Source organism: Roseibium limicola, from assembly GCF_017313085.1.
GTDB lineage: Bacteria > Pseudomonadota > Alphaproteobacteria > Rhizobiales > Stappiaceae > Roseibium > Roseibium limicola.
Window position 1 is genome coordinate 230,263 of record NZ_JAFLNF010000002.1, and the last position, 115,343, is coordinate 345,605.

The window sequence follows — 115,343 nt, forward strand, 5'->3', positions numbered from 1 at the left end:
AGCGCCCGGCACGACATTCAGCATGTCGGCGAAGTCTTCACTGCCGGTGACAAGTTCTTTCTCGTCGGTCGACAAGTCGCCGCCGACGATCTCCGCTGCCGCCTCCAGATAGGCTTTTGTCAGCTCGACATCATTGCGCAGAACCGAGAAAATCGGCCGCAGATCCGGCTTGATGGTCACCCGGTAACTTGTTTCAAAACCGGCGCAAAGATCTTCAATTCGTTCATGAATCAGGTCTCGAACATCATCATCGAAATAGCGGATCGTACCTGAAATCACTGCCTTTTCCGGAACCACATTGTAAGCAGTTCCCGAATGAATCTGGGTCACGGACAGCACGGCAGAGTGAACCGGATCGACGTTGCGGCTGACAATGCTCTGCAGCGCCTGAACCAGCGCCGTGGTGATGACGATCGGATCCTTGGAATACTGCGGCATGGCGCCGTGGCTGCCCTGACCGATGATCTCGATGTCGAAGAAAGTCGCGCCGGCCATGGCAACACCCGGGCGCACTTCCACCAGATTGGGTTTGGCCATCGGGTTGTTGTGCATGCCGTAGATTTCGTCGCAGGGGAACTTTTCAAACAACCCGTCGGCGAGCATCGCCCGCGCTCCCCCCAGACCTTCTTCAGCCGGCTGGAAGATAAACACCACCTGACCCGAAAAGTCTTTGGTTTCAGACAGGTAGCGCGCAGCGCCCAGCAGCATCGTGGTGTGACCGTCATGACCGCAACCGTGGAATTTACCAGGCGATTTCGAGCTGTAGGCAACGTTGCTCTGCTCGTCCATGGGCAGCGCATCCATGTCGGCGCGAAGTCCGATGGTCTTGCCCGGCCCCTTGGCGCCCTTCAACACACCCACCACACCGGTCTTGCCGATGCCGCGGTGAACCTCGATGCCCCATTTTTCCAGAAGATCGGCCACGATGCCGGATGTCCGCACCTCTTCAAAGCCGATTTCCGGGTTGGCGTGAAAGTCCTGACGCAGCGCTGTGAGCTCTTCTGCGTAGCCTGCGATCTTGTCCAAGACTGGCATTTTCTTCCCTCAAGTCGAGCGACCGTGGTCTTGAGATTTAACCATGGTCAATTTTAGATAAGCGCCGCGGGTCAAAAATGACCACGGTCACGTTTTACTACGCTGCCACTGTTGGCAGCTCCTTGAAATTGGCAAAGTCCCATGAGCGGCCGGGAGCGGCTTCGATCAGCGCGCGGGTGTAGGAATGCTTCGGCGCCCCCAGCACCGATGCCGCCTTGCCGTGCTCAACCACCCGGCCCTTCTGCATGACGACAACCTCGTCACATATCTGGGCTGCAACGCGCAGATCGTGGGTGATGAACAAGATGGCGATGCCGAGTTTCTTCTGCAGCTCATCCAGCAGCTTCAGCACCTGATCCTGCACCGACACATCCAGCGCCGAGACCGCCTCATCGGCGACCAACACATCCGGCTCCATGGCAATGGCCCGCGCAATGGCGATCCGCTGACGCTGTCCGCCGGAGAACTGATGCGGATAGCGGTCGACCGCATCTTCCGGCAGTCCGACAAGCTCCATCAACTCGCGCGCACGTTTCATCGCCGACGTCTTGTCCTGTCCCAGATTGAGCGGGCCTTCGATCAGACTTTGCCCAACGGTCCAACGGGGGTTGAGCGAGCGGAAGGGATCCTGAAAAACGATCTGGATGTGCTTGCGATAGGGGCGCATTTCAGAGCGTGTCAGCTTGGCGATTTCAGCCCCTGCCACCTTGATCGATCCGTCGCTGGGATCGATCAGTCGCATGATACAGCGGGCGACAGTCGACTTGCCCGAGCCGCTTTCGCCGACGATGCCGAGCGTCCGACCCATCGGAATATCGAAATTGACGTCCTTGGCCGCCTGCGTCGGTGCCCGGTTGACCAACCAGCCGGAAGATCCATAGGCCTTGTCGAGATCCCGGACGGAAAGAGCCGGTCCACCTTTCGGCGGTTTGTCGGTGCGCTCCTGTCGCGGAACCAGGCTGGGCACGGCGCGCAACAGACGCTTGGTGTAATCCTCCTGCGGCGAGCGCAGCAGCGTCTCCACCGGCGCACGCTCGACCAAAATGCCATGGTTCATCACCTGAACCGTGTCGGCAATCTCCGCCACCACACCCATGTCGTGTGTGATGAACAGCACCGCCGTGCCGTGCTTCTCCTGCAGCTCGGCAATCAACGCCAGGATCTGCCTCTGGGTGGTCACATCCAGAGCCGTGGTCGGCTCATCGGCAATCAGCAACTGCGGCTCCAGGATCAAAGCCATGGCGATCATGATGCGCTGACGCTGACCACCGGAAAGCTGGTGCGGATAGGAGCGGTAGACACGCTCCACATCGGGCAGATGCACCTGCTCCATGATATCGAGAACGCGTTGCTTCTTCTCCCGCTTCGACACTCTGGAGTGGGTGTCGAGAACTTCCTCGATCTGTTCCCCCACCCGCATCACCGGGTTGAGAGCCGTCATCGGCTCCTGAAACACCATCGACAGGGATTTTGCCCGCTTGTCGCGCATTTGCGAGGCATTCAGATCCAGCAGATTGGTCTCGCCCAGCAGAATTCGTCCGCCAGACACCTCAAGCGCGCCCTTCGGTAACAGCCCCATGGCGGCCAGCGACGTGACAGACTTGCCCGACCCGCTCTCGCCCACCAGGCAGACGGTCTCGCCAGCGCGTATCTGGAACGAGATCTTGTCAAGCACCGGCTTGGCGGTGGTGTTGCCGCTGAGACGGACCGTCAGATCCTCGATGGAGAGAACGACCGGTGCATCCTCAAAGGTTTTGGTCTTGAAGAGCATGGCTCAGGCCTCCCGCTTGCGCAGACGCGGGTCGAGCAGATCGCGCGCCGTGTCGCCCAGAAGGTTGATGGAAAGAATGCAGAGCGAAAGCATCAGGCCGGGCCAGAAGATCAGCGATGGCTTGATCTGGAAGTAAAGCCGGCCCTCGGCCATGATGTTACCCCAGGTCGGGATTTCGGTGCTGACGCCGGCACCCAGGAACGAGAGGATGGCCTCGGTCAGAATGGCGGAGGCGCAAATATAGGTGCCTTGCACGGTTAGCGGCGCTAGCGTGTTGGGCATCAGGTGCTGCCAGAGGATCTTCGGCATGGAAGACCCAAGCGCAACGGCAGCCTCGACATAGGGCTCTTCGCGAACCGTCAGCACCACGGAGCGCACCAGCCGGACAACACGCGGGATCTCCGGCAGGGTGATGGCGGCAATTACCGACCAAAGGCTCGGGCCATTCAACGCCACAAGCGCAATCGCCAGCAGGATCGACGGGATCGCCATCAGGCTGTCCATGATCCGCATAATGATGCTGTCGGCAACCCGGAAGAAGCCGGAGACAAGGCCAATGGCAAGACCGAGCGAGACGCTGACGACGGCAGCCCCCACCCCGATGAAGAGCGAGACACGACCGCCCATCACCACACGGGAGAACAGATCACGGCCATAGGCATCGGTTCCCAGCAGGAACATCTCGCTCGGGCCCTTCAAGCGATAGATCGCGTTGATCGCGAGTGGATCATGAGGAATATACAGCGGGGCAAGTGCTGCGGCGATGACAATGATGATCAGCACGATGGCCGCAATCATCGGTCCGCCGCCCAGCTTGCGCAGGCGCAATGGCAGCGACAGCAACCCGAGAACGGGCTGCAGCCGGGAAACAGGAGCGTTGGCAGCAGACATCAGTACCGGATCCTCGGGTCAATAATGCTGTAGGCGACGTCGATCATCAGATTGATGAAGACATAAATGGCGCTGGTGAGCAGGATCATCGCCTGGATGACCGGATAGTCGCGCGCCAGAATGGCATCCACGGTCAACCGGCCAATGCCAGGTATGTTGAAGACGCTCTCCGTCACCACCACGCCGGAAATCAGCAGGGCAAAGCCGGTGCCGATAATGGTCAGGATGGGAACAGCCGCATTGCGCAGGGCGTGGCGGAACAGCACCAGCGTCTCGCTGACTCCCTTCGCGCGGGCGGTGCGCACGTAATCCTCACCCAGCACTTCCAGCATGCTGGCGCGGGTCATGCGCGCAATCAGCGCCACATAGATGGTCGCCAGTGTCAGACACGGCAGGATGGCCTTGGAGAGGAACTTGCCGAAGTCCTCGGTCGGTGGCGTGTAGCCTTGCACCGGCAGCCAGCGAAGCTCGATGGAGAAGACCTGAATGAAGATGTACCCGATGACGAACACCGGTACGGAAAAGCCCAGAACAGAAAAGCTCATCACCGCATAGTCAGCCCAGGTCCGGTGTTTCCAGGCGGCAATCACCCCCATGGGAACCGCCAGAAGGACGGAAAGAATGATCGTCATCAGGGCGATGTTGATCGTCGGCCAGATGCGCTGCCCGACCATATCGGAAACGGGGATGTTGGAAATCAGCGAGATGCCGAGATCGCCGCGAAACAGCTGACCGATCCAGGTGCCGAACTGCACAAGAAGCGGGTCATTGAGCCCCAGCGAGGTTCGGATTTTCTCAAGCTGAGCCGGTGTCGCCGCATCGCCTGCAAGAATGGCAGCCGGATCACCCGGTGTCAGCCGCAGAAGAAGGAAGACGAAGATGGCCACAAAGGTGATGACAGGCACCACCGCGAGCAGTCGTTTCAAGATATAGCCAAGCATCGGCTGGCCGGCCCCTATGGTTCAGATCGTTGCAAGGACGTCAGGTGGTTCGGTTCCCTTCCCCCATCCCAGGGGGAAGGAAAGAAGCCGCCGGGACATTGAGGCTGCGCAACGCCCCGGCGCCTTTCTTCAAGTCTCCGTCAAAGGGGAGAAAGCGGAGACTTAGTCTTCCTTCTTGACGTTCCAGAACACCGGAACAGGCGAAGGAAGCATGTCGACGATCTTGGTCGAGCGAGCCTGCGGCACCAGATACTGGCCGACAGGAATGTAGTTGACCACATCCATGGCATGCGCCTGGATCTGCTTGGCAACCGCCACCTGTTCGTCCAGGGTTTCCGCCTTGATGAAGTCCTTGCGCAGGGCTTCCAGAGCATCATCCGTCGGCCATCCGAACCAGGCATCATTGCCACGGCCGTTGAGCATCGGGTTGATCAGCGGAGAGTTGATTTCCGGTACGCCCCAGTTGGTGAAGAAGATGTTCCAGCCACCTTCAGAAGGCTTGGACTGGCTGGCACGACGGCCAACAAGTGTCTGCCAATCCATCGGCTGCATGTCGACAGTGAAGCCGGCATCGCGCAGGGCCTGTGCCGCCACAATCGGCTGAGCCGAGATGGAAGGAACGTCTGTCGGCTGCATCAAAACAACCGGAGTGCCATCGTAGTCGCTTTCAGCCAGAAGCTTCTTGGCCGCTTCGACATCGCCGCCGTTGATCAGGGTTTCCGCGCCGGTTTCGTCTTCCAGCGGCGTGCCGCAACCAAACACTGCACCACAGATCTTGTAGTAGTCCGGGTTGCCGACCAGCGTACCCATGATGTCCTGCTGGCTGATGGCCATCATCGCCGCCTTGCGGATCTTGACGTCATCGAACGGAGGATAGAGGAAGTTCATCCGGCCGATTGACTGATATCCAAGCGGATCGCGCAGTTCGGAGACGACTTCGTCCGAGGACTCCAGGATGGGCAGAAGATCCACCGGAACCTGCTCCATGTAATCAACTTCGCCGGAGAGCAGCGCGTTGATGGAAGTCTGGCTGTCCGGCATGGTCACCCACTTGACCTTGTCGACATAGACCACCTTGCCGCCGGCCATCCAGCTGGCTGGCTCTTCACGCGGCACATATTCGTCGAACTTTTCGTAGGTGACGCTGACGCCCGGCTGATACTCATCTTCAACGAACTTGAACGGACCAGAGCCGATGAAGGACGAGATGGATTCCGTTGCCGGTGTGGCCGCTACACTGGCCGGCATGATGAACGGCGGCAGAGCCGACTGTTTGGCCAGCGTGTCGATGAGCGGCGGGTACGGCTCTTTCAACGTCCAGACCAGGGTCTTTTCGTCTGTAGCCGTCAGAGTGTCAGTCACGTCGAAGATCAACTGACCACCGGAATCCTTGACGCCCCAGCGCTTCAGTGACGCTTCGGCATCGGCAGCAGTGACAGCGGCGCCGTCATGGAACAGCAGACCGTCGCGCAGTGTGAAGGTATAGGTCAGCTTGTCGTCGGAGACCGCCCAGCTGGCCATCTGCGGCTGCGGAGTGAAGTTCTCGTCCACCGCAATCAGCACATCATAAAGCATGTAGGCGTGGTTTCGCACGATATGCGCCGTGGTGATCACCGGATCGATCACCCGCAGGCCGGAGTGCATGACAGCCGTGATGACCTTTTCTTCAGCCTGAGCGCTAGTCGCCAGGCCTGTGCCGCTCAGCAAGGCGCCTGCGATAAGGCCCGCGCGCAGCGTGGAAGCGCCGCGTGAGCGGGCGGTCTTGTCAAGGAGACCCTCTTTGAAACTCAACATTTTCACAATATCCCGTCTGGTTAAGGTGATGCTTTCGTTTTTTAAGCAGTCCGGCCTGTTGTCGGCCGGTTGATAACGGTTCGGAGCGTTCAAGGCCCCGTCCCGACCTGGCTCAGAAGCCTGCTGCAGCAGTCTCCAATTTCGGCGGTGAGAACACTGGCCCGCAAGGCGACAGCCGGATGTTTTCACGCAAATTCTTGAAAGGCAGATCCTCAGCGTTCAACGCCATCGGTCCTGGCGACTTGCACACCAGAATGGTTTCCGCGATCGGCGTGAAGTCGGCGCGGAAGTGGACGGAGCTTTTGTTGACCAAAATGGCCTGCTCGGTCGGTTCAATGCCAACAAAGCGATACATCGACTGATCCGCCAGCTGCACCTTGCGACTGGCAAGAACCACCCGAACACCGCCGATCCGCACGCAGGCCGATGGCCCGAGATCCATATGGGTCGCGCCGAAGAAAGGCCCGGTTGCGGTGAACTGGCCATCCGACAGCTTCTCGACCACAAAGTCTGCGGTATAGACCTCGTCGCCAGCCACACCGGATTTACCGCCAAGGCTGAGGGTAACAGTTACCCCCTCGCCCGCTGCATGGACTTTCGCCGCTGCATCCGGATCGACCATCAGACCGAGCGCGGCCTTTTGCGCATTGGCTTCAACCAGCGCCTTCAGAATGCCGGCCGTGTTGGAATCGCCGCCGGCACCCGGATTGTCCTGGGTATCGGCAATCACCACCGGCCTGCTGGCGGTTTCCGCCAGAGACTGTGCCAGCGCGATGCAGGCGGCAGGCTCATGCGCCTCACCGTTGAAATCACACTCGCGGTAGAGAATTTCGGCGCAGATATCGTCCGCGGCAGCTTCCGCGGCCTCAGACGTCTCGCCATAGGCCAGAACGCAGGGCGAGCAATCGGCAAAATCGGCAGCCGGAAAGCCCATCAGGAATGATGTCGACGTCACCTGCCCGGCCTCGGTTCTGGCAACCAGATCATACAGGCTGCGCGCCGGCTCGATGTCCGTCGACTGCCACGGAATCGGGATCAGGAATGGCAGCTGGCGGAATGCCTTGGCAAAGGGCGCGCCTCGGGCCATCAGCTTGTCGAGTTGCACAGCGGTGCGACGCCCGCTTTCGGCCATATCGACATGCGGATAGGTGCGATAGGCGACCAGAACATCGGCCTCATCGACCATCTGCCGGGTGACATTGCCGTGCAGGTCCAGGGTTGCGGCGACAGGCACATCCTTGCCGACAGCCGCACGAATGCGCGCCAGGATTTCGCCTTCGCCATCGTCATGATGCTCACAGACCATGGCGCCATGCAGATCGACGTAGACGCCATCCAGTGGGCCGGCAGTCTTCAGCCGGTCGATCAGCTCATCGAGAATGGTCTCGAAGGCCTCCCGGGTGACATGTGCCGAGGGGATGGCCACGGTCCACAGCAGCGGCACCAGGTTCCATCCGGCAGCCTCGCCGTAAGCCACGGCTCCGGCGGCACCGATGTTGATGCCCGGACAGCGTCGCAGAATTTCATCGCCACGGCTCAACGGCATGTGACCGCCGCCCTCCAGAAACCGCTCATACGTGGCGGGTGACGGGGCGAAGGTGTTCGTTTCGTGCAGAAAACCCGCAATGGCCACATTCTTTGTCATGGCTTGCCCCTTCCAGATTCAATCGTCATGCGATCAGCCGACCTGTCCTGAATGGCCGGTGATGGAATTGGCGCTGTCGGCCCATGGCCTGACGGCACCATCCCGGCAAATTTGCCATTAAGTATCGCATTGCAATACACTTGTATCTGTTTTAATGCTAGCGACGAAGGCCGCCTCCGGTCAATCTCCAAACCGATGCAATTGAAGGCAAAATGAGCCCAAAGTTTTTGCGCTCTCTGCAGAGCAACCGACCCGATCTGCCAGAAGCAGAGAAAGACCCCCTTTACGTACAGTCCCTGGGCCGTGCGATGCAGGTTCTTTCGGCCTTCCATCAGACTGACAAACCGCTGACGCTTCAGGAAATTGCCACTATTAGCGGCGTTGGCCGCTCGGCTGTCCAACGAATGGTCTTCACCCTGCGGGCCATGGGCTATGTCGACCGGGATCCGGATGACCGCGGATATGTTCCCGGCCTCAGAATCCTTGATCACACCCTTGATTTTCAGCGGCTTAATCCGGTCGTGGTAAAAGCCGCTCCGGTGCTGCTGGAACTGCGCCGCATGGCGCGCGAACGGATCGACCTCAGCCTGTGGGACGATCTGCGGCTGGTCTATGCGTCGCGCCTGCAAAGCAAACGAGAAATCCTGTCCTCCACCCTCATCGGTCACAAGGTGCCGCTTTTTTGCACATCCGGCGGCTGGGCGATCCTCGCCCACCTCACCGATGCGGAGGCAGACGCCCTGCTGACCCGCTCCGACCGGACGCAGTGCACGCCCAAGACCATCACCGACATCAAGCAGCTGAAGCGAGAAATCGCCAAGGCCCGGGAGAAAGGTTACGCGGTTGCCCACGAGCAAATCCTCAGCGGCGAGATCGCCATGGCGGCCGCCATCCTTGATGCCAACCGCAGGCCGGTTGCCGCCATTCATCTGGCAGCCTCGCTGGCGGAATGGTCTCCTGAAGAGTTTGAGAAGCAGTTCGCTCCCCTGATCATCCAGGCCGCCCGAACTGTCAGCCGGGCCTGAGGAGACGCCCGCATTGGCTCAAATCTCCGGCCAGTTGGTGATCGGACCACGAGCCTGTTCATAAGCAAGGGCTGCAGCAAGGACCGCCGTATCGGCAAAGCGTGGCGCGACGATCTGCAAACCGATCGGCATGCCACTCTGCGAGAATCCGCAATTGATCGAGCAGGCCGGCTGGTCGCCCATGTTAAAGGGCATGGTGAAGGCGATATGCTCGAACGGCCTGGCCGGATCATTGGTCGGCGACGGCAGTTCTGCGGGATAGCTGACGATCGGATTGACCGGTGACAGTAACAGATCGACCCCGCAAAGTGCTTCCGCCGCAGCCTGACGAATGGCCAACATCTGGTCAAAGCCGGCAGAAACCCGTGCCCCGGACAGATCAGCCGCAGCCGATGCCCATTCCAGAATGTAAGGCAGCACCTTGGCACGGCGCTCTGCATCAAAGCTCACCATCGTGGTCCAGAAGCGCGCCCGCCAGAAGTCATCCAGCCCATCCAGCATGGTGCGGGTCAGAAGTCCGTTGATCTCGATGATCTCCGCCCCCTGCGCCTCGAACCAGCGGGCCGCCTCGGCGACCGCGTCGCGCACATCCGCATCGACGTCCAATCCGCAACCCGCATCCAGCATCAGGCCGACGCGCTTGCCCTTGAGGTCCATTGGCGCCACATCCCAGCTTTCCGCCATCGGCGGCAGCGAGGTCGCATCGCGCCAATCGGGCCGAGACAGGCTTTTCATCAACAGCACGCTGTCCTCGACCGTGCGCGTCATCGGGCCGATGCAACGGCCTGGATAATAGGGATAGGCGGGAACCCGTCCCTGGGTCGCCTTGAAGCCGAACAGGCCTGTCCAACCAGCGGGAAGTCGCACGGATCCACCGATATCCGTACCGATATGCAGCGGACCATAGCCCGCCGCACCAGCTGATCCGGCCCCTGCACTGGAGCCACCCGGATTGGTCGACAAGTCCCACGGATTGCGGCTGAGCTTGTGGAAAGTGGAGAGTCCGGAACTCAACATGCCGAAGTCCGGACAGGTGGTTTTGGCAAAGAAGATCGCCCCGTCCTCACGCAGACGCGCCGACGCGGGAGCGTCTTCCGTGGCCGGAATCATGTCAGAAGCCGCCGTGCCATTGGGGATCGGATCCCCCTTGGTGGCCAGCAGCTCTTTCAGGCTGACCGGCATACCATCGAGAGGCCCCAGTGGCGCGCCCTTCTGCCAACGGCTTTCCGACAAGCGGGCTGCAGCAAGCGAGTCTTCAGGCCGAAAATCCCAAAGCGCACAGACCTTTGGCTCGCGCCGCTCAACCCGGGAAATCAGGGCGGTCATATAGTCGACCGGCGACAGGCTACCGTCTTGAAAGCGGGCCAGAATATCAACCGCCGGAAGATCCAGAAGGGCCTCGTCGCCAATTTCACTCGTCACTGCATCCACCAATGCCATCGCCCAATTCCTTCATCTGCCGGTCGAGGTTCACTCTTCTGGCTGAGAAGCTGCACGAGAACCCGATGCTCAAACAATTCAAATCATGAACACGCAGCGTTGCGAAAAGCGGAGCACTAAAGTTCTAACGCAAGGAAACTCCTTGAAAGTCGGAAAGCAGCAGCAACGCCAAATGGCGGGAAAACCTTTCAGCCGCAAAACTCAACGACGTGTCCTGCGGCAGGCTGAGCTGCAACTGGGTATCGACGCGGGCATCCGGCGCCAGAGGCCGTGCCACCAGCTGCCCCAATTCCAGATCGCGCACGACCGAAAGCTCCGGCAGGATGAGAAGCGTCGCCCCAAGCCGGGCCAGCTCCTTTTGCACAGTCATGGAGGCGGTCGTGAACGCCACGTCGGCAGGGGCCATGCCTGCCCGCTTCAGCCGGGTTTCCAGCGCCTGACGCAAAGAGTAGGAGCGGTCGGGCAAGGTCAGCGGCACACTTGCCAGGTCCTCCAGCCCAACCTGCTTCAGCGCGGCCAGAGGATGGTCCGGCGCCATGATGGCGCGATAGGCCAGTGGCACCTGAACCCTTGCATTCACCCGTACGTCATCGGGGGAGAACATGGTCAGCGACAGATCCGCATCCCCCCGCGCCACTGCCATCAATCCATCGCGCGCGGAGCTTTCGACGATGGTCAGGCGCACGGCTGGATAGTCACGGGCAAAACTGGCCACAGCATGGGCCAGAACCGAGCCGCTGGCAGCACCATTGACGTGGACGCACACTTCACCACGTCGCAACCCGCGCAGATCATCGATGAATTGCTTTGCCTGACCGAAGGAGCGGTTGGCGCTGTGCAGATGCTCTGCAACCACTTCGCCTGCCGCCGTCAGCTCAATACCCCGCGCGCCCCGCTCCATCAGCGGAGCGCCGAAATAATACTCAAGATTGTCCAGCTGCCGCGAAATGGCCGTGGCAGAGACCCCGAGGTTCTGCGCCGCCTGACGGATCGAGCGGCATTTCACCAGCTCGTTGAAATAGGTGATCGCTTGAATCTGCATGATACCCCAGGGCTTTACGGGTCAGATGTTCGTCGCCTCAAGCTCGGTTCAGGTCTCTATGTCGGCAAACAGCGGCACGACATGATCGCGCGCGACACCAATGTGGAAGCGTAGAGCTGCCGTCAACTGCATCGGATCGCCGCGCTCCAAGGCTTCGAGAATGGGCTCGTGGGTTTGAGCGATCTTGTGGGGGTCGTCATAAAGCTGACCGATCAGCGTAATTCCGGCCCGCATGTCGATGGCGATATCATCATAGACCTTCAGCAGCCGGGCATTGCCGGAGAAGGCACAAAGCATCCGGTGGAAGGTGTAATCCTCGGCGATCTGCTCCTCACCAAACCCCTGATCGGCCAGCTGATACAGCTTCTCGACCTGACGCTTGAGCATATCGATTTCCCGTTCGCCGATTCGATCCAGAGCCAGCAAGGCCCCATGGATTTCGAGCCCCAATCGCAATTCGTAGATGTCGTAGAGATCCCTGGACGAAAGCGTACGCACAAAAAAACCGCGGCGCGGCTGTGACACCACAAGGCCCTGGCTCTCCAGCAGCCTGGCTGCCTCGCGCACCGGCGCCCGACTGGTTCCGAACTCCTTGGAAAGTCGCAGTTCCGTCAGCCGTTCCCCTGGCTTCAATTTGCCCTGAACAATCGCTTCAGCGATCTGTCGGGCGATTTGCTGCACCAGGTCCGTTGCTTCCAGAGCCTTGAAGACCCCCGCCCCGTTCACCCCATGTGAGTTGCTCATCATCTTCTCATGCCAGTCCGTCGAACAAATTCTCCTCATCCGACGCCATTTCATTTTCGGGCACGCTTTTTTGCTTCGCACCCGACCGACAAACTCGACCGCTTTCGCGGCATCCGCCTGCTCATATCCGGAGCAGGTTGTGATCTTCCCGCATTGCGGTAGCACAGAATTGCTTAAAAAATGAATTTTGTCGACAATTGACACAAGCCTCCTGTCATGTTTGCCTAACACCCAACGGCAGGCGAGCATCGCACCGCTGAACACTGGCTGTTTGCCGATTGTGAATAGCGCGTCCAGGAATTGGTATTCGACCTGCCCACCGCACACACGATGTTTGAAACCGCAAGGCGCTTCCATGACCCAGATCTCCGCGATCCCGACCTCCTCAGAACAGCCGAAAGAACGAATCGAGCTGGCTGCTGCCTATCGGCTGATCGCCCACTTCAACATGGACGACAGCATCTTCACCCACATCTCGGCCAAAGCTCCTGACGACGAAGGCGAGCATGCTTTCCTGATTAACCCCTACGGCCTGCGCTTCGACGAAGTGACCGCCTCCAGCCTGGCCACGGTCGACATCGACGGCAACATCCTGCGCGACACCCATGGTGCGGGCATCAACAAGGCAGGGTTCACCATTCACTCTGCCGTTCATGCCGCCCGACCGGAAATCAAGTGCGTCCTTCACACTCACACGGTCGCCGGCGTTGCCATTTCCTCGATGGAGGAAGGCATCCTGCCGCTCAACCAATGGTCCCTGCAGTTTCACAACCGCATGGCTTTTCATGACTACGAGGGAATTGCACTCGACCTGGCCGAGCGTGAACGTCTCGTCAACGACCTCGGCGACAACAAGGTCATGATCTTGCGCAACCACGGTCTCCTGACTTGCGGCCGCACGGTTGGCGAAGCCTTTTCCCTGATGTTCAACATGGAGCGTGCCTGCAAGGCACAGCTGGCCATCATGTCTTCTGGCGGCACGCCCAAGAAGATTGATCCTGAATTGGCCGAGAAGACCGCCAAACAATACGAAGGCTGGGACAAACAGCATTCCGGCAACAAGCCGGATCCACAGTGGGACGCTTTCCAGCGCCTGGCCATCAAGCACTATCCGGACCTCGTCAACTAAGACCCGGAGAGACCAAACCCAGACAACCATCAGCTCCGGCGGGAACAGAGACAAAAGTCCGACCGCCGAAAACCCGAGGGGAATTCGAGTATGCTGAAGAGACTGACTGCCCTGGCTGCGACACTGATCGTAGCTGCCGGAACGGCCTATGCCGATCCGATCGCCGGTGGACGTGCAAACGTCGTCATCCAGCCGGAACCGCCCAGCCTGATGCTGGGTCTGGTTCAGAACGGACCGACCCAGATGGTCGCCGGCAACATCTACGAGAGCCTTCTGCGCTATGACGAGAACCTGGAGCCCCTGCCCCAGCTCGCCAAGTCCTGGGAAATCTCTGAGGATGGCCTGACCTACACGTTCCACCTGTTCGACAACGTCAAGTGGCACGACGGCGAAGCGTTCTCCGCCGACGACGTGGTGTTCTCCGCCGACGTTTTCCTGCGCGAGACACACACCCGCCTGCGCTCGACACTGGAGCATGTGGAATCCATCACCGCGCCGGACGCGAACACGGTCGTATTCAAACTGAAAGAACCCTTCGGTCCGTTCATCGGCGTCTTTGAAGGCGGCACCATGCCGATCGTTCCAAAGCACATCTATGAAGGTACGGATTACAAGACCAACCCGGCCAACAACCATCCTATCGGCACCGGTCCATTCAAGTTCGTCGAGTGGGTCAAGGGATCCCACATCCTGCTGACCAAGAACGAAGATTATTACATCGATGGTCTGCCGTATCTCGATGAGATCTATTGGCATGTGATCCCGGATGCGGCATCTCGCGCCGTTGCCTATGAAACCGGTGTCATCGACATCCTGCCAGGCGGCTCTGTCGAGAACTTCGATGTTTCCCGCCTGACGGCAATGGACAACTCCTGCGTCACCGACAAAGGCTGGGAATTCATCGGTCCGCTGTCGTGGATGTGGCTGAACAACCGCGAAGGACCGACCGCCGACAAGCGCTTCCGTCAGGCTGTCATGTACGCCATGGACCGCGAATTCGCCAAGGATGCCCTGTGGAACGGCCTCGGCAAGGTTGCGCAGTCGCCGGTTTCATCCTCCACGCGCTTCTATTCCGACGACATCAACAAGTATGATTACAATCCGGAAAAAGCGAAGGAACTGCTGGCGGAAATGGGCTACGACGGAACACCCGTGCGTCTGCTGCCCCTGCCCTACGGTGAAACCTGGCAGCGCTGGGCTGAAGCCATCAAGCAGAACCTCGAAGAGGTCGGCATCAAAGTCGAAATGGTTGCCTCCGATGTTGCCGGTTGGAACCAGAAGATCTCCGAGTGGGATTACGACATGGCCTTCACCTACCTCTACCAGTACGGTGATCCGGCACTCGGCGTTGCGCGGACCTACATTTCGTCCAACATCGGCAAGGGCTCGCCCTGGAATAACGTTGAAGGCTACGAAAACGCCAAGGTCGATGAACTCTTCGACAAGGCTGCTGTGGCTGTGACCAAGGAAGAGCGCCAGACGCTCTACACCGAAGCCCAGCAGATCCTCACAGACGACGTGCCGGTGGCATGGCTTCTGGAACTCGGCTTCCCGACCATCTACCGCTGTAACGTCAAGGACCTCGTCACGACTGCCATCGGCATCAACGACGGCTTCCGCGACGCTTACATCGAAGAAAAATAAGGCATTCCGCCTCTTCAAGACCGCGCGGACTCATTCCAGGGTCCGCGCGGTCTACATCCAAGACATAAGCCCTTAAAGAGGCACCAGAGGACGGATGCTGCGCTTTATCGCCCTTCGACTGGTCAAGGCCGCGATTATCCTGATCGCGATCGTGACCCTGAACTTCTTCCTCATCCACGCCGCCCCCGGCGATCCAGCCGCCGTGATGGCCGGCGAGGCCGGGGCCGCGGATGAGCTCTTCCTGCAGCAATTGCGCGAACAATTCGGGCTCGACCAGCCACTGCTGACCCAGCTCTGGCTCTATCTCGTTGGCGTGGTGCAGCTGGACCTCGGCTTTTCCTATCGCCAGCAGATGCCGGTCGCCGAGCTGATCGGTGCGCGCTTGCCCGCAACCCTGCTGCTCACCGGGACCGCTTTCGTCATCTCCATCGTCTTCGGCACATTAGCCGGTGTGATGGCCTCGGCCCGCGTCGGCAAATGGTCCGACACGCTGATCTCCACCACCGCCTTGCTGTTTTACGCCACCCCGCTTTATTGGGTCGCGCTGATGGCCGTGCTGCTGTTTTCCGTCCAGTTCAACTGGCTCCCCGGCTTCGGCTACGAGACAGTCGGCGGCAATTATGAGGGCTTTGCCCGGGTGCTCGACATCGCCAAGCATCTGGTACTGCCGGCCACAACCCTCGGCCTGTTCTTCATGGCGGTCTACATGCGCATGACCCGCGCGTCCATGCTGGAAGTCTCGACGCTTGATTTCGTCAAGACCGCCCGCGCCAAGGGGCTGAAGAAGAGCGTCATCCAGCGCCGTCACATCTTCCGCAACGCCATGCTGCCCGTCCTGACCCTCGCCGGTCTGCAGGCCGGCCAGCTCGTCGGTGGCGCCGTGCTGACGGAGACCGTCTTCGCCTGGCCCGGCATCGGCCGCCTGATGTTCGAGGCTCTCGCCCAGCGCGACTACAACGTCCTGCTCGGCGTGTTCTTCGTCTCCGCCGCCATGGTGCTTCTGTTCAACCTGATCACCGATATCCTTTACCGGGTCGTCGATCCGAGAATTCGGGCCTCGTGATGAAAGACTTCTGGCAACGTTTCCGCCGCAACCGTGGCGCCGTGATCGGACTGGTGCTTCTGCTGGCCGTGATCCTCATCGCCCTCTTTGCACCCCTGCTGTTTCCGCAATCGCCGTGGAAGATGGTGCAGCGTCCTTTCCTGCCGCCCTTCGACATGGGTCAGTATCCGCTGGGTACCGATGCGCTGGGCCGCAATGTCATCGCCGGTCTCGCCTATGGCGCCCAGGTGTCCCTGTTGATCGGCCTGGTCTCCACCGTGGTGTCTCTGGCCATAGGCATTCCGCTCGGCGCCTTCGCCGGTTATTTCGGTGGCTGGATTGATGACAGTCTGATGCGCTTCACCGAGTTCTTCCAGACCGTGCCAAGCTTTGCGCTGGCCATCGTGCTGGTCGCCATCTTCGAGCCCAGCGTGATGTCCATCATTGCCGCCATCGCCATCGTCAGCTGGCCACCGGTCGCCCGACTGGTGCGCGGCGAGGTTCTTTCCCTGCGCTCGCGGGAATACGTCGAGGCGGCGGTTCTCTCCGGCCAGAAGACCAGCACCATCATCTGGCGTCAGATCCTGCCCAACACCCTGTCGCCGATCATCGTGCTTGCCTCCCTGATGGTTGCCACTGCGATCCTGCTGGAAAGCTCGCTCTCCTTCCTCGGGTTGGGCGATCCCAACATGATGTCCTGGGGGTACATGATTGGCGCGGCACGCACCGTGATCCGTCAGGCCTGGTGGCTGTCGTTCCTGCCGGGACTGGCCATCGTGCTCACCGTTCTGTCGCTCAATCTCATTGGAGAAGGCCTGAACGATGCCCTCAACCCACGCCTCAGCCGCAAGGGGAAATAAGATGACCGATCCTGTTTCCTCTGCCTCTGCTCCGACGCCTGTCGTAACCATCACCGACCTGCAGATCTCCCTGCCGGAAGGCGCTGATCGCCCCTATGCGGTCGACGGCATTTCCTTCCATCTGAACGCCGGAGAAATCCTCTGCATCGTCGGGGAAAGCGGCTCGGGCAAATCCATGTCGGCCAACGCCATGATGGGGCTTCTGCCGGATCTGGTGAGCCCCACAGGCGGATCGATCCTGTTTGACGGCATTGATCTGCTGACCTTGAGCGAAACCCAGCTGCTGGATCTGCGCGGCAAGCGCGTCGCGATGATCTTTCAGGAACCGATGTCTGCGCTCAATCCTCTGATGCGGATCGATGACCAGATCGCGGAAGTCTACGAGGCCCATGGCCTGCTGACCCCGTCGGAACGCAAGAAGCGCGCAATCGAACTGTTGACGGAAGTCGGTATCCCCGAGCCGGAAAAAGCAGCTCGGGCCTATCCGTTCCAGCTCTCCGGCGGCCAGCGCCAGCGTGTGGTGATTGCCATGGCGCTCGCCCTTGAACCCGACGTGCTGATTGCCGATGAGCCGACAACGGCGCTCGACGTCACCACACAGGCCCAGATCCTTCATCTGATCGCAGATCTTCAGAAGCGCCACGGCATGGCGGTGATGTTCATCACCCATGACTTCGGCGTGGTGGCGGAAATCGCCGACCGGGTGGCGGTGATGCAATTCGGCAAGATCGTCGAGGAAGGCACGGCCAAAGAAGTTCTCGACCATCCGACCCACGACTATACCCGCAAGCTGATTGCTGCCATCCCGACACTTCACACCGGCGACGCCTCTGCACCGATTGAAACCGCCCCCGCGCTGGAGGTTATCGGCCTGACCAAGTCGTATCGTTCCGGCGGTGGGTTCTTCGGCGGCCCGGAGCGCATCGTCCATGCGGTGAAGGATATTTCCTTCAAGCTTGGCACAGGTGAAACTCTTGGGGTTGTCGGCGAAAGCGGATCGGGTAAATCCAGCGTCGGTCGCTGTCTGGTGCGTCTGCAGAACCCGGATGCCGGCTCTGTCCTGCTGGATGGCGAGGATATGGCACATCTGTCCGGTGAAAAGCTGCGGACCGCCCGCAAGTCGATCCAGATGATCTTTCAGGACCCCTTCGCCTCGCTCAACCCGCGCTCCAAGGTCGGCCGTATTATTGCCGAAGGCCCCATTGCTCACGGCACACCGTCAAAGCAGGCCTATGCGCGGGCGGCGGAGCTTCTCGAACTGGTTGGTCTCGACCCGTCCGCCATTGACCGCTATCCGCACGAGTTCTCAGGCGGCCAGCGCCAACGCATCGGCATTGCCAGGGCTCTCGCACTGGAACCGAAAATCATCATCGCCGACGAGGCTGTCTCGGCGCTCGATGTCTCAATCCAGGCCCAGGTTCTCGACCTGCTCGATGACCTCAAGAAGAAGCTCAACCTCTCCCTGGTGTTCATCACCCACGATCTGCGTGTCGCAGCCCAGATCTGCGACCGTATCGCCGTGATGCAACGCGGCGAGCTGGTCGAGCTTGGCACCGCCGACGAAATCTTCAACGCCCCGAAACAGGACTACACCCGCTCGCTCATCGAGGCCATTCCAGGCCGACAGCGGGAACTGGAAGCCGCATCATGACAGACACCCCATCGTCGCTTCTCTCCGAGGAGCTGAACAAGGCCATCCTGCAATCCGTCGAGGATGGCTTTTCTGAGCAGATCGATTTCACCTCCGACATGATCCGCTTCCCCTCCCTGCGCGGCAAGGAACGCCCAGCGCAGGAATGGCTTGCAGACGACCTGAAAAAGCGCGGCTATCCGGTCGAGAGTTTCGTCGTCGACGTGGAGAAGATCCACGATCATCCGGGCTTTTCGCCGGTCAACGTCGATTACTCCGACGCGCTCAACGTCATCGCCACCCACACCCCGCGAGAGATCAAGGGAAAGTCGCTGATCCTCAACGGCCATATGGATGTGGTGCCGGAAGGCCCGCACGACATGTGGGAGGTCTCTCCCCCCTATGAGCCCAAGGTGGTTGGAGACTGGCTCTACGGCCGTGGCGGTGGCGACATGAAAGCCGGCATTGCCGCCAACATCTTCGCCCTCGAAGCCCTGAAGCGTATCGGCTACCAGCCGGCAGCAAAGGTTCACATCCAGTCGGTGGTGGAAGAAGAGTGCACAGGCAACGGGGCGCTCGCCTGTCTGGTGGAAGGCTATACCGCCGATGCTGCCATCATCCCCGAGCCGGAAGACGAGCAGCTGGTGCGCGCCAACTGCGGCGTTCTGTGGTTTGAAGTCATGGTATCCGGCCACCCGGTGCATGTGCGCGAAGCAGGCACCGGCGCCAACGCCATCGAAGCCAGCTTTCGGGTGATCGAAAGCCTGAAGCAGATGACCGAAGAGTGGAACGCCGAGAAGGTCAACCACCGCTACTTCGAAGAGCTGGAGCATCCGATCAACTTCAACGTCGGGCAGATCGAAGGCGGCGACTGGGCCTCCTCTGTACCTGCCTGGTGCAAGATGCAGTGCCGCATCGCCATCTACCCCGGCGACGACCCGAAGGACCGGGCCAAGCAGATCGAGGAGCATCTGGCCAAGGATCTGGCCGGTGACAGCTTCCTCGGCAATCGGCCACCGCAAATCACCTGGAACGGCTTCTTCGCCCGGGGCTATGTGCTGGAAGAAAACACCGAGGCTGAAAAAGCCCTGGCCGTCGCCCATCGCCGCGCCACCAACAAGGAGCTGACCAGCTTCGTGACACCAGGCTATCTCGATGCCCGTGTCTTCGTCATCTATGCCGATATGCCGTGTCTGGTCTATGGCCCGGTCACCGAGAGCATTCACGGCTTTGACGAGCGGGTCAGCCTGTCCTCGATCAAGCGGGTGACAGGCGCCATTGCGCTGTTCATTGCCAGCTGGTGTGGACTTGAGAAAATCGAGGCCGGAGACGCCAAGTGATGCGAGATGCCCCAGTTGAGGGCGTCTATCTCAGCGGTGTCTATGACCTGCAGGAGATCTACGCCCATCACTTCGCCCCGTTTGCCGATCGCGTGCGCATTCGTCTGCCGAAGGACATTGAAGATCCGTCAAAGATCACCTTTGCCGTCACCTGGCTGCCGACCGCCGATGCCTTCGACGCATTCCCAAATGTGCAGCTGGCCTGTTCCATCGCCGCCGGCGTCGACAGTATCGTCACCTGCCCCAGCCTGCCCGACCACGTGCATGTGACACGGGTGCAGGACGACAACCAGGCCGACCTGATGGCCGGGTTCGCCGCCTGGCACGTGATCTGGCATCACCGCAACATGGGGTTCTATCTCGACCGTCAGGCCAAGGGCGTCTGGGAACATCAGAACTTCGACCGGGCCCCAAGCCCGAAGGACTATACGGTCGGCATTCTCGGCTACGGCCTGATGGGCAAAGCAATCGGCACAGCCGTTGCTGCCATGGGCTTTCCGGTGGTGGCAGCCGTGCGCAGCGCGCCATCTGACCCGGCACCCGCCGGGGTAACGTTTGAAACCGGCGAAGGCTCGATCCAGCGCGTAGCGGCCCGATCCAGCGCCCTGATCAACGTGCTGCCGCTGACCGAAGCCACCGAAGGTATTCTCAACCGCCAACTGTTTGACGTCATGCCCAAGGGCGCGGTGCTGATCCAGCTTGGCCGCGGGCGCCATCTGGTCGATGCCGATCTGGATGCCGCCCTTGACAGTGGCCAGCTGGCCGGCGCGTCGCTGGATGTCTTCCATGTCGAGCCGCTGGCCGAAGACCATCCCTGGTGGCGTGACCCGCGTATTCTTGTGACCCCGCATCAGGCCAGCGATTCGTCGCGTGCCCTGATGGCGACCCAGGTGACCGAAGCCGCCTGCTCCGTTGCCCGAGGCGAAACACCCGCCCACACAGTGGACAAGCGCCGCGGCTACTGAGCCCGGCCTGGAAAGACAGATGATGAAAGCGATTTTTGACGAGCGTCAGCTAAAGCACAACCCGGAACGCTATTTCCGCCGTGGGGCCTATATCCCCCATCCCGAGCAGCCGGAACGCGCCATTCTCATCCGCGACATGCTGGTGAAGAACGGCTTTGCCATCGACACACCGTCGGATTACGGCGTCGAGCCGATCAAGGCGGTGCATGATCCGGCCTATGTCGACTTCTGGAAGGATGCCCATGCCCGCTGGCGCGCCGAAGCCGGCGACGCGGAAGCCATTCCGACCTATCATCCCGGACGCCGCGCCGGTCGCCCCTCGTCGTCGATCTACGGCCAGCTCGGCTGGTGGGCGACAGACACCTCCGTGCCGCTCACAGAAAACACCTACGAGGCGATCTACTGGTCGGCCCAGACGGCGATCGAGGCCGCCAACCGCGTTGTCGGCGGCGAGCGCATGGTCTACGGCCTGTGCCGACCGCCCGGTCACCACGCGTTGTCGAATGGCGCCAACGGCTTCTGCATCTTCAACAATGCCGCCGTTGCCGCCCAGGAGCTGCGCAAGTCTTATGGCAAGGTCGCGGTGTTCGACATCGACACCCACACCGGCAACGGCACGATGGATATCTTCTATGATCGCGCCGACGTTTTCGTCTGCTCGCTGCATGTCGATCCGGACGTCTATCCAACCTATTACCTCGGCTACGCGGATGAAACCGGGGAAGGTGCCGGCCAAGGCGCCACCCTCAACCTGACGCTGCAACCCGGTGATGGTGTCGAGGCCATCCTGACCCGCTTCCGCGAAGGCGTGAAAGCCATTCAGAACTTCGGTGCCGACGCACTGGTGATCTCGCTGGGGTTCGACATGGCCGAGGATGACCCGCTCTCGGTCGTCGGCATGACCGGAGAGGGTTTCGCCACCATGGCCCGCGAAATCGTCGCCATGGATCTGCCGACCGCACTGATCCAGGAAGGCGGCTACCTCGGTCCTTCCTTGCAGAACAACGCAGAAGTCTTCCTCACCACCTGCCGGGATGAGCTGCTAAAGACCGGCTGACACCCCTCGTTTGCCAGGCTTCGGGCTAAGGCCGGTCCCGCACCCAACCTCTCAGAACGCCGGCCGGACCCCCGCCGGCGTTCTTGGCATTTCGGGAGGCTTAGGGGTATCCGGCCCAAGTCGCAGCTTGGCGCACCAATCACACCTCGGCTTACACAGGCTCAAAAAGCTGAGCCGCGGCCTGTTCAAACGTCATCCGGCCGTCCTTGAAGCCCCACAGCGGTCGGGCGATCTCCGAGACAACCTGCACTCCGTCACGGGCAGGCAGGGCGACGAAGGTCGCCGCCTCGCCGACGGCGATCCGGTTGGACTGATTGATCAATCGTCTGGGCGCCTCCGTCACCATGTCAAAGCAGGCTTGCAACGCGCTGGCGCCGCTGAGCTGATGAACATTGGCATAGAGGTTGGCTATGCGCGACAGCGAGCAATCACCATACGGTGTGAAAGGGTTCAGCACATTGTTGGTGGAGACGGTGCAACACACGCCATGTTCGTGAAAGACGTGCGCTGGAGCAACCCCACGCGGCACAAGGTGATCCTCACCGCGTCCCATCAGGAAGAGATCCGTTGCCGGGAGCACGGTCAGGGCAATTCCCGCATGCTTGAGAAGGGCCACGGTGTCCATCAGTGCGGCGCGCGGCAGGGCCGACAACTTCGTCACATGGCCAATGGCCACCCGGCCTTGCCACCCATGTGACACCGTCTGCCGGGCGATTTCGTCCAGATGCCGCCAGGTTGGGTCCAGGTCGAAGTCCAGATGAAAATCCAGATCCACGTCATGGGCCTTTGCCATATCGAATAGAATGGCGATCTGGGCGTGCGGATCGCTGTCCACATAGGGGCATCCCCCAAGCAGGTCGGCGCCTTTCTGCAGGGCCTCTTCCAAAAGCGTCTGCGTTCCGGGATAGTTGGTCAAACCCTCCTGCGGGAAAACGCAAATTTGCAGATCAACAGCCCAGGCAAAATCGTGTTTCAGTTTCACAACCGCATCGAACCCGGCAAGCCCAATGCCCGGGTCTATTTCGACGTGGGTACGCATGGCGTTGGTGCCCTGGACGATTGCCTTTTCAAGCACCCGCTTGCCGCGCGCATAGACGTCTTCGGCGGTAAAGCTTTTCTTGGCGGCACCGACAGAGGCAATGGCCCCTTCCAGCGTGCCCGTCTCGTTATGGCAACGATCCAGAATGCAGGCCTTGTCGAGATGGATATGGCTTTCCACGAAACCCGCCACAAGCAGAGCGCCCTCAGCGTCCCGCTCGGGTCCATCTGCAGCCAGGCCCGGCCCCATAGCCTCGATCCGGCCCGCCTTGATGGCCAGGTCGATAAGCCCGTCAAATTCAGCAACCCTGACATTGCGAATGATCAGATCGGTCATTGAACGGCCTCCCGCCTGTCGGCAGTCTCGCCACCGCCCAGGTAGGCTGCGGTCAACCGCTCATCCGCGATCAGATCTTTCGCCGGTCCCTCCATGACGATGCGCCCCTGTTCCAGAACGTAGCCATAGTCGGCCACCGAGAGCGCCAGCGAGGCCATCTGATCGACCAGCAGGATCGTGATCCCGTCATCGCGCAGTTCACCAAGGATCGCATAGAGTTCGTTGATCATCGCAGGTGCAAGGCCAAGCGAGGGCTCGTCCAGTAACAGCACACTTGGACGTCCCATGAGACCACGGGCAATCGCCATCATCTGCTGCTCGCCACCTGACAGGAGCCCTGCCCGGCTGTGCAGCCGATCCTTCAGTCTGGGAAAGCGCGCCAGCAGCGCATCGATTTCATCCCCCGACATGGCTTTCCGACGCTTGTAGGCGCCCAGCTCGATGTTTTCGAGAACGGTCAACTCCGGGAACACCTGACGCCCTTCGGGCACCAGAACCAGTCCGCGTCCGACCAGGTCATGAGGCGCAAGCGTATGAACCGGGTCGTCGTTGAGAATGATGCTTCCCTCTACTGGGCGATGCAGGCCGGACAGGGCCGACAGAAACGTCGACTTGCCCGCCCCGTTTGCCCCCAATAGAGCAACCATTTCCCCTGGACGAACCTTGACGGACACATCTTTCAAGACCGGGGCGGCACCATATCCGGCCGTCAGTTTCAAGGTCGACAGAACCGGCGTTTGCACGGTCTCAAGCTGGCCCTTGCGCGGCAACGCCGGCGCTGAGCCGTCGCCCAGGTAGGCAGCAATAACGGTTTCGTTTGCCTGAATTTCCGCAGGGGTGCCAAAGGCGATCGGTTTTCCGGCATCGACGGCCTGAATCCGGTCGGAAATCCCCATGACAAGCTCCATGTCATGCTCGACCAACACCACCGCCAGTCCGAGATCCGCGATCTTGCGGAGGATGACTGCCAGCTGATCCTTGTCCGCACGCATCAGCCCTGCGGCCGGCTCATCCAGCAAGAGAACACCGGGTTTCATGGCCAGTGCGCGGGCGATCTCGACAAGGCGGCGATCAACATGCGGCAGGTCACCGGCACGCTTGTCAAAGTCTCCCATATAGCCGCAATACCGCAGCAGCCCTGCGGCCAGTGCGAGGTTCTCAGCTGATTCCACCTTCGCCAGGGGCTGGCCGAGACGCCCCCTGGACAGGCCGGAGATAACATTGGCGACGACGCTCATGTTTTCGAACAGTTTCGTCGTCTGGTAGGTGCGCGCGATACCGGATCGCGCCGCCTCAAAAGCCGGCAATCCCGAAAGGGCTTTTCCGGACAGAAGAATGTTGCCATCTGTCGGCTTGTAAAAGCCGCTGATCATATTGAGGATTGTCGTCTTGCCCGCGCCATTCGGTCCAATGATGGAGGTGACAGCGCCGGCAGGCAGCGACAGGCTGACGGAATCGACTGCCCGCACCCCGCCAAAGGAAATGCCCAGATTTTCAATTTCAAGTTTGTCAGGCTTCGGGTAACCGGCAAGCAGCGTTTCAATATCAGCAGCCGACTTGGGCAGGATCTTTCGGCCGGGCTTTGGCAGGTAGGCTGCGACGGACCCCACAAGACCGCGCGGTGCGATGAGCAGAACGCCCACCAGCAAGGCGCCAAAGAACAACAGCCGGTATTCCGCCAGACCAGACAGAAACTCCGGCAGGAGCACCGTGACCAGAGCCCCCGCCAGCGGCCCAAGCACGCTCCCCGCCCCACCGATCAGAACCGCAAAGAGAAACAGGATCGACTGGGAGAAGGGAAAATTGCTTGGCGCAATGAACATCATCAGCGGTGTGAACAATGCGCCCGCCAGACCTGCCATGGCAGCGGCAATGGCAAAAGCCGCCAGCTTCACGACAAACGGTTTGTATCCGAGCGAAGAGGCCGCGATTTCCGCATCGCGGATGCCTGTCATGGCCATGCCCCAGCCGCTGTCCGCCAACCGGCGACAAAGGTAGAGCGACAGACCGGCCAGACAGATGCTGAACAGAACGAGATCCGTTTCGGACAGCACATAGCTTCCAATCTCGGGCATGGGGAACCCCATCAACCCGTTCTGCCCACCGGTCATCGAGCGCCATTCGACCGCGCCGTGCTCCACGATGAAGGCGAAGGCAATGGTCACCATGGCAAGGAAAGGTCCCGCCATGCGAACGGCTGGAATGGCAAGCAGACACCCTGCCACCCCGGCGACAAACCCGGCAGCCGGCAACACGAGCCAGAAGCTGACACCATTGAGCAACAGAATGCCGGAGGTGTAGGCCCCAATGGCGAAGAACCCGACTTGCCCGAGCGAGACAAGCCCGGTCAGTCCATAGAGCACATTCAACCCCACACAAAGCACCGTCGTCAGCGCCACCAGGCCCATGACGAACTGAATGTAGCCGCCGCTGGCGAGCGTCAGGATGAGCCCACCGACAGTTAGCGCGAGGATGGACAGGTCAAGTCCGGTCCGGGACATGAAATTTAACATAGGAATTCCTCAGACCTTCTTGACCGCAGGACGTCCGAAAAGCCCATCCGGCTTCCAGGTCAGCGCCAGTATCAACAGGGCGAACACAATGATATAGGTGGAGGACGAGCCGAAATAGGTCGTCACCAGTGCCTCGACCAGACCGTAGATGAAACCGGCGAGCATCACACCGGACGCCGAGGTCATGCCGCCCAGAATGGCAACCGCGAAAGCTTTCAGACCAAACAGCGTGCCCATGTCGGAATGGACCGAAAGCAAGGGGGCGATCAGCAGACCTGCACCGCCGGCCAGCATGGCGGACAGGGCGAAAGAGCCCGAAACCATGGCGGTTGTATTGATCCCCATCAGCCGGGCTGCCTGACCATTTTGCACCACAGCCAGCAATGCCCGACCCTGAAGCGTCTTGCGGAACAGGAAATGCAGGGCAAGTGCAACGCCGACGGCGGCAATCGGGATCAGGACCTGCTGCGGATAAATTCCGGTTCCGGCAAACTGCCAGGTGGATTGAGTAAGGCTTGAGGCCAGCGTGCGCGGTTCGTTGCCGAAGGTGAAAAGCACCGCATTGTCCAGGAAGATGCCGCCAGCGACTGTCGCCATCAGCCAGGCTTCGGAATTGCGCTCCACGAAGGGGCGCACCAGCAGAACTTCAACAAGCATGCCGAAGCCGCCGCAGCACAGGACCGCCAAGGGATAGGCAATCATCCAGTTCATCCCGAGGCGCTCAATGAATACATATCCCAGGACCGCCCCAAGCATCACGACGCTTCCCTGGGCAAAATTGACGGTCTGCGAGACGGAATAGGTGATCTGGAAGCCGAGGGCGATCAAGCCGTACATGCTGCCGAGTCCAATTCCACTAACCAGGGCGGCGATCAGTAAGGTCATATGTTTTTTCCTGCGCGCGAAGGCGGGAGAGGATGGGTGTCGTCAGAGCAAGCAACCTCCCGCCAACCCGGCGGGAGGTCATGGCCAGGCTTATTTGACCGGGATGATTTGGCCTTCGACGAAATGCGCGAAGACATAGTCTTCAGGACCGATGGCGTCCTGATTGTCCGGTGAGAATGGATCCGCATAGGTCTTGATCAGACCTTCGATGTTCTCAATCTCATACATCGCCTGACGAATTGCAGGGCCGTCGGTGGAGCCGGCCTTTTCGATGGCAGCGGCCAGCAACAGCATCGAGTCATAGGCGTTGGCGATGCCCGTTGCCGGCGTCACATCGGCTGTGGTTTCGATTTCAGGAAACGCCGCCTGCAATTTGGCGAACATGGCGTCGCCCTTTTCGTCGCCTTCAACGAACAGGTAGGTCTGGATGAAATGCAGCTTCTCGCCACTCTTGCCCGCCAGTTCGGTAAAGCGGCCACCAGCCGGACCCCAATGGGAGGCAAGCGGCACATCCCAACCCATGCGGTCGAGCGATTTGATGACCTGAGCCGTCGGCGCAACATTGGCAACAACGAAGAGAGAATCTGCGCCGTTCTCCTTCAGACGGGTAAGCTGAGGAACAACGTCCACATCATTGGACTCAAACTTCTCGATGCCAGCGGTTTCCATGCCGCGCTTTTCAAGCGCCTTGGTCAGCCCCTTCTCGTTGGACTCTCCCCAGGGATTGTTGATGAGGATCATGCCCGGCTTCTTCACGCCGTGATTGGCGATGAGGTATTCGGTGATCGCCTCGTCGACGTATTCATCGACGGCCGAAACGCGGAAGATATAATTTTCCTCCGCGCCATTCTTGGTGATGCCGGTGCCAGCCGCCCATGGGCCGACGAAAGGCACCTTTGCCTGGTTGGCGAAGGGAACGATGGCAAAGGAAACCGGCGTATCGAGCCCTCCGATCAGAGCGGCAACGCCTTCACGCTGAACCAGCTCACGGGCTGCCACAAGGCCTTTGCCCGGATTGCTCTCGTCATCGCGGCTGACGAGCTCGATCGGCTTGCCGAGAACGCCGCCATTCGCGTTGATTTCGTCGATGGCGATGGTGAGACCACGGGTGATGGCCTGACCCGATTTCGCGGACTGGCCGCTGAGCGCAGCGACAAGGCCGATTTTCACAGTATCAGCAGCCAGGGCCGGCAGACTGATTGCAACGCTCAGTCCGACAACACCCGACATAAGGGCACGACGGGTCATTTGGGGAAGGAAGCGGGAAGTGCGCATGAATTACTCCTCTGGACGTCCGGACCGCGTGTCCGAATGCTCATGACGAAGCAAGACCAATGCCAACTATTTTTAATATTACAATTCAATAATTTAGCAAAAAACCTCGACCTGACGCCCAGGGCTTCGACGACTTCTGCACAAATCGCATGCGAAAATTGCATGCAATTTATGCATGCGAAATGCACGACGACTTCTATAGTCAGCTCAGACATGACACCGGAACAAGGATAGCTGCCATGAGCACGCACCAGGAAAATGCGCCCCTCACCGATGAAGCGCAAATCGTCCGCGACTTTCTTGAGGCCTCCATGAAGCCGGACCCGGACCTTGCCGCCACCTACATGGCTGACACCGTGGACATCACCTTTACGGGTGGACGGAAATTCACCCATCCCTCCGGCCCGACCGGCTTCAACGCGACGCGCTACAAATGGGTGAAGAAACAAATGGACCGCTTCGACGTTTCAAGCGGACCGGAGGGCACTGTCGTTTATTCCGTTGGAACGCTTTATGGCGAATGGCCGGATGGGACGCCCTTTGACGGCAATCGCTATGTCGACCGGTTCGAGGTCAGGAACGGGAAAATCGTCAAGATGGATGTCTGGAACGACAGCGCAGAACGCCTCCTGACACGCCTGGAGTAAAGACCTCCCCCCCGGGCTCAGGGCTCAGGGCGTGCGCTGACGGCACGCTCTGCTATCCATTTTCACGCACAGCTTTGGCGTAGGGTTCCAGCGCATCCAGATAGATCGCCGCATGGCCCTTCGTCTCATCCATCAGCAAGGCCCTATCGGCCACAGCGCCCAGATGGTGGCGCATCAGATCGCGTGCGCGCGCCTCATCGCCGGTCTTCAAAGCCTCGATGATTTCACGGTGCTCATGAATGCCGCAGTCGGTTGAATGAGGTCTTGCGTAAAGGGCCAGCGTCAGGCCGCAGCGATAGCCGACATCCTCGACATAGCGGATCAGAACGGGGCTTTCCGTCAACTGCGCCACCAGAATGTGGAACTCGGTCGCCAGCCGGATCGAAACCGGCTCCGGGCCGCTTTCCGCTTCGACTTCCCGCGCCAGATGCGCCTCCAGCGCTGCGAGCTTTCCCGGCCCGAAATTGGCGATCAGCCGCGACACCACCAGATCCTCGATCTGACTACGCAAGGCAAACAGGTCTCGCGCTTCTTCCAGACTGGGTGTGGCGACCACGGCCCCGCGATTGCGCCTGAGCTCAACCAGACCCTCTGCGGCAAGCCGCTCCAGCGCCTGCCGCACAATGGTTCTGCTGGCCCCGAAGCGTTCGCCAAGTGCATCCTCCGGCAATTTCATGCCGGGCAAAAGCGCTCGCTCGAGGATCGCAGTGCGCAGCGCCGCACAAATTTGCTCAGATCGGTTCATACTGGATCGATACACCCGAATAAGGGAGAAAACCAAGCGACATAATGCGCGCCCATTAACCGGACTTGTAAAGTCTCTGCGCTGCGCGATTTCCAAAACTGTCTGATATGAACACACTTTCGCGAACGCCTAGGCCACGACGCGCCTGACGTTGCAGCCAAATTCTGATACGGGCAGTTCAGCAAGAAAACCTTAAGGCTTGCGGAACACAATGAGAACAGCTAAGCTACGTTCATGATTTGTACTGGCGGATGATCGGTCCTCGATCGGCGTTGGTCCGCGACACGAGAGGCTGGGGATGCTGACCCGCAAGCAATATGAACTTCTCATGTTCATTCAGGAACGCCTGAAGGAAACCGGTGTTCCGCCGTCGTTTGACGAGATGAAAGACGCGCTCGATCTGCGATCCAAGTCCGGGATCCACCGGCTGATCACCGCCCTGGAAGAGCGTGGCTTCATTCGCCGCCTGCCCAACCGGGCCCGCGCCATGGAAGTCCTGCGCCTGCCTGAATCGATTTCCCCCGGCCTGGCCACACCGCCCCAGCGCGGCGCCTTCTCGCCGGAAGTCATCGAAGGTGACCTCGGCAAACCAGTGCGCGAGGCGCCCCCCTCGCTGCCCGTGGCCGAACCAGCCAGCACCTCTGTCGACATTCCGGTGATGGGCCGGATTGCTGCCGGTGTGCCGATCGAGGCCATTCAGAGCCACAGCCACTCCATCGCCGTGCCCCTGGAGATGATTGGCAAGGGAGAGCATTACGCGCTGGAAGTGCGCGGTGATTCGATGATCGAAGCCGGCATTCTTGACGGCGACACGGTGCTCATCCGCCGCACTGACAGCGCCGACAGCGGTGACATCGTCGTTGCCCTGGTCGATGATGAAGAGGCAACCCTCAAGCGCCTGCGCAAGAAGGGAGCCTCCATCGCTCTGGAAGCTGCCAATCCGGCCTATGAAACCCGCATCTTCGGCCCTGGCCGGGTTCGTGTCCAGGGACGTCTCGTCGGGCTCTTCCGCCAGTACTGATACTTCCCGACCTTGCAGAGAGATCAAGTTCCGGACCAGAAATGCTCCGGGACTTTTTTGTTCTGATTTTATGCCGGACTTCAAATTTCATCCACGCCTCTCCTCCGTCATTCTCGGGCTCGACCCGAGGATCCATGACGATCCGTTTCCACGCACTCAGGCTATGCCGAGACGTGAGGAAGCGGCATGGAGGCCATGCTGGTCTTCCGTTTGGGCCATGGCGTGACGCCGGGTGGGGATGTCAGGGGGGGGCACCATTGATTGTGCCCCCCCTCTCCGCCGTCATTCTCGGGCCTGACCCGAGGATCCATGCCGTTCCATCTCCACGCACTCAGGCTGTGCCGAGACGTGAGGGGGCGGCATCGATGCCATGCTGGTCTTCCGTTTGGGCCATGGCGTGACGCCGGGTGGGGATGTGCGGTGCCGGGAGCATGAAGAACAGAGAGCGGTACAATTGCCGACCTCGGCACGTCTCCCCCGATAAGCGCTCGGCTCACCGGTCCCGGCTCTGCGCTTTCGCTTGGCCGGGATGACGATGGCGGGCGTTTAAGACGACAAACTCACCCTCGTACCCCACCTCCCCTGCGTCATTCCGCACGCAGCGCAAGCGGAGATGCGGTGCCGGGGAGCCCGCTTCTTCCCTTGTGTGGCACGACGAACCTCAAGCCCCCCCTCCGTCATCCTCGGGCTTGACCCGAGGATCCATGCCGTTCCGCCTCGGCAGACGCTGAGCTGTCGAGGAGGCAGAACGGTAACGGCATGGAGGCCATGGTCGGGCCATGACATGACGCTGGGTGGAGAGGTCCGGTAGCGAGAACAGGGAAAAACAAGCGGGATCCGCGTGTCTTCTCCTCAGTTGAAGCCAATCATCGGTCCGAGTATCCCGGCGTCCACGGGCGGTGAAGGGCCGGGAGGGCACTGTCCACGCGGATGTACAGCGGTGACCTGTCAACGACTGGAGCGCTCGGCAGCCACGTCCCAGTGTCAATGATGGCACCCGGATCCGCAGGACCAACAGGCGCGACCTGCGCTGCGACCCGCGCAGCAATTGTGTCAGTAGCCTCCAGAAGCGATTCTTCGGAATGTCCTGAAAACACGAAATCATCGCCCAGGAAAGACTCAAATTCCTGATTATCGCGCACGATAAAGTCGTAGCGATCTATCGAGGAATGCGGATCTTCGGCGAGGGCGTGTGACCTCGGCTGCCAAGTTCGCCCGACAGAATGAGAACGCGACACACGAGGGTCCGCAAGCAGGCGATAACCCCATTGCGGCCGCGCGGAAAACCAGATCGCCTGGGCGCCACGCGCTGTGAGCGTGTTCCCGTCGAGCACCAGGGGGGCAGAACAGCTGGCAGGCAAACGCAGCCCGCTGACGACAATATCCGCCAGGGCGCAATCCAGCGCGGCCGCTTCGTAGGTTTTCGACAGGGCCAGCGTCAGGCTTCGGGAGTCGTTCCAGACCTTTCCTTGAGGCAGAGACCTTTCTGGCCTTGCCACCGAGTGAAGAGAAAACACACAGCCAGCGGCATCGCAGCGCCGCAGGTCGCCAGGCACAGGCCGGAAGGTCCCGGCTTTTCCTTCGACCACCGCCCAGGTCTCCGTCTGAAAGCTGCGCCGTCGGGCGCTCGTGACCAGATGTCCCACGGCATCGCGAAAGGCAATGACCGTGCCGTCGGAATTAATCTGCAGGTCCGGCGGCCGCGCGCCCTGATGCAGCAACATCCCGACAGCAACCAGCACCAGCCCCCAGCAACGCGACCAGCCCTTGAACAACAGCAAGACGAACAGTCCCGCAGTCAGGCCAAGCATGGACACCGGTCCCGGCGGGCGTATTGCCCCTGAAAGCAAGCCGAATGTCTCGACCAGCCCGCCCACCTGGTCCCCCGCAGGCCCGCCTGCCGGCAAGGCCCGGGCGCTGAGCCCGGAGACAAATTCGGCGATGCGCAGCAACAACTCCAGCCCGGCAGTCATACCCGCCAACGGCACGGCGGCCAGCCCGAAAGGCAGCAGAATCAGAGCCACGCCGCCCAGCGGCATGACGATCAGCGAAAACACCGGCATGGCCAGCAAATTGCCGAGCAGCCCATAAGGCGCAAACCGGCCAAAGTGATGCGCGGCGATCACCCCCGTGGCGACACCTGCCACCAGCGATGTCACAAGCACTCCGAGCAGAAAGCCTGCCATCAGCCGCCCCCCGCGCCACAGATAGCTTGCCGGACCTGCCACGCCCGCGCCGGAAACGCTTGCGCCAGACCCTCCCGCCGCGCCTGCCTCGGATCCAAGCCGCAACGACCAGCCGCGCCACCCCTCGTAGACTGCGATCAGGCAGATCACCGCGGCGAATGACATCTGAAATCCAGGAGAGAACAGGCGTTCCGGCGCAACAAACAACAAACCGCAACCCGCCAGTGCAACCGAATGCAAAGTGAGGCCACGCCGATCGGTCAGGCGCGCCAGCAGGACCAGGCCAACCATCAGAAAGCTGCGCTGGGTCGGAACGGAAGCGCCAGACACCGCCAGATAGAGCACCGCCATGGCAAGACCGGCAAGGGCAGCGATCTTGTGCGACGGCAGAACCAGACTGGCCGTGCCGGAGAACGCCATCGCCAGCAAGACCGCGCCATAGGCGCCACCGGCAAAAAGCGCCATATGCAAACCGGAGATCGCCAGGATATGCGCCAACCCGGAGTGCCGCAGCAACTCCTCCGTGTGCGCGTCCAGCCCGCTGCGGTCTCCGACCAGCAGAGCCATGGCCAATTGGGTCGCCTGGCCCTCGCCCCCCAGCGCCCGCACCCGTCCGCCCAGGGACAGGCGCAGCGCACTCAGTCCGCGCACAAGCCGGGCTTTGGGCGAAAGCGGCGTGGCCGACAAGACCTTTGGCGCACCAAAGGAAAACCCGCTGGCCCCGAGTGAACTGAAATAAGCCCAGAAGGAAAAATCATAGCCGCCCGGATGCACCGGGCCGCGCGGCGGAAACAGCCGCCCACGCAGCCTCAGATGGTCACCCGGCAGAATAGCTCTCCTCTGCGCTCCAGAGGCCGCAGATGCTTGGGAAGCGCCAGATGTCTCGCCTGTCCCGTTGACCGACATACGCACCTTGAGACCGGGCAGAGGCTTCAGACGGGGGGACCGGATGTCTTCCGGCGCGATGACCTTGCCCTCCCGGTCGAAAAGCTCCTCCACCCGCAGAACCAGCCGCAAGCCGCGTGGCGTGTTCTGCCGTTCCAGCACTGTCGCGGTAAAATCCGCCGTTACCGGCAAACTGAGGCGCGGTGCGCTGACGCTGGCTGTCCGGACGCTGGCACACACAACACCGGTAAGCATCAGCACGAACACCAGATAGGGCGTGTTGAAACTATGCCCGCCAGAGCGATGACGCCACGCCCGCCACACCCCACCGAGAACCAGCAGTCCCCACAAGAGCAACAGACTGATGCGATGCGGTTCTTCTGGAAGTTGAAAATAAAGCCCTATGCCGGCAGCAAAGCAAAACCCGGCCCAAAGAAGCCCCTGACCATCCCGAGTTTCCGGCTTTATCACGCGCAGACAGCGAGACAGCAGTCCCCGTTTTGCACTCGCCTCCTGAGCCGGTGCATACAGATCTTCTACTTCAGGATCATCAACCTCGCCATGGCCATTGGGTTTGGGCGTATTACGCGGAGGGCGCAGGAAAACCCGCCACTTTAGCCAGGGGCGATCAGGGGCCGTTTCCCGGCCGCGCGGGCTGTCCAGAAGCGCAGCCGACTGTCCGTCGTCGCCCGCTCTGTCTTCCGGCTGCAGCCCATCCTTGTCCCTGCGGGGTGCCATTGATGGCTCCGTTTCGCAAAGATCCAACAGAAGCATATGAGGCGGTGGCGCCCAGACTTTGTGCGTCTTGCCCCATTCGCCTTCACAGGCTTTTTCACCCAGGTCTTTTTAGTTTAACCCGGCCTATGGTAAGACCGCGCCAACCGGGCGGTTTCATGCCGCCCCCCAAACCATCTCACAGACCCCACGAAAGCACCATGTCCAAAGAGATCGTCACCCGCTTTGCTCCCTCGCCAACCGGCTTCCTTCATATTGGCGGTGCCCGCACGGCCCTGTTCAACTGGCTGTACGCCAAGCACCACGGCGGCAAGATGTTCTTGCGCATCGAGGACACCGACAAGTCCCGCTCCACCCAGGAAGCCGTGGACGCGATCCTCGACGGTCTGTCATGGCTCGGAATCAACTGGGACGGCGAGCCGCTGTCCCAGGCTTCACGCGTCGAGCGCCACCAGGAAGCCGTGGAACAGATGCTGGCCTCAGGCATGGCCTACAAGTGCTACGCCAGCCAGGAAGAGCTGACGGAAATGCGTGAGAAGGCCCGCGCCGAGGGACGCCCGCCCCGTTACGACGGCCGCTGGCGCGACCGCGACGCCTCCGAAGCCCCCGAGGGCGTTGCTCCGGCCATCCGCCTGAAAGCGCCTCAGGATGGCGAGACCGTCATCGACGATCAAGTTCAGGGGACAGTGACCTTCGCAAACAAGGACCTCGACGATCTGGTCCTGATGCGCTCCGATGGCACACCGACCTACATGCTCGCCGTGGTGGTGGATGATCATGACATGGGTGTCACCCACATCATCCGCGGCGACGATCACCTCACCAACGCAGCGCGCCAGGCGCTGATCTTCAAGGCGCTCGGCTGGGATGTGCCGGTGATGGCGCATATACCGCTGATCCATGGCCCCGATGGCGCCAAGCTGTCGAAGCGCCACGGCGCGACGGGCGCAGAAACCTACCGCGCCATGGGGTATCTGCCTCAGGCCATGCGCAACTATCTGGCACGCCTCGGCTGGAGTCACGGCGACGAGGAGATCATCTCTCTGGAAGATCTCATTGCCTGGTTCGACACGGATGCCATTGGCAAATCCGCCTCTCGTTTCGATTTCAAGAAGCTTGAGAACCTCAACGGCCACTACATGCGCGCCACCGACGATGCGCAGTTGCTGGCTGACTGGAAGGTCTGCCTGGCCCACGTCGACGATGGGGCTGCAGTTTTGGCCTGGATGGCCGAAGGCAACAATGAAGCCATCACGCTTGGAGCACTGCCCGGACTGAAGGAACGCGCCAAGACGCTTGTCGAGCTGACAGAGAGCGCCAGCTACCTGTGGCGCCAGCGCCCGCTCGAATGCGACGAAAAGGCTACTAAGATTCTGGATGACAATGCCCGCCAGATCCTGAAAGATCTGCATGGAGTTCTCTCCGCCCAGCCTGCCTGGGACGCGGAACCTCTGGAAGCAGCCGTCAAGGCCTATGCAGAGGAAAAGGAACTGAAGCTTGGCAAGGTGGCTCAGCCCCTGCGTGCGGCTCTCACCGGCCGTGGCGTTTCGCCTGGAATTTATGACGTTCTGATTGCCCTCGGCCGAGAGGAATCTCTCGCTCGCATCGCCGATCAGGCCGCTTGACGCTAAGGGATTTCACGCGGGTGCAGCACTCGCAAACCCGCGTGAAACCTCATGATTCTGCTCACGTATACAATTGAGCACAATGTCCACCTTGCGGCGGTGCACCAAATGGTTTACGCAGAACCCGTCCATTCCTCCAGCAGCAGCTGGGCAGCGCGACGGCGAACCGCCAGCACGCCCGACGGACGACACTGTCGCTTGTCGGCACTGTATAAACGCGATGCCGCCGAAACCGATCCTGCGCATTGCGCTGCTGCTTTAGAAATATGAAATAAGGGGGTTTTCTGAATGGCCGACACTACTGCCAAGCTGAACGTGGGTGGTACCGATCAGGAGTACAGCGTTCTCGACGGTTCCATTGGTCCGTCCGTGGTCAACATTGCCTCTCTGTACAAAGACACGGGCATGTTCACATACGACCCGGGATTCACCTCCACGGCGTCCTGCGAATCGAAGATTACCTACATCGATGGCGATGAAGGCACCCTTCTGTACCGCGGTTATCCAATCGACCAGCTCGCCGACCACGGTGACTTCCTCGAGACATGCTACCTGCTTCTGTACGGCGACCTGCCGAACAAGGCCGAGAAGAACGACTTCGTCGATCGCGTGACCTACCACACGATGATTCACGAGCAGATGTCCCGCTTCTTCTCTGGTTTCCGTCGTGATGCCCACCCGATGGCCATCATGGTTGGAACCGTTGGCGCCCTCGCCGCCTTCTACCACGACAGCACCGACATCTCCGATCCGCACCAGCGCATGATCGCTTCCCTGCGCATGATCGCCAAGATGCCGACGATTGCTGCCATGGCCTACAAGTACCATGTCGGTCAGCCGTTCGTGTATCCGCGCAACGACCTCGACTATTCCGCCAACTTCCTGCGCATGTGCTTCTCCGTGCCTTGCGAGGAATACAAGGTGAACCCGGTTCTGGCCCGCGCCATGGACCGCATCTTCATCCTGCATGCGGACCACGAGCAGAACGCCTCCACCTCCACGGTGCGTCTGGCCGGCTCGTCCGGGGCCAACCCGTTCGCCTGTATCGCAGCTGGCATTGCCTGCCTCTGGGGTCCGGCACACGGCGGCGCCAACGAAGCCGCACTCAACATGCTGTCCGAAATCGGTTCTGTTGACCGCATTCCGGAATTCGTTGCCCGCGCCAAGGACAAGAACGATCCGTTCCGTCTGATGGGCTTCGGTCACCGGGTCTACAAGAACTACGATCCGCGCGCCAAGATCATGCAGAAGACCTGTCACGAAGTGCTCGGTGAGCTCGGAATCAAGGACGATCCGCTCCTCGATATCGCGATGGAACTGGAAAAGATCGCTCTCAACGATCCGTATTTCGTCGAGAAGAAACTCTATCCGAACATCGACTTCTACTCGGGCATCACCCTGCGTGCGCTCGGCTTCCCGACCACCATGTTCACCGTCCTCTTCGCACTCGCCCGCACCGTCGGCTGGATCGCGCAGTGGAAGGAAATGGTCGAAGATCCGTCCCAGCGCATCGGTCGTCCGCGCCAGCTCTACACGGGCTCCCCGAAGCGCGACTACACACCGATCGAACAACGCTAAGCCTGCAAGGCTCTAGCCCCAAACACCAAAGGCCGCCTTCAGGGGCGGCCTTTTTTTGTTGTTTCTTGCCCAGGCACGAGGAGAATCCACTCCTGAGAACTCCCGCCACTCGTCAGCGTCATCTCCGTTCCAGTCTTTCTGATGAGCTCCACCCCCACCGTCTTCCTCGGCCTTGACCCGCTGCTGTTTGAGGATCCATGTCGCTCCCTCGCCTCAGACACAGGCTCCCCGCGAGGAGGTGAAACGGCATGGATGCCATGATCAAGCCATGGCATGACGCGGAGGAGAGGCAATTTGCTGTCCCGGACTGGATCCGCGACCTGACGCCGATGGCCCCTAAGTCTGGATCCTCGGGACAAGCCCGAGGATGACGGAAACGCAAGAGCAAGCCGTAGCCGTATTGCAGATGCAAGTGGCATGTGGTGCCTGCCCACTGGAAAAGTCATCTCCATCGTCATCCCGGGCGAAGACCCGGGACCGGTGAGCCACAGAACAATTTGTGAAGCTAAGGAACCGGTACCCCCGCGGTGCACCGATCCCGGATCAGCGCAGGCGCTTGTCCGGCATGACGAAAGCCAAGGCATTGATACGATAGCGAACGACCACGACAAGCCCGCCATTCCTGCACCCCTTCACCGCAAATCTGAAGCCTCGACCATGGGGAGACCACCCCACCAGCTTCGTCTTCCTCGGGCTTGACCCGCTGCTGTTTGGGGATCCATGTCGCTCCCTCGCCTCACACGCAAGGTTCCCCGCGGGGAGACGAAACGGCATGGATGCCATGGTCAAGCCATGGCATGACGCGGAGGAGAGGCAATTCGCTGTCCCGGACCTGATCCGGGACCTTCGCGCAAAACACACAAGAAGTCTGGATCCTCGGGACAGGCCCGAGGATGACGGAAACGCAAGCCCGAGGAGGACGGCAGAGGAGGACGGCAGAGGTCGGCGGCAGAGGTCGGCGGCAGAGGTCGGCGGCGGCGGACGGCCGGCGCAGGAGGGGCCGTCCAGGGCAGCGTCAGAGCTTGCCTTGACGATGCAGAACATCGAGGACCACCCGAGCCGCGGCTTGTGATTGGTGCTGTCCGTCAGGCAATTTCATGATGTCATCGAGGGCCTGAAACGTGGCGATCTGGTCGCGGCGCTCCGCTGTGTCCGACAGAAGTCCCTCAACACGCTGCGCCAGCGCATCGGCCGTCACCTGTTCATCCAAATATTCCGGGATGACATTGCGGCCCAGAATGATGTTCGGCAGCACCATTGAGGTGGCCTGAACGATGGGAAAGATCCGATTCAAGTCCTTGAGCCGACGAAAGAACCAGTCGACCTTATAGGCAACCGCCATCGGAACGCCGGAGATTGCCAGCTGCAATGTCACGGTTCCGGAGGCTGCCAGGGCAGCATGGGCGCGCCGAAACGCCTTGTGCTTTGCCGCCTCACCATCGAGGATCAGAGGCTGGACGGCCCAGTCTTTTGTCCCCTCTGCGATGCGTTCCCGCAAATGAGAAACGGCCGGCAGCAGGACTTCCAGATCCGCGTGCCTGGCGCCAAGCTTTGCCACAGCTTCACCGAACACCGGAAGCAGGCGCTCAATCTCGCTGCCCCGACTGCCCGGCAACACGACGAGAACCCGGTGAGGCTCCTGCAACGAGCTGCGCTCGCCCTCTCCAGGGCGCAACGCGTCCAGCCGCTCGATCAGCGGATGCCCGACATAATGGGTGCGCGGCCCGCCAAGGCGTTTGTGAACCGCAGGCTCGAAGGGCAACAGCGCCAGCAACTCATCGACATAGGCGGTCATCTTGCGGGCCCGGCCCGGACGCCAGACCCAGACACTGGGGCTGACATAGCCAATGATCGGAATATGCGCTGCCTTCTTGCGTAGGCGCTTGGCCACGTTGTGGGTAAAATCCGGACTGTCGATGATGACGACCACATCCGGGTTCTCCGCCACCAGCGCATCAACCGTCTGATGCACCCGTTTGATGATCAACGGCAGGCGCTGAAGAACGGCCGTAATCCCCATCACCGAGGTGTCGCCGATATCAAAAACAGAGGTCAGACCCTGAGATTGCATGCCTTGACCGCCGGTGCCGCAAAAGGCCACCCGGTCTCCCAGGGTGTCTTTCAAGGATGCCATCAGCGCTGAGCCAAGGAAATCGCCCGATTCCTCGCCGACAACCAGGCCGACTTTCACGGACGCGCTCATGGTTGCAACTCGCTGGTCATATCCCTTGGGTCGGCCGAAAACCCAAAAATGAATAGCCCGGCATCGTCTGCAGCCTGAAGCGTCTGGGCTTCTTCTGCAATCAGCGCCCCCTGCGCCTGCACCGCGATGCCGGCCAGGCCGGCACTTTTGGCCAGTGCGATTGTCATGGGGCCGATGGCCGGTAGATCCACCCGCAGGTCCTGCCCCGGCTTGACGGTCTTCACCAGAACGCCACCGGGCGTCTTGGCTCGGACGCGCCCATTGGCACGCAGATCGGCACAGCGACGCAGCATGGCGTCCGTGCCTTCCGCACCTTCCAGCGCGATCACCCGACCGGCAACGGCCACCGCTCCCTGCCCGATATCCAGATCACCCAGACGACGCGCCGCCTCCAGCGCCAGCGTCATGTCCCGCAGCCCATTGGCGTCCGGCGTATGCCGTCCCAAGGCGCCAGAGCCGGCGAGAAGATCCGGTGCAACATCGTGCAAACCAACCACCTGGAAACCTTCCGATTCGAATATGCCAATGACCTTGCCCAGCAGACTGTCGTCCCCCCCCGCCATCGCCTTGATGATCCTGGGAAGCCGCCACAGAGTGCCTGGGTCGCCCAGAATGGAAGTGAAATCAGGTCGTTTGACGATACCGCCGATGAGGATCAGTTCCTGGCACCCGGCTTTGCCGAGGCCCTTGAACAGCCGGCCGATCTGACCGAAGCCCAGCTCAACGTCCGCGACCTGACGCAACCCGTCTTCGGCCTCGCCTCTTATGGCGACAACATAGGTTTTGCGCCCTGCCGCTCGAAGCCGCTCAACCACGGCGCCCGGCAACGTGCCATTGCCACAGATCAGGCCGATGGGCGCAAGCGCTGCTGCATCGGGCACATCCTGGCGCGCCATCACGCCGCCGCCTCAGCCTTCGCCGCGCGGCGTGCAGAAACGTCGGTTTTCACGCGACAACATGAAATCGGTTACAGCGGCAACCAGAGGTCGTCCGACATTGGAAGCGGCGGCTGCATTGGCGCGCTCCAGCAACGTGCCCTCGTCGCTTTCAAATATGTCGCGGAAGGCGGCGCGAAGCGCGTGGATCTCTTCACGCGGATGGTTGGCCCGTTTCAGCCCGACAAGGTTCAACCCAGCCAGATGCGCCCGGTCGCCAATGACCGAGCCAAAAGGAATAACGTCGAACTCAACTCCGGTCATGCCGCCAACAATGGCGCCCTTGCCGATGCGGATCCATTGACGGGCCGCACTCAGGCCGCCCATGATCACATGGTCTTCCAGCTCTACATGGCCGCCGAGCGTGGCGTTATTGGCCAGAATCGCATTGTTGCCGACGATGCAATCATGGCCAACGTGCGCGCTCATCATGAACAGGCAGTTGTCGCCCACCTTGGTCAGACCGCCGCCACCTTCCGTCCCCGGGTTCATGGTCACATGCTCCCGGATCTGGTTGTTACGGCCAATTTCCAGATAGGTTACTTCGCCGGCAAACTTCAGATCCTGCGGCTGATGCCCGATAGAGGCGAAGGGAAAGATATGTGTTCCAGCCCCCACCGTGGTGTGGCCCGCGACGACCACATGAGACTCCAGCACGACATTCTCGCCCAGCTTGACGTTGGGCCCGACCACACAGAACGGGCCGATCCGGCAGCCCTCGCCAATTTCGGCGCCGTCTTCAATGATGGCTGTCGGATGAAGCTTTGTCATTCTGTCCTCACGCATCCACGAGCATTGCGCTGATTTCAGCTTCGGCAACCTTGGCGCCTTGAACCTTGGCAACGCAGTCGAACTTCCAGATGTTGGCGCGCTGGCGGATCTTCGTCACATGAAAATGCACCACATCACCAGGCACGACCGGCTTGCGGAATTTGGCCTTATCAATGGTCATGAAATAGACCAGCTGCGGCGGCGTATCCTTGCCGCGGGCATGAACGCACAGCGCGCCCGCCGTCTGGGCCATGGCTTCGATCAGCAGCACACCCGGCATGATCGGCTGCTTGGGAAAATGGCCGGTGAACTGCGGCTCATTGATGGTCACATTCTTGATGCCGATACAGCTGTCGTCGCCGTCCATCTCGATGATCCGGTCAATCAGCAGGAACGGATAGCGATGCGGCAGCAGCTCCATGATCTGGAGGATGTCGGCGCTGGCCAGTTCTTTCTTTTCGTTTTCTTCCATGTCGTGCCCCTTGGCGCGCAGCGCGCGCACCCCTCATTCACTCACAAATTTCTGCCGCTTCGTTTAAGCGTCCTTGCCCCGTTGTGCAAGTTTACGAAGCGCAGCAAGTTCCCGGAACCACTGTTTCACAGGCTTGGCTGGTGTTCCCCCATAGCGACCACCTGCGGGAATGTCGTCACTGACGCTGCTGACGGCGGCAATCTGAGCCCCCATGCCAATGGTCACATGGCCGCGTACGCCCGATTGCCCACCGATGGCAACGTAATCTTCCAGCGTGCTGCTGCCCGATATTCCGACCTGAGAGACGATGACACAATGCCGACCGATCACCACGTTGTGGCCAATCTGCACCTGATTGTCGATCTTTGTTCCTTCGCCAATCACCGTGTCCCGGTTGGCGCCCCGATCCACGGTGGTGTTGGCACCAATCTCGACTTTGTCCTGAATGATCACACGGCCGACCTGCGGCACCTTGACGTGACCACCGGCCCCCATGGCATAGCCGAAACCGTCCTGGCCGATCGCCACGCCGGGGTGAAGATAGACATCATTGCCGATCAGCGAATGTTGGACAACAACATTGGGACCAACCACACAGTTGCGGCCAATCCGGACGTTGTCGCCGATCACCGCGTTGGCTTCAATTCTGGTTCCGGAGCCAATCTCCGCCCTTGCGCCTATCACCGCACCAACTGACACATGCACTCCGGCTTCCAGCTTCGCATCAGCATGGACGCTGGCGCGCTCGGAAACCCCGGACTGGGCCTGAACTGCAGGCAGCATTGCGGTGGGATAGAGCTTCGCCAACACCTGGGCCCAGGAGCGGTAGGCCTCACCACAGACCAGCGCCGTCACCCCCTCGGGCACCTTGCCAGCGTGTTTCTTGGCCACCAGACAGGCTGCAGCCTTGGTCTGACCAAGCGCATCCAGGTAAGCCGTGTTGTCGAAGAAAACCAGGGTTCCCTCTCCGGCTTCCTCGAGCGGAGCCACGGCAGAGATCATCACCGCGCCATCGCCACCCTGCAGCTCGGCTCCTGCCCATTCTGCAATCTGGCTGAGGCTGACAGGCGGAAACGGCGGGAAGAACGAGAGATCTGTCATTATATTTGTCTCAATCGCTATGTCTTAACGGCAAACGGCCGCCCTCGCAGGCGGCCGCTTGTGAGATTAGGAACTGACTCCAGGCCACCTGCCTTAGAAGCGGGTGCCACCGGAAAGCCGGAAGACCTGCGTACGGTCGCTGTCTTCTTTCATCAGCGGCCAGGCGAAATCAGCGCGAAGCGGACCGAATGGTGATTCCCAGCGAATGCCAGCACCAACCGAAGCGCGGATCGAAAAGTCATCGGAAACAACATTTCCGCCATTGTTGTTCACAACACCGACAAGGTCGTCATCGGAACCCCAGAGCGATCCAGCATCAGCAAAGACAGCGCCACTCAGGCCGAACTCTTCCGGAAGAGCCGGGAACGGGAATGTGCCTTCAACCGTCGCCGCGAAGAACATCTGTCCGCCGATAGCATCATCGGTGGTCGAGTCACGCGGGCCAATGCCCTGGTTTTCGAAACCACGGACCAGGCTGCCACCGAGCATGAACTGCTCGGAAACCCGCAGACGCTCATCGCCGAGACCCGTGATGTGGCCACCCATGATCGAGACCTTGCCCACAAGACCAAAGTCAGGAAGCAGTTCGCGGTAGGCACGGGCTTCAGCAGAAGTCTTCAGGTAGAAGCTGTCACCACCAACACCGGCGAACTCCTGGCCGAACTTGGCATAGATGCCGTCACTCGGGTTCAGGTTGCTGTCCAAGGTGTTGTAGGCGAACTGATAGCCAACGGCAGACGTCAGACGCTTGCCGATGCTGTCACAGATCGCCGGCGACAGATTGGTGTTGTTGCCGCATGTCGCCAGGCCAAATGCAAGATTGTCCGGATCGGAAATCTCAGTCTGGTAAATGTCGTAGGACAGACGAAGCGTCAGCTCTTCTTCGCGCAATGGCAGAGTGAAGCCGATGCCGCCACCGATCTTGTCTTCGTCATAATCACGGTAGTCGTTGCTGTCGCTTACCTTGCGGTAGGCATCAAAATCGAACCCGATACGGCGACCAAGGAAGAACGGCTCCTTGAAGGTGAATTCGTAAGTCTGGTTGTCGGTACCACCGCCAACACCGATCTTCACGAACTGACCGCGACCCAGGAAGTTCTTCTCGGAAACAGAGACATCACCGATGACACCGTCGGTCGTCGAGTAGCCGATACCGAAGGAGACTTCACCGGTGGCTTTTTCTTCAACATTGACGTTGACGATCACCCGGTCTGCAGCAGATCCCTGAGACGTGGTGATACTCACCTTCTCAAAGAAGCCGAGATTGCGCAGACGACGCTCAGCCTTGTCGAGCAGCGCGCGGTTGAAGGCATCGCCTTCCAACAGATCAAACTCACGACGCAGCACATACTCACGCGTACGGTCGTTGCCGATGATGTTGATGCGCTCGACGTAAGCCCGCGGGCCTTCTTCGATGTAATAGGTCAGGGAAATCGTCTTTGCGTCATAGTCACGCGAAGCGCGCGGACGGATCTGGGCAAAAGCATAGCCGTTTTCGGCAACTTTGACGGTCAGATCTTCAACGGTCTGCTCGACGCGCAGCGAGTTGAAAGTATCACCGGCATCTGTCCGCACGATACTGCGCAGGCTTTCCGGATCAACTTCAGCCAGAGAAGACACAACCTCCACGTCGGAAATCTGGTACTTCTCGCCTTCTTCAACCGTGAAGGTCACATAGAAGACATTGCTCTCGCGGTCGAGTTCAGCGGTAGAAGCGACGATGCGGAAATCCGCATAACCCTTCTTGTAATAATACTGACGCAGCAATTCCTGATCGGCAGCCAAACGGTCGGGATCATAGGTATCCGTGGTACGCAACCAGCCGAGAAGGCCGGTTTCACGAGTCCGGATCACGTCACGCAGACGACCATCAGAGAAGGAGTCATTGCCGATGAAAGCAATACGCTCGACGCCAGTCTTCTTGCCTTCATCAATTTCAAAGACCAGATCGACACGATTGTTCGCGCGTTCAATGGTCTTCGGCTCAACGGACGCGCCATAGCGACCGGAGCGGCGATAGGCTTCAAGCAGGTTCTGAACGTCGGACTGAACCTTGGCGCGGGTCAGCATGGACCGCTCGCCAGAGCGAACAACCGTCTTCAAGGCGTCATCGTTGAGCTTCTTGTTGCCCTCGAAAGACACCCGGTTGATCATTGGATTTTCGCTGACACTGACGACAACCGTGGATCCCTGCGGGGTAATCTGCACATCGGCAAAAAGCCCGGTGGCAAACAGCGCCTTCAGAGATTCATCAACATCGCCTGCCCCATAAGACTGGCCCGGACGGATCGTCAGGTAACTGAGAACCGTTTCTTCCTCGATACGCTCATTGCCCCGAACAACGATTGAACGCGCAACCGCAGCTTCTGCAACGGAAGCGGAAAGGGGTCCGAGCCCAACCGGCACAATCGCGCTGGTGCTCATGAACGCTGCCGCTAAAAGAACGACACGGGAGTTTTTCTGCAATCGCTGCATTAGTGCGCTATGCCTTTTGTTTTAAAGCCCCACACGCTGGCACGCGTCGTGAAGACGGATTCTCAGCAACTCGGCTACGTTTTTACAGGCTTTTTGCGATTAAGCAACAGCCCCATGGCCGGGAAAGCGATAATGTTTGAACACGTTGCGCCGATGTCACGGCATAACTCTTAAAGATTGGTCAAATGCAGAACATCATTCCAGGTCGCGAACACCATTAGCAACAGAACAATCGCCAATCCGATGCGGAAACCGATATCCTGGACCTTCTCGCTCAACGGCTTACCGCGTGCGGCTTCCGCCAGATAATAGATCAAATGACCGCCATCGAGCATAGGCACGGGCATCAGATTGATCAATCCAATAGAGACAGACAGCACCGCTGCCAAGCTGAAGAGCGGCATAAGTCCCTGAGTCGCCACCTGCCCTGAGACCTGAGCAACCCGAATCGGCCCACCCAACTGATCCGCGGCTTCGCGTCCCGTCAGCACGCCACCGATATAGCTTAGCGTGCGCGCCGCAATGAACCAGGTTTCTTGCGTTCCGGCGACAACCGCCTCGACAGGACCGTAGGTCTTGACCTTCATGTCCTCCGCATCTGGACTGCGGGACACCCCGAGAAGACCGATACGCTGGACGTTGCCGAAGTTATCGCGGAACTCCCGCAACTTCGGTGTCACGCTGAGATCAACAACCTTGCCATCACGCTCGACCGCGAGATCAAGCGGAACGTCGGCGCTGATGGAGACAACGCGCTGAAGATCGGAGAAGGCCTCGATCTCATCGCCATTGACCGACAGAATCAAATCGCCAGACAGAAGGCCTCCGGCCTCGGCCGCGCTACCCGGCTGGACTGTATCGACCAGCGGCGTGGTGATGACCTTGCCAAAACTGAGGAAAATGGCGCTGAAGATGAAGATCGCCAAGATGAAGTTAGCAATCGGCCCGGCCGCGACAACGGCAGCGCGCTGACCTACGGACTTGGTCACAAATGCCCCTGCCCGGTCTTCTTCGCTCATGGCGGCAAGATGATCTCTGTCCGGCACGCTCGCCGCATTTTCATCGCCTGCGAACTTCACGTAGCCGCCAAGTGGGATGAGCGACAAACGCCAACGGGTTCCGGCCCGGTCGTTCCAGCCGAACAGCTCACGCCCGAACCCGACAGAGAATACATTCACCTTAACGCCGCACCAGCGGGCTACGAGAAAATGGCCCAGCTCGTGGAAGAACACCACGATGGTCAGGACGAAAAGAAAAGGAACCAAGTAGCCCACGACGATGTCGTAAGCGGAAATCAAAAGATCCATCAAGCGATCTGCTCCAGACGTTCGTCTCAATTGGCTGCCGTGCAGGCCGGAAAGTCCGGGCCCGCGAACAGACAGCCCCATCACCGCGCCCGATGCAATAGGGTTACCTTAAGGAAAGCCCTGCTGGCAAACGGAATTCTGATGACAGGCCTAACGCCGGCTCACCCATTCCGCACACAGGCTGCGGGCTTGTGCGTCTATACCCAGTACATCTTCTAGCGACCCGATCGTGGCTCCTGCCTGTCTGGAGAGCATTCGCTCCACAACATTTTCGACAGCGGCCGCGATATCGAGAAAGCCGATCTTGCGTTGAAGAAAGGCTGCCACCGCGATTTCGTCGGCCGCATTCAGGCTGGCAGTGGCGATTGGCCCCTCCTGAAGCGCCTCGGTTGCCAGCCGAAGAGCCGGAAACCGCTCCATGTCCGGGGCTTCAAAGGTGAGCTGGGCAATCTTCGACAGATCCAGCCGCTCGACCGGCACAGCCATGCGCTCCGGCCAAGCCAGGCAATGGGCAATCGGCGTGCGCATGTCAGGCGCGCCAAGCTGCGCCAGAAGCGAACCGTCGCGGTATTGCACCATGCCATGAATGATCGACTGCGGGTGAACCAGAACGTCGAGCTGATCGACGGTCAGCGGAAACAGGTGGAAGGCCTCGATGACCTCAAACCCCTTGTTCATCATCGTCGCACTGTCGATGGTGATGCGGCTTCCCATATCCCAGTTGGGATGCTTCAGCGCCTGTTCTGGGGTCACCGACGTGAGATCGGCAAGAGGTGTCTGCCGGAACGGGCCACCGGACGCGGTCAGAATGATCTTTTCGATCTGGTCCGCGTTGCCCTGTTCGAAAACCTGAAAGATGGCGCTGTGTTCGCTGTCGACAGGCAGAAGCGTCGTGCCGACCTCGCGTGCCCGCTCCATGAAGAGCGAGCCGGCACAGACAAGGCATTCCTTGTTGGCCAGGGCCAGGCTACGGCCCGGCTTCAGGCTCGCCATGGTCGGCTTCAGACCGGCGGCTCCGACAATGGCACCAACGACCATGTCACAGGGACGGTCCACCGCTTCCATCACAGCCTGGGTCCCCGCCCCGGTCGCAATGCCCGAGCCGGAAAGCGCCGCCGCGAGATCCGGACCCAGCTCTTCGCGCGCCACCACGGCAACCTGCGCACCGACGGCAATGGCGGCCTGCGCCAGATCCTCAACGCTGGAATTGGCGACCAGAGCCACAACCTCGAACCGATCCGGATTGCGACCGACAATGTCCAGCGCGCTTTTGCCGACAGACCCAGTCGCGCCAAGAACGGTCAGGCGTTGAACCCGATCAGACGGCGCGCGCAGCCCCGTCCCTGAGCCGGCTCCAGAAGTGTCGCGGGAAACGAGCAAGAGAGATGAACTCCAAATACGGGCTCAGGAGAGCCCAAGTCCGGCGACCGGATCGAGCAGAGAGCCGCCCAATGCCAGACCGAGAATGGCGGCGGCAAGAGCTGCTGCGACCAGTCCGTCAATACGGTCCATGATACCGCCGTGACCGGGGATCAAATGACTGGAATCCTTTACCGAAAACCGGCGCTTCATTGCGGATTCAGCCAGATCTCCGGCCTGCGAGATTACCGACAGGAACGCCGCCAAAACCAGCCAGGAGATGAGGTTATCCTGCCCGGAAAAATGGATATAGAGGCCGCTGAAGACGATGGCAAACACCAGCCCGCCAAGCGAACCGGACCATGTCTTGTTGGGAGACACACGGCGCCACAACTTCGGGCCGCCGGCAAAGCGACCGACAAAATAGGCGCAGATATCGGTCGCCCACACGACGATGACCAGAAAGAACAGGAATTGCCCGCCAAATGCCCCATTGCGCAGCGCCGCCAGAGACAACATGGAAAGCCCGGCGTACAGCAGGCCTTCCGTCGCCCATCGGGCGTTCAGCGTTCGTCCGTTCACCAGCCAGATCAGGACTGCCGCGATGGCAATCAGCCCCAGGCTGACCAGTGGCTGACCAAGCATGAAAAGAACAATGGATCCTGCGACCGCAAGATAGCCGGCGATGGCAGTGGACGATTTCTTGCCCGTCCCGGTGATGTGGAACCACTCGGAGAGAAAGGCGATGCCGGCAAAGCACAGCAACGCATGGTATGGCAGGCTGCCATACCAGACGATGAGCAGCACCAGCGGACCCAGCACCACTGCGGAAGCAAGCCGCAACTTCAGATCGCTCATCCGCGCGGTGCCGGCGGACGCCGCCGGTTTCTCGGTCGCTCCGGAGCTTGGGGAATTTTCCATCAAAGGGCCTTCGCGCTCAAACCGCCGAAACGGCGACTGCGCATGCCATAGGCCTCAAGCGCCTTGTCAAAGGCAGCTTCATCGAAGTCGGGCCAATGACAGTCGCAAAAATACAGCTCACTGTAAGCTGCCTGCCAGAGAAGAAAGTTCGACAGACGAACTTCACCACTGGTACGGATGATCAGATCTGGGTCCGGCAGACTACCGGTATCAAGTGCTGAGGAGATTTTCTCTACGCAGATGTCTTCCGGCTCCAGCTCGCCGGCCTTGACCCGTTCGGCCAGCAGACGCATTGCCCGGGCGAGTTCGTTGCGGGCGCCGTAATTGAAGGCGACGACCAACGTCAAACCGGTGTTGCCTCGGGTCAGCTCTTCCGCTTCGTGTAAAAGCTGACCAATGCCTTTTTCGAGCCCGTCCCGGTCGCCAATGATGCGGATCCGGACGTTGGTCTCATGCAGCTCGGACAGGTCCTGCTGCACAAAGCGCCGCAACAACCCCATGAGGAAGCTGACTTCCGCCTTGGGCCGGCTCCAGTTTTCGGAAGAGAACGAGAAGATCGTGATGTACTCGAGGCCGATGTGCCCCGCGTGCCGGATGATACGGCGCAGCGTATCCAGACCTTGCCGATGCCCTTCTGTTCGCGACAGTCCACGGGCTTCGGCCCACCGACCGTTGCCGTCCATGATCAACCCGACATGCCTGGGACAAACGACCCCGGCCGGCTCGGGGCCGGCAGAGGCAGAATTGAGGTCGGCGTTGGCAGTCATGATATATCGCCCCAGTCAGCGAGCCTGATCAGGCGATCAAACTTGGGAGATTTCCTGTTCTTTCTTTTCCAGCATGGAATCAACTTCCGTGATCATGCTGTCCGTCAGCTTCTGAATTTCATCAGAGGCAACGCGGCTGTCATCCTGACTGATGTCGCCGTCTTTTTCAGCCTTTTTAGCGTTGTCCATGCCATCACGACGCACGTGACGAACGGCAACCTTGGAAGCTTCGGCGTATTTGTGAGCGATCTTGATCAGCTCCTGCCGGCGTTCCTGGTTGAGTTCGGGAATCGGCAGACGCAGCAGCGTTCCGTCAACAACCGGGTTGAGGCCGAGATTGCTTTCACGAATAGCCTTGTCGACGGCACCGACCATGCCCTTGTCCCAGACCTGAACAGCGACCATGCGCGGCTCGGGAACACTGACTGTCCCCACCTGATTGATCGGCATCTGCTGGCCATAGGCATTCACAACAATAGCATCCAGCATGGAAGCGGATGCACGGCCGGTGCGCAGGCTGGCAAAATCCGCCTTCAGAACCGAAAGGGCACCTTCCATACGGCGCTTGAGATCGTCCAGGTCTACACCTTCTACCGGCATAACATCCTCACTTCATTCTTGTTGGTTACGCTCAAACGATGAGCGGCTTTGGCGCAAAACATCGCACACATCGTGTGAAACACAAGCCGCATACCCGGTTATTGGCAAAAGAATCAGGCGCCAACAACCGTATAAAGTCCGCTTTCCTGAAGAACACTGACAAGCGATCCCGGAGAGTGAATGGAAAACACGATGACCGGCACCGAATTGTCCCGCGCCAGAGCAATGGCCGTGGTGTCCATAACCTTCAAATCGCGTTTGATGACTTCTTCGTAGGACAGCGCGTCATAGCGTTCGGCATCTGGATTGACCTTTGGGTCTTCCGAATAGACCCCATCCACCTGGGTGCCTTTCAGGAAAGCATCGCATTTCATCTCAACGGCGCGCAGGGCTGCGCCGGAGTCAGTGGTGAAAAACGGATTGCCTGTGCCACCGGCAAAAACGATGACATCGCCATCTTCCATGTAGCGCTCGGCAACGCGCTGGGAGAATGTTTCGCAGATAGAGGGAACAGGAACCGCCGACAGGACGCGGGCGGGAACCTTCACCCGGCGCAAGGCGTCGGCCAGGGTCAGGGAATTCATGATCGTCGCCAGCATGCCCATGTGGTCGCCGGTCACCCGGTTTCCGCCCTTGGCTGCCACGGCAACGCCGCGGAAGATATTGCCACCACCAACGACCACACCAACCTGCGCGCCCAGGGCAACTGCGTCAGCAATCTCCTTGGCGATACGTTCGACCACTGTCGGGTCGATCCCAAATGTCTGGGAGCCCATCAGAGCTTCACCGGAGAGTTTGAGCAGCACACGTTTCCAGCGCAGGGGCTTCGTCATGACAACAGCCTTCTTCTTTCTATGAATGGGTCCTTCTATAAAAAAAGCGCCGGACGATGCCGGCGCTTTTTTCGATTTGGCTTACTGCCCGGAGGCTGCCGCGACCTCTGCGGCGAAGTCCGTCTCTTCCTTCTCGATCCCTTCGCCGAGGGCGAAGCGAACGAAACCGGAGAGCTTGACCGGCGTACCAAGATCCTTGGCCAGTGCTTCAACGGCACCTTCCACGGTCTTGTCCGGGTCAATGACGAAAGCCTGCTTGCTCAGCGTGACTTCCTCATAGAACTTGCGCAAACGGCCTTCCACCATCTTTTCGATGATGCTTTCCGGCTTGCCTGATTCGCGAGCCTGTTCCGAGAACACGGCGCGCTCACGTTCAACAACGTCCTGATCCAGGTCATCGGTGCTCAGAGCCAGCGGGCTCGTTGCAGCAACGTGCATGGCGATCTGACGACCGAGGGCGTTCAGCTTGTCCTTGTCACCGGAAGATTCCAGCGCGACCAGAACACCAATCTTGCCGAGGCCATCAGCAACAGCGCTGTGGACATAAGTCGCAACAACGCCTTCTGACACTTCCAGAACCGCGGTGCGGCGCAGGGTCATGTTTTCACCAATGGTGGCGATTGCATCGGTAACAGAGTCGGAAACCGACTTGCCACCAAGGTCTGCGCCAGACACGGCTTCAAGCGAACCGTCGGTACCGACAGCGACCTGGGCCACGTTGCGAACCAGCTCCTGGAACCCGTCATTACGGGAAACGAAGTCGGTTTCAGAGTTCAGTTCGATGACTGCAGCCTTGTTGCCTTCGCTGGCAACGCCAACCAGGCCTTCAGCGGCCACACGGCCAGCCTTCTTGGCGGCCTTGGCCAGGCCCTTGGTACGCAGCCAATCAACAGCTGCTTCCATGTCGCCGCCATTTTCGGTCAGGGCGGTTTTGCAGTCCATCATGCCAGCGCCGGATTTCTCGCGGAGCTCTTTGACCATCGCAGCGGTAATGCTCATCGATTGCCTCGTGGATGGGGGTTAAAGATCAAAGGGTTTAAGCCTCATGGCTACCCTTAACATTATGACGGGAGGACAACAAAAAGCCGCCCGCACACAAAAAACGAAGATATCCGGCATGAATGCCATACCGGATATCTGAGAACCTTAAGCCTGTGTGGCTTCTTCAGCCGGCGCTGCAGCTTCTTCAGCAGGAGCAGCAACTTCTTCGGCCAGAGCTTCTTCGATCGGTGCTTCTTCAGATGCGCCGATGTCCATGCCGGATCCGCCCTGAGCGCGGGAGATACCGTCGATGGCTGCGCGCGCGATCAGATCACAGAACAATGTGATCGCACGGCCGGCATCGTCGTTACCTGGGACCGGGTAAGTGATCCCTTCCGGATTGGAGTTGGAATCGAGGATCGCAGCAACCGGGATACCCAGACGACGGGCTTCCTGAATGGCAATGGCTTCACGGTTGGTATCGATCACGAAGATCAGATCCGGGATACCGCCCATGTCCTTGATGCCGCCGAGGTTCCGCTCGAGCTTTTCGCGCTCGCGGTCCAGGTAGAGACGCTCTTTCTTGGTCAGCGAGTTCGCTGCATCGGAATTGAGGGTCTCTTCAACCTTGCGCAGGCGCTGAATGGAGTTGGAGATCGTCTTCCAGTTGGTCAGCATGCCGCCAAGCCAACGTGCATTGACGAAGTACTGAGCGGAGTTGCGAGCAGCCGAAGCAACAGATTCCTGTGCCTGGCGCTTGGTGCCAACGATCAGAACGCGACCACCACCGGCAACTGTGTCGGACACAGCCTTCAGAGCCTGGTGCAGCAACGGCACGGTCTGAGCCAGATCGATGATGTGAACGTCGTTACGAACACCGAAGATGTACTGGCCCATGCGTGGGTTCCAGCGATGCTTCTGGTGGCCGAAATGTACGCCTGCTTCAAGCAGCTGGCGCATTGTGAAATCGGGAAGAGCCATAGCCCTTGTTCTCCTGTTTTCCGGTTTGACCTCCGCAAGCGGGTGTGAACGGAAACGCCTCTATAAAAGAGACAAGACCTCCGTCACCGGAAGGAAGACAGCACGAAACTGTATCCCGCCCCTTGCGTGTGGAATGGCCGCCTTATAGTTGGGCAACTCGTCAAGTTCAAGGCCATTATCCCGAAATAGAGCCAAAATACCCGGTTCCTTATCCCCACCCCGTGCCGCCTTGCCAATCCGCTGGCTGGTTTGCCAACAAATCAGACCTGAGACCCGATCCAACGCAGGGCAAACCTTGCGAGACACCCGGCAGCTGCAAAGTCGTTCCTGAACCTTGAAGGCGGGCGTTTGCGCCCTCTTCGAAGCACCGCTCAAGCCATCTGAACGTCGTTGACCCCCGGCATGGCCTTGACCGCACCGGCGATCTCTGGCGACAGCCGGAACTTGCCCGACAGGCGCACCTCGATCTCGCGCGCACCATTTTCCAGCTGCACGACAACAGTCACCTCGCCCTCGCCGCGCACCTTGAGATGACGACCCAGACCGGCAATCGCCCGCTCGTCCTTCAGGAAAACTGTCATTGCGCGTTGCACACGCGCCGCCGACTTCTCGATTGAATCGACGCTCTCCAACCGCAGAGAGGGTTCATCGTCACGCAGGTCGGCGCCAACCAGCAGCACCACAGATTTTCCCGGAACCAGCGCATCGCGGAATTGCTCGAGTTTTTCGCGAAACAGCAAAACCTCGAACTGGCCGGTCGAATCAGACAGACGGGCGATGCCCATCTTGGTGCCGGCCTTGGTCTTGCGCTCCTGCATGCCGATGACCGTTCCCGCCAGCCGCCCGGCCGAGGCACCCCGCTTCACCGCCTCTGAGAACTTGGCCCAGGGCTGAACCCGCATCTTTTCCAGTAGCTCGGCGAAATCATCAAGCGGATGGGCAGACAGATAGAAGCCGATCGCCGCATGTTCGCGCTGAAGCTGTTCTTCTGAGGACCATTTTCCAGTTTCCGGAAGCTGCAGTTCTTCCTCATCATTGCCACCGCCGAAAAGCTCGTCCTGCCCGAGCGCCCGGTTGACCTCTGTCCGCTGGGCCAGCCCCATGATCCGGTCGAGCCCTTCCAGTGTCCGGGCCCGGTTCGGCTCAAGCGAATCGAAAGCCCCGGCTGCAAGCAGATTTTCAAGGGTGCGCTTGTTGAGCTGTCGCGGTGAAATGCGTCGGGCAAAATCACCAAGGCTCTTGAACGGCTTGTCGCCGCGCACTTCAACGATGTGCTCCACCGCCTGTTCGCCGACGCCCTTGATCGCCCCCATGGCGTAGAGGATCTTGTCGCCCTGGACATCGAAATAGACCTGCCCATCGTTGATCGACGGCGGAACAACCTCGATCCCCATGCGCCGCGCCTCCTGGCGGAAGTCGCCAAGCTTGTCCGTATTCCCCATATCCAGGGTCATCGATGCAGCCATGAACTCGACCGGATGGTTCGCCTTCAGCCAGGCCGTGTGATAGGAAACCAGCGCATAGGCGGCCGCGTGAGACTTGTTGAAGCCGTAGTTGGCGAATTTCGCCACCAGATCGAAGATCGTCCCGGCCTGGTTCTTGTTGACCCCACGCTCGACCGCACCGTCGACGAAGCGCTCACGCTGCACTTCCATTTCGGCGGCGATCTTCTTGCCCATCGCCCGCCGCAGCAGATCAGCCTCGCCGAGCGAGTAGCCCGACAGCACCTGGGCGATCTGCATCACCTGTTCCTGATAGACGATAATGCCGTTGGTTTCGCTGAGGATCGGCTCCAGCAACGGATGCAGGCAGTCCATGTCCTGCTCGCCGTGCTTCACCGCATTATAGACCGGGATGTTCTCCATCGGACCAGGCCGATAGAGCGCCACCAGCGCAATGACATCTTCAAAGCGATCCGGCTTCATCCCGGCGATGGCCCGACGCATGCCCTGACTTTCCAGCTGAAACACGCCGAAGGTCTCGCCCTTGGCCAGCAATTCATAGGTCGGGGTGTCATCAATGGGCAGTGCCGTGACATCCACGTCGATACCGCGACGCGCAATCAGTTTCACCGCCGTGTCGATCACCGTCAGCGTTTTCAGGCCGAGGAAATCGAACTTCACCAGCCCGGCATCCTCCACCATCTTCATGTTGAACTGAGCCACCGGCATGTCGGAGCGCGGGTCGCGGTAAAGCGGCACAAGCTGCTCCAGCGGCCGATCGCCAATCACCACACCGGCGGCGTGGGTTGAAGCGTGTCGGTAAAGCCCCTCCAGCTTCTGCGCCATGGCCAGAAGTTTTGCGACGATTTCTTCATCTCGAGCAGCTTCACGCAGACGCGGCTCGTCATTGATGGCCTGTGCCAGGGTAACCGGATTGGCCGGATTGGCCGGCACCAGCTTGCACAGCCGGTCAACCTGGCCATAAGGCATCTGCAGCACCCGACCGACGTCGCGCAACACGGCACGCGCCTGCAGCGATCCGAAGGTAATGATCTGCGCCACCTGCTTGCGACCGTATTTCTCCTGCACGTAGCGAATGACTTCTTCACGCCGGCTCTGGCAAAAGTCGATGTCGAAATCCGGCATCGAGACACGTTCAGGATTCAGGAACCGCTCGAACAGCAGCGAGAAGCGCATCGGATCCAGATCGGTAATGGTCAGCGACCAGGCAACCAAAGAGCCCGCACCCGACCCGCGGCCCGGACCAACTGGAATCCCCTGATCCTTACCCCACTTGATGAAGTCGGCAACGATCAGAAAGTAGCCGGGAAATTTCATCCGGTTGATCACGCCAAGCTCATAATCGAGCCGATCCCAATAGTCCTTGTCACTCAACCCCGGTGCCATGCCGTGCGCATCAAGTCGGGCTTGCAGGCCTTCACGGGCCTGACGCTCGAGCTCCAATCCTTCCGCCTTTTCGGCTTCCTCGCCGTCAGCATCCGCACCGGCAAAGCGCGGCAGGATCGGATCCCGACGCATAGGTCGATAGGAACACCGCTGGGCGATCTCGAGCGTCGAGAGAGCGGCCTCTGGCAGATCGGAGAACAGCTCGACCATTTCCGCGCGCGACTTGAAATAATGATCCGGCGTCAGCCGCCGCCGATCGGTTTCGGGAATCACCCGACCTTCCGAGATGCAGATCAACGCATCATGGGCTTCATAATCGTCGCGGTTGGGAAAGAAGCATTCGTTGGTCGCCACGATTGGCAAACCCAGATCATAGGCAAGATCGAGAAACGCCCCCTCGCTCTTGCGCTCCGCTTCCATGCCGTGGCGCTGGATCTCGACGTAACAGCGCCCAGGAAAACCATCCGAAAGCATTTTCAGGCGCTCGCGGGCAAGGCTCGGCTGACCGGCAAGCAGCGCCTGACCGACCGGACCGCCAACGCCGCCGGTCAGCAGGATGATGCCTTCCGCCCGTTCAATCAGGTAATCGACACTGATGTGGGGTTTGAGACCGGTTTCCGTATCGAGAAAGGCCCTGGAACTCAGGTCCATCAGATTGCCGTAGCCTGTCTCGTTCATGGCGAGCAGCACCACGTCGCTTAACTGGGGACCGGACCCGGTGGACGGGCCATTGCCAACGTCCGTCTTGCCGGCGCCGCCATTGTGAGCACCAAAGGTCACGGCAAGCTGGGTGCCTGTGATAGGTTGAATGCCACTGCCCCAGGCCTTGGCGGAAAATTCCTGGGCGCCGAACAGATTGCCCGTGTCGGTGATCGCCAGCGCCGGCTGCTCGTCCGTATTGGCCAGGTCCAGCAACTTCTTGATCGGCAGCGCGCCTTCCAGCAGCGACAGCGCGGAGTGAACCCGCAGATGAACGAACCCGACCTTGTCGCGCACACCAGCCAGATCCACCATCTCGCCCCCCTCGACAGGAGACCCCGGAAGCGTGGCAGCAGGCAAATCGGTCATGGCATCAAGCTCCTCGGCGAAACGGGCATGTCACAGTCAGTTGCGACAACCCTATCATGACCGCATCGGCGATTGCCCCTCAGACGCCACCGCGAAAGACCTTACACACAAGTCAGTCCGCGACAGCCAATTCGTGTTCTAGCACTGAGCGCCGTCTGGATGGCTGCAACAGCGTCAGAGCAACACAAAGCAACACTCAGACGCCGCCCAGCAGCACATCGCCCCACACCATCAGCGTGGCACAAAAAACAATCATCGACCCGAAGGCGGCGCAATCACGAGCGAAAACAAACATGGTCTTTCCTCCTGCTTCAACAAGGTAAAAACACTATGTACCGTTTTTGTTCTCGTCGCAATCCTGTTTTGTTCTCTTTCTCAACAGAAGCAGATGTGATGGATCTTATGGTAAAAAAATTCTGACCAGCCTGTTTCTCACCGAACGACCACCAAGTCTGCGCATGCAGGACAGACAGCACACAGCCCCCCCCCGCTCTGGGAGGGTTCCAGGTCAGCGCGTTACGGCTGATAGGGCTTGAGCACCCCACCTTGCAGAGTAACGCAGCGGTTCATGCGTCGTGCCAGCTCCATGTTGTGCGTGGCAAAGAGTGCCGCCACACCGGACGCCCGGACCAGCGCATAAAGCGCATCAAAGACGTAGTCCGCCGTCACCGGGTCGAGGTTTCCGGTCGGTTCATCCAGCAGCAACAGACGCGGTGCATTGGCAACCGCGCGGGCAATCGCCACCCGCTGCTGCTCGCCACCCGAAAGCTCGGACGGACGATGCCGGGCCCGGTCGCCGAGCCGCATGTAATCCAGCAGCTCCTTGGCCCGCACCGCCGCTTCCTTCTTGGCCAGTCCGGCAATCATCTGTGGCAGCATGACATTTTCCAGAGCTGTAAACTCCGGCAGGAGATGGTGAAATTGATAGACGAAGCCGACCTGATCGCGCCGCACCAACGTGCGCTCATCATCATCCATATCGCCGCAACTTTCGCCGGCAATAAGAACCTCTCCCTCATCCGGACGCTCAAGCAGTCCGGCAATCTGCAGCAGGGTTGACTTGCCCGTGCCCGACGGCGCCACAAGGGCGATCATTTCGCCCGGGTTCATGGCAAAGTCGATGCCCTTGAGCACCTGCAACTCCCGCTCGCCTTCATGAAAGGTTCGGGTGACACCGGTCAGGGAAAGCGCATAGCCATCCGGATGCGGGTCCGGGACGATCCCGGCCAGGTCGCTCATCATTCGTACCTCAGGGCTTCTACCGGATCGAGCCGGGCAGCGCGCCACGCCGGATAGATCGTGGCCAGCAGGGACAGAACCAGCGCCATGACCAGAACCGTCACGGTTTCGCCGTTGTCGATCTTGGCCGGCAATTTGGACAGGAAGTAGAGCGTCGGGTCGAACAACTGGGTCGATGTCAGCCAGGAAACAAACTGGCGGATGCTCTCGATGTTCAGACAGACCACGAGGCCAAGCACGAATCCGGCCAAGGTGCCGACACAGCCGATGCTGGCGCCGGTGATCAGGAACACACGCATAATCGCACCGCGCGAGGCGCCCATGGTGCGCAAGATGGCGATATCGCGCCCCTTGTCCTTCACCAGCATGATCAGCCCGGAAATGATGTTCAGAGCCGCGACCAGAACGATCAGGAACAGGATGATGAACATCACGTTCCGCTCGACTTCCAAAGCAGAGAAGAAAGTGACATTGCGCTGCCGCCAGTCGGAGACAATGGCCGGCCGGTCGATGGCATCTTCCATCGCAGCCCGCATGATCCCCACCCGGTCCGGATCGGTCACATAGACCTCTACCCCAGTGACACGTTCATCCATGTTGAAGAACCCCTGCGCTTCGCTCAAAGGCATGAAGACAAAGGTCGCATCATATTCGCTCATGCCAATCTCGAAGATCGCAGTGACCGGGTAGCCCTTGATCCGGGGCGTCATGCCCATCGGCGTGATGTTGCCGCGCGGAGAGATCAGCGTGATGTTGTCGCCAAGCGTCACCCCGAGCTGTTCTGCCATCCGCGTGCCAATGGCGACACCAGCGCCCGCATCAAAATCATCGAAAGAACCAAGACGCACATTGCCGGACACCAACGGAATGCGCCGCAGATCAGTTTCGCTGACACCGCGCACCAGACCGCCAAGATTGCCGGACGGACCGCTGACGAGGCCCTGCCCCTCGACGAAGGGAATGGCCGAAATGACTTCGGGCACATCCTCAAGACGCGTTGCCACAGCTTCATAGTCGGTCAGGGGGCTGTCGATGGGCTGCACCAGCATGTGACCGTTGATGCCCAGGATCTTGCCCAGAAGCTCCGCGCGAAAACCGTTCATCACCGCCATGACGATGATCAGCGTCGCCACACCCAGCATGATTCCGGTGAAGGAGAAGCCGGCGATGACAGAGATGAAGGTTTCCTTGCGCCTGGAGCGCAGATAGCGCCCGGCAATCATCCATTCATAGGCGGAAAAAGGCTTGGAGGCGCGCGCAGTCACTGAATGGGAGGTTTCACTCATTGTCCGTCCGTTCATCTGTGTTGTCGCCTGCACAAGCCCGAAGCCAGACCAGAGCGCAGGGACGCGTCGTGACGCCTGCGTTGCCAGCCCAGACCAGATCCGCCGACAGACCATCGGCGAATCTCTTGGTATCAGGATCTAGAAGGAAGATCAGAGCGTCAATGCCGCCTGTAGTTTCGCCAGGGTCGCTTCGACGGTCAGCATTTCCTTCTCACCGGTCTTGCGCTCTTTGACTTCCAGAAGTCCATCCTTCAGGCCACGCGGACCGGCAACCACCTGGAACGGCAGACCGATCAGATCCATCGTGGCGAATTTGGCGCCCGCCCGGTTGTCCGTATCGTCGTAAAGCACTTCGATGCCGGCCGCTTCCAGTTTGGCGTAAAGGTCTTCGCACACCGGATCGGTCAGAGCATCGCCCGGCTTCAGGTTGACCAGGCCAACATGGAACGGCGCCACTTCGACTGGCCAGATAATGCCGTTGTCGTCATGGCTGGCCTCGATGATCGCGCCCAGCAGACGCGACACGCCGATACCATAAGACCCCATGTGAACCGGCACTTCCTTGCCGTCCGACGTCGCCACCTTGGCACCCATCGGCTCGGAATACTTGGTACCGAAGTAGAAGGTCTGCCCAACTTCGATTCCGCGCGCCACGATCCGCTTTTCTTCCGGCACGCTGGCCTCGAAGTCTGCCCTGTCGACAACGTCTTCCGTTGCCGCATAAAGCGAAGTCCAGTCCTCGACAATCGGCGTCAGATCGCCGTTGAAATCTACGTCCAGACCCGGCGTCTCCTTCTCCAGGAAATCCTTGTGGCAATAGACTTCGCTCTCGCCGGTTTCCGCCAGAACGATGAATTCATGACTGAGGTCGCCGCCGATCGGGCCGGTTTCAGCCTTCATCGGGATCGCTGTCAGCCCCATCCGCTTGTAGGTGCGCAGATAGGAAACAAACATCCGATTGTAGGATTCGACGGCCTTTTCCTGATCCAGATCGAAGGAATAGGCATCCTTCATCAGGAATTCACGGCCACGCATGACACCAAACCGCGGACGCACCTCGTCCCGGAACTTCCACTGGATGTGATAGAGGTTCAGCGGCAGGTCCTTGTAGGACCGCACGTAGGACCGGAAGATGTCGGTGATCATCTCTTCATTGGTCGGACCGTAGAGCATATCCCGGTCCTGGCGGTCAGTGATCCGCAGCATTTCTTTTCCATAAGCATCATAACGACCGCTTTCGCGCCAAAGGTCAGCCGGTTGCAGGGTCGGCATCAGCAGCTGGATCGCTCCTGCGCGCGCCTGTTCCTCTTCGACGATACGTTCGATCTTGTTCAGAACCCGCTTGCCGAGCGGCAGCCAGGAATAGATGCCCGCGGACTGTTGGCGGATCATTCCTGCACGCAGCATCAGCCGGTGGGAAACGATTTCGGCTTCCTTCGGCGTTTCCTTCAGAATCGGCAGGAAGTAGCGGGACAATCGCATGAGGTCTCTCTCGGGTGTTTATCTTCAGGACATGCCTTTATTGAGTGACGAGTGAAAGCGCAAGAAAGACGCAAAAACAAGCCCCCAGAGCTGCATTCATCACGAAATTGCCGGGCTTTACACCCCCATCAGACCTCATACCTCAGCACAACGCAGAATTCCCGCAGTTTGGGAGGATCAATTTCATCAATTTTACTAAATAAATGAGCGCCTTAAACAAACCTGCGCCCCGGCGCCTATGAAACGGACGGAAATCGACCGCAGAGGGCGCGGCAAATTACACCGGATAAAAGCTAGGCAATTCACCCGAGGTATTTGGCCCTCACGCCTGCTAAATTATTGCGCAAGCAAAAATTTCAGGCTTTCCTGCACAAACTGGTGACAAACGTAATTCCCTAAGGTAGTGTCACAAAATCATAAGAAAAAGGGCTGTGGTAAGACCTACCTATCATCGACCCTCTATCAATCGCGGTCTGAGTCTTGGGAGGAAGAGTTCCTAGGCGCACCATCGGTTCGCAGCCACCTGGCAACCTAAGCAGGCGCAAAGCCCAACGGGACGTCAGGGACAGGAACAATTAGACGCGGAACTGACAAGAAAGCAGGGCTAACCGCCCTGCTTTTTTTTTCATCTAAAATCGACAGTCAGCAAAAGCGATCAAAGCCCTGCGCCGCCAACAAAGCTGGCGTCGGGATGAAACGGTCGCGCGGTTTATGCGCACATGCCTGTCTCCGCTGGGTTGGCAAAAAGTCATGGCACAGACCTGCACACATCGCATCAACCCAGTTGCAAACCGTCAGACATCTAACGGCAGCCAAACCGGCTCAGGATGCTGCATCGTAGCTTTTGGAGGGCGGGCGCGGAAGCGGCAGATCATCGAGTGTCAGGCCGGAATTCCGAAACCAGACTAAAGCGCCGAACAGCAGCGTCGCGATAATCGTTGTCATGACGATCACCTTGACGAACTCGGGTTTTTCCGGTGCGCCGGGTTCGGTTCCCGGTGTCACTTCGCCGGCTTCTTGCTGGGTGCGTTTGCTGCCAAAGGGAAGTGCCGCAAAAAGCACGATCCACCAGATCATGAAATAGATAGCGAGGCCGAAGACGATTGACATGCTTCATTCCGGGGTAAGGCAAGAAAAAATGGGGTTCAAACGTCTGCCTGAACAGACTTGAGGCACCACGCGACCGTGAGGGTCAGGCCTGTTCCAGCTCGGTCAAAGTGCCCAGGAAATCTTTCGGGTGCAGGAACAGCACTGGCTTGCCATGCGCACCGATCTTCGGATTGCCATCACCGAGCACCCGGCCCCCCTGAGCCACCAGCTTGTCGCGGGCAGCCAGAATATCATCCACTTCGTAGCAGATGTGATGAATGCCACCAGAGGGGTTCTTTTCGAGGAACTTTGCAATCGGCGACGCATCACCAAGCGGTTCCAGAAGCTCAATCTTCGTATTGGGAAGATTGATGAAGACCGTGCTTACGCCGTGATCGGGCTGCGCCACCTTGTCGGAAATCTCCGCGCCGAGTGTGTCCCGGTAAATCGCCGTGGCAGCTTCCATATCGGAAACCGCGATAGCGACATGGTTCAAGCGTCCGATCATCTTCCCACTCCCTTGTTGCCCAGGCTCCGCCCCTCCGCCATGAGGGCCGAAGCCTGCGCTTCTAGTCATATGCGGGTGACGAGCACCTGACAAAGCGTCTTTTTGCCCCAGACGTGCAGCACAGCCGCACGAGCAGCACGGCGCGCAGCCTCGGCAATCAGTTCCTTGTCCTTGCGGCGTGTCTTCGGAATGGACGATACGGCACCGACAACGGCCTTGGCGACGATATCTTCCATCGGCTCGCCTTCGTCATCCGTATCCGGCAGGCCCATCAAGGCCATCGACGGATCGCTCATCAGCTCGCCAGCCTTGTTGACGACCAGAGAAATGACAAGAGCACCGGCATAGGAGAGCTTCTTGCGGTCCTTGACGCCGGTGACTTCCGGATCGTCAAGAATGTCGCCATCCTTGACCATGATACCAGAGGTAACGTCGCGCACGATCCCGGCCCGACCCGCATTCAGCCGAACCATGTTGCCGTTCTTGGCGCGCACCACTTCCGGCACACCCATGGTCTCGGCAAAGCTGGCATGAGCTGCCAGATGCAACGGCTCGCCATGAACGGGAACCACCACTTTCGGCTGAACCAGTTTGTAAAGCTCTTCCAGCTCGCCGCGACGCGGGTGACCGGACACATGCACCAGCGCATCCGCATCGGTGATTATTTCGACGCCAGCGTCAGCCAGATTGTTGAGAACACCGCCGACGGCCTTCTCATTGCCCGGAATCGTCCGCGACGAGAAGATCACCATGTCGCCTTTGGAAAAGGCGATGTTGCGGTGGTCACCCGCGGCAATCCGCGACAGGGCAGCGCGCGGCTCACCTTGAGAGCCGGTGCAAAGCAACACGGCCTTTTCACGCGGCAGATAGCCAAAGGCATCTTCGTCATGGAACGCCGGAAGCCCATCCAGATATCCCAGCTCACCGGCCACTTCGATAACCCGGTGCATTGACCGCCCGACAACAACCACATCCCGGTCACAGGCCTTTGCAGCTTCGGCAATGGCCCGGATACGCGCAACGTTGGAGGCGAAGGTGGTGATCGCGATCCGCTTGGTCGCCTTCTTCATCACCGCTGTCAGCTCGCGCTTGACATCAGCTTCACTCGGGCTTTTGCCGTGACGCACTGCATTGGTGCTGTCGCAGACAAGCCCCATGACGCCTTCGCGGCCAAGTTCGGCCAGACGATTCAGATCAATGGATTTGCCGATACCCGGCGTCGGATCGATCTTCCAGTCACCGGTGTGCAGGACAAGCCCGGCTTCGGTGCGGATCGCCAGAGCGCAAGGCTCCGGAATGGAGTGGGTCATGGCAACGAATTCGACGTTGAACGGCCCTATATCAATGCGGTCGCCCTGCTTCACCACGGTGACGGGGACTTCTTCCGCACCCGGCTCGCTTTGAACCTTTGCCGCAAGCAGACCCGCAGTGAAGGCGGTCGCATAGACCGGCACCCGAAGGAAAGGCCACAGATGCACGATCGCACCGTAGTGATCCTCATGGGCGTGGGTGATCACCATGCCGAGAATGTTGTCGGCCTGCTCTTCCAGAAAGCTGATATCCGGGAACACCAGATCGATTCCGGGCAAGTCCGGCCCGGCAAACGAAACACCGCAATCGACCATCAGCCACTTGCGATTTTTGCCCTCGCCAATGCCATAAAGGGCCAGATTCATTCCAATTTCTCCCACGCCGCCAAGCGGCAGGAAGACCAATTCTTTGGCAGATGCCATTCCTTACTCCAATTTCCCTCTCCAGATAGCGAGCGCGACACCTTGTCAGGCTACAAGCCACCCAGAAACACATCACCGGCGAATATCGTTTCGCGTTCGCCGTCCGCGCATTCCAAAATCAAGTGACCAGTCACATCGAGGTCCCGGAAGATGCCTTTGATCTCCCGCTTGCCGTTGCGGACCACAATGTCCTGTCCCAAATGCGCTGCCCGCTCCAGCCAGGCCCGGCGCACCGGTTCAAACCCTTTTTCCTGCGCCCATCGTTTGCGCCAGGCCGTAAAACAATCCGCCAGAGCTTCGAACAGCAACTCAGGTGCTATGTCGTAGCCCTCTTCGCGGAGATCTGTTGTCGGATAGAATTCAGCCACCGGGTGGCTTTTACAATTCACACCTGTTCCAAGCACTACACAGTGACGGCCATCCAATTGAGGTTCCGCCTCCAGCAGAATGCCAGACACTTTCGCACCTCCGATCAGGAGGTCGTTCGGCCACTTTAGTTTCACGAGATCCTTGGCACCGCAGACCTGTTCGACCGCATCGGCCAGCGCAACAGCCGCCACAAGCGGCAGTTCGCCAATACGCTCCTTAGGTTGCGGATCAACCATCAACAGGCTCGTATAAAGGTTTCCGGGAGGAGATGTCCAGAGGCGACCGCGCCGCCCCCTGCCCCCGGTCTGCTCGCGCGCCACGATCCAGAGGTCATCCAGCATCCCGCTCCGTGCTCTTTCGAAGGCCGGAACCATGGTCGAGACGACCTGATCGTGGTGTTCGACGCGCAAGCCCGATGCCTGAGGCACCGGGCTTGACGAGGATTGAGGATCCGGGGTCTGGGAACTCAGAACAAAGCTCCCGCAGCCGCCAGAGTGCCTTCCACGAAGATGCCCGGCATCAACCAGAAGAAGATGACGAAGACACTCGACAGGCCAAGCACAACGCGAAGTTCCACCGGCATTTTCTCAAAGGCTTCCTTCGGCTCGTCGAAGTACATCACCTTGATGATCCGCAGGTAGTAGTAGGCACCGACCACGGACAGCACAACGCCAATGATGGCAAGCGGATACAGCCCGGCTTCGACCGCAGCCGAGAACACATACCACTTGGCAAAGAAGCCGATGAATGGCGGAATGCCGGCCAGAGACCACATCAGGATAGCCAGCAGGATCGCCATCATCGGATTGGTCCGGCTCAGGCCCGCCAGTTCGTCGATCTCCTCGACCATGCCTTCCTTGCGGCGCATCGCCAGAATGCAGGCGAAGACCCCGAGCGTCATGGCCAGATAGGCTGTCATGTAGAAGAGGACGCCCTGCACACCAATCTCGTTCCCGGCAGCCAGGCCGACCAGCGCATAGCCCATGTGACCAATCGAGGAATAGGCCATCAGTCGCTTGATGTTGGTCTGACCGATCGCCGCAAAGGCCCCGAGAGCCATTGAGGCAATCGCTACAAAGACGATGACCTGCTGCCAATCGGAGGTAACAGGCTGGAACGCGTCGATGACGACACGAATCAGCATGCCCATCGCCGCAACCTTGGGGGCCGCAGCCAGGAAGGCCGTCACCGGCGTCGGCGCACCTTCGTAGACATCCGGCGTCCACATGTGGAACGGCACGGCGGAGATCTTGAACGCGATACCGGCCAGCATGAACACCAGACCGATGATCAAGCCGAGCGACGCCCCGGAATGCGCCAGATGTTCGGCGATCTGCGGGAAGCCGACCTGACCGGAGAAGCCATACACCAGCGACATGCCGTACAGCAGCATGCCCGACGACAACGAACCGAGAACGAAATACTTCAGACCGGATTCAGTCGAACGCACGCTGTCCCGATTGATCGAGGTGATCACGTAGAGCGCGAAGGACTGCAGCTCCAGCCCGAGATAAAGCGCGATCATGTCATTGGCAGACACCATCAGCATCATGCCAACGGTCGCCAGCAGGATCAGCACCGGATACTCGAACTTGTCGAAGGCCTGGCTTTTTGCATAGGCCCAGGACATGGCAATGGCGAAGAACGACCCGATCAGGATCAGCAGCTTCAGATAGTAGGCATAGCCATCCAGAATGAACGCCCCGTTGAAGGTCTCCCCCTGCTGTGCCCCGAAAGGCAGCACGAAGAGCGCCGTCGCCGCGATCAGCCCCATGGCCATCCCATTGACCAGCGGGCTGACCCGGTTGCCACCGAAGACACCGACCATCAGCAGAACCATCGCGCTCAGCGCGAGGAAGATCTCTGGCAAGGCCGGAAGGAGATCAGGCATTTGTGTCACGTCAGACATTGGCTTTCATCTCGCCTTCACGGGTTCAGTGGGCGGGCGCGGCTGCATGCTGGATCTGTCCAGCCGCGTCCAGCGCTGCCTGATAGTTTTGGATCAAGTTGTCCACCGCGCCCTGGGTCACATCCATGATCGCCATCGGGTAGAAACCGAAGAAGATGGTCAACACGATCATCGGCACGAGAATGACTTTCTCACGCAGGTTCAGATCGAGCATGCCTTTCAGGCTTTCCTTCTCCAGCGGTCCGAAAACCACCCGCCGATACAGGAACAGCGCATAGGCAGCCGACAGAATCACACCGGTGGTGGCAAACAGGGCCACCCAGGAATTCGCCTGGTACGCGCCCATCAGGGTCAGGATTTCTCCGACGAACCCGGAGGTGCCCGGCAAACCGACATTGGCCATGGTGAAGATAAGGAAAGCCACTGCATATTTCGGCATGCGGGTGACAAGGCCACCGTAAGCCGAGATCTCGCGCGTGTGCATCCGGTCGTAGATCACCCCGACGCAAAGGAACAGCGCGCCGGACACGATACCATGGGACAACATCTGAAAGATGCCGCCCTGCAGCCCCTGCTCGTTCATCGTGAACAAGCCCATGGTCACATAACCCATGTGGGCGACGGACGAATAAGCGATCAGTTTCTTGATGTCCTGCTGCGCCAGCGCCACCAGAGAGGTGTAGATGATCGCCACCACTGACAGGGTGAAGACCATCGGCGCGAACATGTCGGAGGCAATCGGGAACATCGGCAGCGAGAAGCGCAGGAAGCCGTAGCCACCGAGCTTCAAAAGGATACCGGCCAGAATGACCGAACCTGCGGTCGGCGCTTCCACGTGCGCATCCGGCAACCAGGTATGCACAGGCCACATCGGCATCTTCACCGCAAAGCTGGCAAAGAAGGCGATCCACAGCCAGGTCTGCATCCCGGCCGGGAAATCATGCTCCAGCAGCACCGCGATGTTGGTGGTTCCCGCGTCCCAATACATCGCCATGATGGCGATCAGCATCAAAACCGAGCCAAGCAGTGTGTAGAGAAAGAACTTGTAGGACGCATAGACACGTCGCGCGCCACCCCACACGCCGATGATCAGGAACATCGGGATCAGTCCGGCCTCGAAGAACACGTAGAACACCAGCAGATCCTGCGCGCAGAACACGCCGATCATCAGGGTTTCCAGCACGAGGAAGGCGATCATGTATTCCTTCACCCGCTTCTGCACGCTCTCCCAGGAGGCGAGAATGCAGAACGGCATCAGGAAGGCCGAGAGAACGACGAAGAGGATCGAAATCCCGTCGACACCCATCCGGTAGGAAATGGCCCCACCCAACCAGTCGCTGTCTTCAACGAACTGGAAGCCCGGGTTGTTGTAATCGAACCAGCCCCAGAGGAACAGCGAGACGGCAAAGGTGAACACCGTGGTGACCAGCGCAACCCGCCGGATGTTGAGCTTGCCCCCTTCATCGTCACCTGGAACCAGGAGGATGAAGAGAACGCCTACCAGCGGCAGGAACGTGACCGTGGAGAGAATTGGCCAATCGATCATCAGTGTGCTCCTCCGGTGCTGGCACCGGTAAACATCGACCAGGTGATCAGGGCGGCCACCCCGATCAGCATGGCAAAGGCGTAGTGGTAGAGATAGCCGGTCTGCAGCTTGACGACCCAGGTGGTGACATTCTGCACGCGGGCAGCGACACCGTTCGGGCCATAGCCGTCAATCACGGTGCCATCCCCCTTCTTCCACAACGTGCGGCCCAGCCACATGGAAGAACGCACGAACAGCAGGTTGTACAATTCGTCGAAGTACCACTTGTTCAACAGGAACTGGTACAGCCCCGAATGCTGCTCGGCGAGCTTCTTCGGCAGATCTGGCCGGCGGATGTAGAACAGATAGGCGACGAGGAGGCCCCCGACCATCATCACGAAGGGCGAGACCTTCACCCAGGCCGGCACTTCATGCATGTCGTGCAGAATGTGGTTCTCCGGCCCCATGAAAATGGCGCCTTTCCAGAACTCGGCAAAGCCCTCACCGACGAAGACGCCGTAGAACACCATGCCCGACAGAACGGCCCCGACCGACAAAAGCAGCAGCGGCACAATCATCACCCACGGGCTTTCATGCACATGGCTCATGACGTCGACCGGCGCTCGAGGCTTGCCGTGAAAGGTCATGAAGGTCAGACGCCAGGAATAGAAGGACGTCAGGCCGGCCGCGAACACCGTCAGCCAGAAGGCGTATTGCGCCATGCCGTTGTGGCCCGCGTAGGCCGCCTCGATGACCGCATCCTTGGAAATAAAGCCGGCAAAACCGATGTGTGTGAACGGAATGCCGACACCGGTCAGAGCGACCGTGCCGATGAACATCGTCCAGTAGGTCCAAGGAATATGCTTTCGCAGGCCGCCCATCTTGCGCATGTCCTGCTCATCGGAAACCGCATGAATGACGGAACCGGCGCAAAGGAACAACAGCGCCTTGAAGAAAGCATGGGTGAACAGGTGGAACACCCCGATGGAGTATGCCCCCGTTCCGAGCGCCACGAACATATACCCCAGCTGCGAACAGGTGGAATAGGCAATTACGCGCTTGATGTCGTTCTGCACCAGACCGATGGTCGCGGCAAAGAACGCCGTTGTTGCGCCGAAAAAGGTCACGACGGTCAGCGCGGTATGCGACAGCTCGAACAGCGGCGACAGACGCGCCACCATGAACACACCCGCCGTCACCATGGTCGCGGCATGGATCAAGGCCGACACCGGGGTCGGGCCTTCCATCGCATCAGGCAGCCAGGTGTGCAGCAGAAACTGCGCCGACTTGCCCATCGCGCCCATGAAGAACAGCAGGCAGACAATCGTCATCGCCGAATGGGCATCAAGCTGATAGCCGAGGAACTCCAGCACTGGCGCGTGGCCCTGTCCGGACGTTTCCATCAGGCCCTGAGCATTGGAGAAGATGGTCTGAAAGTCGATGGATCCGAAGATGTAGAAGGTGCTGAAGATGGCAAGTGCGAAACCGAAGTCACCAACCCGGTTGACGACGAAAGCCTTCATCGCAGCCGCATTGGCCGAGGGCTTGTGATACCAGAAGCCGATCAGCAGATAAGAGGCAAGGCCCACGCCCTCCCAGCCGAAGAACATCTGCAACAGGTTGTCTGAGGTCACCAGCGACAACATGGCGAAGGTGAACAACGACAGATAGGCAAAGAACCGCGAACGATGCGGGTCATGATGCATATAGCCGCGCGAATACCAGTGCACCAGCGCCGAAACGGAGTTGACCACCACCAGCATGACAACGGTCAATGTGTCGATACGCAGGCCCCAGGAAACATTGAGAGCACCTGCGCTGATCCAGCGCATGATTTCGATCTGATACAGACCCGTCTCGCCGTAGCCGACAGAGAAGAAGGCGACCCAGGAGAGGATCGCTGAGGCCGTCACCAGGCTGGCGGTCACGAGTTCGCTCGCCTTGGACCCGATCATCCGCCCGAAAAGGCCGGCAATCAGAAAGCCGATCAGCGGCAGGAATACGATGGCCGTATACATTTGCCCCTAGCCTTTCATCGAATTGATGTCTTCCACGGCAATCGAGCCGCGGTTGCGGTAATAGACCACCAGGATCGCAAGGCCGATGGCAGCCTCGGCGGCCGCCACGGTCAGCACCAGCATGGTGAAGATCTGACCCATGAGATCTCCCAGGAAGGAAGAAAATGAGACCAGATTGATATTCACCGCCAGGAGCAGAAGCTCGATGGACATCAAGATGACAATCACATTTTTCCGGTTCAGAAAGATCCCGAAGATCCCGATCGTGAACAGAATGGCTGCGACCGTCAGATAGTGCGACAGACCGATTTCCATGGGCGCCTCGCCGTGCTCCCTCTCGTTTCATCCAACCGGAAACCGGGCGCGGAGTGGAACCGCCCGGACCGGACTAACTTGCGTCTCCGCGCTCTCAATACGAGCGCGGCAGTTCTTAAAGGCCCTTGCCCGACTCGACCTTCCGAATTTCGATCGACGTCGCCGGGGTGCGGGCAACCTGTGCAGAAATATCCTGCCGTTTGACGAATTCCTTGTGGCGCAGGGTCAGGACGATGGCACCGATCATGGCAACCAGCAGAATGAGACCCGCCACCTGGAAGAAGAAGACGTATTTGGTATAGAGCACCGAGCCGATGACAGAGACGTTCGACATTGCCTCCAGCGCCGGCATCGGCTCTGCCGTATGCCCAACCAGCTCAGGTGAGATCACCCAGGCTCCAAGTCCAAGCACCAGCTCGATCAGCAGCACAATGCCAACCATCGCGCCAACCGGCATGTATTGCAGGAAGCCCTGACGAAGTTCGACGAAATCGACATCGAGCATCATCACGACGAAGAGGAACAGCACCGCCACTGCACCGACGTAGACGACGATGAGCAGCAGCGCCAGATACTCGGCTCCCAGCATGACGAACAGTCCGGCCGAATTGACGAAGGCCAGAATGAGGAACAACACCGAGTGAACCGGGTTTCTGGAGGCAATCACCATAAAGGCGGACGCCACCGTCACACCGGCGAAAAGATAGAAAAAGAGCGCACTCAGGATCATAGGAGACCTGCCTGTCGTCTGGCCGGAACCGGCCGGGAGTGGGCTGCAGACAAGGACCGGATCGTCTTGTCGGCTGCCCGGATTAACGTTACGTCATGCGCCCTTAGCGGTACGGCGCATCGAGTTCGAGATTGCGGGCAATTTCCCGCTCCCACCGATCCCCATTCGCGAGCAGCTTCTCCTTGTTGTAGTAGAGCTCCTCACGGGTTTCGGTGGCAAATTCGAAGTTAGGGCCCTCGACGACCGCATCGACCGGACAGGCTTCCTGACAGAAGCCGCAGTAGATGCATTTCACCATGTCGATGTCGTAGCGCGTCGTCCGACGTGTGCCGTCGTTGCGCCGCGGACCAGCTTCGATGGTGATCGCCTGCGCCGGGCAGATGGCCTCACACAGCTTGCATGCAATGCAACGCTCCTCCCCGTTGGGATAGCGGCGCAGAACATGTTCTCCACGGAAGCGCGGGCTCACTTCTCCCTTTTCAAAGGGGTAGTTGATCGTCGGCTTCGGCTTGAAGAAATAGCGCATGGCAAGGAAGAACGCCGAAACGAACTCCTTCAAGAACAGCGATTTAGCGGCCTGATCAAGTCCCATCGCTCGTGCCTTCCTTAAAACGTCCCTCAGCCGGCAAGTGACACGCCGGCCCAATACCCGATCATCGGAAATCCGACCATCGAACCTACAAATACCAAGGCCTTTATCTGGCCCCGGTAGCGGACGAGCAAGCTGCCTTCAGCTCCCTCCCCCTTCTTTTTCTCAGCCATCGCCCCAAGGATCCCGGTCAGGATCTTGGCATCGACCCACCCCAGGTATGCCCCCAGGATGGCACCGATCACGCCAACGAGTGACGGACTCATATTCGTGTGCCCCCGGCGCGGCTCAAGCCGCCCCCGGTGCCCAGCCAGTGATCATCAGCACAGCGGCGACGATCACGACCATGGCCAGCGACAACGGCAGGAAGACTTTCCAACCCAGACGCATCAGCTGGTCATAGCGATAACGCGGTACCATGGCCTTCACCATGGCGATCATGAAGAACACCATGAACGACTTGATCAGGAACCAGATGATCCCCGGCACCCAGGTGAAGGGCGCAAAGTCGAACGGCGGCAGCCATCCACCCATGAACATGATGGTCATCAGACCGCACATCAGGCAGATGGAGACATACTCAGCCAACATGAACATCATGTATGGGGTTGAGCCATATTCCACCATGAAGCCGGCAACCAGCTCGGATTCGGCTTCCGCCAAATCGAACGGAGGCCGGTTCGTCTCAGCCAGAGCCGAGATGAAAAATACGACGAACATCGGCAGCAGCGGCAGCCAGTACCAGTTCAAGAAGCTGAGCCACGGCAGGCCAATGGCACTTGCCAGGCCGGTCTGCTGCGCCAGCACGATTTTCGACAGGTTCAAGGAGCCTGCGCACATCAGCACCGTCACGATGACAAAGCCGATGGACACCTCATAAGAGACCATTTGAGCCGCCGACCGCAGGGCCGACAGGAACGGATATTTGGAGTTGGAGGCCCAACCGCCAATGATCACGCCGTAAACCCCCAGCGACGACACCGCGAAGATGTAGAGGATGCCAACGTTGATGTCGGCAATCACCCAGCCCTCGGCAACGGGCATCACCACCCAACCGGCCAGCGCCAGAACCACCGACACCAGTGGCGCCAGCAAGAACAGAACCTTGTTCGAGCCCGACGGGATCACCGGTTCTTTCAAGACGAACTTCAAAAGATCGGCAAAGCTCTGAAACAGTCCCCAGGGACCAACCACGTTCGGCCCGCGACGGATCTGCACAGCAGCCCAGATCTTGCGGTCCGCCAGCAGGACGTAGGCGACGATAACCAGCAGCACCACCATGAGGAGGACACTCTGGAAGGCCATCCAAAGGAAAGGAAAGCCGTAGGTCGTCATGAAATCCGACATGTTTCGCCCCTGCCCTTATTCCGCAGCTTCGGCCGCGCGCGCCTTGGCGAGAGCGGAACATTCCGCCATCGTCTTGGAGGCCCGTGCGATCGGGTTCGTGAGATAGAATTCGTTGACGGCGTTGGCAAAGCCTGCCGCTTCGAGATTGCCTGCCAGCTTGGCCAGATTGTCCAGCTCGCCGTCCACCACCGGTTCGATGCCGTCAATGGTGAGAAGGTGCGGATGATCCTGCCCTAGCTTGGCACGCAGCTCGGTCAAGCTGTCGAACGGCAGCTGCTGTCCGAGAACCGCAGAAAGTGCCCGAAGGATGGCCCAGTCGTCGCGCGCATCACCAACCGGGAACCCGGCGCGGTTTGCCACCTGAACCCGGCCTTCCGTATTGACGTAGATACCGGACTTCTCCGTGTAGGTCGCCCCAGGCAGGATCACATCGGCTGTATGTGCGCCACGGTCGCCGTGGGTGCCGATGTAGACGGTGAACGTCTGGGCGAAAGCGCCCATGTCCATCTCGTCGGCTCCCAGCAGGAAGACGGCATCCAGCTCACCGTTTTCGCCGGCATGCTGCATGTCGAGAACCGACTTGCCGCCTTCACCGGGAACGAAACCGATATCCAGGCCACCGACGCGGCTGGCGGCAGTGTGCAGAACGTTGAAGCCATTCCAGTCAGCGCTGATTGCACCCACAGACTGGGCAAGCTTGGCCGCATGCCCCAGGATAGACGCACCATCGACACGGGCCAGAGCCCCCTGACCGACGATGATCATAGGCTTCTTGGCGGCCTTCAGCACGTCGAGGAAGCTGTTCTTTCCAGCAATCAGATCGCGCAGCGTGTCAGTGCCAGCACCCAGATACGTGGTTTCATAAGTCAGGTCGGCCGCCTGACCGATAACACCGACCTTCAGTCCCCCCTTGCGCCACTGCTTGCGGATCCGGGCATTCAGCACCGGAGCCTCGAAGCGCGGGTTCGAGCCAATGATCAGAACCGCGTCTGCCTCTTCAATCCCCTCAATCGTGGAATTGAAGGTGTAGCTGGAGCGGCCGTTGTCCGGATGCAGCTTGGCACCGTCCTGACGACAGTCGATGTTGGTCGAGCCGAGGGAGGTCATCAGACCCTTCAGGGCATACATTTCCTCAACCGTGGCAAGGTCACCGGCAATCGCGCCAATGCGCGCTCCGTCCGTGTCCTTGAGCTTGTCGGCGATGATCTGGAACGCCTGAGACCAGGACACTGGCTGCAGACGACCGTCGATCTTGGCGTAAGGCTTGTCGAGACGCTGGGTGCGCAGCCCGTCCCAGATGTAGCGGGACTTGTCGGAAAGCCATTCCTCGTTCACCGCCTCGTTGAGACGCGGCAGAACACGCATGACTTCCTTGCCTCGAGTGTCGACCCGGATGGCTGATCCGACAGCATCCATCACGTCGACACTTTCGGTTTTCACCAGCTCCCAGGGACGTGCCTGGAATTCGTAAGGCTTGTGGGTCAGCGCTCCAACCGGACACAGGTCGGCAACATTGCCCTGCATCTCGGACGACAGCGCGGCCTCCAGATAGGTGGTGATTTCGGCATCTTCACCGCGACCGATGAGCCCCATATCCGTCACGCCGCAGACTTCCGTGGTAAAACGAACGCAGCGGGTGCAATGGATGCAGCGGGTCATGATCGTCTTGATCAGCGGCCCGATTTCCTTGTTTTCAACGGCACGCTTGTTTTCATGAAAGCGCGTGCCATCGACACCATAGGCCATCGCCTGATCCTGCAGATCGCATTCGCCACCCTGGTCGCAGATCGGGCAATCCAGCGGATGGTTGATCAGGAGAAACTCCATCACACCTTCTCTGGCCTTTTTGACCATCGGGCTCTTGGTTTCCACAACTGGCGGTTCACCGTTGGGGCCCGGTCGCAAGTCCCGAACCGACATGGCACAGGAGGCGGTCGGCTTGGGCGGTCCGCCCTTCACTTCCACCAGGCACATGCGACAGTTGCCAGCAATGGACAGGCGCTCGTGGTAGCAGAAGCGCGGCACCTCGGCGCCGGCTGCCTCACACGCCTGAAGCACAGTGAAGTCCGACGGGACTTCAACTTCATTGCCGTCGATGATCAGCTTCGTCATTGGCTGCTATCCTCGCGACATTCTTCCTTGGCCTGATAGGCGTCCAGAAGTGCCGTCACCTCAATTCCATCAATCGTCATGCCATGCAGGTTACAGTCGGAAATCTGCGCGCCTGCAAGATTGGCGTTCTCGATCTTGAGCCCAGCCAGGTTGAGATCATTCAAGACCCAGCCGGACATATTCACGTTCTGAAAGCTGCCGCCGGACATGTTCACGTCCTTGTAGCTGCCACCAGACAAATTCACGTTCTCAAAGGCGCAGCCCGCAAGGCTCACGTCCAGAAGGGATGAGGCAGAGAGATCACTCTCAACGACGTCCATCTGATGTTTTTCCTTGCGGATCTTCACGCCCCTTACTCCGCCGCGACCATCACCGGAGCCGCTTTCGGCTTGGCGATGTAATCATCGATACGCTGTTCGATGACTGGTCGGAAATTCTTGATCAAGCCTTGGATTGGCCAGGCCGCTGCGTCGCCAAGCGCGCAGATTGTGTGGCCCTCGACCTGCTTGGTCACGTTGAACAGCATGTCGATTTCTTCGCGAGACGACTGGCCCTTCACCATGCGTTCCATGACACGCCACATCCAGCCGGTGCCTTCGCGGCACGGCGTACACTGGCCGCAGCTCTCATGCTTGTAGAAGTAGCTGATGCGGGCAATGGCCTTGATGATGTCGGTCGACTTGTCCATGACGATGACCGCTGCCGTGCCGAGGCCGGAGCCGAGCCCGCGCAGACTGTCGAAGTCCATCGGTGTGTCCTTGATCTGCTCCGCTGTCAGGCACGGTACCGAAGACCCGCCCGGAATCACCGCCAGCAAATTTTCGTACCCACCGCGAATGCCGCCGCAGTGCCGGTCCATCATTTCGCCGAACGGCATGCCGAGTTCTTCCTCGAACGTCGCGGGCTGATTGACGTGACCGGATACGCAGAAGAGCTTCGTGCCGGTATTGTTCGGCGTCCCGAGACCGGAGAACCAGGCACCGCCACGGCGCAGGATTGTCGGCGCCACTGCGATGGACTCAACATTGTTCACTGTCGTCGGGCAGCCATAAAGACCAACGTTCGCCGGGAACGGAGGCTTCAGGCGCGGCTGGCCCTTCTTGCCTTCCAGGCTTTCCAGCAGAGCCGTTTCCTCGCCACAGATGTAGGCGCCGGCACCGTGGTGAACGTAGATGTCGAAATCGTAGCCGTTCTTGTTGTTCTTGCCGATCAGGCCGGCATCATAGGCCTGGTCGATCGCAGCCTGAAGCCGCTCACGTTCACGGATGAACTCGCCACGCACATAAATGTAAGCGGCAATCGCGTTCATCGCATATCCGGCAAGAAGACAGCCCTCGACCAGCGTATGCGGGTCATGGCGCAGAATTTCACGGTCCTTGCAGGTGCCTGGCTCGGATTCATCGGCATTGACCACGAGGTAAGCCGGACGACCGTCGGATTCCTTCGGCATGAAGGACCACTTGAGGCCGGTCGGAAAGCCTGCACCGCCGCGACCGCGCAACCCGGAAGCCTTCATCTCGTCGATGATCCAGCTCCGGCCTTTCTCGATCAGACCTTTGGTGCCATCCCAGTGCCCACGCTTTTGCGCGCCTTCAAGACCCCAGTCGTGCAGACCGTAGATATTGGTGAAGATGCGATCCTGATCCTTCAGCATATCGATCTCCTATCCTTCGTTCTTGCTGGAAGCAACTTCGCCCTTGGCGACGCGCTTTGAGAACTCGGTTTCACCGCCTTCGGCAAGGATCTTGGACTGGTCGATCCAGCCATCCCGTTCGATACGGCCCTTGAATTTCAATCGGCTGTCAACCCAGACAACTTCTGCCGGGCCCCAGGCGGCGATCTGCGAGAAGTGGTAGATCCCCATCTCGTTCAGCGTCGCTTCCAGTTTCGGCCCAACGCCCTTCAGCTGCTTCAGATCATCGGCCTTGCCGTCTGCAGGGGCCTGCAACAACTCCGGCTTCTGCTCTTCTGTCGCGTCTTCAGCAGGTTCGGTTTTGGTCGCAACTGCTTTAGCTGGCGCAGCAGTCCCGGGCTTTGTCTTGTCGTCAGAGCTGGTCTTTTCGCCACCGGAGCGCGCGACCTCAACTTCGGGACGTCCGCCGGCATCCGGCTTGCCCTTGTTCTGATCTTTCGCAGCCGGAGAACTTGCCTTGGCTTCGGCTTCCTTCGCCGCTGCCGTGTCCGGAGACTTCGGCTTGGCGTTATGCTCTTCCTCGGTCATCTTGGCAGCATGCGCCTGAACCACCTTGGCGACAGCATCTTCTGCCGGCGTTGGCACACCGTCATAGTCCTTGCCGCCGGTGTTGATGGCAGCACCCGCGAAATGATGCGAGATCGGCTCGGATCCGTTGACGACCAGTGGCTGCGGCAGCACGCCCCTGGTATTGTCATCGATCTCCGTCAGCGTAGTCTGACCACCTTCGGCCATACCAAAACGCCGACCGTTCTGCGGCCCCGGTGTCACTTCGTTGCCAGCTTCGATGTTGTCGAGCAGCGTATTGAAGGTCTCTTCCGTCAGATCTTCGTAGGTGTCCTTGAAGATCTGAACCATCGGCGCGTTCACACACGCCCCAAGGCACTCGACTTCTTCCCAGGAGAAATCACCATCTTCGGAGATCTCATGCATGTGGGCGGCAATGCGGCTCTGACAGATCTTGATCAGGTCGCCTGCCCCGCGCAGCATACAAGGAGTTGTTCCGCACACCTGGATGTGAGCTTTTTTGCCCACCGGCTGCAGCTGGAACATCGTGTAGAAGGTCGCGACTTCCAACACTCGAATATGCGGCATGTCGAGCAGCGCAGCGATATAGCGGATGGCTGGCTCCGTGACCCAGCCCTCATGCTGCTCCTGGGCACGCCACAGCAGCGGAATGACAGCAGAGGCCTGACGGCCCGCCGGATAGCGGTTGATAACCTTGTGCGCCCAGGCCAGGTTTTCCGGCGTGAACTCGAAACTTTCAGGTTGTTCCGCGGCAAGTCTGCGAACCGCCATGGTGTTATCCCCGTTCTGTCACGTTGACCGGAGCCGCGCATTCGGCTGCCAGGGTCATTTTCGAAAGGATGAGAGCGACCATCAGCGATCGACCTCACCGAACACGATGTCGAGCGAACCCAGCACCGCAGAAACGTCTGCCAGCTGGTGGCCACGACACAGAAAGTCCATTGCCTGCAAATGAGCGTAGCCGGGTGCCTTGATCTTGCAGCGGTAGGGCTTGTTGGTGCCATCAGAAACAAGATAGACGCCGAACTCGCCCTTCGGCGCTTCCACGGCGGCGTAAACTTCGCCTTCCGGCACGTGGTAGCCTTCGGTGTAGAGTTTGAAGTGATGGATCAGCGCTTCCATCGACCGCTTCATCTCACCGCGCTTCGGTGGAACGATCTTGCCATCAGTGGAGGAAACTGGACCGGTTTCCACGGTCAGCTTTTCCAGGCACTGCTTCATGATCCGCACTGACTGGCGCATCTCTTCCACACGGATGAGATAGCGGTCATAACAGTCGCCGTTCTTCCCGACCGGAATGTCGAAGTCGAGATCCGCATAGCACTCATAAGGCTGCGACTTGCGCAAATCCCATGCAGCACCCGATCCGCGAACCATCACGCCGGAAAAGCCCCAGGCCCAGGCATCATCCAGAGACACGACGCCGATATCGACGTTGCGCTGCTTGAAGATACGGTTACCGGTCAAAAGCGTCTCGATATCGTCGAGACGCAGCAGGAACGGGTCGCAGAAGTCCCAGATGTCATCCAGAAGCTTGCGCGGCACATCCTGATGAACACCTCCAGGACGGAAATACGCGGCGTGCATCCGGGCGCCGGACGCGCGCTCATAAAACACCATCAGCTCTTCGCGTGGCTCAAAGCCCCACAACGGCGGGGTCAGCGCACCAACGTCCATCGCCTGGGTCGTGATGTTGAGCAGATGCGACAGCAGGCGGCCCATTTCGGAAAACAGCACGCGCAGCAACTGGCCGCGCATCGGCACAGTGATGCCGAGCAGCTTTTCCACGCCAAGAGCGAATGCATGCTCCTGGTTCATTGGCGCCACATAATCGAGACGGTCGAAATACGGCACGGCCTGAAGATAGGTCTTCTGCTCGATCAGCTTTTCGGTGCCGCGGTGCAGCAGGCCGATATGCGGATCGATGCGTGTACACACCTCGCCATCCAGCTCCAGCACAAGCCGTAGCACGCCGTGCGCCGCCGGGTGCTGGGGACCGAAGTTGATGTTGAAATTTCTAACCTGAGCCTCAGCCATGTTGAGGGTCCTGTTTCGGGGCGTAGAGAGCAAATACCTCGGCGCCGGTCATCTTCTGGGTGTCGTTGGCGAAACTGTAGTTTGCAGGCTGTTCGTCAACGAAGATTTCGCTTGTCAGTCGGAATTGGGCCGGGTCGTCAAAGGCCTGGGCAGACACCGAACTGTGTGATCCGTCCTGAAGCCGCCACATCAGCGTCGAACCGCAGGTCTTGCAGAACACGCGCTCACCGTAGTCGGAGGACTTGTAGACACCCAGCGAGGTCTCGTCTTCAACCTGAACACTCGTGCCGCAGGCAACCGCCATATACACGCCACCGCTCCACTTGCGACACATTTCGCAGTGGCACAGGCCCATCTCGTCCGTGTTCGGGGTCGCCTTAAACCGGATTGCGCCACACATGCAGCTGCCGGAAAGTTCACTCGGCATATCGGCTCCCCTCAACTCGCCTTCTCATCGCCTGGCAGCACATAGTCTGTGCCTTCCCATGGCGAGAGAAAATCAAAATTGCGCATTTCCTGATTGAGGCGAACCGGCTCATAGACAACCCGTTTCTTCTCATCATCGTAACGCAGCTCGACATACCCGGTCACGGGGAAGTCCTTGCGCAGCGGGAAGCCGTCGAAACCATAGTCCGTCAGAATGCGGCGCAGATCCGGGTGCCCGGAAAACAGGATGCCGTACATGTCGTAGGCTTCACGCTCGAACCATTCAGCGCCCGGAAACAGCCCGGTGATCGAGGGCACCGGCGTGTCGTCATCGGTTGCAACCTTTATGCGGATGCGCTGGTTCTGCATGGGAGAAAGAAAGTGATAGACAACATCGAACCGCTTGTCGCGCGACGGATAGTCGACGCCGCACAAGTCGGTGATGTTGACGAACTTGCACGAGGAGTTGTCGCGCAGAAAACGCACGGCTTCGAGGACATCCGAGATGCCTACTTCCAACGTCAACTCGCCATATTCAACACTCGAGGAAAGAACGGCGCTGCCGAGCGACAGCGTGATATGCTCGGCCAGATCCTTCAGCGTCTCGTCCATTCGTGTATCCCTCACTCCGTTGGAGCCCAGAGGCGAACCGGAAGTTCGCCCGAATTGTCCAGGGTGAGCTCCTCCTCACCCGGCGCATGCCGTTCTGACGGGCCGACGCCCGCCGATCGGGCCTATCGTTCGATCGTACCCGTGCGGCGGATCTTCTTTTGCAGCATCAAGACGCCGTACAGAAGTGCCTCGGCTGTCGGAGGACAGCCCGGGATGTAGATGTCGACGGGCACGATGCGGTCGCAACCGCGCACCACCGAATAAGAATAGTGATAGTAGCCGCCACCGTTGGCACAGGATCCCATCGAGATCACATAGCGTGGCTCGGGCATCTGGTCATAGACCTTACGAAGCGCCGGAGCCATCTTGTTGGTCAATGTGCCAGCCACGATCATCACGTCAGACTGACGCGGAGACGCACGCGGCGCAGTGCCGAAGCGCTCGATATCGTAATGCGGCATGGAGACCTGGATCATTTCCACTGCGCAGCAGGCAAGACCAAAGGTCATCCACATCAGGGAGCCTGTCCGGGCCCACTGGATCAGCGCATCCGTGGAGGTGACGAGAAACCCCTTGTCGGCCAGCTCGTCGTTGATTTCCAGGAAGAACGGATCATCACTGCCCACCGGGCGACCGGTGTTCGGGTCAATGATGCCCTTCGGGCTTTCCGCGATGAGCGGACCGGTTGAGGTCAATCCCATTCCAGCGCTCCCTTTTTCCATTCGTAGATGAAGCCGATCGTCAGAACGCCGAGGAAGACCATCATCGACCAGAACCCGAACCAGCCGAGACTGCCGAACTGAACCGACCACGGAAACAGAAACGCCACTTCCAGATCAAAGATGATGAACAGGATCGAGACGAGATAGAAGCGAATATCGAATTTCATACGCGCATCGTCGAAAGCGTTGAAACCGCACTCATAAGCGGAGAGCTTTTCCGGATCCGGATTTCGGTAGGCCAGAAGGAACGGGGAAATGAGCAACGCCAGCCCAATCACCAGCGCTATGCCGATGAAGACGACGATCGGGACATATTCCCGCAATAGATCTTCCATGTCTTCGCGTCCTTGCAGTGAGGGCGGATCGGGAGGAGATCCGGCCTTGCGAGCTCAACCGATGGCAGCACGTATCCTGCGCCAGGGGCCAAACCCACCAACCGTTAAAATCGGTTAGCATGCGAAGGCACGCTTAGCCCACGCGATAATGCAACGCAAGGCCCTATAGGGTCAAAGAAAAGTCCAGCTTTCGCCGCGACACCGCCAAGCCGCTGCATTCCCGCCGTTTCGACGCGTGGCAAGCGGTGCAAAACTGTCCGGCCAGCATTGGGGCTTTTGCCTATTTGACGGCATGGGCGCAGAGCTGAATCGTGAAAATCGGTTTCGGGAATCTGGTGCTCGAGGAAATTCCCCTTATTGTTGAGTATCATAATCAGAAATTGACAGAAACACCAGACATCCCAAGAAGCACTTCCGACCACAACACACTGCCTGTTGAAGGACGCCTGAAGGCACCGGAACAGACAAAAGAGATCGACAAAGGAGAGGTCGGGGAATGGAATTTGCGAAGGTTGAGGCGAGCAAGCCAGGACCAGATCACGTCCTGGAGGTCGCCCTGAAGCCCCGCATCGAAACGCACATAGGAAGGACCGAACAAGCCTTGCCAGGCGCCCTGCCCGCAGCCGCTCGAGATCGCCTGCAAGGCCCCTAAAAACCAGATGAGATTGCCGGTGCTGAAACGCTCGCATCCGCGTCGCTTGCAACGCATGAAATAACAAACAACTTTAACCCCAGAGGCCAAGCCTTGGAGTTAATGGAGTTTTTTGATTTTTCGGAATCTCGTCTGGGAACCGTAAGTGGCGCGAGTGACGGGACTCGAACCCGCGACCTCCGGCGTGACAGGCCGGCACTCTAACCAACTGAGCTACACCCGCACACTTTACGGTATATGTTTGCGCCGCTTCACCTTTAAGCGGTCATTGCTGTCACACAATGACCAAGACAAAGTGGCGCGAGTGACGGGACTCGAACCCGCGACCTCCGGCGTGACAGGCCGGCACTCTAACCAACTGAGCTACACCCGCTTCCGTTGGCGACGCGTTGTCGCCGTGGAGTGACGCCGATGTACGGCGCCGAACGTACGAAGTCAAGCACCCCGTCAAAGCCCAAATGACGTTTTTGCGAAACTTTCCCAAACCCAAGCATTTTCGCGGCATTCCGGCTCAGTCGATTTGTGGATAATGCCCGCCGCCTCTTCGGAAAACTGCAGTTTTTGAAATCCGGACATTCCATTTTTCCGCAACTTATCCACATAAGCATTCTCGACAGGGCAAAAACCCGCAAGAAAACAACACCCCCCTCGCTATTCCCCGTCATCCCCCACGCCGAACGCCCATTGCCGCGCCCCGGTCGTGAGCGGAATACCCAGTCATTTGAGACAGTTCTGCCCAGAAGTCCGCGCGACCGCCTTTACGAATACAACCTTTGTTTGTACAGCGACTAAAGACTCAGACAATGTACGCATCGACAAATTTTTTCAGACTACATTTGGATCCGGATAGAGATGGACTTCATTAGTTTATCAAGAAATGCCCTCGACATATGGTCTCAGGAAGAAGAGGGCAGCAATTCGGACTCCCTCATCCTGAAGCTGCTCCCACTAACTCAGCCTCCCGGGATTAACCTCCATCGCTTGAATGTAGATTTTGACAAGAAGGAGGACTTTGTTCTCCAGAATATTGTCGAAAAAACCGATCAGCGGCGGCGTGGCGCAACCCGAATGGGCGATCATCCGGATCAAGCCTATGTCGAGGCAAATGTCTTCCCGGCATTTATGGAAGCACGCGACACGGGGCACCCGGTGATCGACTGCGTGTCGGCCAAAGCCGTCGACCGCTATTACATCTACGACAGAGTCATTTTGCCTCAGAAGTGCTCGGCACCGCAGCGCGCCCTCTGGCTCGTCGCCATTGTCTGGCCCCGCCTGATCCTGCCCATCCCCGAGATCCGGCCGCAACTTACAGAAGCCGAAGCCGATATTCTGAAATGCCTGATGATGGGCGAGCAGCCAAAAGAGATTGCACCGCAACTCAACCTCAGCCGCCGCGCCATTGAGCATCGAATCCAGTCACTGAAAGCCAAATATGGGGCACGCAACGTGACCCACCTGGTCGCCCTCGCCATTACGAACGAGCTTGTTGGATAGGGTGAAACGTCCCCCGACCCGACAATCATGCCTTTATCGGAAATTTTACCGGATCACCTAAGGTCTATTTTCACTTTTTCAGCGTGAAATCTGCCGAGTTCATTGAATCACCAGTCAAGGCAAGGGCCAACGCATGGATGTCCAGGAAATTTCCAAGCTGGCAGAAAAGCATTTCAAGGCGCTGGCCGACAGCGGCATCGTGACAAGCATGAACCGGCCTGAGCTCGCAAGCCGCCTCCTGAGCGCCGTCCTCACCGAGCTGGGCTTCAAAGCCGCCGACGCGCCGACCGCCCCTTCGGTTGGACCCCTGCAGTCAGCTGCAAACAGCAACATCCCCGTTCTCGAGTCACTCGACCAGTCGCTCATCGGAATTTACCAGGATGTGACCGAACGGCTGATCGACAACCTGCTTCTCTCAAAACTTTAAAAAGCATCGCCGCACGCCGAACTTATAACGCAGGCGCAACGCAGAAAAACCCCGTCCCTGATGGCACTCCATCCGGAAGACTGGTGTCTGTTGTTCAAAACTTTAAAGGGGGGAATGGTGGGCGATGAGAGACTCGAACTCCCGACATCCTCGGTGTAAACGAGGCGCTCTACCAACTGAGCTAATCGCCCGCTTGCCACGCTGTTCAGCGCCGCGGTGGGTGCCTTTTAGGCGTTAAGCGCAGACTTGGCAAGAGCCTCTTTTATCAGAATTCACAAGCCTGTGGATTTCCACACACAAAAGCTGAAAAACTCCATGATATCCGTGGGTTTCATACTTTTTGCCTGATCAGAATTTTCTGCAAACCGACAGTTGCCGGCAAAGGCATCTGCATCACCAAAGCAAATTTGTCTCCAGGATCAAATTAAAGCCCGTCAGGCAGCTTCAGGACGTATTTGCGCCCGATATCAATTCCAAATGAAAAAGGCTCTGCAGGTAGCCTGCAGAGCCTTTGAAGCCGTCTTGTTAAAACAGACTTGAATTCTTACGCGTTGACCGCGTCCTTCAGGCCTTTGCCAGCCTTGAACTTCGGCGTTTTGGAAGCCGGGATCTGAATGGTGTCACCGGTGCGCGGGTTACGGCCTTCGGTAGCAGCACGTTCAGAAACGGTGAAATTGCCAAAACCGATGATGCGAACTTCGTCGCCGCCCTTCAGGGTTTCCGTCACGGTGTCGAACGTTGCGTCAACAGCCTCGCCAGCCTGAGCTTTGGTGAGGCCGGTCTTCTCTGCAACGGCTGCGATCAGATCGTTCTTGTTCATAGCACATACCTTTCTAAGAAACGGCAGATGGCCGACGATTCTCGCCGGCGCCGTTGCCGGAAAGTCGGGCGAAATCGCATGAAACGCAAGCCATTTTTGGCGGAAAACTGCCGATTTTTTACATTTCCAAAAGAAAAACCCCCGCAAAAGGCGGGGGTTTCCAATGTCGCATTGCGGTAATGAAGACCTAGTGGGCCACGAAGCCGGCAGAATCGTCATCCGGCCGACGAGCCTTTGCGGCCGCAGCATCCGCTGCAGCAACGTCCCACTCGATGGCATCAGGCACACGAACCAGCGCGACCTTCAGAACTTCTTCCATGCCCGAGACCGGAATGATCTCCAGCGAGTTCTTCACTGCATCCGGCAGATCCGTCAGATCCTTGGCGTTGTCTTCCGGGATCATCACGGTCTTGATGCCACCGCGCAGTGCGGCCAGCAGCTTTTCCTTCAGCCCACCGATAGGCAGCACGCGACCGCGCAAGGTGATTTCACCCGTCATGGCAACGTCACGGCGCACCGGAATGCCTGTCAGCGTGGAGATGACAGCGGTAGCCATCGCGATACCGGCAGACGGACCGTCCTTCGGCGTCGCACCTTCAGGCACGTGCACGTGGATATCCCGCCTGTCGAACAGCGGTGGCTCGATGCCGAAGTCCACAGCCCGGGAGCGAACGTAAGATGCCGCAGCCGAAATGGATTCCTTCATCACGTCCTTGAGGTTACCGGTGACGGTCATCTTGCCCTTGCCCGGCATCATCACGCCTTCGATGGTCAACAATTCACCACCAACTTCCGTCCAGGCCAGGCCAGTCACGACACCAACCTGATCTTCCATCTCCGCCTCGCCGTAGCGATACCGCGGTACGCCCAGGTATTCCTCGACGACTTCAGGCGTGACCTCAACGGCCACCTTGTCGCTCATCAGGATATCCTTGACCGACTTACGGGCCAGCGTTGCCAATTCCCGCTCAAGGTTACGCACCCCCGCTTCACGGGTATAGCGACGCACCACGAACTGCAGCGCTTCCTCGGTGACGGAGAACTCGCCGTCCTTGAGCCCGTGATCCCTCGCCGCTTTGACGATCAGGTGACGGCGGCAAATTTCCACCTTCTCCTGCTCGGTGTAACCGGCAATGCGGATCAGCTCCATACGGTCCATCAAAGGAGCCGGGATGTTGAGCGTATTGGCCGTCGTCACGAACATCACGTCCGACAGGTCGTATTCGACCTCAAGGTAGTGGTCCATGAACGTCGAGTTCTGTTCCGGATCAAGCACCTCCAGCAGAGCTGACGACGGATCGCCGCGGAAGTCCTGGCCCATCTTGTCGATCTCATCGAGAAGGAAGAGCGGATTGGACTTCTTCGCCTTCTTCATCGACTGGATCACCTTGCCCGGCATGGAGCCGATGTAAGTGCGCCGATGACCGCGGATTTCCGCTTCGTCGCGAACGCCGCCCAGAGAGATCCGGACGAATTCACGCCCTGTCGCCTTGGCGATGGACTTGCCGAGCGAGGTCTTGCCGACGCCGGGGGGGCCAACGAGACACAGGATCGGGCCTTTGAGCTTGTTCGCCCGCTTCTGGACTGCCAGATACTCGACGATACGCTCCTTGACCTTCTCCAGGCCATAGTGGTCCGTATCGAGCACCTTCTCGGCAAACTCCAGATCGTGCTTGACCTTGCTCTTCTTGTTCCACGGAATGCCGACAAGCCAGTCGAGGTAGTTGCGCACCACGGTGGCTTCCGCCGACATCGGGCTCATCTGCTTCAACTTCTTGATCTCGGCAGTTGCCCGCTCGCGAGCTTCCTTGGAGAGCTTGGTTGCCTTGATCTTTTCTTCCAACTCGGCGACTTCGTCGCGGCCATCTTCGCTGTCGCCCAGCTCCTTCTGAATGGCCTTCATCTGTTCATTCAGATAGTACTCGCGCTGGGTCTTCTCCATCTGGCGCTTAACGCGCGAGCGGATACGCTTTTCGACCTGCAGGACGGAGATTTCACTCTCCATCATGCCCAGAACGCGTTCAAGGCGCTCTGCAACGGACACAACGCCGAGGATTTCCTGCTTCTCGGGAATCTTGACCGCCAGATGGGAGGCAACCGTATCGGCCAGCTTGGAGTAATCCTCGATCTGGTTGACCGCGCCGAGAACTTCCGGTGAAACCTTTTTATTCAGTTTCACATAGTTCTCGAACTCGGCAATTACAGACCGGGCCAGAGCTTCAACTTCGATATTGTCACTATCAGTTTCCGGCAGAACCGTCGCTGTGGCTTCGTAATAATCGGTGCGCTCGGAATACTGGTCAATGCGCGCGCGCGCGCCACCTTCCACCAGGACCTTGACCGTGTTGTCCGGCAGCTTCAGCAGCTGCAGCACGGTTGCAAGAGTACCGACCTCATAAATCTCATCAGAATCGGGATCATCATCCGCAGCATTCTTCTGGGTCGCCAGAAGGATATGCTTGTCGGTGGTCATCACCTCTTCGAGTGCGCGGATCGACTTTTCGCGCCCCACGAACAACGGTACGATCATGTGCGGAAAGACAACAATATCCCGCAGCGGTAGTACCGGATAGACTGAGCCGGTGCCGGTTTCTTCAGAACCGATTTCCTGGTCGCTCATTTTCTTTCCTTTCATTGCGCTCCCTTGGCCCCCTTCAATCAGGCTGCCAGGGAATTTTGCCGACGGCTCGCGGACGGGAGGGTCCACCATGGCCAGTTCGCATCACCCCGATTGGGCGTAATCCGAACTGCTTAGCCGTCACTGTCGTTCTAATAGGTGGACACCCCACCCGCCCCTGTCAAGACGCGGAAGAAGACACTTTCAGAAAGGGTGCCCAGAACCTTTCGGACAGTGGAAAACTAGGGTTTTGCACTGTTTAGACGAAAAAATGCCGCCCTTGTTCAGAGCGGCATTTTTGTTTTTTTGCGGACCCGAGACGCCGAACGGAATCGTCATCCTGAAGCCCTTGCAATGTCATCAAGCGCTCGTGGCTGAGCTTTCTTCCCGGTCTTCGTAGATGTAAAGCGGGCGTGCCTCGCCTTTCACCACTTCCGGAGAAATCACCACTTCCTTGACACCCTTCAGGCCCGGCAGCTCATACATGGTGTCGAGCAGGATCGACTCCAGAATGGAGCGCAGGCCACGGGCCCCGGTCTTGCGGTCGATCGCCTTGTTGGCAATGGCCATAAGCGCGTCTTCATGGAAGGACAGTTCGACCTGTTCCATCTCGAAAAGACGCTGGTACTGCTTGACCAGAGCGTTCTTTGGCTCCGTCAGGATCGTGATCAGCGCAGCCTCGTCCAGATCTTCCAGGGTCGCGATCACCGGCAAGCGGCCTACGAATTCCGGGATAAGACCGAACTTCAGCAAATCTTCCGGCTCCAGCGCGGAGAACAACTCGCCGATACGGCGATCTTCCGGCGCACTGACCTGAGCCTTGAAGCCGATGGAAGTCTTGGTGCCACGATCAGAAATGATCTTGTCGAGGCCGGCGAACGCTCCACCACAGATGAACAGCATGTTCGTGGTGTCCACCTGCAGGAATTCCTGCTGCGGATGCTTGCGGCCGCCCTGCGGCGGCACCGAAGCCACGGTACCTTCCATGATCTTCAGCAAGGCCTGCTGCACACCTTCACCGGACACATCGCGTGTGATCGACGGATTGTCGGCCTTGCGGCTGATCTTGTCGATCTCATCGATATAGACGATGCCGCGCTGCGCACGTTCGACGTTGTAGTCGGCAGACTGCAGAAGCTTCAGAATGATATTTTCCACGTCCTCGCCCACATAACCCGCTTCGGTCAGTGTGGTCGCGTCAGCCATCGTGAAGGGCACATCAAGAATGCGCGCCAGGGTCTGAGCAAGAAGCGTCTTGCCGCAACCGGTCGGGCCGACCAGGAGAATGTTGGATTTCGCCAGTTCAACGTCGTTGTTTTTCGACGCATGGTTCAGGCGCTTGTAGTGGTTATGAACGGCGACCGACAGGACTTTCTTCGCGCTGTTCTGGCCGATGACGTAATCATCGAGAACATTGCGGATTTCCTGAGGAGTCGGGATCCCGTCCCGGGACTTCACCAGCGAAGACTTGTTTTCCTCGCGAATGATGTCCATGCACAGCTCGACACATTCATCGCAAATGAAAACAGTCGGGCCGGCGATCAGCTTGCGCACTTCGTGTTGGCTTTTACCGCAGAACGAGCAGTAAAGCGTGTTCTTGGAGTCGCTGCCGCTGGCCTTTGTCATCTATTCAACCCCGCGTTTGTAAGGAGAAAGCCCCCTTATCAATCCAGATCGAGCCAAATTAAGGCAATTGACCCGAAAGTTCCGATCTGGACCGATTGTATCGTCATCTCGGTCCCAATGGGACCATGCTTCGCCCTTAAAAATCAATATAGGTTTAAGGCGGATGTAAAAACTACGGTCCATTTGCCGGCAACGGGTTCCCCCGCAACGCGCTATCCAGAGCCTATCCTCTGGAAAACACCCAAGATCTCCCGTTTAAGCACAGCTTGAAGGAGATCTTTCCGGCTTGAGGCAGTCACCGGGCAGAAACCCGCCCGGGACCTGTTATCACAGTTTATTCGCTTACTTGGCGACTTCGTCAGCAAGGCTGGCACGGTCGTGAATCACGCTATCGATGATTCCGAATTCTTTCGCCGTGTCCGCAGTCATGAAGTTATCGCGCTCGAGCGCTTCTTCAACCGAGTCCAGTGTCTGACCGGTGTGTTTCACGTAGATTTCATTCAGACGACGCTTCATTTTCAGGATTTCCTGAGCATGAAGCATGATGTCGGCTGCCTGACCACGGAAACCACCGGACGGCTGATGCACCATCACCCGGGCGTTCGGCAGCGAGAACCGCATATCCTTCTCACCTGCAGCCAGCAACAGAGAGCCCATGGAGGCTGCCTGGCCGATGCAGAGAGTTGAGACGGCCGGACGGATGAACTGCATCGTGTCGTAGATCGCCAGACCAGATGTCACGAGGCCACCCGGCGAGTTGATGTAGAGCGCGATTTCCTTGCTCGGGTTCTCAGATTCCAGGAACAGAAGCTGAGCACAGATCAGGGTTGCTACATGATCTTCGACCGGACCGGTCAGAAAAATAATCCGCTCTTTGAGAAGACGCGAATAGATATCGAAGGCCCGCTCGCCGCGGTTCGTCTGCTCGACGACCATCGGAACGAGAGTGTTCATGTAGATATCGACAGGATCCTTCATACCTCATCCATTATTCTTGAGAGGGCCGAACTGCGGCTTGGCAATCCGGCGAGACACAGATCACAAGGTAACACGTCTAACCACCTTAGGACCTGACTCGAAAAAAGCGACACTCCATACATAGGAGATGTCGCCCTGTTCTAAAAGCCTTGCCAGATGCGGCGTGAAGGCAAAGTTAAGCCTCAGGCCGCATCCGGTGGTTTTTTCTGGAAAACGCGTAATTAGGCGTTTTCTTCTTCATCTTCGGCAACAAGCTTTTCAAGCTCGTCCTTGGTCACGGATTTGTCCGTGACATTGGCCAGCTCGAGAATGTAGTCAACGACCTTCTCTTCGTAGATCGGTGCGCGCAGGGATGCGAGAGCCTGCTGGTTGTTCTTGTAGAATTCGAACACCTGCTGCTCCTGACCCGGGAACTGACGCACACGGTCATAAAGAGCGCGCTGCATTTCCTCGTCGGTGACCTGGATGGAGTTCTTCTCGCCGATTTCGGAAAGCACCAGGCCGAGACGCACACGACGTTCAGCGATCTTGCGGTACTCCGCCTTCGCTTCTTCTTCCGTGGTGTCTTCGTCTTCGAAGGTCTTTTCGTTGCGCTTCATGTCTTCTTCGACCTGACGCCAGACGGTTTCGAACTCACCGTTCAAAAGGCCTTCCGGAAGATCAAAGGAGTAATGCTCGTCGAGAGCATCGAGAAGCTGACGCTTGACGCGCTGACGGGTCATCGTACCGTGCTGGCCTTCGATCTGGCCGCGGATGATTTCCTTCAGCTTGTCGAGGGACTCAAGGCCGAGGTTCTTGGCAAAATCGTCGTCGATCTTGGCTTCGCCCGGAGCACCGATTTCCTTGACGACAACGTCAAAGGTCACAGTCTTGGCGGCCAGATGAGCGGCTGCGTACTCTTCCGGGAAAGTCACTTCGATGACCTTCTCGTCGCCAGCTTTCACACCAACGAGCTGCTCTTCAAAGCCCGGGATGAACTGACCGGAGCCGAGAACCAGCTGGCCGTTTTCGTCTGCGCCGCCTTCGAAAGGCTCGCCATCGAGCTTGCCGAGGTAAGACATGGTGACGCGGTCACCGTCTTCAGCAACACCGTCCTTGGCGTCGAACGGAGCATTGCTCTTGGCAATTTCGGCGATCTGCGCGTCGACTTCGTCTTCGGTCACTTCAACAACCGGACGCTCGATGGCGATGCCCTTGAAGTCGACAATGTCGAACTCAGGCAGCACGTCGTAAGACATCTTGAAGGACAGATCGGCTGCGCCGGCGAGAATCTTTTCAGCTTCTTCGTCCGGAAGGTCGATTTCCGGCGTCAGAGCCGGACGCTCCGAACGATCTTCCATGGCCTTCTGGGAAGACGCCTGGATCTCGTTGGAGAGGATTTCAGCCATGGCCTGACGACCATGCATTTTCTTCAGATGCGCAGCAGGAACCTTGCCCGGGCGGAAGCCGTTGATGCGCACCTTGGACTTCATATCTTCGAGGTAAGTGTCGAGCTTGGTCGCCAGCTCACCGGCCGGAATTTCGATTTTCAGCTCGCGCTTAAGGCCCTCATTGAGGGTTTCGGTTACCTGCATGGGTTTGCTTCGTCCTCGGTCTGGAACGATCCGTTCCGGATGCTTGTTATAAATTACTCGTTTGGTGCCGCCCGGCGCCCGCTCCCCACTTGCGCAAGGAAGGCGATCAGACAAGCAACACCACGCCTAAACAGTAAGGCGCACGATGGGAGCGCGATAAAGGGTGTCTTGGGGAGTGTCAAGTGTTACCCGCCGCTTTGACCTTGCCCCTCCTCTCAATTTGAATGCAGGAAGCAGGACTTTCAATCGGCGAAATTCGATGCCACAGCAGGCACCTGACAGAAGCTGTCAGCACTTAATCAGCAATCGTGAAAAAACTTATGGTGCGGATGGAGGGACTTGAACCCCCACGCCTTGCGGCACCAGAACCTAAATCTGGCGTGTCTGCCAATTTCACCACATCCGCGTGCTCCGAGGGACATGTATCCTCGCACCGGAGCGCGGCCTCTATAACACCGTGTTTTTATGCGTCAAAGGAAAAATCGACAACAACCCCCAACTGTCACAGCATTGGATGCCTCTGCTGGAAACTTCCACACACGAACTTGCCCGGAAGCCCAGATCATTCAGGCCCCCGCGCCAGAAGCTGCCGGAACACTGCGGGCAACTCCCCCGCCAGATCTTCGGCAATCAGCCCGGGACCGAAGGACGATGCGGCAGCACCATGCAGCCAGACCGCCATGCAGGCAGCCTCAAAGGCTGGCACCCTCTGCGCCAATAATCCACAGATGATCCCGGCCAGAACGTCGCCAGTGCCAGCCGTGGCCAACCACGGCGAGCCATTGCTGTTGATCACTGCACGCCCGTCTGGCGCGGCAATCACCGTGTCCGCTCCCTTCAGAACGACAACCGCACCGCTCAGCAAAGCCGCTTCGCGCACGCGTTGCAGCTTGGGCAGATCGGCCAAGCGCGGAAACAGCCGGGAAAACTCGCCGTCGTGCGGGGTCAGGACCGTATCGCCCTCACCTTCCCCGACACGTTCACTCAACACGTGCCCCTGACGGATGACGGTGAACAGGTCCTCCGGATCCTCGGCAAAGCTTGTCAGCCCGTCCGCATCCAGAACCAGCTGACGCCCCGCATCCAGGATGGCGTGCACATACGTTCTGGCGCGTTCACCCACCCCGAACCCCGGCCCAAGCAGAAAGGCATTCAGGCGCTCATCCTTCAGCAGCGCGTCCACGCCGCACCCACCCTCGCTCTCTTCTCTGTCCTCGCCCCCGCCCCCATTGGGAGCTCGGATCGACTTCAGCATGACGGCAGTCAGATGGCAGGCATTCACCAGAATGGCAGAGGGCGGCGATGCCATGGTGACCAGACCGGCCCCGGAGCGCAAAGCCGCCATGGCAGAAAGCCGGGCTGCCCCGGAGGTGGTAGCCCCTCCGGAAAAAACCACGGCATGACCGCGCCCATATTTGTGTCCGGAGACGGACGGCGGTTTCCAGGTTTCCAGCCAGACGCCGGGCCCATTTTCCCACAATCCCGATCCGATTTCCTCCAGCACCTCTTCCGGAATCCCGATATCCGCCAGAAAGACCGTGCCGCAAAGATCTCTGCCGGGGCAAAGAAGATGCCCCGGCTTCTTGCGAAAGAAGGTCACCGTCGCATCGGCCTCTATGGCACAGCCCTGTGACGCGTCATCCGAGGCGACCCGCCCCGTCGTGCCGTTCAGGCCCGATGGCAGATCAACACTGAGAACCGGGACCTCTGCCGCATTGACAGCACCGACGATGTCGGCTGCCAGTCCACTGAGTGGACGATCAAGCCCGGCGCCAAACAGCGCATCAATCACCAGCCCCGCCGACCCGAGCGCTCCGCCAAAATCTTCAAGGGCACTAATCTCTTGCCACTCGCCCGGCATCGATGCGAAGGCACTCGCCGCATCTCCCCTCAACGCAGCGGGCGGCTTCAGGCAAAGCACCGTTACCGACCATCCCTGTTCTCGGAGCAATCGGGCAGCAACGAAACCATCTCCTCCGTTGTTACCAGGTCCGCAGACGATCAGGATGAGGTCATCGCGTCGGCACATCTGCGCCGCAGAATCTGCAACAGCCTTTCCGGCGCACTCCATGAGTTCCAACCCCGCGACACCGCGTTCAATGGCCAGCAGGTCGGCTTTCGCCATCTCTTCGGATGTCAAAATCTCGTGGGTCATTTGCTCTCCAGAAGTTCCGTTGGTTTTACGCTCAGCCTTCGCAGTTCTCCGACACGCCGGTCTTTCATGAGCCGCCTGTGTGTCCAGACTGGCCGCCAGAGAGGCCACCAGACCTTAGCCCAACGGTTCGCACCGCATAAAAGATGCTGCCCGGCGAAAGAAAATGCGCGATTGTCTCAAGGCAAAGCTCTCGCACCTTGGCACGATGCTCCAGGTTCAGACCCCACTGAACGCCCGAGAGAATTTGTCACCAACATTATTTGCAGACAGCCATAGACGATGTTGCGCCTCAAATACCCCTGCAACGATTCGAAGCGACGCCAGACGTTTGGCCATTTCGCCTTCCCAAAGAGGCCCCAAGCCGCTTATTCTCGCAGCAAGTGGACACCGGACGCGCTGTTGAATTGGTCTATATTATGCTCTTTTTTTCATCATTTGCTCATTCATTAAGCCGTATTGCCTGTCCATGAACATTTGCCCCTTGTCAAAATTCGGCTTATTGCCTGTTTGTTGGCATCGGACATAGCACTACCATCGTTTGGCACGACTTGTGCTTCAGGGTGTGGGGCATGAAACAGCGGCGGCGACTTACTTGCTCACCTGCTGCGCTGCATCCACACTCAGGCCAATAAAAACAGGCCGACACCACAACACGGGCCAAACAAACCGGAGAGAGACAGAAGGTGATGAAAAAGATCGAAGCGATCATTAAGCCCTTCAAATTGGACGAAGTGAAGGAAGCTCTCCAGGAGGTCGGCCTCCAGGGCATCACCGTTACGGAAGCCAAAGGATTTGGCCGCCAGAAGGGGCATACCGAGCTCTATCGCGGCGCCGAGTACGTTGTCGACTTCCTTCCCAAGGTGAAGGTCGAGATCGTCCTGACGGAAAATCTTGTTGAACAGGCTGTTGAAGCCATTCGTTCAGCAGCGCAGACCGGTCGCATCGGCGACGGCAAGATCTTCGTCTCCAACATCGAAGAAGCAGTTCGTATCCGTACCGGCGAAACCGGCGTGGACGCTATCTGATCTTGAACAATTTGCGGCCCTTCCCGGCGCCGCCTTAGCCTTTCGATCTGTCGCTGCTTTCACGAGCCTCTCTAGGAGGCGACCAGAAGTGACCGGATCGGGACGAACCCAAACTGAGTAAACAAACTAAAGGGATGGACAGTATGACCACTGCCTCTGAAGTCCTTAAACTGATCAAGGACAAGGACGTAAAGTTCGTTGACCTGCGCTTCACCGATCCGCGCGGCAAGATGCAGCACGTCACGTTTGACATTGCGCTGGTCGATGAGGACATGTTCGCCGAAGGTACAGCCTTTGACGGTTCCTCGATCGCAGGCTGGAAGGCCATCAACGAGTCCGACATGATGATGGTGCTGGATCCGGCATCCGCACACATCGACCCGTTCTTCGCTCAGACCACTCTGGCGATCTTCTGCGACATCATCGATCCGGTAACAGGCGAAGCCTACAACCGCGATCCGCGCATGACCGCCAAGAAGGCAGAAGCCTACGTCAAGTCCGGCGGTTTCGGCGACACCATCTTCGTTGGTCCGGAAGCCGAATTCTTCATGTTCGACGACGTTCGCTTCTCGGCTGACCCGTATCAGACCGGTTTCGAGCTGGACAGCTCCGAACTGCCGTCCAACATGGCTGCTGAATACGACACCGGCAACATGGGCCACCGCCCGCGCACCAAGGGCGGCTACTTCCCCGTCCCGCCGATCGACAGCGCCCAGGACATTCGTTCTGAAATGCTGTCCATCATGGCAGACATGGGCGTCTCCACTGAAAAGCACCACCACGAAGTGGCTGCCGCTCAGCACGAGCTCGGCATGAAGTTCACCACGCTGACCACCTGCGCCGATCACATGCAGATCTACAAGTATGTGGTTCACCAGGTTGCCAACGCTTACGGCAAGACAACCACATTCATGCCGAAGCCGGTCTTCGGCGACAACGGCACGGGCATGCACTGTCACCTGTCGATCTGGAAAGACGGCAAGCCGACTTTTGCCGGCAACCAGTATGCTGACCTTTCTGAAAACTGCCTGTTCTTCATCGGCGGTGTTCTGAAGCATGCCAAGGCCCTGAACGCCTTCACCAACCCATCGACCAACTCTTACAAGCGTCTGGTCCCGGGTTACGAAGCACCGGTTCTGCTGGCTTACTCCTCGCGTAACCGTTCGGCTTCCTGCCGTATTCCGTTCTCTTCCAACCCGAAGGCAAAGCGCGTTGAAGTTCGCTTCCCGGATCCGTCCGCGAACCCGTACCTCTGCTTCTCCGCTCTTCTGATGGCTGGTCTTGATGGTATCAAGAACAAGATCCATCCGGGCGAAGCCATGGACAAGAACCTGTACGACCTGCCGGCCGAGGAACTCGCTGAGATCCCAACCGTCTGCCGCACCCTGCGCGAAGCTCTCGAAGCCGTTGATGCGGACCGTGAATTCCTGAAAGCCGGTGGCGTGTTCGACGACGACCAGATAGACGCTTACATCGAAGTCAAGATGGAAGAAGTTGAGCGTTATGAAATGACGCCGCATCCGGTCGAATTCGACATGTACTACTCCGTCTAATCGCTCGCGCGATTTCAGACATGCGAAAGGCCGGGCTCAACGCCCGGCCTTTTTCATATGCCCAAATAACCTAGGCACTCACATCAGCTTGTCGGCATCCAGGCTCAGCCCGAGGCAGCGCTCCAGCGTCTTGCTCACAAAAGCGTTCTCCTCATCCCAAGGATCGCCCCCAGGCCCCTGAATCTTGGCCGGACCACCGCAGGCGCCAGAGCCAACATGGAAACCTAGAGTACGATAGACCTCGAACTGCTCCTCGCTGAAAAGCTGATCCAGAGTGGTCTCATGCGGGAACGACGGATAGCGGCGCTTGTAGTCGCGCACCAGATCGTTTTCATCCCCGCTCAGCGACGACTTGAGATACAGAAGAACCCCTTTCTGGGCCGTCGGATCACTCAAGGGCTTGTTGTCGTAATGGATGATGCCAAGCGCCGCATGGGCTGCGTCTTCCGGAGCATCCTCTTCGCCAAATGACAGTGTTCCCTGCCGAATATGGCTCCATTTCAATTCGATACGGAGCCCTTGATCGATCCGGGCATATTGCTGCAACTGGACGAACGAGGGGAAATCCATCTGCGGATCAGCTTCCGCGTCCACCGCAATAATCACGCGGCACTTGCGTTGCAGCAACTCGTAGATACCGAGGTTCTCGATATGGCCACCATCGCTCAGATAGACCTTGGCACAGCTCTCTGTCAGATTGCCCCGCGCCTCGCGGAAAAACCAGTAAGGCCCCAGTGGCAGATTTTCACCAATCCAGCTTCTCAGCCGTGAACGTTTCTGCCAGTCCGCGCCACAGGTCACGGCCCCAGGATTGGCCAGCCAATAGCCAAGGCGGATGTTGAGCAGTGACAGGCTGAAGACCAGAAACGATATGGTCTTGTTGCCCATGTTGGCGCTGGCAGCAGCCCCGGAAATTGCCATGCCGGTGGCCACATCAAGCCCCTCGTCCTTCGCCTCCAGTTGGACCGTCTTGCAGTATCCGGTTGCCCGACTGCCACTGAACAGCGGACCGAAGACGAAGAAATCCGCATTCCGCCCCCGCTTGTTGACTGTCTTTGAGCCCTGAATGTTCAAAGCAGAGTTGACCAGCAGATAAGGGGAATCATTGCTGTCCAGATCGGAAAAGCGTGTCATGCCCGCCATGGCGCTGTCCGGGTTCTCATCAAACGTATGGATAAAGCCCTTGGCCAGCCGGTCGCGGTAAAGCGAATGCAGGGAGAACGTGTTGGCTGAAACAAAGCTCATCAGCACGAACAGCACGAGAGCCCCCACCACCGCAAAGCCGATGGCGCGGTAGATCTCGCTGCCGCCAGCTTGCAGCAGTGCCAGATAGAGCCAAGCGTAGACAATCCACAGCAGCACAGGCACCGCAAGAGCAAGCGCCAGATAGACGAGGTTGCCGGAGTATTTTGCCAGCTTCGCCGTGATGGTCTCGTATTTCTTGCCAATCTCTCGCAGCCGCTCGATGAGATTGCGTCCCAGGGTCGCGACGACGGAAAAAACGGCAAGGAAAGAACCGTATCGTTCCAGCATGTTCTCCCCGACACTTGCCGTAGCACCCCCAACACCTTGTACACCTTTCACCACGCTGCCGAGCAACAGCAGATTGAGTTCAAACGCCAACAACAGCAGAACAAGAAGGCAGATGCTGCCAGTCCCCCGCCGCCAAGCAGTCCGCCGCTGAAGCGATCGTACCGGTTCCAACCAGGTGAACAGGATCGCCAGACAGCAAAGGACGGAAAACACCAGTAGCCCCACGCGACTGATCGGCAGACTTCCGATAACCCATCCTTCAAACTCCCAGTGACCTATCTTCTGATACGCCCCCACAAGATCACCGATGGTCGGAAAGGCGGCAGCGGTCGCCGCCGCGAGCAGGATCAGGATGGGCAGCACCGCCAGAACATTGCAGAAAATTCCCAGAACGATGGCACCGACACCACCCAAGACACTGAGAAACCGGTCGGCGAACAGATAATTGGAGAAATTACGAATATGAGCGACAAACTGATTTTCCGCCTTGCCCAATTCGCTTGGAAACGGAAACCTTCCCCCCAGGGCCTTCAGGCCGATGGCCAGGGAACAGCCGATATATCCGCCGCCTGAAACGGTGGAAAGGTAATCCAGACGCTTGAGAATCTTGCTCTTGGCATCCAGTGCCTGCAACACGCCGAAGCAGAAAGCAGCCGAGCGGATCCCGCCGCCCGAAAGCGACAGTCCGACAAGGTCATGCGCCGTATCGGGTGTCGTCTCGACAGTGATTGCAACAGTCGCCTGAGGCTCAACAGGCTTCACGTCAGGCGCATCAGATCCGGTATGGGTATCAGAAGCATCCGGATCAGGAGTTTCTTCCGGACTGATCTCAGCCGTCTGTGCACGCGCCGTCTTGAGACGCCGCCGATTGATCGATGCCAATTCCTCTCGGAAAACAGCGTCAAATCCGATCACTGCAGGCGCATTACCCGACGCTTTATCTGGGTCATCGCCGCGACGTCCATAGTCTTCATCTGCCATTGCTTCTGCCCCTCGCATGACTCCTATTCCGGAAGAACGACTGCGTCGCACATCTCCAGACCCAGGTATGACGATGATGATTTCCGGCTTTTGAACGCCGGCAACGATGGGGCCGTTACATATATTAGAAAGTGAGAAGTGAAAAAACGCAACCAACAAAGTTACGTATGGGAACTTGCATGAATTAGACCGTGTGAGAGGCCAGCCTTAGCCACTCCCGCAAGCTCTGCCGCTTATGTCCCTTGAAGCCGCGCATCGGGTCAGCAGAAATCATCCCATTCAAGACGGCCTCCTGGGTCGATTCTGCCGCCGCCTTGAACAGAAGATCGATTTTGCCTTCAGTGATCATCTCGCGCGCGACAAAATCGCTCTCGGCAGCATGCGGTATTGTCTGTGCCGTTGAGAAGGCCAGCGCGATATCGCCGCTGCCATTGCCATAATAGGCCCCAAGCCGTGCGATGCCCGCACCGGCTCGTTTGGCCACGCGTTTCAGTTGGCGACTATCAAGTGGCACATCTGTCGCCAGAACGATGATCACCGATCCCCGTTCCACCGGCAGCCCATCGTTCGGCGCTTTCAGATCCTTTGGGTGAGGCTTGCGGCCATCAGGCAACATGAGATCGCCCGGGCGGCCAAAGTTTGCCAGGACCAGCGCTCCCAGCGTGAACTGGCCTCCAGCCAGCTCGAACACCCGTGAAGCGGTTCCTATGCCGCCCTTGAAGCCGAAAGCACTCATTCCGGCCCCGGCACCAACCCCGCCCTGCTCAAAGCTCTCCACAGCCAGCTCAAGCGCGCTTATGGCATCCTGCTCCGTCAGCGCCATCGCCTGAATGTCGCTGAGGTAACCGTCATTGCATTCCATCACCACCGGATTGACAGTGCCGGTGGATCGGCCAATCTCGGGGGACTCGGCAATCGCCCGACGGATCAACGCATTCACGCCGGTCCCGACCCCAAAGGTGTTGGTCAGAAGGATCGGCGTTTCCAGTGTGCCGAGTTCCTCGACCTGCACCAGACCTGCGCTTTTGCCAAAGCCGTTGATCACCTCAACCGCAGCCGGCAGCTTGTCGTGAAAGAGATTTCCACCGTGCGGGCGAATGGCGGTAAACCCGGTGTTGAGGGTTTTGTCCTTGAGTGTGAAATGCCCGATGGTGACACCCGCTACATCTGCCAGGGTATTGCGAGTGCCCGGCGTCATATCTCCACACAAGAGACCAAAGTCGCGGGCTGTTGGCTGATGGATGGCCGTCATGCTGGAACACTTCCTTGCCGGACAAAAAACACGTCTGATGACGCTAACCCCGCAAAGGCTGCGATCTAAGCGGCTTTTTTGGCTTCCCCCCGTGAAATTTTGCAAAACATCCGATATAGCGAAGCCAACAGATTGCGACGCGGCTTCCGGCTGCGTCACCGGGACGAGAAACGGGAAAACCATGAGCGAGTACAAGTCCGAGTTTTTGAAGGTTCTGCAAGAGCGTGGGTTCCTGCACCAGCTCTCCGATGCCAAGGGCCTCGATGAGCTTTTGAACAAGGAAACGGTCACAGCCTACATCGGCTTCGACTGCACCGCGCCAAGTCTCCACGCCGGCTCGCTCGTCACCATCATGATGCTTTACTGGTTCCAGCAGAGCGGCCACCGTCCGATCGCCTTGATGGGCTCTGGCACCACCCGCGTCGGCGACCCGACCGGCAAGGATGAAAGCCGCAAGGTGCTCTCCGATGAGGTTATCGAGGAGAACAAGGCTGGCATCCGCAAGATCTTCGAAAAGCTGCTGACCTTTGGCGACGGCCCGACAGACGCTGTCATGCTGGACAACGCCGATTGGCTCTTGAAGCTGAACTACATGGACTTCCTGCGCGACATCGGGCGGCATTTTTCCGTCAACCAGATGGTTCAGCGCGATTCGGTCAAGCTGCGCCTGGAGCGAGAACAGCATCTCTCCTTCCTGGAGTTCAACTACATGCTGCTTCAGGGCTATGACTTCCTGGAAATCTATCAGCAGACCGGCTGTCGCCTGCAGATGGGCGGCTCCGACCAGTGGTCCAACATCCTCTCCGGCGTCGACCTCATCCGCCGCAAGGAAAGCGTTGACGCCTTTGCGCTGACCGCCCCGCTCCTGACCACCGCTTCCGGTGCCAAGATGGGCAAAACTGCAGCAGGTGCCGTCTGGCTCAACGAGGAACAGCTGTCCGCCTATGATTACTGGCAGTACTGGCGCAACACGGAAGACGCCGATGTCGAGAAATTCCTCAAGCTCTTCACCGTGATGCCGCTGGACGAGATCAAGCGTCTGGCATCGCTGGAAGGCGCCGGCATCAACGAAGCCAAGAAAGTTCTGGCCACGGAAGCCACAGCCATGATCCATGGCCGGGAAAAAGCCGAAGCTGCCGCCGAGACTGCGCGCAAGGCTTTTGAGGAAGGCGAATCTGCCGAAGGCTTGCCGACGATCGAGGTCGCTCAGGCGGATCTGGATGTGGGACTTGGCATCCTCAACGCATTCGTCACTGCCGGGCTTTGCGCGTCCAACGGCGATGTCCGTCGCAACATGAAGGGCGGCGCCATCAAGGTGAACGACAAGGGCGAGCAGGATCACAATCGCGTCCTCACACTTTCCGACGTGACCGAAGATGGCATCATCAAGCTATCATTGGGCAAGAAAAAGCATGTTCTGGTGAAGCCGGTCTGATCCGACGCTTTCATCTATCCTCGACGCGAAAGGCCGGACATTTCCCGGCCTTTTTTCTTGCCAGATCATCAGACCGAACAGCGAAGCAGATGAAAGCCACGCGATTTCCACGCTCACCGTACTCGGATCTTCACTATGCTTGTCCAGGATAACGAAGCTATGCGCTGAGGTTGGGAGGTGCTCAGAACACGGGCCGCTCCCCGCGCCGGGATAGCGATGAAGGGCCTAACCGGCTGTGCGAAGACTTACGCCTGACGACTACTGCTGAAATTCGAAGATTTTGCGGAAAATCCCCGGAGCAATCGCCGAGAGCGGATTGACGCTCAAGAGCGGGTCGGACAAGGCGCCAGTCATCCGGTAAGTCACACCAATCAACCCTTCCTTGCTGGAGCCGCCAAGGGCAAAGCCCAGGATGGGGATTTTGGAGAAGATGTTGTTAAGCGCATAGATCGGGACGAAGGTCCCCGTCAGGTTGAGCGTGTTCTGCGACAGATCAATATCGCCTGCGACCGTTCCGCCGAAAACCGCACCTTGGAGCGCGCCACGGGTAATCCGCAAGGTCTCACCGGTGCGGACGAAATCCAGCTCCAGCACATTGAACGAGGCTTCCGACCCATTGCCCCCGACAGGTGGCACCAGCTGGCCGGAGCGGACGGCAGGGCCCGTTTGCCAGGATCTGCGCTCACTGAGCTTTTTCAAAGCCGGATCTTCAGTGATCGACAGATCCTTTACCCGAAAGCTGCCCGTCCAGTTGGTTTCATCCGTCATCGCGACCTGAAGCCGGCCCTGCCCGCCGCGCATCCGCTTGTAGATATCAAGGAACCGCAACACCGCCCCAACGTCGGAGAAATCCCCATCCGCTTCCCGGCCGATGCCATTGGCCGCCGGCTTGATCATCAAGGTGAACGGCGCCCGTCCATTAGCGAAACCCGTCATGTCCAGGGTCTGGATACCGGAAGAGCGATTGTCGATTTCAGCGGCGAAGCGTTCAATCTGACCGTTGAACCCGACGACCTTATCGAGGGAGACATGCAACATCAGCGTGTCAGGCTGATCAGTTGAGCTTACCCCGTCCTTTCCCTTCATCATCTGCTGCAGGAACCCACGGGCGTCAAAGGCGGCACCAGACAGCCACACCTCGTAGTTATCGCGCCCGCGCAGTTTCACCGTCAGCGACGAAGAATCCCCCTCACGCAAGCGAAACCGTGTGAACTTGGCTTCCTGCAAATCGCCTGTCGGGCCCAACTCGATACTGCCAGCGACATCGACACCCTCGGACTGGAGTTTGAAATTCTCGATGCGAATCGCCTCAGCGCTTTCCTTAAGCACAAACGAGGCCGACGCGGGTACGCCCGCCGCCTTGCCCCAGCCGAGCGGCGAGAGTTTCAAGCGCGCCGTCAGAAGATCGATCTTGAACCGTTTGCCGCGTTCTCCCAGGTCCTCGAGGTTCAACTCCATCGGGCCTTCGATAAAGCTGGTCAGATCGATCCCGCGACTCTTCAACTCCTTGGCGTTGACGCTTAAGGCCACCCCCTGACGTGCCTTGACTTCAGACCCTTCCAGCGGAATGACCAAATCGATATCAGCGCGCAGACCATCCAGAAGTCCCTTGCCCATAATCGCGACATGCGAAGGGTCGGCGTCCAGTTCGATATCGGCGTTCTTGATCTCATGCCCCTGGATCGGATGAGGCGAAGTGAAGTTCGTTGCGCTGGCAGAAGCCGTCCAGGCAACGTCTTTCATGTCGACCTTGTTCTCCAGTGGAAACTCGGCCTGAAAGCGAACTTCACCCTCGCCCGTGACCCCTTCAGACAACAATCTGGCCTTGTTCAAGATCTCGAACGGCTTGGAATTGAAGATTTCGCTGACAGGCCCAACGCCCCCGGTCAGTTTGATATCGATGAGCCCGACCTTGCCGCTGCGCAGAGGCAGATTGAGGATCTTGAAGGTTCCCTCGGGCACATCGACGCGAGTGGCCTCGGTCTCTCCCGTGCCTGCGATATAGCCATCAGACGCCTGCACCGTCAGTATCTCGTTGTGAACCTGAAGGGTTCCATCGACACCCAGAATATCGGGCACATCTCCGACCGGCGCCAGCCGTGCATCGCTGAAAGCCATCTCAACCTGCAGATCATCTCCCGCCCAACCCGGATCCGGATCAGAGACATTGAAGGCCGGAGGTCGAATGGCCGCCTGAACGTTCAGATGATCGATCAGTCCGTCTTTCAGGCGTTCAACCGTCCATTTGCGCGCGGGCGGCACCAGGGTGATCGGCCAGACCTGCTTTGCCATGCCAACCGGCATGTTCTCAGCCTCCAGAGACACGGCCAGATAGGGTCCGTCTGCAAGCAGATCCAATGTCGCGGACGCCATCGCACGTGCTTCCCCGGCGATCATCGAAGCCTGATCGACAAACAGGGTCCGGCTTTCCGTATCAAGCCTTGCATTGATCTTCAGCTGATCCAGCATCACCGGCTCGATTGGGATGTCAGCCGATCCGAACTGCGGATAGTCCGAAAACAGATCGATACTCCAGATGCTGTCGCCATCGGCAGGCGGCTCCACCCGGCCCGTCAGGAAAATGCGGGTGTTGCCCTGAATGATATGAGAACGTTTGAGCACAGCCCCTGTCTGATTGCGACTCCAGGCAAGCTCGACAGCAGCATCGTCAAAGCGAACGGAGGTTCGCCCAAGCCGAAACCACCCCTTGTTGACACGCCCCACCGCTCCGGCAGCCTGGAACGCCCCCTTCGGGTCAAATTGCGCCAGGAACTCCGCTGACATGGGCAGGCCAAGCCCCTTGCCGTGTTGAATTTCCTTATCCGGGTTCAACAGGTCGCCAATTGTGATGTCGCGGAATTTGACTCCGAACTGGCTGCCGAGGCCAGGCGAATCCGCCGTTTTCGAAACACCCGGCACCCGGTCAAACCGCATTTCCCACGGTCCGAACCGCCCGGTAATCCGGGCCTGACCGGTCAGCCGACCGCTAAAGTCGCGGGTCATCGTCGCGTCAATGCCGGTGAAGCTGCGTGCCAAGGCACCGGTCGTCTTGAAGGCGGCATTGGAAATGCTCACCATCGCCAGATTGCGTTTGGAAAACTGCAGGTCGATCACATCTGTGATCCGGCTGATGGCTTCCATCAGCCCGGCCATAGGCGGCAACTCCTTCTCGCCGCTGTCGGATACACCCAGGACCACGGTCGGGCGTTCCAGCTCAAGCGAAGCGAAATGCAACTTGCCGCCCAGAAGCGCCTTGCCATCGATAGGCGCCTGTACCCGTGGAAGGATAACCTCGACAGGCACATCACCATCCAACTGCAGCCGCGCATCGTTCAGGACGACACGAACCCCAGCCTTGGCTGAAAGATCAAAGGAGGCATTGACGATGCTGAGTTTGGCCGGACCGATACTGGCGCGCTCGGCCACCCACTTGGCGAGATAAGGCACATGCACCGGGCCGGAGGCATAAAGCACTGCAAACACCGCAGCGACGGTCAGAAAGAAAACGAGCAGGCAAATCCCGAACGTGCGGAATGGACGACGGCGGTGACCTGAATTCACCCCCTGCTTTTCCTGTTCCGAGGCATCTTGGCGGGCATCAGCAGTCACAGACGGATTGTTTTGACCATCTACGCCCGCACTCGTACCTGACGCGGCGTCGTCGCCCTCGCCCTTTTCTTCCAATTCGCCGCGCTCGTCCTGCGGTTGCTGATCCATTCCGTTCGAAGTCCGCCTGAGACCGTCATCACATTGCGGGCAAGCCCGTGTGCCCGATTTGATTATAGTGCCCTTCAGAGCCGGTTGATTCGACCAGCCCCGAAAATGTTAGCTGCACAATACCCCAAGGGATTGAAAAACCCGAAAATATCAGCAGTTACTCCCAGTCTTTAATGCGCCTACTGTGACAGAAGGAAGGCAAGATGAGCGTTCTCGAAGAAGGCAGCACACTGCCCCCATTTTCCATCGAAACAGACGGCGGTGGCCAGATCGTGGCAGAAGATCTGCATGGTTCGCCTGCGGTGATTTATTTCTACCCGAAGGACAACACCCCCGGCTGTACGAAGGAAGCAATCGCTTTCACCGAAAAGGCCGAGGAATTTGCCAAGCTCGGTGTTAGGGTCATCGGAATCTCGCCCGACAGTCCAGCCAAGCACGACAAATTTATCGCCAAGTATGAGTTGAACTTGACCCTTGGCGCCGACCCCGAGCATGAAGTGGCCGAAGCCTTCGGTGTCTGGGTGGAAAAATCCATGTACGGCCGGAAATACATGGGCGTCGAACGCTCCACCTTCCTCGTGGACGCAACGGGAAAGATCGCCAAGGTCTGGCCGAAGGTAAAAGTTGCCGGCCACGCGGAAGAGGTGCTGGAAGCTGCAAGCCAACTCTAGGTGCGACACCAACGAACCGGGGAGCTGCCGAGCTCTCCGGCACGACCCATTGCCTGCCAGAATGACGGCTTCGGCAGTGGATTTCCACCAGCGCGCACGTTACCTGACAGAATCGGCGAAATCACTCAACAAGCTTAACCATGGCGCGCAGACCATCAAAGCACTGCGGTTTCTCAACAATGAACCACTAACCCTGTAAATCTTTCTGACAACAAACTTTATTCCCCACATGGCCGCATTGCAGGCGTTCCGGTACGGATTTTATTAACCTTAATCGCCTCTACTCGGCTCATGAACTCGTGTCCTTATGCTGAGTGACCAATTGACGATGTATCGCGCCCAACGCAACTCCACCTCAACTGCCAGGACGCCGGCAGAAACCTTCCGTACGGAGCACATGGAAAGCCTCAAGGGCTCCGTGTTCAACCGCACCAAGTGGGGCATCATCTTCGCGGGAACCCTGGCTTGCACTGCCCTGCTCTATGCTGGCGTCGTCGGTGTCACGTCGATGCGTGAAGACCTCGTGTCCAGCGCCAACCAGCAACGCGATCAGCTCGAACAATCCTATGAGGAACGCATATATCAACTGCGATCGGAAGTTGACCGGCTGACCAGTCGTCAAGCACTGACCCAGGCCAACCTCGATGAACAGATGTCCATGCTGCTACGTCGCCAGCAGAGCCTGCAAGCGCGTCACTCACTGGTTTCAGAATTGGTAGAACGCGCCGAGCGCTCTGGTCTGCCGCTTGCGATCACCACACCAATGCCGTCCCGCAAGCCTGATATCGATCAGGCAGCAGCAACCGGCAAGCCGGACCACTTGCTGGCAATCGGTGGTGAATCAGAACCGATTGATGATCCCTTTGCTGCGCTCGGCCTGCGCGGATCGTCCAATGCCTTGCCTCTTTCAGAGACACGAGCCGACCCCGTTGCAAGCCCCTCGCTGGCCAAGCCAGAGAAGACACGCGAAGAAAAGGCCGCTTTGAACCGCTTGCGCTCTGATCTCAGCGCCATGGACATCGAAAGCTCAGCTGCACTGGAAGCCATTGCAATGGCTGCAAAAAGTCAGCTTGATGATTTGCTTGATACAACCCGGCCGCTGGGCATGACCATGGCGTCCGCGCGTCAACTCGCCTCGCGTGATGACAGCGAGACTCTCGCTGTTGGCGGTCCCTATGAGCCCATTTTGGGAACCGGCTTTGCCTTTCGCGCCGCCCAGGCGGAAAGTGCTTTGAATGAACTCGACATGGTCAAAAGCGCTGTGCGCAGCCTGCCTCTGACAACCCCGGCCCGTGGCGCAAGGCTCTCCAGCCAGTTCGGACCGCGCATGGATCCCTTCCTCGGCACCATTGCCATGCACACTGGCATGGACTTCATGGCCCCACGTGGTACTTCCGTCCACGCAGCCGGCCCTGGTGTCGTGATCAAGGCCGGTCGCAACGGCGGTTATGGCAATATGGTCGCCATCCGTCATGCCAATGGCCTTGTGACCCGCTACGCCCATCTCAGCCGCATTCTGGTGAACAAGGGGGAGCGCACAACCTCGGGACAGATCATCGGCCAGGTCGGCAGCACAGGCCGCTCCACCGGTCCGCACCTTCACTATGAAGTTCGGCTGAACGGCAAGCCGATCGACCCAAGCACTTATGTGCGAGCTGGCAAGGCGCTCTCCCGTTATCTCTGATCACTGCGCTGAAAATACAAAAACGCCCGGAAATTTCCGGGCGTTTTGTGTTGCACAGCACTAATGCTGTCTGGTTACTCTGCGTCGGAGATTTCGACGTCATCGCCACCAAAGACTCGCTGCGCAAGAGCAGCTTCCATGAAGGCGTCCAGATCGCCATCAAGGACATCGGACGGTGACGTGCTTTCAACACCTGTCCGCAGATCCTTCACCAGCTGATACGGCTGCAGCACATAAGAGCGAATCTGGTGCCCCCAACCGATATCGGTCTTGGACGCCTGCTCCTTATTCGCATCTTCCTCGCGCTTCTTCAGCTCCGCCTCATAGAGACGGGCCTTCAGCATGGACCAGGCAGTCGCCCGGTTTTTGTGCTGCGAACGCTCAGACTGACACTGCACCACGATTCCAGTCGGCTGGTGCGTGATACGCACGGCAGAATCGGTCGTGTTGACGTGCTGTCCACCTGCACCAGAGGCGCGGTAGGTGTCGATACGGCAGTCGCTTTCATTGATGTCGATCTCGATCGAATCATCAACCACCGGATAGACCCACGCGCTGGAGAAGCTGGTATGCCGCCGCGCCTGGCTGTCATAAGGCGAGATGCGAACGAGGCGATGCACGCCCGATTCCGTCTTCAGCCAGCCATAGGCGTTCTCGCCCTTGATCTGCAGAGTTGCCGACTTGATTCCGGCTTCTTCACCGTCATGATATTCCAGCAAATCAACCTTGAAGCCGCGCTTTTCCGCCCACCGGCGGTACATGCGCAACATCATGGAGGCCCAGTCCTGGCTCTCGGTGCCCCCTGCCCCGGAATTGATTTCCAGGTAGGTGTCATTGGCGTCGGCCTCACCGGACAGGAGCGAATTCAGCTGCAGCTGGTGCACCTTGATCTTGAGGCCTTTGAGAGCCTCTTCCGCGTCGGTGATAACCGATTGATCGCTCTCCATCTCACCCATCTCAATGAGTTCGATGTTGTCTGAGAGGTCCTGCTCAAGCGCGCGCACACCACTGACGCCATCGTCAAGCTGCTGACGCTCCCGCATCATTTTCTGGGCTTTTGTCGGATCATTCCACAGCTCCGGATCTTCCGAAGCTGCGTTGAGTTCATCTAGTCTGACGAGGGCCTGATCCCAGTCAAAGATGCCTCCTCAACAGGCTTATGGCCTGCTTGATTTCATCGACGATGCCTTCCATTTCGGCGCGCATCGGATACCTCGCTTATTTGTGTGAAAAAGCCCGGCCAGGTCGCTCGACGTGGCCGGGCTGAAATCGGTGCGGGACATTAGCCCCGGTCCCTTGCGTTGTAAACCGCATGAGCGCCAATGCAAGCCGACAGGAAAACAGTCTTTAGTAAAGACCGCCCGTGCCGCTCATCACCGCTTGCCCGGCTTCAGGAGAAACAGCACGGAAGTCGCCCATCTCGTCCTGGAAACCGATCACAGAGTAGCTGTCCGGCGGTGCCATCCCCGGCTTGAATGCTTCCAGAATGGCCCCGGGTGTGCCAGCTGCCGTGCGCAGTCCGGTACGACGGTCGATCGGAATCAACTGCAATCCCTTGGGCACCCGGAACTCCACCGGTGGCTTGTCGGCAAGCGCCTGCTTGACGAATTCGGTGAAGATCGGCGCGGCCACTTGCCCACCGGTCGCTCCGCGTCCCATGGCCCGCGGTGTGTCGAAGCCAACGAAGACACCGACAGCCAGGTCAGGCGTATAGCCCATGAACCAGGCATCTTTTTCGTCGTTCGTGGTGCCGGTCTTGCCAGCCACGGGGCGCCCGACAGCCTGAACAGACGTTGCCGTTCCGCGCTTGACCACACCTTCCATCATCGAGGTGATCTGATAGGCCGTCATCGGGTCGAGAACCTGCTCGCGGTCATCGATCAGTTCCGGCTCGGCCTGTCCGTGCCAGTCGTCCTGGGTACAGCCGTCGCAAATGCGGCTGTCATGCTTGTAGATGGTCTTTCCGTAGCGATCCTGGATTCTGTCGATCAAGGTCGGGCGAATGCGACGGCCGCCGTTGGCGATGGTCGCATAAGCCGCCGTCATCCGCAGCACCGTGGTTTCCCCGGCACCAAGCGACATGGAGAGAACCGGCAGCATATTGTCGTAGATGCCGAAGCGTTCTGCATACTCAGCCACCAGCGGCATGCCCATGTCCTGGGCAAGGCGCACTGTCATGACGTTACGCGAAAGCTCGATCCCGGTCCGCAGCGTAGACGGTCCATAGAATTTGCCGCCGTAGTTTTGCGGCTTCCAGGTGTCCAGCCCCGGACCCTGACTGATCTCGATCGGCGCATCCATGATCACAGACGACGGCGTGTAGCCATTGTCGAGAGCCGCCGCATAAAGGAACGGCTTGAATGAGGAGCCGGGCTGACGGTAGGCCTGTGTGGCGCGGTTGAACTCGCTCTGGTCGAAGCTAAAACCGCCGACCATCGCCAGTACACGACCGGTATAGGGATCCATCGCGACAAGTGCACCGGAGACTTCCGGAATCTGGCGCAATTCATAGATGCTTGGCGCCCCTCTGGATTGCTCCACATAGATGACATCGCCAGGTTTCAGCAAATCGCCGACTTTCGACGGCGCACGACCGCTGACGCGGGCCCACTTCATGCTTTCCAGCAGAACTTGCGCTGTGTCGCGATCACTCGACAACGCGCCGCTGACCAGACGGGCCGGCTGCAAGCCGATGCTGGCATCACCATCGGTCGTCGAAAGCACAACCGCCAGACGCCATTCGTCCAGATCGTTGAGGCCGGAGACCTCGCCAAGCGCAGCGCCCCAATCGGTGGCGATGTCGATGGACTCGACCGGACCACGCCACTTCCCGCGTTGGTGATCAAATTTCAGAAGTCCGTCTTTCAGAGCCTTGCGCGCAATGACCTGCATCTTCGGATCAAGCGTGGAACGCACCGACAGACCACCTTCATAGAGCCGTTTTTCGCCGTAGATGTTGGCCACTTCCCGACGCACTTCCTCAGTGAAATACTGGGCGGCCTCCAGTCGAACGCCGCGCTCACGCGGTGTGACGACCAGGTCCTTCGCCTGGGCTTCATCCGCTTCTTCCTGCGTGACATAGCCCTCTGCGGCCATCCGACTGATCACATAGTTGCGACGGGCGATGGCTTCCTTCTTGCGGCGGAAAGGATGGTAGTTGCTCGGTCCCTTGATGAGGGCTGCCAGATAGGCAACCTCTTCAAGGTTAAGTTCGTGGACGGACTTGTCGAAGTAGACCAGCGATGCGGCGGCGACCCCATAGGCGCCAAAGCCGAAATAGATCTCGTTCAGGTAAAGCTCGAGAATCTGGTCCTTTGAGTAGGCCTGCTCGATCCGCAGCGCCAGAATCGCTTCCTTGATCTTACGCTCGATCTTCAGATCGTTGGTCAGAAGGAAGTTCTTCGCCACCTGCTGGGTGATCGTCGAAGCGCCTTCAGGACGACGGCCGCTGCCGTAGTTTTGCACGAAACGAACGGCAGCACGCACCAGTCCTTCCGGGTCGACACCGATGTGAGTGTAGAAATTCTTGTCTTCCGTCGCCACGAAGGCGAACTTCAGCCGGTCCGGTATTGCCTGAATCGGCAGGAACATCCGCCGCTGGTTGGCATACTCGGCCATCAGGCTACCGTCGGAGGCGTGCACGCGGGTCATCACCGGCGGCTCGTAGTTCTTCAGGGCGGAGTAATCGGGCAGGCCCTCATTGAGCCGCTCCAGATAGATCCACACACCTGCAGCCAACACCAGCCCGATGGCTGCGCCAATGCCGAACAGATAGCCGAAAAATTTTACCAGGAACTTCATAACTGCGGGCTCGTCTTTCCCCGTCTGCATACCGATGACCGATACGGCCAAACGGCACATTTCCAACGCCCGCACAACACGGCCGCGTCCATAACATCCACGTCCATAACATAAAGGCGGATCAGGCGGCACCTACCTGTGGGCCCCTCGTCCGCCTCGTTGGCACCGCCCTTTTGAAGCCCCTTATTGGACCGGACAGCGCCTGAATACATGCCCTTTAGACCATCGTCTCGGCACTTTGCAACTTGAGGCTAACCTCCTTCAGCAATATGGCAAGCCTGAGGCAGGCAAAACGCCATTTTTCAGAAGGTTAAAGGTCGCCGCTCAGAGGCCTATTGGCCCGCCTCGTTTTCCTGCCGGGCAAACCGCGGCCTGAAGAACCCCTCGATTGCGGCGACCATCGCCCCTGCCATGCGCTCGCGCCAGGATTCCGATACCAGAAGTTTTTCATCCTGGTCATTGGAAAGATATCCCAGTTCAACCAGAACGGAGGGGATATCATGGGCTTTCAAAACCCGAAATCCTGCGGATCTGTGTGGATTCTTGATCAGTTTGACGGCGCTCTTCATTTCATCAACCAGCTTTCTGGCGAAGAAGACGGAGAAGTTCCGGGTCTCCCGCCGTGCCAGATCGATCAGGATGTCCGTCACCTCCTCTGGCTCGTCATGCAGCTCCACGCCGGCAATGATGTCGGACATTTTTTCGGATTGAGCCAGCTCGCTCGCCAGATCATCAGACGCCTGATCGGAAAGTGTGTAAACCGTCGCGCCACGCGCCAGCGTGCGCCCTCGGGTCACCGAATCGGCGTGGATCGAAACGAACAGATCCGCCCCAAGGTCATGCGCCTTGTCGACCCGTTTTGCCAATTGCACAAAGGTGTCATCCTCGCGGGTCAGGTGAACCGAATAGCGGCCGGTCTCTTCCAGCTTGCGCTTGAGAATGGAGGCAAAGTCCAGAACGACGGCCTTCTCAAGTGTCCCCGCAACGCCCTGCGCCCCGGTATCCAGCCCACCATGGCCGGGATCAAGCACAATCACCGGAAGATCACTGTCCTCAGTCGTCAGCTTGTCGCCTTTCGGCGCCCCCTTGCCCTGAGCCAACTGCGCCCGGGACGTTTCCGCAAAGGAAAGAAAATCGCTGCGATTGCTTTTCACCAGATCGATCACCATACGCGCCGGCTGGTCATCGACAGCAGGCAGCACGAATGTCTTGTCGACGCGCACCGGCTCGGACAGATCCAGAACCATCCGTGATTTGCCCGGCGCAAAAAGACCATAGCGCCAGGCGGACACCAGTCCCCGTCCCTCGCGTCCGGCCCCCTGTGGCAATTGAAAGGCGACTTCGGGCAGATCCAGAATCAATCGATAGGGGTCAGCCAGGGCAGAGATGGCGATTCCAATATCACCGCTCAGATCCAGAACGAATCGCGTCCGCACCTCGTCTCCGGCAACCCTAGCACCGACCACGCGGGGGGCTGGCGGCACTAGAAGACCATCCACTTCCCCTGCGACACCTGCCGAATCCGGCGGTATCACAGAACCCGTTTCCGGCTCTTCTTGGGCATGAACGATCGTCCCGGAAAGCACCACAAGTACACAGCACAGGGCCATACTCATGCGCATAAAATCTGCCAAGCGCGACCAGGCAACTGTTGAAGTCAGATGATTTTTTTTCAAACAGAACAAGATACTTAGATCCCTTGCCTGCGGTTTCGATAGGCCTCGCCCGGTCACCTCGATCGGAAATTCCAACCCACACCACTTTGCAGTTCGATCGCTCAAACCATCGTTCCCCTGAGGTTTGCCGTGTAAATTTCCATGTCTTGGGAACAGCTCACAAGGGCTCTCCCAACGTAACCTTGTGAACAGCTGAAAACAGCAAATCGCATTATCGCTTTCACATTGCTTGCAAACGCGCAATCGTGATCGTAAAAGTACCTTACGGATATAGGTTTCAAACCGATACCGTCCCAGGTGGCATGCATGGACTATCCACATGTCATCGTGAACCGGAAACTCGCCATGGCATTGGAGGCCACAGCCAGGCGACTCAAGTTTCAGGCTCAAGAAAGCGGACGGAACTCGCTGAAAAACCAATAAGAATTCCGCCTATTTGTCGTATTCCGATTACAATCCGGGGGACGTTTCAGGCGGGGTTTCCAAGATCCGACCCGATGGGGATGCGGCGCGTATAGCTCTTGATTGAACAAATTGGAGCCCGCCGGTTTTCCCCTGATGTGACAACGAACAAAGACTTCACGGGCACTGCGGCCCACAGGAACCAGCGCGATGCAACAAGGACAAGACAGAATGGCAGGCCCGTTTGATACGGCCGCTCTCGTCGCCTTGAAGACCGCGCGTCCCGCAGTTTCCGCCTCCCACAATGAAATTCACAACATAACGGCAGCTCGGCTTGCAGATATTTTCCCGCGCGCATTCAGCGCGGACGCAGCCGCTTCCGTGGAGACATTCATCAATGGCAAACAAAATGCTGATCGACGCGGCCCACCCGGAGGAAACCCGGGTAGTCGTGGTCCGGGGCAATCGGGTTGAAGAATTCGACTTTGAAGCAGCGAACAGAAAGCAGCTACGCGGAAATATTTATCTCGCCAAAGTAACGAGGGTTGAGCCCTCACTTCAGGCAGCCTTTGTGGAATACGGCGGAAACCGGCACGGCTTCCTCGCCTTCAGTGAAATCCACCCGGATTATTATCAGATCCCGGTTGCGGATCGTCAGGCGCTGCTCGATGAGGAAAGCGCTCACGACGACGATCACTCTGATGAGCCCAAGGAAGAAAAGCCACGTCGCCGGCGTCGCTCGTCCTCGGCCAAGAACGAAGCTTCTTCCGATCAGGTCTCCGAAGATGACAACACGGACGACCACGACGAAAACGACACAGCCAGTGCATCCGACAACGATGACGACAACGGCGACGGAGATGACGTCGAATCCGTAGGCGCCGAAGACGCCATGGAAGAAGTGCCTGTGCGTCGCCAGCAGCGCCGCCAGTACAAGATCCAGGAAGTCATCAAGCGTCGCCAGGTCTTGCTGGTTCAGGTCGTAAAGGAAGAACGTGGCAACAAGGGCGCTGCCCTGACCACCTACCTCTCCCTCGCCGGTCGTTACTCGGTGCTGATGCCGAATACCGCACGTGGCGGCGGTATCTCCCGCAAGATCACCCAGCCAACTGACCGCAAGCGGCTGAAGAAGATCGCCTCGGAGCTGGATGTGCCGGAAGGCATGGGCGTGATCCTGCGCACCGCCGGAGCAAGCCGCACCAAGGCCGAGATCAAGCGCGACTTCGAATACCTCATGCGCCTTTGGGAGAATGTGCGGGAGCTCACGCTCCGCTCCACTGCCCCCAATCTGGTCTATGAGGAAGGCAGCCTGATCAAGCGGTCGATCCGCGATCTCTACAATAAGGACATCGACCAGGTTCTGGTCGCTGGCGAAGACGGTTACCGTGAGGCCAAGGACTTCATGCGCATGCTCATGCCGAGCCATGCCAAGAACGTCCAGCCCTACCGCGAAGCATCGCCGCTGTTCATCCGCTACGGTGTCGAACCGCAGCTCGACGCGATGTTCTCGCCTCAGGTTACCCTGAAGTCCGGTGGCTACATCGTCATCAACCAGACCGAGGCGCTGGTGTCCATTGA

Annotated in this window: 87 protein-coding genes and 4 tRNA genes (2 of these 91 only partly in view); 21 read left to right on the forward strand and 70 right to left on the reverse strand. The window is 59.0% G+C overall.

The window, feature by feature from the left end; genetic code table 11:
- From J0X15_RS04590 to J0X15_RS04615, 6 genes are all read right to left on the reverse strand, one after another.
- Nucleotides 1-1,035: the 5' portion of a M20 aminoacylase family protein gene (locus tag J0X15_RS04590; RefSeq protein WP_206938572.1), read on the reverse strand. Its footprint begins 126 nt before the window's first position; the window shows 1,035 of its 1,161 coding nt (coding positions 1-1,035); it begins with the start codon at nucleotides 1,033-1,035; its stop codon lies beyond the left edge, outside the window.
- A 97-nt stretch (nucleotides 1,036-1,132) separates the two neighbouring features.
- The gene (locus J0X15_RS04595; protein WP_206938574.1) at nucleotides 1,133-2,806 is read right to left on the reverse strand and encodes an ABC transporter ATP-binding protein; all 1,674 of its coding nucleotides are present in this window, start codon (nucleotides 2,804-2,806) and stop codon (nucleotides 1,133-1,135) included.
- 3 nt (nucleotides 2,807-2,809) lie between these two features.
- Nucleotides 2,810-3,697 (reverse strand): ABC transporter permease, encoded by an 888-nt coding sequence (locus J0X15_RS04600; protein WP_206938576.1) that lies wholly within the window; start codon nucleotides 3,695-3,697, stop codon nucleotides 2,810-2,812.
- Nucleotides 3,697-4,638, reverse strand: coding sequence for an ABC transporter permease (locus J0X15_RS04605; RefSeq protein WP_206938578.1), 942 nt, complete (start codon nucleotides 4,636-4,638; stop codon nucleotides 3,697-3,699). The genes J0X15_RS04600 and J0X15_RS04605 overlap by 1 nt, the downstream gene beginning before the upstream one ends.
- A gap of 162 nt (nucleotides 4,639-4,800) precedes the next feature.
- Nucleotides 4,801-6,432: an ABC transporter substrate-binding protein gene (locus J0X15_RS04610; protein ID WP_206938581.1), complete on the reverse strand. Its 1,632-nt coding sequence runs from the start codon at nucleotides 6,430-6,432 to the stop codon at nucleotides 4,801-4,803.
- Between the two features lie 112 nt (nucleotides 6,433-6,544).
- Complete coding sequence (locus J0X15_RS04615; RefSeq protein WP_206938582.1) at nucleotides 6,545-8,077, reverse strand: M81 family metallopeptidase; 1,533 nt, start codon at nucleotides 8,075-8,077, stop codon at nucleotides 6,545-6,547.
- 212 nt (nucleotides 8,078-8,289) lie between these two features.
- On the opposite strand from J0X15_RS04615, the gene J0X15_RS04620 reads away from it, so the two are divergent.
- The gene (locus tag J0X15_RS04620; RefSeq protein ID WP_206938583.1) at nucleotides 8,290-9,102 is read left to right on the forward strand and encodes an IclR family transcriptional regulator; all 813 of its coding nucleotides are present in this window, start codon (nucleotides 8,290-8,292) and stop codon (nucleotides 9,100-9,102) included.
- Between the two features lie 18 nt (nucleotides 9,103-9,120).
- On the opposite strand, the gene J0X15_RS04625 is transcribed toward J0X15_RS04620, so the two are convergent.
- From J0X15_RS04625 to J0X15_RS04635, 3 genes are all read right to left on the reverse strand, one after another.
- Nucleotides 9,121-10,542: an amidase gene (locus tag J0X15_RS04625; protein WP_206938584.1), complete on the reverse strand. Its 1,422-nt coding sequence runs from the start codon at nucleotides 10,540-10,542 to the stop codon at nucleotides 9,121-9,123.
- Nucleotides 10,543-10,666: 124 nt separating this feature from the next.
- A complete protein-coding gene (locus J0X15_RS04630; RefSeq protein ID WP_206938585.1) occupies nucleotides 10,667-11,584 on the reverse strand; it encodes a LysR family transcriptional regulator in 918 nt (305 codons plus the stop codon).
- A 48-nt stretch (nucleotides 11,585-11,632) separates the two neighbouring features.
- Entirely contained in the window at nucleotides 11,633-12,328 is a 696-nt protein-coding gene (locus tag J0X15_RS04635; RefSeq protein WP_206938586.1) for a GntR family transcriptional regulator, read from the reverse strand.
- Between the two features lie 355 nt (nucleotides 12,329-12,683).
- Between J0X15_RS04635 and J0X15_RS04640 the strand changes: the two genes are divergently transcribed.
- The 8 genes from J0X15_RS04640 (at nucleotide 12,684) to J0X15_RS04675 (ending at nucleotide 21,995) form a co-directional block, all read left to right on the forward strand.
- Entirely contained in the window at nucleotides 12,684-13,457 is a 774-nt protein-coding gene (locus J0X15_RS04640; RefSeq protein WP_206938587.1) for a class II aldolase/adducin family protein, read from the forward strand.
- A 90-nt stretch (nucleotides 13,458-13,547) separates the two neighbouring features.
- A complete protein-coding gene (locus tag J0X15_RS04645; protein ID WP_206938588.1) occupies nucleotides 13,548-15,101 on the forward strand; it encodes an ABC transporter substrate-binding protein in 1,554 nt (517 codons plus the stop codon).
- A gap of 94 nt (nucleotides 15,102-15,195) precedes the next feature.
- Nucleotides 15,196-16,164 carry an ABC transporter permease gene (locus J0X15_RS04650; RefSeq protein ID WP_206938589.1) on the forward strand — a complete coding sequence of 323 codons (969 nt, stop codon included), beginning with the start codon at nucleotides 15,196-15,198 and terminating at the stop codon, nucleotides 16,162-16,164.
- The gene (locus tag J0X15_RS04655) at nucleotides 16,164-17,003 is read left to right on the forward strand and encodes an ABC transporter permease (protein ID WP_206939252.1); all 840 of its coding nucleotides are present in this window, start codon (nucleotides 16,164-16,166) and stop codon (nucleotides 17,001-17,003) included. The genes J0X15_RS04650 and J0X15_RS04655 overlap by 1 nt, the downstream gene beginning before the upstream one ends.
- Nucleotide 17,004: 1 nt before the next feature.
- Entirely contained in the window at nucleotides 17,005-18,654 is a 1,650-nt protein-coding gene (locus J0X15_RS04660; protein WP_206938591.1) for an ABC transporter ATP-binding protein, read from the forward strand.
- Nucleotides 18,651-19,973 carry an ArgE/DapE family deacylase gene (locus J0X15_RS04665; RefSeq protein WP_206938593.1) on the forward strand — a complete coding sequence of 441 codons (1,323 nt, stop codon included), beginning with the start codon at nucleotides 18,651-18,653 and terminating at the stop codon, nucleotides 19,971-19,973. The genes J0X15_RS04660 and J0X15_RS04665 overlap by 4 nt, the downstream gene beginning before the upstream one ends.
- Nucleotides 19,973-20,938 carry an NAD(P)-dependent oxidoreductase gene (locus J0X15_RS04670; RefSeq protein WP_206938595.1) on the forward strand — a complete coding sequence of 322 codons (966 nt, stop codon included), beginning with the start codon at nucleotides 19,973-19,975 and terminating at the stop codon, nucleotides 20,936-20,938. Before J0X15_RS04665 ends, J0X15_RS04670 begins: the two co-directional genes overlap by 1 nt.
- A gap of 19 nt (nucleotides 20,939-20,957) precedes the next feature.
- A complete protein-coding gene (locus tag J0X15_RS04675) occupies nucleotides 20,958-21,995 on the forward strand; it encodes a histone deacetylase family protein (RefSeq protein ID WP_231710294.1) in 1,038 nt (345 codons plus the stop codon).
- 151 nt (nucleotides 21,996-22,146) lie between these two features.
- Here J0X15_RS04675 and J0X15_RS04680 read toward each other — a convergent pair whose 3' ends face one another.
- The 4 genes from J0X15_RS04680 to J0X15_RS04695 form a co-directional block, all read right to left on the reverse strand.
- The gene (locus J0X15_RS04680) at nucleotides 22,147-23,370 is read right to left on the reverse strand and encodes an amidohydrolase family protein (RefSeq protein ID WP_206938598.1); all 1,224 of its coding nucleotides are present in this window, start codon (nucleotides 23,368-23,370) and stop codon (nucleotides 22,147-22,149) included.
- Nucleotides 23,367-25,883, reverse strand: coding sequence for a branched-chain amino acid ABC transporter ATP-binding protein/permease (locus J0X15_RS04685; protein WP_206938602.1), 2,517 nt, complete (start codon nucleotides 25,881-25,883; stop codon nucleotides 23,367-23,369). Before J0X15_RS04685 ends, J0X15_RS04680 begins: the two co-directional genes overlap by 4 nt.
- A 9-nt stretch (nucleotides 25,884-25,892) precedes the next feature.
- Nucleotides 25,893-26,768 carry a branched-chain amino acid ABC transporter permease gene (locus J0X15_RS04690; RefSeq protein WP_206938604.1) on the reverse strand — a complete coding sequence of 292 codons (876 nt, stop codon included), beginning with the start codon at nucleotides 26,766-26,768 and terminating at the stop codon, nucleotides 25,893-25,895.
- A 90-nt stretch (nucleotides 26,769-26,858) separates the two neighbouring features.
- Nucleotides 26,859-28,043: an ABC transporter substrate-binding protein gene (locus J0X15_RS04695; RefSeq protein ID WP_408015319.1), complete on the reverse strand. Its 1,185-nt coding sequence runs from the start codon at nucleotides 28,041-28,043 to the stop codon at nucleotides 26,859-26,861.
- A 239-nt stretch (nucleotides 28,044-28,282) separates the two neighbouring features.
- On the opposite strand from J0X15_RS04695, the gene J0X15_RS04700 reads away from it, so the two are divergent.
- On the forward strand, nucleotides 28,283-28,690 hold the full coding sequence (locus J0X15_RS04700; protein ID WP_206938605.1) for a nuclear transport factor 2 family protein: 408 nt from the start codon (nucleotides 28,283-28,285) through the stop codon (nucleotides 28,688-28,690).
- Nucleotides 28,691-28,742: 52 nt separating this feature from the next.
- Here the strand turns inward: J0X15_RS04700 and J0X15_RS04705 are convergent, their stop codons facing one another.
- Nucleotides 28,743-29,435 carry a GntR family transcriptional regulator gene (locus tag J0X15_RS04705; protein ID WP_206938606.1) on the reverse strand — a complete coding sequence of 231 codons (693 nt, stop codon included), beginning with the start codon at nucleotides 29,433-29,435 and terminating at the stop codon, nucleotides 28,743-28,745.
- A 298-nt stretch (nucleotides 29,436-29,733) separates the two neighbouring features.
- Between J0X15_RS04705 and lexA the strand changes: the two genes are divergently transcribed.
- Nucleotides 29,734-30,456 carry a transcriptional repressor LexA gene (gene lexA / locus J0X15_RS04710; protein WP_206938607.1) on the forward strand — a complete coding sequence of 241 codons (723 nt, stop codon included), beginning with the start codon at nucleotides 29,734-29,736 and terminating at the stop codon, nucleotides 30,454-30,456.
- An 866-nt stretch (nucleotides 30,457-31,322) separates the two neighbouring features.
- On the opposite strand, the gene J0X15_RS04715 is transcribed toward lexA, so the two are convergent.
- The gene (locus J0X15_RS04715; protein WP_206938608.1) at nucleotides 31,323-34,265 is read right to left on the reverse strand and encodes a ComEC/Rec2 family competence protein; all 2,943 of its coding nucleotides are present in this window, start codon (nucleotides 34,263-34,265) and stop codon (nucleotides 31,323-31,325) included.
- 197 nt (nucleotides 34,266-34,462) lie between these two features.
- Between J0X15_RS04715 and gltX the strand changes: the two genes are divergently transcribed.
- The gene (gene gltX / locus J0X15_RS04720; protein ID WP_206938609.1) at nucleotides 34,463-35,887 is read left to right on the forward strand and encodes a glutamate--tRNA ligase; all 1,425 of its coding nucleotides are present in this window, start codon (nucleotides 34,463-34,465) and stop codon (nucleotides 35,885-35,887) included.
- A 288-nt stretch (nucleotides 35,888-36,175) separates the two neighbouring features.
- Nucleotides 36,176-37,465 carry a citrate synthase gene (gene gltA / locus J0X15_RS04725; RefSeq protein WP_206938610.1) on the forward strand — a complete coding sequence of 430 codons (1,290 nt, stop codon included), beginning with the start codon at nucleotides 36,176-36,178 and terminating at the stop codon, nucleotides 37,463-37,465.
- 1,015 nt (nucleotides 37,466-38,480) lie between these two features.
- On the opposite strand, the gene lpxB is transcribed toward gltA, so the two are convergent.
- The 41 genes from lpxB to J0X15_RS04930 all read right to left on the reverse strand — a co-directional run bounded on the left by lpxB (nucleotide 38,481) and on the right by J0X15_RS04930 (nucleotide 82,717).
- Nucleotides 38,481-39,668 carry a lipid-A-disaccharide synthase gene (lpxB, locus tag J0X15_RS04730; protein ID WP_206938612.1) on the reverse strand — a complete coding sequence of 396 codons (1,188 nt, stop codon included), beginning with the start codon at nucleotides 39,666-39,668 and terminating at the stop codon, nucleotides 38,481-38,483.
- Nucleotides 39,665-40,564 carry an LpxI family protein gene (locus J0X15_RS04735; protein WP_206938614.1) on the reverse strand — a complete coding sequence of 300 codons (900 nt, stop codon included), beginning with the start codon at nucleotides 40,562-40,564 and terminating at the stop codon, nucleotides 39,665-39,667. Before J0X15_RS04735 ends, lpxB begins: the two co-directional genes overlap by 4 nt.
- Nucleotides 40,565-40,576: 12 nt before the next feature.
- Complete coding sequence (gene lpxA / locus J0X15_RS04740) at nucleotides 40,577-41,374, reverse strand: acyl-ACP--UDP-N-acetylglucosamine O-acyltransferase (protein WP_206938616.1); 798 nt, start codon at nucleotides 41,372-41,374, stop codon at nucleotides 40,577-40,579.
- Nucleotides 41,375-41,381: 7 nt separating this feature from the next.
- The gene (gene fabZ / locus J0X15_RS04745) at nucleotides 41,382-41,846 is read right to left on the reverse strand and encodes a 3-hydroxyacyl-ACP dehydratase FabZ (protein WP_206938618.1); all 465 of its coding nucleotides are present in this window, start codon (nucleotides 41,844-41,846) and stop codon (nucleotides 41,382-41,384) included.
- A gap of 63 nt (nucleotides 41,847-41,909) precedes the next feature.
- Nucleotides 41,910-42,947, reverse strand: coding sequence for a UDP-3-O-(3-hydroxymyristoyl)glucosamine N-acyltransferase (gene lpxD / locus J0X15_RS04750; RefSeq protein WP_206938620.1), 1,038 nt, complete (start codon nucleotides 42,945-42,947; stop codon nucleotides 41,910-41,912).
- Between the two features lie 93 nt (nucleotides 42,948-43,040).
- Nucleotides 43,041-45,371 (reverse strand): outer membrane protein assembly factor BamA, encoded by a 2,331-nt coding sequence (gene bamA, locus J0X15_RS04755; RefSeq protein WP_209015081.1) that lies wholly within the window; start codon nucleotides 45,369-45,371, stop codon nucleotides 43,041-43,043.
- A gap of 221 nt (nucleotides 45,372-45,592) precedes the next feature.
- Nucleotides 45,593-46,729 carry an RIP metalloprotease RseP gene (gene rseP, locus J0X15_RS04760; RefSeq protein WP_206938624.1) on the reverse strand — a complete coding sequence of 379 codons (1,137 nt, stop codon included), beginning with the start codon at nucleotides 46,727-46,729 and terminating at the stop codon, nucleotides 45,593-45,595.
- Between the two features lie 150 nt (nucleotides 46,730-46,879).
- Nucleotides 46,880-48,109, reverse strand: coding sequence for a 1-deoxy-D-xylulose-5-phosphate reductoisomerase (locus J0X15_RS04765; RefSeq protein WP_231710295.1), 1,230 nt, complete (start codon nucleotides 48,107-48,109; stop codon nucleotides 46,880-46,882).
- 24 nt (nucleotides 48,110-48,133) lie between these two features.
- On the reverse strand, nucleotides 48,134-49,009 hold the full coding sequence (locus J0X15_RS04770; RefSeq protein WP_209015082.1) for a phosphatidate cytidylyltransferase: 876 nt from the start codon (nucleotides 49,007-49,009) through the stop codon (nucleotides 48,134-48,136).
- Entirely contained in the window at nucleotides 49,009-49,776 is a 768-nt protein-coding gene (locus J0X15_RS04775) for an isoprenyl transferase (RefSeq protein WP_206938626.1), read from the reverse strand. The genes J0X15_RS04770 and J0X15_RS04775 overlap by 1 nt, the downstream gene beginning before the upstream one ends.
- 36 nt (nucleotides 49,777-49,812) lie before the next feature.
- A complete protein-coding gene (frr, locus tag J0X15_RS04780) occupies nucleotides 49,813-50,376 on the reverse strand; it encodes a ribosome recycling factor (RefSeq protein WP_206938628.1) in 564 nt (187 codons plus the stop codon).
- Between the two features lie 113 nt (nucleotides 50,377-50,489).
- The gene (pyrH, locus tag J0X15_RS04785) at nucleotides 50,490-51,209 is read right to left on the reverse strand and encodes a UMP kinase (protein WP_206938630.1); all 720 of its coding nucleotides are present in this window, start codon (nucleotides 51,207-51,209) and stop codon (nucleotides 50,490-50,492) included.
- Nucleotides 51,210-51,290: 81 nt separating this feature from the next.
- Nucleotides 51,291-52,208, reverse strand: coding sequence for a translation elongation factor Ts (gene tsf, locus J0X15_RS04790; RefSeq protein WP_206938631.1), 918 nt, complete (start codon nucleotides 52,206-52,208; stop codon nucleotides 51,291-51,293).
- 147 nt (nucleotides 52,209-52,355) lie between these two features.
- Entirely contained in the window at nucleotides 52,356-53,171 is an 816-nt protein-coding gene (gene rpsB / locus J0X15_RS04795; RefSeq protein WP_206938632.1) for a 30S ribosomal protein S2, read from the reverse strand.
- A gap of 371 nt (nucleotides 53,172-53,542) precedes the next feature.
- Nucleotides 53,543-57,034 (reverse strand): DNA polymerase III subunit alpha, encoded by a 3,492-nt coding sequence (gene dnaE, locus J0X15_RS04800; RefSeq protein ID WP_206939259.1) that lies wholly within the window; start codon nucleotides 57,032-57,034, stop codon nucleotides 53,543-53,545.
- Between the two features lie 570 nt (nucleotides 57,035-57,604).
- The gene (locus tag J0X15_RS04805; protein ID WP_206939260.1) at nucleotides 57,605-58,327 is read right to left on the reverse strand and encodes an ABC transporter ATP-binding protein; all 723 of its coding nucleotides are present in this window, start codon (nucleotides 58,325-58,327) and stop codon (nucleotides 57,605-57,607) included.
- Complete coding sequence (locus J0X15_RS04810; RefSeq protein WP_209015083.1) at nucleotides 58,327-59,613, reverse strand: lipoprotein-releasing ABC transporter permease subunit; 1,287 nt, start codon at nucleotides 59,611-59,613, stop codon at nucleotides 58,327-58,329. Before J0X15_RS04810 ends, J0X15_RS04805 begins: the two co-directional genes overlap by 1 nt.
- 150 nt (nucleotides 59,614-59,763) lie before the next feature.
- Entirely contained in the window at nucleotides 59,764-61,095 is a 1,332-nt protein-coding gene (gene proS, locus J0X15_RS04815; RefSeq protein WP_206938633.1) for a proline--tRNA ligase, read from the reverse strand.
- A gap of 822 nt (nucleotides 61,096-61,917) precedes the next feature.
- Nucleotides 61,918-62,205, reverse strand: coding sequence for a DUF1467 family protein (locus J0X15_RS04820; protein ID WP_206938634.1), 288 nt, complete (start codon nucleotides 62,203-62,205; stop codon nucleotides 61,918-61,920).
- Nucleotides 62,206-62,287: 82 nt separating this feature from the next.
- Nucleotides 62,288-62,692: a methylmalonyl-CoA epimerase gene (gene mce, locus J0X15_RS04825; RefSeq protein WP_206938635.1), complete on the reverse strand. Its 405-nt coding sequence runs from the start codon at nucleotides 62,690-62,692 to the stop codon at nucleotides 62,288-62,290.
- A gap of 65 nt (nucleotides 62,693-62,757) precedes the next feature.
- Complete coding sequence (locus tag J0X15_RS04830; protein ID WP_206938636.1) at nucleotides 62,758-64,425, reverse strand: ribonuclease J; 1,668 nt, start codon at nucleotides 64,423-64,425, stop codon at nucleotides 62,758-62,760.
- 50 nt (nucleotides 64,426-64,475) lie between these two features.
- Complete coding sequence (locus tag J0X15_RS04835; RefSeq protein ID WP_209015084.1) at nucleotides 64,476-65,204, reverse strand: biotin--[acetyl-CoA-carboxylase] ligase; 729 nt, start codon at nucleotides 65,202-65,204, stop codon at nucleotides 64,476-64,478.
- A gap of 56 nt (nucleotides 65,205-65,260) precedes the next feature.
- Nucleotides 65,261-66,703 (reverse strand): NADH-quinone oxidoreductase subunit NuoN, encoded by a 1,443-nt coding sequence (gene nuoN / locus J0X15_RS04840; RefSeq protein WP_206938638.1) that lies wholly within the window; start codon nucleotides 66,701-66,703, stop codon nucleotides 65,261-65,263.
- A 25-nt stretch (nucleotides 66,704-66,728) separates the two neighbouring features.
- Nucleotides 66,729-68,249 (reverse strand): NADH-quinone oxidoreductase subunit M, encoded by a 1,521-nt coding sequence (locus J0X15_RS04845; RefSeq protein WP_206938640.1) that lies wholly within the window; start codon nucleotides 68,247-68,249, stop codon nucleotides 66,729-66,731.
- A complete protein-coding gene (nuoL, locus tag J0X15_RS04850) occupies nucleotides 68,249-70,246 on the reverse strand; it encodes an NADH-quinone oxidoreductase subunit L (RefSeq protein WP_206938643.1) in 1,998 nt (665 codons plus the stop codon). The genes J0X15_RS04845 and nuoL overlap by 1 nt, the downstream gene beginning before the upstream one ends.
- 6 nt (nucleotides 70,247-70,252) lie before the next feature.
- Nucleotides 70,253-70,561, reverse strand: coding sequence for an NADH-quinone oxidoreductase subunit NuoK (gene nuoK / locus J0X15_RS04855; RefSeq protein WP_149891972.1), 309 nt, complete (start codon nucleotides 70,559-70,561; stop codon nucleotides 70,253-70,255).
- Between the two features lie 115 nt (nucleotides 70,562-70,676).
- Nucleotides 70,677-71,291, reverse strand: a complete 615-nt coding sequence (locus tag J0X15_RS04860; protein ID WP_206938645.1) for an NADH-quinone oxidoreductase subunit J — start codon at nucleotides 71,289-71,291, stop codon at nucleotides 70,677-70,679.
- A gap of 103 nt (nucleotides 71,292-71,394) precedes the next feature.
- A complete protein-coding gene (nuoI, locus tag J0X15_RS04865; protein ID WP_206938646.1) occupies nucleotides 71,395-71,883 on the reverse strand; it encodes an NADH-quinone oxidoreductase subunit NuoI in 489 nt (162 codons plus the stop codon).
- A gap of 26 nt (nucleotides 71,884-71,909) precedes the next feature.
- Complete coding sequence (locus J0X15_RS04870) at nucleotides 71,910-72,146, reverse strand: hypothetical protein (RefSeq protein WP_206938647.1); 237 nt, start codon at nucleotides 72,144-72,146, stop codon at nucleotides 71,910-71,912.
- Between the two features lie 22 nt (nucleotides 72,147-72,168).
- Nucleotides 72,169-73,227, reverse strand: a complete 1,059-nt coding sequence (nuoH, locus tag J0X15_RS04875) for an NADH-quinone oxidoreductase subunit NuoH (protein ID WP_206938648.1) — start codon at nucleotides 73,225-73,227, stop codon at nucleotides 72,169-72,171.
- Nucleotides 73,228-73,242: 15 nt separating this feature from the next.
- On the reverse strand, nucleotides 73,243-75,339 hold the full coding sequence (gene nuoG / locus J0X15_RS04880) for an NADH-quinone oxidoreductase subunit NuoG (RefSeq protein ID WP_206938649.1): 2,097 nt from the start codon (nucleotides 75,337-75,339) through the stop codon (nucleotides 73,243-73,245).
- A complete protein-coding gene (locus tag J0X15_RS04885; RefSeq protein WP_206938650.1) occupies nucleotides 75,336-75,686 on the reverse strand; it encodes a pentapeptide repeat-containing protein in 351 nt (116 codons plus the stop codon). The genes nuoG and J0X15_RS04885 overlap by 4 nt, the downstream gene beginning before the upstream one ends.
- A 5-nt stretch (nucleotides 75,687-75,691) precedes the next feature.
- Nucleotides 75,692-76,993 (reverse strand): NADH-quinone oxidoreductase subunit NuoF, encoded by a 1,302-nt coding sequence (gene nuoF / locus J0X15_RS04890; RefSeq protein ID WP_206938651.1) that lies wholly within the window; start codon nucleotides 76,991-76,993, stop codon nucleotides 75,692-75,694.
- Between the two features lie 9 nt (nucleotides 76,994-77,002).
- Nucleotides 77,003-78,331 (reverse strand): NADH-quinone oxidoreductase subunit NuoE, encoded by a 1,329-nt coding sequence (gene nuoE, locus J0X15_RS04895; protein WP_206938653.1) that lies wholly within the window; start codon nucleotides 78,329-78,331, stop codon nucleotides 77,003-77,005.
- Nucleotides 78,332-78,412: 81 nt separating this feature from the next.
- Nucleotides 78,413-79,597, reverse strand: a complete 1,185-nt coding sequence (locus J0X15_RS04900) for an NADH-quinone oxidoreductase subunit D (RefSeq protein ID WP_206938655.1) — start codon at nucleotides 79,595-79,597, stop codon at nucleotides 78,413-78,415.
- Nucleotides 79,590-80,024, reverse strand: coding sequence for a GFA family protein (locus J0X15_RS04905; RefSeq protein WP_206938657.1), 435 nt, complete (start codon nucleotides 80,022-80,024; stop codon nucleotides 79,590-79,592). Before J0X15_RS04905 ends, J0X15_RS04900 begins: the two co-directional genes overlap by 8 nt.
- 11 nt (nucleotides 80,025-80,035) lie before the next feature.
- Nucleotides 80,036-80,635 (reverse strand): NADH-quinone oxidoreductase subunit C, encoded by a 600-nt coding sequence (locus J0X15_RS04910; protein ID WP_206938658.1) that lies wholly within the window; start codon nucleotides 80,633-80,635, stop codon nucleotides 80,036-80,038.
- Between the two features lie 122 nt (nucleotides 80,636-80,757).
- A complete protein-coding gene (locus tag J0X15_RS04915; protein ID WP_206938659.1) occupies nucleotides 80,758-81,336 on the reverse strand; it encodes a NuoB/complex I 20 kDa subunit family protein in 579 nt (192 codons plus the stop codon).
- The gene (locus tag J0X15_RS04920; RefSeq protein ID WP_206938660.1) at nucleotides 81,327-81,692 is read right to left on the reverse strand and encodes an NADH-quinone oxidoreductase subunit A; all 366 of its coding nucleotides are present in this window, start codon (nucleotides 81,690-81,692) and stop codon (nucleotides 81,327-81,329) included. Before J0X15_RS04920 ends, J0X15_RS04915 begins: the two co-directional genes overlap by 10 nt.
- A 798-nt stretch (nucleotides 81,693-82,490) precedes the next feature.
- Nucleotides 82,491-82,567, reverse strand: a tRNA-Asp gene (locus J0X15_RS04925).
- A gap of 73 nt (nucleotides 82,568-82,640) precedes the next feature.
- A tRNA-Asp gene (locus tag J0X15_RS04930) sits at nucleotides 82,641-82,717 on the reverse strand.
- Between the two features lie 479 nt (nucleotides 82,718-83,196).
- On the opposite strand from J0X15_RS04930, the gene J0X15_RS04935 reads away from it, so the two are divergent.
- The gene (locus tag J0X15_RS04935) at nucleotides 83,197-83,838 is read left to right on the forward strand and encodes a helix-turn-helix transcriptional regulator (RefSeq protein WP_206938661.1); all 642 of its coding nucleotides are present in this window, start codon (nucleotides 83,197-83,199) and stop codon (nucleotides 83,836-83,838) included.
- Between the two features lie 133 nt (nucleotides 83,839-83,971).
- Complete coding sequence (locus J0X15_RS04940) at nucleotides 83,972-84,265, forward strand: hypothetical protein (protein ID WP_206938662.1); 294 nt, start codon at nucleotides 83,972-83,974, stop codon at nucleotides 84,263-84,265.
- A gap of 115 nt (nucleotides 84,266-84,380) precedes the next feature.
- Here the strand turns inward: J0X15_RS04940 and J0X15_RS04945 are convergent.
- From J0X15_RS04945 to J0X15_RS04980, 8 genes are all read right to left on the reverse strand, one after another.
- A tRNA-Val gene (locus tag J0X15_RS04945) sits at nucleotides 84,381-84,456 on the reverse strand.
- Between the two features lie 353 nt (nucleotides 84,457-84,809).
- A complete protein-coding gene (locus J0X15_RS04950) occupies nucleotides 84,810-85,085 on the reverse strand; it encodes an HU family DNA-binding protein (protein ID WP_206938663.1) in 276 nt (91 codons plus the stop codon).
- A gap of 187 nt (nucleotides 85,086-85,272) precedes the next feature.
- A complete protein-coding gene (lon, locus tag J0X15_RS04955) occupies nucleotides 85,273-87,705 on the reverse strand; it encodes an endopeptidase La (RefSeq protein ID WP_206938664.1) in 2,433 nt (810 codons plus the stop codon).
- 357 nt (nucleotides 87,706-88,062) lie between these two features.
- A complete protein-coding gene (gene clpX, locus J0X15_RS04960; protein ID WP_206938667.1) occupies nucleotides 88,063-89,328 on the reverse strand; it encodes an ATP-dependent Clp protease ATP-binding subunit ClpX in 1,266 nt (421 codons plus the stop codon).
- 342 nt (nucleotides 89,329-89,670) lie between these two features.
- On the reverse strand, nucleotides 89,671-90,306 hold the full coding sequence (clpP, locus tag J0X15_RS04965) for an ATP-dependent Clp endopeptidase proteolytic subunit ClpP (protein ID WP_206938669.1): 636 nt from the start codon (nucleotides 90,304-90,306) through the stop codon (nucleotides 89,671-89,673).
- A gap of 221 nt (nucleotides 90,307-90,527) precedes the next feature.
- On the reverse strand, nucleotides 90,528-91,880 hold the full coding sequence (gene tig / locus J0X15_RS04970; RefSeq protein ID WP_206938671.1) for a trigger factor: 1,353 nt from the start codon (nucleotides 91,878-91,880) through the stop codon (nucleotides 90,528-90,530).
- A gap of 321 nt (nucleotides 91,881-92,201) precedes the next feature.
- Nucleotides 92,202-92,286, reverse strand: a tRNA-Leu gene (locus J0X15_RS04975).
- 156 nt (nucleotides 92,287-92,442) lie between these two features.
- The gene (locus tag J0X15_RS04980) at nucleotides 92,443-94,035 is read right to left on the reverse strand and encodes an NAD(P)H-hydrate dehydratase (protein ID WP_206938673.1); all 1,593 of its coding nucleotides are present in this window, start codon (nucleotides 94,033-94,035) and stop codon (nucleotides 92,443-92,445) included.
- Nucleotides 94,036-94,721: 686 nt separating this feature from the next.
- On the opposite strand from J0X15_RS04980, the gene J0X15_RS04985 reads away from it, so the two are divergent.
- Nucleotides 94,722-95,060, forward strand: a complete 339-nt coding sequence (locus J0X15_RS04985; RefSeq protein ID WP_149891990.1) for a P-II family nitrogen regulator — start codon at nucleotides 94,722-94,724, stop codon at nucleotides 95,058-95,060.
- 143 nt (nucleotides 95,061-95,203) lie between these two features.
- Nucleotides 95,204-96,613: a type I glutamate--ammonia ligase gene (glnA, locus tag J0X15_RS04990; RefSeq protein WP_206938675.1), complete on the forward strand. Its 1,410-nt coding sequence runs from the start codon at nucleotides 95,204-95,206 to the stop codon at nucleotides 96,611-96,613.
- A gap of 78 nt (nucleotides 96,614-96,691) precedes the next feature.
- Here the strand turns inward: glnA and J0X15_RS04995 are convergent, their stop codons facing one another.
- Nucleotides 96,692-99,127 carry a patatin-like phospholipase family protein gene (locus tag J0X15_RS04995; RefSeq protein WP_206938677.1) on the reverse strand — a complete coding sequence of 812 codons (2,436 nt, stop codon included), beginning with the start codon at nucleotides 99,125-99,127 and terminating at the stop codon, nucleotides 96,692-96,694.
- A 184-nt stretch (nucleotides 99,128-99,311) separates the two neighbouring features.
- Complete coding sequence (locus J0X15_RS05000) at nucleotides 99,312-100,379, reverse strand: DmpA family aminopeptidase (RefSeq protein WP_209015085.1); 1,068 nt, start codon at nucleotides 100,377-100,379, stop codon at nucleotides 99,312-99,314.
- Between the two features lie 181 nt (nucleotides 100,380-100,560).
- Here J0X15_RS05000 and tyrS point away from each other — a divergent pair, with 181 nt between their 5' ends.
- Nucleotides 100,561-101,814, forward strand: coding sequence for a tyrosine--tRNA ligase (gene tyrS / locus J0X15_RS05005; protein ID WP_206938679.1), 1,254 nt, complete (start codon nucleotides 100,561-100,563; stop codon nucleotides 101,812-101,814).
- 258 nt (nucleotides 101,815-102,072) lie between these two features.
- On the opposite strand, the gene J0X15_RS05010 is transcribed toward tyrS, so the two are convergent.
- Nucleotides 102,073-105,531: an AsmA-like C-terminal domain-containing protein gene (locus J0X15_RS05010; protein ID WP_206938681.1), complete on the reverse strand. Its 3,459-nt coding sequence runs from the start codon at nucleotides 105,529-105,531 to the stop codon at nucleotides 102,073-102,075.
- Between the two features lie 203 nt (nucleotides 105,532-105,734).
- Between J0X15_RS05010 and bcp the strand changes: the two genes are divergently transcribed.
- Together bcp and J0X15_RS05020 are read left to right on the forward strand one after the other, a co-directional pair.
- A complete protein-coding gene (gene bcp, locus J0X15_RS05015; RefSeq protein WP_206938683.1) occupies nucleotides 105,735-106,202 on the forward strand; it encodes a thioredoxin-dependent thiol peroxidase in 468 nt (155 codons plus the stop codon).
- 307 nt (nucleotides 106,203-106,509) lie between these two features.
- Entirely contained in the window at nucleotides 106,510-107,886 is a 1,377-nt protein-coding gene (locus J0X15_RS05020; protein WP_206938685.1) for a M23 family metallopeptidase, read from the forward strand.
- Nucleotides 107,887-107,960: 74 nt separating this feature from the next.
- On the opposite strand, the gene prfB is transcribed toward J0X15_RS05020, so the two are convergent.
- From prfB to J0X15_RS05035, 3 genes are all read right to left on the reverse strand, one after another.
- Nucleotides 107,961-109,092 (reverse strand): peptide chain release factor 2 gene (prfB, locus tag J0X15_RS05025; protein WP_206938687.1). Its coding sequence is split into 2 segments (ribosomal slippage): nucleotides 107,961-109,022 and nucleotides 109,024-109,092, totalling 1,131 coding nucleotides; the frame shifts between segments, so codons are not numbered across the junction.
- 141 nt (nucleotides 109,093-109,233) lie between these two features.
- Nucleotides 109,234-111,687 (reverse strand): penicillin-binding protein 1A, encoded by a 2,454-nt coding sequence (locus J0X15_RS05030; protein ID WP_206939264.1) that lies wholly within the window; start codon nucleotides 111,685-111,687, stop codon nucleotides 109,234-109,236.
- Between the two features lie 332 nt (nucleotides 111,688-112,019).
- Nucleotides 112,020-113,303, reverse strand: a complete 1,284-nt coding sequence (locus J0X15_RS05035) for an N-acetylmuramoyl-L-alanine amidase (RefSeq protein ID WP_231710296.1) — start codon at nucleotides 113,301-113,303, stop codon at nucleotides 112,020-112,022.
- An 859-nt stretch (nucleotides 113,304-114,162) separates the two neighbouring features.
- Here J0X15_RS05035 and J0X15_RS05040 point away from each other — a divergent pair.
- Nucleotides 114,163-115,343: the beginning of an Rne/Rng family ribonuclease gene (locus J0X15_RS05040; protein WP_206938689.1), read on the forward strand. The gene runs 1,474 nt beyond the window's last position; the window shows 1,181 of its 2,655 coding nt (coding positions 1-1,181); it begins with the start codon at nucleotides 114,163-114,165; its stop codon lies beyond the right edge, outside the window.

What these genes read in the sequence shown, in the direction of transcription:
- J0X15_RS04595 (WP_206938574.1), bottom strand. Translation starts at nt 2,806, where the DNA reads ATGCTCTTCAAGACCAAAACCTTTGAGGATGCACCGGTCGTTCTCTCC.
- J0X15_RS04600 (WP_206938576.1), bottom strand. Translation starts at nt 3,697, where the DNA reads ATGTCTGCTGCCAACGCTCCTGTTTCCCGGCTGCAGCCCGTTCTCGGG.
- J0X15_RS04605 (WP_206938578.1), bottom strand. Translation starts at nt 4,638, where the DNA reads ATGCTTGGCTATATCTTGAAACGACTGCTCGCGGTGGTGCCTGTCATC.
- J0X15_RS04610 (WP_206938581.1), bottom strand. Translation starts at nt 6,432, where the DNA reads ATGTTGAGTTTCAAAGAGGGTCTCCTTGACAAGACCGCCCGCTCACGC.
- J0X15_RS04615 (WP_206938582.1), bottom strand. Translation starts at nt 8,077, where the DNA reads ATGACAAAGAATGTGGCCATTGCGGGTTTTCTGCACGAAACGAACACC.
- J0X15_RS04620 (WP_206938583.1), top strand. Translation starts at nt 8,290, where the DNA reads ATGAGCCCAAAGTTTTTGCGCTCTCTGCAGAGCAACCGACCCGATCTG.
- J0X15_RS04625 (WP_206938584.1), bottom strand. Translation starts at nt 10,542, where the DNA reads ATGGCATTGGTGGATGCAGTGACGAGTGAAATTGGCGACGAGGCCCTT.
- J0X15_RS04630 (WP_206938585.1), bottom strand. Translation starts at nt 11,584, where the DNA reads ATGCAGATTCAAGCGATCACCTATTTCAACGAGCTGGTGAAATGCCGC.
- J0X15_RS04635 (WP_206938586.1), bottom strand. Translation starts at nt 12,328, where the DNA reads ATGAGCAACTCACATGGGGTGAACGGGGCGGGGGTCTTCAAGGCTCTG.
- J0X15_RS04640 (WP_206938587.1), top strand. Translation starts at nt 12,684, where the DNA reads ATGACCCAGATCTCCGCGATCCCGACCTCCTCAGAACAGCCGAAAGAA.
- J0X15_RS04645 (WP_206938588.1), top strand. Translation starts at nt 13,548, where the DNA reads ATGCTGAAGAGACTGACTGCCCTGGCTGCGACACTGATCGTAGCTGCC.
- J0X15_RS04650 (WP_206938589.1), top strand. Translation starts at nt 15,196, where the DNA reads ATGCTGCGCTTTATCGCCCTTCGACTGGTCAAGGCCGCGATTATCCTG.
- J0X15_RS04655 (WP_206939252.1), top strand. Translation starts at nt 16,164, where the DNA reads ATGAAAGACTTCTGGCAACGTTTCCGCCGCAACCGTGGCGCCGTGATC.
- J0X15_RS04660 (WP_206938591.1), top strand. Translation starts at nt 17,005, where the DNA reads ATGACCGATCCTGTTTCCTCTGCCTCTGCTCCGACGCCTGTCGTAACC.
- J0X15_RS04665 (WP_206938593.1), top strand. Translation starts at nt 18,651, where the DNA reads ATGACAGACACCCCATCGTCGCTTCTCTCCGAGGAGCTGAACAAGGCC.
- J0X15_RS04670 (WP_206938595.1), top strand. Translation starts at nt 19,973, where the DNA reads ATGCGAGATGCCCCAGTTGAGGGCGTCTATCTCAGCGGTGTCTATGAC.
- J0X15_RS04675 (WP_231710294.1), top strand. Translation starts at nt 20,958, where the DNA reads ATGATGAAAGCGATTTTTGACGAGCGTCAGCTAAAGCACAACCCGGAA.
- J0X15_RS04680 (WP_206938598.1), bottom strand. Translation starts at nt 23,370, where the DNA reads ATGACCGATCTGATCATTCGCAATGTCAGGGTTGCTGAATTTGACGGG.
- J0X15_RS04685 (WP_206938602.1), bottom strand. Translation starts at nt 25,883, where the DNA reads ATGTTAAATTTCATGTCCCGGACCGGACTTGACCTGTCCATCCTCGCG.
- J0X15_RS04690 (WP_206938604.1), bottom strand. Translation starts at nt 26,768, where the DNA reads ATGACCTTACTGATCGCCGCCCTGGTTAGTGGAATTGGACTCGGCAGC.
- J0X15_RS04695 (WP_408015319.1), bottom strand. Translation starts at nt 28,043, where the DNA reads ATGCGCACTTCCCGCTTCCTTCCCCAAATGACCCGTCGTGCCCTTATG.
- J0X15_RS04700 (WP_206938605.1), top strand. Translation starts at nt 28,283, where the DNA reads ATGAGCACGCACCAGGAAAATGCGCCCCTCACCGATGAAGCGCAAATC.
- J0X15_RS04705 (WP_206938606.1), bottom strand. Translation starts at nt 29,435, where the DNA reads ATGAACCGATCTGAGCAAATTTGTGCGGCGCTGCGCACTGCGATCCTC.
- lexA (WP_206938607.1), top strand. Translation starts at nt 29,734, where the DNA reads ATGCTGACCCGCAAGCAATATGAACTTCTCATGTTCATTCAGGAACGC.
- J0X15_RS04715 (WP_206938608.1), bottom strand. Translation starts at nt 34,265, where the DNA reads ATGGCACCCCGCAGGGACAAGGATGGGCTGCAGCCGGAAGACAGAGCG.
- gltX (WP_206938609.1), top strand. Translation starts at nt 34,463, where the DNA reads ATGTCCAAAGAGATCGTCACCCGCTTTGCTCCCTCGCCAACCGGCTTC.
- gltA (WP_206938610.1), top strand. Translation starts at nt 36,176, where the DNA reads ATGGCCGACACTACTGCCAAGCTGAACGTGGGTGGTACCGATCAGGAG.
- lpxB (WP_206938612.1), bottom strand. Translation starts at nt 39,668, where the DNA reads ATGAGCGCGTCCGTGAAAGTCGGCCTGGTTGTCGGCGAGGAATCGGGC.
- J0X15_RS04735 (WP_206938614.1), bottom strand. Translation starts at nt 40,564, where the DNA reads ATGGCGCGCCAGGATGTGCCCGATGCAGCAGCGCTTGCGCCCATCGGC.
- lpxA (WP_206938616.1), bottom strand. Translation starts at nt 41,374, where the DNA reads ATGACAAAGCTTCATCCGACAGCCATCATTGAAGACGGCGCCGAAATT.
- fabZ (WP_206938618.1), bottom strand. Translation starts at nt 41,846, where the DNA reads ATGGAAGAAAACGAAAAGAAAGAACTGGCCAGCGCCGACATCCTCCAG.
- lpxD (WP_206938620.1), bottom strand. Translation starts at nt 42,947, where the DNA reads ATGACAGATCTCTCGTTCTTCCCGCCGTTTCCGCCTGTCAGCCTCAGC.
- bamA (WP_209015081.1), bottom strand. Translation starts at nt 45,371, where the DNA reads ATGAGCACCAGCGCGATTGTGCCGGTTGGGCTCGGACCCCTTTCCGCT.
- rseP (WP_206938624.1), bottom strand. Translation starts at nt 46,729, where the DNA reads ATGGATCTTTTGATTTCCGCTTACGACATCGTCGTGGGCTACTTGGTT.
- J0X15_RS04770 (WP_209015082.1), bottom strand. Translation starts at nt 49,009, where the DNA reads ATGGAAAATTCCCCAAGCTCCGGAGCGACCGAGAAACCGGCGGCGTCC.
- J0X15_RS04775 (WP_206938626.1), bottom strand. Translation starts at nt 49,776, where the DNA reads ATGACTGCCAACGCCGACCTCAATTCTGCCTCTGCCGGCCCCGAGCCG.
- frr (WP_206938628.1), bottom strand. Translation starts at nt 50,376, where the DNA reads ATGCCGGTAGAAGGTGTAGACCTGGACGATCTCAAGCGCCGTATGGAA.
- pyrH (WP_206938630.1), bottom strand. Translation starts at nt 51,209, where the DNA reads ATGACGAAGCCCCTGCGCTGGAAACGTGTGCTGCTCAAACTCTCCGGT.
- tsf (WP_206938631.1), bottom strand. Translation starts at nt 52,208, where the DNA reads ATGAGCATTACCGCTGCGATGGTCAAAGAGCTCCGCGAGAAATCCGGC.
- rpsB (WP_206938632.1), bottom strand. Translation starts at nt 53,171, where the DNA reads ATGGCTCTTCCCGATTTCACAATGCGCCAGCTGCTTGAAGCAGGCGTA.
- dnaE (WP_206939259.1), bottom strand. Translation starts at nt 57,034, where the DNA reads ATGGTGGATCTGGCTGGTGTGCGCGACAAGGTCGGGTTCGTTCATCTG.
- J0X15_RS04805 (WP_206939260.1), bottom strand. Translation starts at nt 58,327, where the DNA reads ATGAGCGACCTGGCCGGGATCGTCCCGGACCCGCATCCGGATGGCTAT.
- J0X15_RS04810 (WP_209015083.1), bottom strand. Translation starts at nt 59,613, where the DNA reads ATGAGTGAAACCTCCCATTCAGTGACTGCGCGCGCCTCCAAGCCTTTT.
- proS (WP_206938633.1), bottom strand. Translation starts at nt 61,095, where the DNA reads ATGCGATTGTCCCGCTACTTCCTGCCGATTCTGAAGGAAACGCCGAAG.
- J0X15_RS04820 (WP_206938634.1), bottom strand. Translation starts at nt 62,205, where the DNA reads ATGTCAATCGTCTTCGGCCTCGCTATCTATTTCATGATCTGGTGGATC.
- mce (WP_206938635.1), bottom strand. Translation starts at nt 62,692, where the DNA reads ATGATCGGACGCTTGAACCATGTCGCTATCGCGGTTTCCGATATGGAA.
- J0X15_RS04830 (WP_206938636.1), bottom strand. Translation starts at nt 64,425, where the DNA reads ATGGCATCTGCCAAAGAATTGGTCTTCCTGCCGCTTGGCGGCGTGGGA.
- nuoN (WP_206938638.1), bottom strand. Translation starts at nt 66,703, where the DNA reads ATGTCTGACGTGACACAAATGCCTGATCTCCTTCCGGCCTTGCCAGAG.
- J0X15_RS04845 (WP_206938640.1), bottom strand. Translation starts at nt 68,249, where the DNA reads ATGATCGATTGGCCAATTCTCTCCACGGTCACGTTCCTGCCGCTGGTA.
- nuoL (WP_206938643.1), bottom strand. Translation starts at nt 70,246, where the DNA reads ATGTATACGGCCATCGTATTCCTGCCGCTGATCGGCTTTCTGATTGCC.
- nuoK (WP_149891972.1), bottom strand. Translation starts at nt 70,561, where the DNA reads ATGGAAATCGGTCTGTCGCACTATCTGACGGTCGCAGCCATTCTGTTC.
- J0X15_RS04860 (WP_206938645.1), bottom strand. Translation starts at nt 71,291, where the DNA reads ATGATCCTGAGTGCGCTCTTTTTCTATCTTTTCGCCGGTGTGACGGTG.
- nuoI (WP_206938646.1), bottom strand. Translation starts at nt 71,883, where the DNA reads ATGGGACTTGATCAGGCCGCTAAATCGCTGTTCTTGAAGGAGTTCGTT.
- J0X15_RS04870 (WP_206938647.1), bottom strand. Translation starts at nt 72,146, where the DNA reads ATGAGTCCGTCACTCGTTGGCGTGATCGGTGCCATCCTGGGGGCATAC.
- nuoH (WP_206938648.1), bottom strand. Translation starts at nt 73,227, where the DNA reads ATGTCGGATTTCATGACGACCTACGGCTTTCCTTTCCTTTGGATGGCC.
- nuoG (WP_206938649.1), bottom strand. Translation starts at nt 75,339, where the DNA reads ATGACGAAGCTGATCATCGACGGCAATGAAGTTGAAGTCCCGTCGGAC.
- nuoF (WP_206938651.1), bottom strand. Translation starts at nt 76,993, where the DNA reads ATGCTGAAGGATCAGGATCGCATCTTCACCAATATCTACGGTCTGCAC.
- nuoE (WP_206938653.1), bottom strand. Translation starts at nt 78,331, where the DNA reads ATGGCGGTTCGCAGACTTGCCGCGGAACAACCTGAAAGTTTCGAGTTC.
- J0X15_RS04900 (WP_206938655.1), bottom strand. Translation starts at nt 79,597, where the DNA reads ATGGCTGAGGCTCAGGTTAGAAATTTCAACATCAACTTCGGTCCCCAG.
- J0X15_RS04905 (WP_206938657.1), bottom strand. Translation starts at nt 80,024, where the DNA reads ATGCCGAGTGAACTTTCCGGCAGCTGCATGTGTGGCGCAATCCGGTTT.
- J0X15_RS04910 (WP_206938658.1), bottom strand. Translation starts at nt 80,635, where the DNA reads ATGGACGAGACGCTGAAGGATCTGGCCGAGCATATCACGCTGTCGCTC.
- J0X15_RS04915 (WP_206938659.1), bottom strand. Translation starts at nt 81,336, where the DNA reads ATGGGATTGACCTCAACCGGTCCGCTCATCGCGGAAAGCCCGAAGGGC.
- J0X15_RS04920 (WP_206938660.1), bottom strand. Translation starts at nt 81,692, where the DNA reads ATGGAAGATCTATTGCGGGAATATGTCCCGATCGTCGTCTTCATCGGC.
- J0X15_RS04935 (WP_206938661.1), top strand. Translation starts at nt 83,197, where the DNA reads ATGGACTTCATTAGTTTATCAAGAAATGCCCTCGACATATGGTCTCAG.
- J0X15_RS04940 (WP_206938662.1), top strand. Translation starts at nt 83,972, where the DNA reads ATGGATGTCCAGGAAATTTCCAAGCTGGCAGAAAAGCATTTCAAGGCG.
- J0X15_RS04950 (WP_206938663.1), bottom strand. Translation starts at nt 85,085, where the DNA reads ATGAACAAGAACGATCTGATCGCAGCCGTTGCAGAGAAGACCGGCCTC.
- lon (WP_206938664.1), bottom strand. Translation starts at nt 87,705, where the DNA reads ATGAGCGACCAGGAAATCGGTTCTGAAGAAACCGGCACCGGCTCAGTC.
- clpX (WP_206938667.1), bottom strand. Translation starts at nt 89,328, where the DNA reads ATGACAAAGGCCAGCGGCAGCGACTCCAAGAACACGCTTTACTGCTCG.
- clpP (WP_206938669.1), bottom strand. Translation starts at nt 90,306, where the DNA reads ATGAAGGATCCTGTCGATATCTACATGAACACTCTCGTTCCGATGGTC.
- tig (WP_206938671.1), bottom strand. Translation starts at nt 91,880, where the DNA reads ATGCAGGTAACCGAAACCCTCAATGAGGGCCTTAAGCGCGAGCTGAAA.
- J0X15_RS04980 (WP_206938673.1), bottom strand. Translation starts at nt 94,035, where the DNA reads ATGACCCACGAGATTTTGACATCCGAAGAGATGGCGAAAGCCGACCTG.
- J0X15_RS04985 (WP_149891990.1), top strand. Translation starts at nt 94,722, where the DNA reads ATGAAAAAGATCGAAGCGATCATTAAGCCCTTCAAATTGGACGAAGTG.
- glnA (WP_206938675.1), top strand. Translation starts at nt 95,204, where the DNA reads ATGACCACTGCCTCTGAAGTCCTTAAACTGATCAAGGACAAGGACGTA.
- J0X15_RS04995 (WP_206938677.1), bottom strand. Translation starts at nt 99,127, where the DNA reads ATGGCAGATGAAGACTATGGACGTCGCGGCGATGACCCAGATAAAGCG.
- J0X15_RS05000 (WP_209015085.1), bottom strand. Translation starts at nt 100,379, where the DNA reads ATGACGGCCATCCATCAGCCAACAGCCCGCGACTTTGGTCTCTTGTGT.
- tyrS (WP_206938679.1), top strand. Translation starts at nt 100,561, where the DNA reads ATGAGCGAGTACAAGTCCGAGTTTTTGAAGGTTCTGCAAGAGCGTGGG.
- J0X15_RS05010 (WP_206938681.1), bottom strand. Translation starts at nt 105,531, where the DNA reads ATGGATCAGCAACCGCAGGACGAGCGCGGCGAATTGGAAGAAAAGGGC.
- bcp (WP_206938683.1), top strand. Translation starts at nt 105,735, where the DNA reads ATGAGCGTTCTCGAAGAAGGCAGCACACTGCCCCCATTTTCCATCGAA.
- J0X15_RS05020 (WP_206938685.1), top strand. Translation starts at nt 106,510, where the DNA reads ATGCTGAGTGACCAATTGACGATGTATCGCGCCCAACGCAACTCCACC.
- J0X15_RS05030 (WP_206939264.1), bottom strand. Translation starts at nt 111,687, where the DNA reads ATGAAGTTCCTGGTAAAATTTTTCGGCTATCTGTTCGGCATTGGCGCA.
- J0X15_RS05035 (WP_231710296.1), bottom strand. Translation starts at nt 113,303, where the DNA reads ATGAGTATGGCCCTGTGCTGTGTACTTGTGGTGCTTTCCGGGACGATC.